Annotated in this window: 76 protein-coding genes and 1 rRNA gene (1 of these 77 cut by a window edge); 28 read left to right on the top strand and 49 right to left on the bottom strand. The window is 74.0% G+C overall.

Annotated elements, in window-relative coordinates:
• Window positions 1-777, bottom strand: the 5' portion of a protein-coding gene (locus CLV37_RS23225) for an NtaA/DmoA family FMN-dependent monooxygenase (RefSeq protein ID WP_106214993.1). The gene continues 555 nt to the left of window position 1, outside the view; only the first 777 of its 1332 coding nucleotides appear in the window; it begins with the start codon at window positions 775-777; the stop codon falls past the left edge of the window.
• Between the two features lie 194 nt (window positions 778-971).
• On the opposite strand from CLV37_RS23225, the gene CLV37_RS23230 reads away from it, so the two are divergent.
• The 6 genes from CLV37_RS23230 to CLV37_RS23255 all read left to right on the top strand — a co-directional run bounded on the left by CLV37_RS23230 (window position 972) and on the right by CLV37_RS23255 (window position 7789).
• Complete coding sequence (locus tag CLV37_RS23230; RefSeq protein WP_106214995.1) at window positions 972-1481, top strand: riboflavin kinase; 510 nt, start codon at window positions 972-974, stop codon at window positions 1479-1481.
• 4 nt (window positions 1482-1485) lie between these two features.
• The gene (locus CLV37_RS23235) at window positions 1486-2613 is read left to right on the top strand and encodes an LLM class flavin-dependent oxidoreductase (protein WP_170127456.1); all 1128 of its coding nucleotides are present in this window, start codon (window positions 1486-1488) and stop codon (window positions 2611-2613) included.
• 84 nt (window positions 2614-2697) lie between these two features.
• Window positions 2698-3699, top strand: coding sequence for an ABC transporter permease (locus CLV37_RS23240; protein WP_106215000.1), 1002 nt, complete (start codon window positions 2698-2700; stop codon window positions 3697-3699).
• The gene (locus CLV37_RS23245) at window positions 3696-5231 is read left to right on the top strand and encodes a sugar ABC transporter ATP-binding protein (RefSeq protein ID WP_211298883.1); all 1536 of its coding nucleotides are present in this window, start codon (window positions 3696-3698) and stop codon (window positions 5229-5231) included. Before CLV37_RS23240 ends, CLV37_RS23245 begins: the two co-directional genes overlap by 4 nt.
• 99 nt (window positions 5232-5330) lie before the next feature.
• Entirely contained in the window at window positions 5331-6482 is a 1152-nt protein-coding gene (locus tag CLV37_RS23250) for a sugar ABC transporter substrate-binding protein (protein WP_106215002.1), read from the top strand.
• Window positions 6479-7789, top strand: coding sequence for an NtaA/DmoA family FMN-dependent monooxygenase (locus tag CLV37_RS23255; protein ID WP_106215004.1), 1311 nt, complete (start codon window positions 6479-6481; stop codon window positions 7787-7789). The genes CLV37_RS23250 and CLV37_RS23255 overlap by 4 nt, the downstream gene beginning before the upstream one ends.
• Before the next feature lie 5 nt (window positions 7790-7794).
• Here CLV37_RS23255 and CLV37_RS23260 read toward each other — a convergent pair whose 3' ends face one another.
• From CLV37_RS23260 to CLV37_RS23270, 3 genes are all read right to left on the bottom strand, one after another.
• Window positions 7795-8514 carry a ZIP family metal transporter gene (locus CLV37_RS23260; RefSeq protein ID WP_106215006.1) on the bottom strand — a complete coding sequence of 240 codons (720 nt, stop codon included), beginning with the start codon at window positions 8512-8514 and terminating at the stop codon, window positions 7795-7797.
• A 73-nt stretch (window positions 8515-8587) separates the two neighbouring features.
• Entirely contained in the window at window positions 8588-9841 is a 1254-nt protein-coding gene (locus CLV37_RS23265) for an LLM class flavin-dependent oxidoreductase (RefSeq protein ID WP_106215152.1), read from the bottom strand.
• A gap of 5 nt (window positions 9842-9846) precedes the next feature.
• A complete protein-coding gene (locus tag CLV37_RS23270; protein WP_170127457.1) occupies window positions 9847-10839 on the bottom strand; it encodes an LLM class flavin-dependent oxidoreductase in 993 nt (330 codons plus the stop codon).
• A 152-nt stretch (window positions 10840-10991) separates the two neighbouring features.
• Between CLV37_RS23270 and CLV37_RS23275 the strand changes: the two genes are divergently transcribed.
• Window positions 10992-11810, top strand: coding sequence for a GntR family transcriptional regulator (locus CLV37_RS23275; RefSeq protein WP_211298885.1), 819 nt, complete (start codon window positions 10992-10994; stop codon window positions 11808-11810).
• On the opposite strand, the gene CLV37_RS23280 is transcribed toward CLV37_RS23275, so the two are convergent.
• The 8 genes from CLV37_RS23280 to CLV37_RS28915 all read right to left on the bottom strand — a co-directional run bounded on the left by CLV37_RS23280 (window position 11726) and on the right by CLV37_RS28915 (window position 20131).
• Entirely contained in the window at window positions 11726-12658 is a 933-nt protein-coding gene (locus CLV37_RS23280; RefSeq protein ID WP_245885758.1) for an iron-siderophore ABC transporter substrate-binding protein, read from the bottom strand. The two genes, CLV37_RS23275 and CLV37_RS23280, sit on opposite strands and share 85 nt — an antisense overlap.
• A 142-nt stretch (window positions 12659-12800) precedes the next feature.
• Window positions 12801-14300, bottom strand: a complete 1500-nt coding sequence (locus CLV37_RS23285; RefSeq protein WP_106215012.1) for a glycosyltransferase family 2 protein — start codon at window positions 14298-14300, stop codon at window positions 12801-12803.
• A gap of 304 nt (window positions 14301-14604) precedes the next feature.
• Window positions 14605-15057, bottom strand: a complete 453-nt coding sequence (gene rplI / locus CLV37_RS23290; RefSeq protein WP_106215014.1) for a 50S ribosomal protein L9 — start codon at window positions 15055-15057, stop codon at window positions 14605-14607.
• Window positions 15058-15071: 14 nt separating this feature from the next.
• Entirely contained in the window at window positions 15072-15308 is a 237-nt protein-coding gene (gene rpsR / locus CLV37_RS23295; protein ID WP_106215016.1) for a 30S ribosomal protein S18, read from the bottom strand.
• A 63-nt stretch (window positions 15309-15371) separates the two neighbouring features.
• On the bottom strand, window positions 15372-15947 hold the full coding sequence (locus CLV37_RS23300) for a single-stranded DNA-binding protein (protein ID WP_106215018.1): 576 nt from the start codon (window positions 15945-15947) through the stop codon (window positions 15372-15374).
• Window positions 15947-16243 carry a 30S ribosomal protein S6 gene (rpsF, locus tag CLV37_RS23305; protein ID WP_106215020.1) on the bottom strand — a complete coding sequence of 99 codons (297 nt, stop codon included), beginning with the start codon at window positions 16241-16243 and terminating at the stop codon, window positions 15947-15949. The genes CLV37_RS23300 and rpsF overlap by 1 nt, the downstream gene beginning before the upstream one ends.
• Window positions 16244-16457: 214 nt before the next feature.
• Window positions 16458-17885 carry a glycosyltransferase 87 family protein gene (locus tag CLV37_RS23310; protein WP_106215022.1) on the bottom strand — a complete coding sequence of 476 codons (1428 nt, stop codon included), beginning with the start codon at window positions 17883-17885 and terminating at the stop codon, window positions 16458-16460.
• Between the two features lie 14 nt (window positions 17886-17899).
• Window positions 17900-20131: a transglycosylase domain-containing protein gene (locus CLV37_RS28915; protein WP_106215024.1), complete on the bottom strand. Its 2232-nt coding sequence runs from the start codon at window positions 20129-20131 to the stop codon at window positions 17900-17902.
• Window positions 20132-20385: 254 nt separating this feature from the next.
• On the opposite strand from CLV37_RS28915, the gene CLV37_RS23320 reads away from it, so the two are divergent.
• Complete coding sequence (locus CLV37_RS23320) at window positions 20386-21675, top strand: MFS transporter (protein ID WP_170127458.1); 1290 nt, start codon at window positions 20386-20388, stop codon at window positions 21673-21675.
• A 17-nt stretch (window positions 21676-21692) separates the two neighbouring features.
• On the opposite strand, the gene CLV37_RS23325 is transcribed toward CLV37_RS23320, so the two are convergent.
• The 3 genes from CLV37_RS23325 to CLV37_RS23335 form a co-directional block, all read right to left on the bottom strand.
• Window positions 21693-23480: a serine/threonine-protein kinase gene (locus CLV37_RS23325; protein ID WP_146149556.1), complete on the bottom strand. Its 1788-nt coding sequence runs from the start codon at window positions 23478-23480 to the stop codon at window positions 21693-21695.
• A 151-nt stretch (window positions 23481-23631) separates the two neighbouring features.
• Window positions 23632-24285, bottom strand: a complete 654-nt coding sequence (locus tag CLV37_RS23330; protein ID WP_211298886.1) for a GNAT family N-acetyltransferase — start codon at window positions 24283-24285, stop codon at window positions 23632-23634.
• A 54-nt stretch (window positions 24286-24339) separates the two neighbouring features.
• Complete coding sequence (locus tag CLV37_RS23335) at window positions 24340-26592, bottom strand: molybdopterin-dependent oxidoreductase (RefSeq protein ID WP_245885760.1); 2253 nt, start codon at window positions 26590-26592, stop codon at window positions 24340-24342.
• A gap of 171 nt (window positions 26593-26763) precedes the next feature.
• Between CLV37_RS23335 and CLV37_RS27165 the strand changes: the two genes are divergently transcribed.
• Window positions 26764-28620, top strand: a complete 1857-nt coding sequence (locus CLV37_RS27165; protein ID WP_170127459.1) for a diguanylate cyclase domain-containing protein — start codon at window positions 26764-26766, stop codon at window positions 28618-28620.
• A 112-nt stretch (window positions 28621-28732) separates the two neighbouring features.
• Here CLV37_RS27165 and CLV37_RS23350 read toward each other — a convergent pair whose 3' ends face one another.
• On the bottom strand, window positions 28733-29638 hold the full coding sequence (locus CLV37_RS23350) for a P1 family peptidase (protein WP_106215032.1): 906 nt from the start codon (window positions 29636-29638) through the stop codon (window positions 28733-28735).
• Complete coding sequence (locus CLV37_RS23355) at window positions 29635-31389, bottom strand: GAF domain-containing SpoIIE family protein phosphatase (RefSeq protein WP_170127460.1); 1755 nt, start codon at window positions 31387-31389, stop codon at window positions 29635-29637. The genes CLV37_RS23350 and CLV37_RS23355 overlap by 4 nt, the downstream gene beginning before the upstream one ends.
• Before the next feature lie 130 nt (window positions 31390-31519).
• Here CLV37_RS23355 and CLV37_RS23360 point away from each other — a divergent pair, with 130 nt between their 5' ends.
• Window positions 31520-31888 carry an ATP-binding protein gene (locus tag CLV37_RS23360; RefSeq protein WP_106215036.1) on the top strand — a complete coding sequence of 123 codons (369 nt, stop codon included), beginning with the start codon at window positions 31520-31522 and terminating at the stop codon, window positions 31886-31888.
• A 34-nt stretch (window positions 31889-31922) separates the two neighbouring features.
• On the opposite strand, the gene CLV37_RS23365 is transcribed toward CLV37_RS23360, so the two are convergent.
• Genes CLV37_RS23365 through CLV37_RS23375 form a run of 3 tightly spaced genes read right to left on the bottom strand, consistent with a single transcriptional unit; the run spans window position 31923 to window position 36189 of the window.
• Window positions 31923-32744, bottom strand: a complete 822-nt coding sequence (locus CLV37_RS23365) for an aldo/keto reductase (RefSeq protein WP_106215038.1) — start codon at window positions 32742-32744, stop codon at window positions 31923-31925.
• A 10-nt stretch (window positions 32745-32754) separates the two neighbouring features.
• Entirely contained in the window at window positions 32755-35100 is a 2346-nt protein-coding gene (locus CLV37_RS23370; protein WP_106215040.1) for a putative bifunctional diguanylate cyclase/phosphodiesterase, read from the bottom strand.
• Window positions 35101-35142: 42 nt separating this feature from the next.
• The gene (locus tag CLV37_RS23375) at window positions 35143-36189 is read right to left on the bottom strand and encodes an alpha/beta hydrolase (RefSeq protein WP_106215042.1); all 1047 of its coding nucleotides are present in this window, start codon (window positions 36187-36189) and stop codon (window positions 35143-35145) included.
• A gap of 138 nt (window positions 36190-36327) precedes the next feature.
• On the opposite strand from CLV37_RS23375, the gene add reads away from it, so the two are divergent.
• Window positions 36328-37350 carry an adenosine deaminase gene (gene add, locus CLV37_RS23380; protein ID WP_106215044.1) on the top strand — a complete coding sequence of 341 codons (1023 nt, stop codon included), beginning with the start codon at window positions 36328-36330 and terminating at the stop codon, window positions 37348-37350.
• Window positions 37351-37404: 54 nt separating this feature from the next.
• Here add and CLV37_RS23385 read toward each other — a convergent pair whose 3' ends face one another.
• From CLV37_RS23385 to CLV37_RS23395, 3 genes are read right to left on the bottom strand one after another with little or no spacing between them, the layout of a single operon-like run.
• A complete protein-coding gene (locus CLV37_RS23385; protein WP_106215046.1) occupies window positions 37405-38595 on the bottom strand; it encodes an MFS transporter in 1191 nt (396 codons plus the stop codon).
• A 48-nt stretch (window positions 38596-38643) separates the two neighbouring features.
• Window positions 38644-39336 carry an SDR family oxidoreductase gene (locus CLV37_RS23390; RefSeq protein WP_106215048.1) on the bottom strand — a complete coding sequence of 231 codons (693 nt, stop codon included), beginning with the start codon at window positions 39334-39336 and terminating at the stop codon, window positions 38644-38646.
• On the bottom strand, window positions 39333-40733 hold the full coding sequence (locus tag CLV37_RS23395) for an MFS transporter (RefSeq protein WP_106215050.1): 1401 nt from the start codon (window positions 40731-40733) through the stop codon (window positions 39333-39335). The genes CLV37_RS23390 and CLV37_RS23395 overlap by 4 nt, the downstream gene beginning before the upstream one ends.
• A gap of 26 nt (window positions 40734-40759) precedes the next feature.
• Here CLV37_RS23395 and CLV37_RS23400 point away from each other — a divergent pair, with 26 nt between their 5' ends.
• The 5 genes from CLV37_RS23400 (at window position 40760) to CLV37_RS23420 (ending at window position 45777) form a co-directional block, all read left to right on the top strand.
• Window positions 40760-41368 carry a TetR/AcrR family transcriptional regulator gene (locus CLV37_RS23400; RefSeq protein WP_106215052.1) on the top strand — a complete coding sequence of 203 codons (609 nt, stop codon included), beginning with the start codon at window positions 40760-40762 and terminating at the stop codon, window positions 41366-41368.
• A gap of 7 nt (window positions 41369-41375) precedes the next feature.
• The gene (locus CLV37_RS23405; RefSeq protein ID WP_106215054.1) at window positions 41376-42626 is read left to right on the top strand and encodes a glycoside hydrolase family 32 protein; all 1251 of its coding nucleotides are present in this window, start codon (window positions 41376-41378) and stop codon (window positions 42624-42626) included.
• Window positions 42627-42800: 174 nt separating this feature from the next.
• On the top strand, window positions 42801-44153 hold the full coding sequence (locus CLV37_RS23410; RefSeq protein ID WP_106215056.1) for an RraA family protein: 1353 nt from the start codon (window positions 42801-42803) through the stop codon (window positions 44151-44153).
• Window positions 44150-45487 (top strand): TRAP transporter large permease subunit, encoded by a 1338-nt coding sequence (locus CLV37_RS23415; RefSeq protein ID WP_106215058.1) that lies wholly within the window; start codon window positions 44150-44152, stop codon window positions 45485-45487. Before CLV37_RS23410 ends, CLV37_RS23415 begins: the two co-directional genes overlap by 4 nt.
• A gap of 32 nt (window positions 45488-45519) precedes the next feature.
• Complete coding sequence (locus CLV37_RS23420) at window positions 45520-45777, top strand: hypothetical protein (RefSeq protein ID WP_106215060.1); 258 nt, start codon at window positions 45520-45522, stop codon at window positions 45775-45777.
• Here the strand turns inward: CLV37_RS23420 and CLV37_RS23425 are convergent.
• The 3 genes from CLV37_RS23425 to CLV37_RS23430 all read right to left on the bottom strand — a co-directional run bounded on the left by CLV37_RS23425 (window position 45763) and on the right by CLV37_RS23430 (window position 48715).
• Window positions 45763-46527 carry an IclR family transcriptional regulator gene (locus CLV37_RS23425; protein WP_170127461.1) on the bottom strand — a complete coding sequence of 255 codons (765 nt, stop codon included), beginning with the start codon at window positions 46525-46527 and terminating at the stop codon, window positions 45763-45765. The genes CLV37_RS23420 and CLV37_RS23425 overlap by 15 nt on opposite strands.
• A 62-nt stretch (window positions 46528-46589) precedes the next feature.
• Window positions 46590-47465 carry a hypothetical protein gene (locus CLV37_RS27850; protein ID WP_170127462.1) on the bottom strand — a complete coding sequence of 292 codons (876 nt, stop codon included), beginning with the start codon at window positions 47463-47465 and terminating at the stop codon, window positions 46590-46592.
• Entirely contained in the window at window positions 47462-48715 is a 1254-nt protein-coding gene (locus tag CLV37_RS23430) for an RNase A-like domain-containing protein (RefSeq protein WP_106215064.1), read from the bottom strand. Before CLV37_RS23430 ends, CLV37_RS27850 begins: the two co-directional genes overlap by 4 nt.
• Window positions 48716-49027: 312 nt before the next feature.
• Between CLV37_RS23430 and thrS the strand changes: the two genes are divergently transcribed.
• Entirely contained in the window at window positions 49028-50206 is a 1179-nt protein-coding gene (gene thrS, locus CLV37_RS23435) for a threonine--tRNA ligase (protein WP_106215066.1), read from the top strand.
• Here thrS and CLV37_RS23440 read toward each other — a convergent pair.
• Both CLV37_RS23440 and CLV37_RS23445 read right to left on the bottom strand, forming a co-directional pair.
• Window positions 50123-52459, bottom strand: coding sequence for a putative bifunctional diguanylate cyclase/phosphodiesterase (locus CLV37_RS23440; protein ID WP_106215068.1), 2337 nt, complete (start codon window positions 52457-52459; stop codon window positions 50123-50125). The two genes, thrS and CLV37_RS23440, sit on opposite strands and share 84 nt — an antisense overlap.
• Before the next feature lie 88 nt (window positions 52460-52547).
• Window positions 52548-53840, bottom strand: a complete 1293-nt coding sequence (locus CLV37_RS23445) for an MFS transporter (RefSeq protein WP_106215070.1) — start codon at window positions 53838-53840, stop codon at window positions 52548-52550.
• A 215-nt stretch (window positions 53841-54055) separates the two neighbouring features.
• Here CLV37_RS23445 and CLV37_RS23450 point away from each other — a divergent pair, with 215 nt between their 5' ends.
• Window positions 54056-54910, top strand: a complete 855-nt coding sequence (locus CLV37_RS23450) for a LysR family transcriptional regulator (RefSeq protein WP_245885762.1) — start codon at window positions 54056-54058, stop codon at window positions 54908-54910.
• Window positions 54911-54986: 76 nt separating this feature from the next.
• On the top strand, window positions 54987-57071 hold the full coding sequence (locus tag CLV37_RS23455; protein WP_106215074.1) for an ATP-binding SpoIIE family protein phosphatase: 2085 nt from the start codon (window positions 54987-54989) through the stop codon (window positions 57069-57071).
• Between the two features lie 36 nt (window positions 57072-57107).
• On the opposite strand, the gene CLV37_RS23460 is transcribed toward CLV37_RS23455, so the two are convergent.
• Window positions 57108-57542 (bottom strand): MarR family winged helix-turn-helix transcriptional regulator, encoded by a 435-nt coding sequence (locus CLV37_RS23460; RefSeq protein WP_170127463.1) that lies wholly within the window; start codon window positions 57540-57542, stop codon window positions 57108-57110.
• A gap of 72 nt (window positions 57543-57614) precedes the next feature.
• Here CLV37_RS23460 and CLV37_RS23465 point away from each other — a divergent pair, with 72 nt between their 5' ends.
• Complete coding sequence (locus CLV37_RS23465) at window positions 57615-58529, top strand: SDR family oxidoreductase (RefSeq protein WP_170127464.1); 915 nt, start codon at window positions 57615-57617, stop codon at window positions 58527-58529.
• Here the strand turns inward: CLV37_RS23465 and CLV37_RS23470 are convergent.
• The 7 genes from CLV37_RS23470 to hisD (CLV37_RS23500) form a co-directional block, all read right to left on the bottom strand.
• Window positions 58502-59203: an alpha/beta fold hydrolase gene (locus tag CLV37_RS23470; RefSeq protein WP_106215078.1), complete on the bottom strand. Its 702-nt coding sequence runs from the start codon at window positions 59201-59203 to the stop codon at window positions 58502-58504. The genes CLV37_RS23465 and CLV37_RS23470 overlap by 28 nt on opposite strands.
• The gene (locus CLV37_RS23475; protein ID WP_106215080.1) at window positions 59200-60087 is read right to left on the bottom strand and encodes a carbohydrate ABC transporter permease; all 888 of its coding nucleotides are present in this window, start codon (window positions 60085-60087) and stop codon (window positions 59200-59202) included. The genes CLV37_RS23470 and CLV37_RS23475 overlap by 4 nt, the downstream gene beginning before the upstream one ends.
• On the bottom strand, window positions 60084-60956 hold the full coding sequence (locus CLV37_RS23480; RefSeq protein WP_106215082.1) for a carbohydrate ABC transporter permease: 873 nt from the start codon (window positions 60954-60956) through the stop codon (window positions 60084-60086). The genes CLV37_RS23475 and CLV37_RS23480 overlap by 4 nt, the downstream gene beginning before the upstream one ends.
• Before the next feature lie 36 nt (window positions 60957-60992).
• On the bottom strand, window positions 60993-62297 hold the full coding sequence (locus CLV37_RS23485; RefSeq protein ID WP_106215084.1) for an ABC transporter substrate-binding protein: 1305 nt from the start codon (window positions 62295-62297) through the stop codon (window positions 60993-60995).
• An 85-nt stretch (window positions 62298-62382) separates the two neighbouring features.
• Window positions 62383-63126, bottom strand: coding sequence for an HpcH/HpaI aldolase family protein (locus CLV37_RS23490; RefSeq protein ID WP_106215162.1), 744 nt, complete (start codon window positions 63124-63126; stop codon window positions 62383-62385).
• A complete protein-coding gene (locus CLV37_RS23495; protein ID WP_106215086.1) occupies window positions 63126-63878 on the bottom strand; it encodes an SDR family NAD(P)-dependent oxidoreductase in 753 nt (250 codons plus the stop codon). Before CLV37_RS23495 ends, CLV37_RS23490 begins: the two co-directional genes overlap by 1 nt.
• Window positions 63875-65191, bottom strand: coding sequence for a histidinol dehydrogenase (hisD, locus tag CLV37_RS23500; protein WP_106215088.1), 1317 nt, complete (start codon window positions 65189-65191; stop codon window positions 63875-63877). The genes CLV37_RS23495 and hisD (CLV37_RS23500) overlap by 4 nt, the downstream gene beginning before the upstream one ends.
• Window positions 65192-65303: 112 nt before the next feature.
• On the opposite strand from hisD (CLV37_RS23500), the gene CLV37_RS23505 reads away from it, so the two are divergent.
• From CLV37_RS23505 to CLV37_RS23515, 3 genes are all read left to right on the top strand, one after another.
• A complete protein-coding gene (locus CLV37_RS23505; protein ID WP_170127465.1) occupies window positions 65304-66305 on the top strand; it encodes a LacI family DNA-binding transcriptional regulator in 1002 nt (333 codons plus the stop codon).
• 110 nt (window positions 66306-66415) lie between these two features.
• Complete coding sequence (locus CLV37_RS23510) at window positions 66416-67396, top strand: ester cyclase (RefSeq protein ID WP_106215092.1); 981 nt, start codon at window positions 66416-66418, stop codon at window positions 67394-67396.
• A 21-nt stretch (window positions 67397-67417) separates the two neighbouring features.
• The gene (locus CLV37_RS23515) at window positions 67418-68584 is read left to right on the top strand and encodes a cupin domain-containing protein (protein ID WP_106215094.1); all 1167 of its coding nucleotides are present in this window, start codon (window positions 67418-67420) and stop codon (window positions 68582-68584) included.
• Window positions 68585-68708: 124 nt separating this feature from the next.
• Here CLV37_RS23515 and CLV37_RS23520 read toward each other — a convergent pair whose 3' ends face one another.
• Window positions 68709-69641, bottom strand: a complete 933-nt coding sequence (locus tag CLV37_RS23520) for a LysR family transcriptional regulator (protein ID WP_106215096.1) — start codon at window positions 69639-69641, stop codon at window positions 68709-68711.
• A 79-nt stretch (window positions 69642-69720) separates the two neighbouring features.
• On the opposite strand from CLV37_RS23520, the gene hisD (CLV37_RS23525) reads away from it, so the two are divergent.
• Both hisD (CLV37_RS23525) and CLV37_RS23530 read left to right on the top strand, forming a co-directional pair.
• Window positions 69721-71037 carry a histidinol dehydrogenase gene (gene hisD / locus CLV37_RS23525; RefSeq protein ID WP_106215098.1) on the top strand — a complete coding sequence of 439 codons (1317 nt, stop codon included), beginning with the start codon at window positions 69721-69723 and terminating at the stop codon, window positions 71035-71037.
• The gene (locus CLV37_RS23530) at window positions 71034-71846 is read left to right on the top strand and encodes a nitrilase-related carbon-nitrogen hydrolase (protein WP_106215100.1); all 813 of its coding nucleotides are present in this window, start codon (window positions 71034-71036) and stop codon (window positions 71844-71846) included. Before hisD (CLV37_RS23525) ends, CLV37_RS23530 begins: the two co-directional genes overlap by 4 nt.
• 17 nt (window positions 71847-71863) lie before the next feature.
• Here the strand turns inward: CLV37_RS23530 and CLV37_RS23535 are convergent, their stop codons facing one another.
• Together CLV37_RS23535 and CLV37_RS23540 are read right to left on the bottom strand one after the other, a co-directional pair.
• Window positions 71864-73222 carry an FAD-binding oxidoreductase gene (locus CLV37_RS23535; RefSeq protein WP_211298887.1) on the bottom strand — a complete coding sequence of 453 codons (1359 nt, stop codon included), beginning with the start codon at window positions 73220-73222 and terminating at the stop codon, window positions 71864-71866.
• A gap of 77 nt (window positions 73223-73299) precedes the next feature.
• Window positions 73300-73707 (bottom strand): RidA family protein, encoded by a 408-nt coding sequence (locus tag CLV37_RS23540; RefSeq protein WP_106215104.1) that lies wholly within the window; start codon window positions 73705-73707, stop codon window positions 73300-73302.
• Window positions 73708-73820: 113 nt separating this feature from the next.
• Between CLV37_RS23540 and CLV37_RS23545 the strand changes: the two genes are divergently transcribed.
• The gene (locus CLV37_RS23545) at window positions 73821-74954 is read left to right on the top strand and encodes a helix-turn-helix transcriptional regulator (protein ID WP_106215106.1); all 1134 of its coding nucleotides are present in this window, start codon (window positions 73821-73823) and stop codon (window positions 74952-74954) included.
• A gap of 140 nt (window positions 74955-75094) precedes the next feature.
• Here CLV37_RS23545 and CLV37_RS23550 read toward each other — a convergent pair whose 3' ends face one another.
• The 9 genes from CLV37_RS23550 to CLV37_RS23590 all read right to left on the bottom strand — a co-directional run bounded on the left by CLV37_RS23550 (window position 75095) and on the right by CLV37_RS23590 (window position 85146).
• Window positions 75095-76315, bottom strand: coding sequence for a hypothetical protein (locus tag CLV37_RS23550; RefSeq protein WP_146149558.1), 1221 nt, complete (start codon window positions 76313-76315; stop codon window positions 75095-75097).
• Between the two features lie 59 nt (window positions 76316-76374).
• Entirely contained in the window at window positions 76375-77304 is a 930-nt protein-coding gene (locus tag CLV37_RS23555; RefSeq protein ID WP_106215110.1) for a hypothetical protein, read from the bottom strand.
• An 89-nt stretch (window positions 77305-77393) separates the two neighbouring features.
• Entirely contained in the window at window positions 77394-78830 is a 1437-nt protein-coding gene (locus CLV37_RS23560) for an ABC transporter substrate-binding protein (protein ID WP_106215112.1), read from the bottom strand.
• Window positions 78831-78870: 40 nt separating this feature from the next.
• Entirely contained in the window at window positions 78871-79722 is an 852-nt protein-coding gene (locus tag CLV37_RS23565; protein ID WP_211298888.1) for a carbohydrate ABC transporter permease, read from the bottom strand.
• Window positions 79719-80693, bottom strand: coding sequence for a carbohydrate ABC transporter permease (locus CLV37_RS23570; protein ID WP_106215114.1), 975 nt, complete (start codon window positions 80691-80693; stop codon window positions 79719-79721). Before CLV37_RS23570 ends, CLV37_RS23565 begins: the two co-directional genes overlap by 4 nt.
• Before the next feature lie 14 nt (window positions 80694-80707).
• Entirely contained in the window at window positions 80708-81541 is an 834-nt protein-coding gene (locus tag CLV37_RS23575) for an aldo/keto reductase (protein ID WP_106215116.1), read from the bottom strand.
• Window positions 81538-83262 (bottom strand): GH39 family glycosyl hydrolase, encoded by a 1725-nt coding sequence (locus tag CLV37_RS23580; protein WP_106215118.1) that lies wholly within the window; start codon window positions 83260-83262, stop codon window positions 81538-81540. Before CLV37_RS23580 ends, CLV37_RS23575 begins: the two co-directional genes overlap by 4 nt.
• A 91-nt stretch (window positions 83263-83353) precedes the next feature.
• Entirely contained in the window at window positions 83354-84013 is a 660-nt protein-coding gene (locus CLV37_RS23585; protein WP_342762306.1) for a GntR family transcriptional regulator, read from the bottom strand.
• Window positions 84014-84255: 242 nt separating this feature from the next.
• Window positions 84256-85146, bottom strand: coding sequence for a hypothetical protein (locus tag CLV37_RS23590; RefSeq protein ID WP_106215122.1), 891 nt, complete (start codon window positions 85144-85146; stop codon window positions 84256-84258).
• Between the two features lie 99 nt (window positions 85147-85245).
• On the opposite strand from CLV37_RS23590, the gene CLV37_RS23595 reads away from it, so the two are divergent.
• Entirely contained in the window at window positions 85246-87072 is a 1827-nt protein-coding gene (locus CLV37_RS23595) for an ABC transporter ATP-binding protein (protein ID WP_106215124.1), read from the top strand.
• Window positions 87069-88814, top strand: a complete 1746-nt coding sequence (locus CLV37_RS23600) for an ABC transporter ATP-binding protein (protein WP_106215126.1) — start codon at window positions 87069-87071, stop codon at window positions 88812-88814. The genes CLV37_RS23595 and CLV37_RS23600 overlap by 4 nt, the downstream gene beginning before the upstream one ends.
• 133 nt (window positions 88815-88947) lie before the next feature.
• On the opposite strand, the gene rrf is transcribed toward CLV37_RS23600, so the two are convergent.
• Window positions 88948-89036 (bottom strand): 5S ribosomal RNA (rrf, locus tag CLV37_RS23605); the annotation flags it as partial.

Here is an 89036-nt window from a genome sequence, read left to right on the forward strand (position 1 = left end):
GTCGGCCCGGTAGGCCTTCATGTCCTCGACGGTCTTGCACATCGCCATCTGCGTGTCGCCGTGCGCGGCGGCGAGCTCGCGCCCCGGGACGGACCCGCCGGCGGAGGCGACGGGGATCCGGCCCTGCGGGCCCGGGACGGTGTTCAGCGGGCCGCGGGAGGAGAACCACCGGCCCCGGAAGTCGGCCGGGTGGACCCGGGTGTGGTCGGCGTAGACCCCGTTCTCCTGGTCGGCCAGGACCGCGCCGTCCTCCCAGGTGCCCTGCAGCGCCTTGACGCACTCGATCCACTCCTGGGCCATGAGGTAGCGCTCGTCGTGGTCGAGGTGGCGCTCCATCCCGTAGTTCTGCGCGACGCGGTCGGTGACGCTGGTCACGACGTTCATGCCGACGCGCCCGCCGGTGAGGTGGTCCAGGGTCGTGTAGAGCCGGGCCGCCAGGTAGGGGTGGTACTGGATCGTGGAGACGGTCGGGACGATCCCGACGTGCTTCGTGCGCTGGGCCATGAGCGGCACCAGGGGCATCGGGTCGTTCTTGGGGGCCATGAACCCCCGGCGCAGCGACACCTCGGCGCTGCCGCGGAAGCTGTCCTCGACCATCGCGGTGTCCTCGATGAGGACGTAGGTGAAGCCGGCCCGTTCGAGGGAGTCGGTGAGGTCGACGTACAGGTCGGGCTTCGTCCAGTCCCGGACGTTGGTGCCCGTCCAGGGTCCGTCGACGGCCGGGTTCCACGGCTGGATGCCGAAACCGCTGCCGAGGAACCATCCGAGGTGGAACACGGGAGACCTCCGGGGTCGCTGGCCCGGGTCGGTCCCGGGGCGTCGGGGACGAGGCAACGCGACACGTGTTACGCGACCGCCACGCCCGCGTGACGTCCGTGTTGCGCGGCCGCGGCCGCGGGGACGCACTGGCGCAACGTGCGCGAAACGGTCCTGAACCACTCCTGAAACGTCGGCGTCGTCCACTGGAGGGCATGACGACCACCACCGCCCGCGACGCCACGACCCGCACCGCGACGGTCCCCCCGCAGCGGGACGTCGTGCTCCACGTCGAGGGCGTCGTCGAGCACGGCGACCAGCGCGGCCGGCTGCTGGGCTTCCCCACGGCCAACATCGGCGTCCCCGAGCACGGCCTGCGCGACGGGGTGTGGGCCGGCACGGTGCAGCTCGACCCCGAGCACGACGGCCCGGTCCACGTCGCCGCCGTCTCGGTGGGCCACCGCCCCACGTACTACGGCAAGGACGGGGACCGGCTGCTCGAGGCGCACCTGCTCGACTTCGCCGGCGACCTGTACGACCGCCGGGTGCTCGTGCGCCTGCACGTCCGGCTGCGCCCCCAGCGCCGGTTCTCCGGATCGGGTGAGCTCGTCGAGCAGATGCAGCGCGACGTCGCCGACACCCGCGCCTGGGCGGCCGCGTCCCTGCCGCGCAACGAGCCCGAAACACGCGCGGCCACGACGGGAAACACCCCGTCCGCACAGTGACGGCGTGCGCACCGGACTCTTCCTCCCCACCACGAACAACGGCTACCTCTACTCGGCGGCGGCCCCGCAGTACGCGCCCAGCTACGCCCTGAACCGGCGGGCCACCCTGGCGGCCGAGGCCGTCGGCATGGATTTCGTCCTGTCGATGGTCAAGCACCGCGGCTACGGCGGCCCGATGGGTTTCTGGGACCAGTCGCTGGAGTCGCTGGCGATGATGGGCCCGCTCGTCGAGGCGACGAGCACGATCGGGCTGTGGGCCTCGGTCGGCGCCCCGTCGCTGCACCCGGCGATGGCGGCGAAGGCGGCCGCGGTCCTCGACGAGGCCAGCGGCGGGCGGTTCGGGCTGAACGTCGTCGGCGGCTGGAACCGCGCCGAGTACGCGCAGATGGGGTTGTGGCCCTCGGCGGACTACCACGCCCGGCGCTACGCCTACGTCGAGGAGTACCTCGACGTGGTGCGCGGGCTGTGGGAGCACGGTCGCCTCACCCACCACGGCGAGTTCTTCGACCTCGACGACTGCCTGCTCGACCCTCGCCCGGTGCACGGGGTCACGGTCGTGGTGCCCGGCCAGAGCCCGCGCTCGCTGGCCTCGGCGGGGCGGCAGGCGGACGTGAACTTCGTCCTCGGCGACCTGCCGACGCTGGCCCGGGCCCGGCGGGGGTTGCTCGACGTGGCCCGGCCGCTGGGGCGGCGGGTCGAGAGCTGCGCCCTGTTCGGCGTGATCACCGCCCCCACGGACGCCGAGGCCGCCGACACGGCGCGGGCCTACCTGGAGGCCGCCGACGCCGCGACACTGGCCGGGTTGCAGGCCGCCGCCGGCACCGACGCGAGCGGCACGGCCGCCAACGGCAACCTCAAGGACCAGGCCCGCGGCGTCCCTGAGATCCGGTTCGACCACCCGGTCCAGGCGCCGGTCGTCGTCGGGCCGGGCCTCTACCAGCCGAACCTCGTGGGGTCCTACGACCGGGTCGCGGCGACGCTGGACGCGCTGGAGACCGAGTGCGACGTCACCGGCTGCGTCCTGTCCGTGCCGGACTACACCACCGACGTGGAGATCCTGGGCGCGGAGGTCCTGCCCCGGGCCCGGACCGTCCGGCGGGCCGGCCGGGGAGCTGTCGCGCAACACGTCTGACACACGCGCGGGTCTCACCGGAAACACCCGGACGTCAGCGTTGGGGCCGTCCCAGCCCCCTGTCGTCCGCGAGGAAGGCCCTCGATGTCCACCACGACCCAGCAGACGGCGGAGCCCACCCGGGCCCCCGCGGTCTCCCGCGCCAGCCGCGGTCTCGCCCAGCGCTACGCGCTCCTCGGGATCGGGGTGCTGCTCCTGCTCGTGTGCCTCGCCGCCATCCCCTCGTTCCGCTCGCTGCGACTGGTCACCACGATGGTCAACGGGCAGTCGATCATCCTGCTGCTCGCCCTGACCGCCACGATCGTGCTGCGGACCGGCGACTTCGACCTGTCGATCTCGCAGACGATGGTCGGTTCGGCCGCCGTCGTCGCCGTGCTGTCCGGCCACGGCGTCTCCCCCGCGCTGGCGATCGCGCTGGCCCTGCTGCTGGGGCTGGCGGTGGGAGCGCTCAACGCCCTGCTGGTGGTCGTCATCGGCGTCGACTCGTTCGTCACCACCCTGGGGTCCTTCACGGCGATGGCGGGGTTCTGCTACCTCGTGACCGGCTCGCGGATCGTCGCCGGCGTACCCGACTTCTTCGTGAACTTCTCCCGCTCGACCGTCGCCGGGATCCCCACGGTGACGATCTACGCGTGGGTGCTCGTCGTGGTCCTGTGGTTCGTGTACCAGCGCACCCCGCTGGGCCGGTACACCCTGTTCATCGGCGGGAACCGCAACGCCGCGCGACTGGCGGGGCTGCGGGTCAGCGCCATCCGCATCGGCGCGTACCTGGTCTCCGGCGTCCTCGCCTCGTTCATCGGCGTCGTGTTCGCGGGGTACTTCGGCGCGGTCGACCCGTCGGTCGGCGGCCAGTACATGCTGCAGCCGTTCGCCGCGGTCTACCTGGGCGCCACCGCCCTGGCCGTGGGCCGGTTCAACGCCGTGGGGACGCTCGTCGCGCTCTACCTGCTGACCATCGGCATCACCGGGTTGCAGCTGCTCGGCGCCCAGACGTGGGTGACGAACGTCTTCTACGGCCTGGCCCTGATGATCGCCGTGACCGCTGCGAAGCTGGCCGGCCGCAAGACCCGGGCGGGACTGTCGTGACCGCCGCCCTGGAGGTCCGCGGGATGGTCAAGTCCTACGGCGGCGCCCGCGCCCTCGACGGTCTCGACCTGCACGTCGCCGCCGGCGAGGTGCACGCCCTGCTCGGGCAGAACGGCTGCGGGAAGTCGACGCTCGTCAAGGCGCTCACCGGGGTGCACAGCCCCGACAGCGGTGTCGCCACGGTGTTCGGCAGGGAACTCACCTACCCGGTCACCGCCCCGCACACCCACGGGATCGCCGTCATCCACCAGGACATCGGCGTCGTGGACCAGATGACCGTCCTGGAGAACCTCGGCGTCAACGCCGGGTACGGGACGCGGCTGCTCGGGGCCGTGAACACCCGCCGGGAGAAGCGCGTCTACGGCGACCTCATGGACCGCCTCGACATCTCCCTGCCCTTCGACACCCTGGTCTCCGACCTCGCCCCCGCCGAGCGCTCGCTGCTGGCGGTGGTGCGCGCGATGCGGCTCCTCGAGGCGCACGAGGGCGCGGGCCAGTTGTTCATCCTCGACGAACCCACCGCGGCGCTGTCCGGCGGGGAGGCAGAGCGGCTGCTGGCCCTCATGCGGCGGATGGCCGACCTGGGTGCGGGGGTCGTCTTCATCTCCCACCGCCTCGCCGAGGTCATGGAGGTCTGCGACTCCATGACGGTGGTGCGCGCGGGACGGGCCGTGGCCACCTCGCCCGTCGCGCGGACGACGCGCGAGGACATCGTGGCCGCCATGCTCGGTCGGCGGATGGAGGACTTCTTCCCCGCCCCGCCGCCCGAACCGGTCCGCAGCGGGGTGAACTCCGCCCGGACCCGGCTCGTCGTCGACGGCCTGTCCGGTGACGTGGTGCAGGACGCGACGTTCACGGTGCACGCCGGGGAGGTCGTCGGGGTCACGGGCCTGGCCGGGATGGGCCAGGAGGAACTGCCCGGCCTCATCGCCGGCGTCACCACCCCGCGGCGCGGGTACGCGAGCGTCGACGGGACCCGGCTGGCGGGCCGGTCCCCGCGCGAGGCCATCGACGCCACCCTCGCCCTCGTCCCGGGAAACCGGCTGCGGGACGGCTGCTGGATCGCGGGGTCGGCCGCGGAGAACCTCACGCTGCCCGTGCTGTCCCGGTTCGCCCGGCCCTGGGGCATCGACTCCGCCGCCGAGACGGACCACGCCGCAGAGCGCATGGCGGAGGTCGGCACGTTCCCGAACGACCCCCGGTTGCCGATGGCCGCGTTCTCCGGGGGGAACCAGCAGAAGGTCGTGTTCGCCAAGTGGCTGCAGACCGGCCCCGGGGTGCTGCTCCTGGACGAACCCACGCAGGGCGTCGACCCCGGCGCCGCCCACGACCTGCTGGAGGACGTCGTGGAGATCGCCGAGCGGGGATCGGCCGTCGTCGTGTTCTCCGGCGACCACGAGCAGCTCGCCGCGATCTGCCACCGCGTGCTCGTCCTGCACCACGGCCGGACCGTCGCCGAGATCACCCGCGCCTCCGGCGAACTCACCGAGGCGAACCTCCTGCACGCCTGCGAGACCCCCGCAGCCGCCTGACCCCCTGCCGCGCAACGCGCCCGACACACGACCGACGCCACCACGACACACGGGCGCGGTGAACTTCCCCCACCAGCCTCCCCCAGACCAGGAGACCCCATGTCCCGCAACGCCTCCCACTTCCGGGGGTTGCTCGCCCTCGCGGCGGTGCCGGTCGTCGCCCTGAGCGCCTGCGCCTCGGCGACCGGCGCCTCGTCGAGCTCGGCGGCCTCCTCGGCCCCCGTCACGGGCGCCGCCGCCGAGTGCGCCGCCCAGGCGAAGAAGGACGTCGACGCCAAGCGCGAACCCCTCGACCTCGTCGTGCCCACGCAGTCCATCGACGTCGGCGCCCTGAAGGGCAAGAGCCTGTGGTTCATCACCGTCACGATGAACCAGTTCTCGACCGACATGGCCGTGGGGATCAAGGAGGCCGCCACGGCGGCCGGCCTGAGCACCGTGCTGTACGACGGGCAGGGGTCGGCGAACCGCTTCACCGAGGGCATGAACCAGGCCATCGCGCAGCGCGCCGGCGGCATCGTCCTCGTCGGCATCGAGCCCTCGCTCATCTCCGCCGAGCTCAGCGCAGCGAAGGCCGCCGGGATCCCCGTCCTGAACACCCTGAACTCCAACCCCGACGAGGCCGTCCCCGACGGGATGTTCGCGAACTTCACCGCCGACTTCACCGCCGACGGCAAGACCGCCGCGGAGTGGGCGCTCAACGACTCCGGCTGCTCCACCGACGTGATCGTCGTGAAGTCCAGCACCATCCCGGTGTGGAACCACCTGGCCGACGGGGCCGTCGACGCCGTGAAGGAGCTGTGCCCGGACGACTGCGAGACCACCGTCCTGGACGTCGACGCCGCGAACATCGCCACCGACCTCGCGAGCAAGCTGCAGACGGCGCTGCAGAAAGACCCCGACGTGAACTACGTCTTCGTCGTCTGGGACTCCGGCGTGCCCTACGCCCAGCCCGTCGTCGCCTCGTCCGGGACGAAGGCGAAGATCATCGCCCGCGACGGCATCGCCCCCAGCCTGCAGATGGTGGCCGCCGGGACGCAGGCGCTCACCGTCGCCACCCCGCCGCCGGGCTGGATCGGCTGGGCAGCCGCCGACGACGTCTTCCGCGCCATGCTGGGCGCCGAGCCGAGCGGACTGGTCATCCCGACCCGGCTCATCGACAAGGACAACGTCGGCTCCGGCAGCGACGCCGACGTCTCCCCGAACTACACCGACTACCAGTCCGCCTTCTCGAAGCTGTGGGGTGTCGCGTGAGCTCCGCCGACCCGTTCCGCCTCGGCTGGTTCGGCAACATCGCCAGCCCCGAGTGGAAGAACGCCTACCCGGGCAACGACGCGCGCCAGTGGACGAACGGCCGGTTCTACGTCGACATGGTCCGCAACATGGAACGGGCCGGGTTCGACTTCATGATGCTCGAGGACTCCCTCATGGTCCCCGACATCTACGCCGGGACCGCCGAGCTGGAGCTCAAGCACGCCCGCTACGCCCCCAAGCTCGACCCCGTGCCCATCGTCTCGATGCTGGCCTACGCGACCCGGCACATCGGGATCGTCGCCACCGCCTCGACGACCTTCTACCACCCCTACCACCTGGCGCGGCAGTTCTCGACGCTGGACCACGTCACCGAGGGGCGGGTCGGCTGGAACGTCGTCACCAGCTCGGAGGACCGGGCCGCGCAGAACTACGGCCTCGACGCGCTGCCCGAGCACGACCTGCGCTACGAGATGGCCGAGGAGTTCCTGGAGGTCACCGACGCGCTGTGGAACTCGTGGGACGCCGACGCGATCGTCGCCGACCGGGAGACGGGGTACTACGCGGACTTCCGCAAGGTGCACACCGTCGACCACGTCGGCAAGCACTACCGGTCGCGCGGGCCGCTCAACACGCCCCGCAGCCCGCAGGGCCGGCCCGTCATCTGCCAGGCCGGCGGGTCCCCCCGCGGGCGGGACTTCGCCGCGCGCAACGCGGACATGCTGCTGAACATCCCCAACGGGATCGAGGGCATGAAGAACTACCGCGACGACATCCGCCGGCGCGCGGCGGGCTTCGGCCGCAACCCCGACGAGATCAAGACGTTCTTCGTCATCTACCCGATGATCGCCCCGACCGACGAGGAGGCCCGGGCCAAGAACGAGGCGTGGTACGCCCGGGAGCAGCACAACCTCGAGGTCCAGCTCGCCCACTTCGCGGCGACCATGGAGATCGACTTCTCCCGGTTCGACCTCGACGCCCCCATCCCCGAGGACGTCACGACGAACGGCCACCAGTCCCAGCTGGAGAACTGGCGCCGTTCGCTGGGCGGGAAGACCATCCGCGAGGGCATGTCCCGCATGCGGGTGCAGTCCATCGAGCTCGTCGGCTCCCCCGACACCGTCGCCGCGCAGCTCGACGAGGCGATGCAGGAGGTGGGCGGCGACGGCTTCCTGATCTACGGCCAGCCCATCAGCCGCGAGTACGTCGCCGAGATGACCGATGGTCTGTGCCCGGCGCTGCAGCGGCGCGGGCTGCTGCGCACGGAGTTCTCCCACCCGACGTTCCGGGAGAACCTCCGCTCCTTCTGAGGAGGTCAGCGCACGAGTTCGGCGAGGACCAGGTAGACGAGGAACCCCACGAAGAACCCCACGCTGCCGATGCTCGTCTCGCCGCTCTCGTGCGCCTGCACCAGCAGCTCCTCCGTCGCGAGGTACATGAACGCCACAGCCCCGAAGGCCAGGACCCCCGCGAGCAGGGCGGCCGAGGCACCCGCGAACAGGAGGACCCCGGCGACCGCCCCCGCGATGGTCAGCACGGCCAGCGCAGCGGGCAGCAGCGCGACGACGAACCGGGACAGCGTCCCCGCGACGGACGCCGAGACCGACAGGCCGACGAAGAGGTACTCGACGGCGAGGGCGATGGTCAGCAGCAGGCCGACCGTCGCCTCCGTCGCGAACCCGGCGCCGAGGATCACCCCGTCGACGAGGAAGTCGACGCCGGTGGCGATGATCAGCCCGACGGGCACGCCGGCCGCTCCCCGGGCCTCCCGCGACCGCTCGACGCGGGACCCGACGTACCGGAACGTGAACATCACGGCGATGCCCGCCGCGAACCCCGCGATCGCCACCCACGGGGACCGCTCGAGGACGGCGGGCACGAGCTCGATGGCGGTCGCGGCGAACACGACCCCGGCGGCGAAGTGCTGCAGGGCGCTGGTCCTGCGGGGACCCGGGGGCTTCACCGCCGCGACGGCGCCCGAGACCAGGGCCGCGCCGAGCGGGACGAGCGTGTACGAGGCGACGGTGAGGAGCACGCCGCTGATCGTCGCGCAGGGCCGCCGCGGCGGCGCGGTGGACCACGGCGGCGGCCGCCGCCGTGGTGGGTCGTCAGGCGGTGGCGAGCTTGTCGCGGAAGGTGCCGGGGGCGTACTCGCGCTGGGCCAGGCCCCGGCGCTGCAGTTCGGGGACGATCCCGTCGAGCACGTCGGTGAGGTAGCGGCGGCTCAGCAGCCCGCCGCCGCCGTGGAAGAACAGGAAGCCGTCGCCGCCGACGACGTCCATCGCCTCCTGCATCCGGTCCGCGACGGTCTCGGGGGTCCCGACGAGCGGCAGGGACTCGGCGAGGCCGTCCTGGGCGAAGGCCGCCCGCAAGGAACTGCCGCGCGTGCGGACCTTGAGCTGCTCGAGCAGGCTCTGGGCCCCGTTCGTCGTGGCGTCCGCGGGGACGGGTTCGTCGAGGTCGAACCGGGCGAAGTCGATCTCGGCGGTGTTGGACGCGAACACGAGCTTGCGCAGCAGGTTCCAGTCGGTCGGCGCCCACATCCGCTCGTGGCGGGCGCGGGCCTCGGCGTCGGTCTCCCCCACCACCGGGGTCACCATGAACAAGACCCGGCAGGCGTCGGGGTCCAGGCCCGCGCGTTCGCGCCGTTCCCGCAGGTCGCGGCGGTAGCGCGCCATGGCCTCGACGCCCTGCGGCACGGCCACGACGACCTCGGCGTGGCGGGCGGCGAAGTCGAGACCCCGGGGCGAACCCCCCGCCTGGCACAGGACGGGGGAACCCTGCGGCGGCCGGGGTGCGTCGAAGCGTCCGGTGGCGGTGAAGAACCGCCCGGCGTGCTCGACGGGCGTCCCGTCCCGGGTGGACCGCCACAACCGCTGGGTGAGGTCCACGAACTCGTCGGCGCGGTCGTAGCGCTGGTCGTGCTCCCACAGGGTGTCGAGCCCGACGTTCTGCGCGGCCTGCTCCTCGAACGAGGTCACGACGTTCCAGCCGGCGCGGCCGCGGGACAGGACGTCGAGGCTCGCCTGGAGCCGGGCCAGGTGCGCGGGCGGGTACAGGCTCGTCGACATCGTCGTGACGATGCCGAGGTGGGTGGTGGCGGCGGCGATCGCCCCCGCCAGCGGCAGCGGGTCGTTCTTCGGCGCCTTGGTCGTGACCATGAACTCGGTGCGGGCCGAGCCCCCGTGGTTCTGCGGGACCACGCTGGAGTCCTCGAGCACCACGAAGTCCAGCCGGGCCCGTTCCAGGGCCCGGGCCACCTCGACGTAGAACCGCCCGTCGGCCCAGTCGGCGACGTCGGTCCCGGCCCAGGGGGTCCGCCAGGCCGGGGGCATGAAGTTCACGAACCAGCCCAGCGCCATGCGCTTCACGAGGGGGCTCCGGCGCTCTCGACGGCGAGCAGCCGGTCGCGCAGGTGCGCGGGGCCGGGGGGCGCGGGCGTCCAGTGCGCGGTGACGGCGGAGGCGGTCCCGGCGACGGTCCGCACGTCCAGCGCACCGCACAGGACGAGCCCGTCGGCACCGGTCATCGCCACCAGCCGGGACAGTTCGGCGGCCACCGTCGCGGCGTCGCCGCAGATCCCGACGGCGTCCCCGGCCGGTGCGGGGTTCGGGGTCCCGCCCACGGCGGGGGCCACCGCGACCAGGACGAGGGCGGGGCCGTCGCGTCGGCACCGGTCGACGAGCACGGCCGCGCTGGTGGGGTCGGCGGCCCGGACCACGACGACGTCGACGGCGGCGCCGGGACCACCGTCCGCCGCGCAGGTGCCGAGGAGCACGGGGCGGCCCTGCGGGGGAGGTGGGGTGTTCAGGGGGCCGCGGGAGCTGAAGAACCGCCCGCGCGCGTCCACGGGGTGCACCTTCGCGTGGTCGACGAAGACCCCGGACTCCCGGTCGATCACGACGGCGTCAGGTTCCCACGAACCCCAGAGCAGGCAGGCGGTGTCGACGTGCTCGGCGACGGCGTCGGCCCACTCGGGTCCGGGGGCGTCCGCCGCCCGCTGCCAGCGCCCGGTGTCGTCGCGGACGTCGAGGGCGGGCCGGGTCTCCTCGACGAGCCAGCCCGAGCGGCCACCCGAGACGAGGTCGAGGGCGCCGAGGGCGCGGGCGAGCAGGAAGGGCGGCAGGTCGGCGACGGGGATCCCGGCGACGAGCCCGATCCGGGAGGTGGCGTGCGCGAACGCGGTGAGCGCGGGCACGGGGTCGAGCCGGGCCGTGCCGGGGACCTGCTCGAGGACGAGGAGGTCCAGCCCGGCCCGTTCCAGTTCCCGCACGGCGTCGAGCGCGCCGGGCAGAGCGGCGGACGGGTCGCTGGGGCTGAGCCAGGCCAGGACGCGCGGCCGGTCCGGGGGTGATGCCACTGCGGTCCGCCTCTCCTCGCCCGCCCCGGGCGGGCGGTGGGACCCCACTACGCCAGGACGGTGTTTCACCGCGGGAACACTCGTGTGTCGTCCGTGTTGCGCGGCAACGGGAACCTGTCGGAACCGGTGGGTGCGGGCGCATGATGTGCCGCATGCGCCAGTACGTCAGCAGCGATCACCCGCGCGCCGCCGGTGGCACCGCCGGGCTGCGGCAGACGTCCACGCGACGGGTCAAGGACCTGTTGCGCTCCGAGGTGCGCTCCGGCCTGGCGGGCCGGGACGCGCAGTTCGTCGAGGACTACCTCGTCCAGGCGCTGGCGGCCTCGCGGACGGCGGTGCGCGAGGCGCTGCAGATGCTCGCCCAGGAGGGCCTGGTCTCGCGCGAGCGCCGGAACGGGACCACCGTGACGCGCGGGGTCGCGCAGTTCCCGCTCGACGACATCCTCGAGTCCGGGGGTGAACGCGTCACCGTGCAGCGCCTCGACCAGCGCTCGGTCCCCTCGACCCCGCTGCTGCGGGCCCGCCTCGCGACGCAGGACGAGACGCTGGGGGTGGTCGAGCACCTGTTCTCGACGGTGGACGGGCCGATCGGCGTGCGGGTCGCCTACTACAAGCTCGCCTACACCCAGCCCGAGGGCTGGGCCGAGTGCCCCGACCTGCGGCTGGCGTTCCACTCGGTCTTCGGCCGTCCGCTGGACCGGATCGACTCGGTCATCGAGGCCGGGGTCAGCGAACCCAAGACCAGCAGGCTGCTGGGGATCCCCGAGGGTTCACCGGTCCTGATCCGCGAGCAGCTGCTCGTCGACGACGAGGGCGTCCCCCAGGAGTTCACGTTCGCGCACTACCGCGCCGACCGGGTCTCGTTCTCCTCCAGCACCTCAGCGGCCTACGGCAGTTCCCCGAGGCCCTCGAGCGCGGTGACGACGCGGTCCAGCGCCCAGCGCGTCGAGAGGATCGAGCTCAGCGAGTAGGCCGAGGCGAGGTCGCGGTCGAAGACGATCGACCGGCCCGCGGCGACGGCGGGGACCGTGGCGAGCACCGGGTCGGTGCGGACCTCCTCGGCGGGGACCCCGATGGGGAACACGACCACGACGTCGGCGTCGAGGACGGTGAGACGCTCGGCGGAGACCTCGACGCTGAAGCCGCTGCTGCCCACCGGCAGCGCGGCGACGGCGGGGTTCTGCACGAAGCCGAGGCGCTCGGCGAACGCGACGCGCTCGCTGCCCGCGACGTAGGCGCCCCAGCCTCGGGCGGTGCGGGAGGCGGCGGTGAACGTCGCCCCCTTCCAGCCCGGGTGCGCGGCGGCGGCGGCGCTGAAGGCGTCGTCGTTGCGCTGCAGCAGGTCCCGTCCGCGCTCGACCCGGTCGAGGGCCTGCGCGATGACCTCGACCTGGTCCCGCTGCGGGGTGAGGTAGTTCTCGAAGCCCCGGGGGACTCCCACCGTCGTGGCGATGGCGGACAGGGTCTCGTACCGAGCCGGGTCGCCGGAGCTCTTGACGTCGAGGATGAGGTCGGGTTCCAGCGCGGCGATCGCCTCGTAGGACGGTTCCAGGGTGCCGAGGATCTCGGGCGGTGCGTCGTACAGCCCGCTCGCCCACGGGCCCACGCCTTCGCCCCCGAACGCCAGCCAGTCCGCGGCCCCGACGGGTTGCACGCCGAGGGCGAGCGCGGTCTCGGCGTCGCCCCACCCCAGGGCGACGACCCGGCGCACGGTCGCGGTGGGTCCGGAGCGTTCGACGGACCGTTCGGCGCTGCACGCCGGGAGGAGCGCACCTGCACCCAGGAGGCCGGCGAACAGGTGGCGACGGGACAGACGCACCGGGAACCCTTTCGAGACGATCGACGGGAAGGGCAGCCTAACCTCTCATCGTCCGACATGGTCCACGCACCCGTCCCCGAACGCCGGAGGCCGGCCGCTCCCCGTGGGGTGCGACCGGCCTCCGGCGTGCTGCGGGTCCGTCTCAGGCGGTCAGACCGCGGGTGGGGCGCAGGATCTTGACGACCAGCAGGATCGTCGCCAGCACCGTCAGGACGGCCAACGAGCGCCAGCCGACGGTCAGGACGACGCGCTGGAAGGTGACGCTGGCCTGGGTCAGCCAGTACCAGGCCCCGACGCTGGAGGCCGCGACGGCGGCGACGAAGGTGCCCAGCAGGGCGCCGGACCCGTTGCCGCTCTTGACGCCGCGCTCGGCGGCGGCCTGAGCGGCCCACAGGTCGCGCTGGCGTCCGCGCAGGTGGGTGACCCACGCCTTGGTGGTGTTCCACCCGGAGAACCACAGCCACGCCTCACCGGGCAGCCACAGGGCGGCGAACAGGTAGTCCGCGGTGGTGCGGCGCGGGGCGAGGTGGGCCATCTTCAGCTGGTAGACGGCGGCCAGCACGGTCGGGGTGAGCCACCACCAGGACCAGACGAACTGGTGCACGGCCAGCGAGGCGGCCAGCAGGCAGACGAAGGCGACACGCATGAGCATGTTCAGGCCCAACCCGATGTGCTGCAGCCAGAACGGCAGCGTGCGCTTGGACAGCGGCGTACCGGTCATCAGGGCGATGAGGCCCGCGTTCCACTTGGAGCGCTGACCGGACAGGGCCCGCAGGGTGGGCATGGCCCCCACCTGGGCGCGGGCGGTGGTGGACATGACGGTGGTCCAGCCGAGTTCCTGCAGCTCCAGGCCGAGCTGGGCGTCCTCGGTGGCCGTCTCGTTGGTCCACGGCGCCGGGCGGCGGTGGGTGCGCACGACCTCGTCGACGGCGCTGAAGCGGAACGCCGAGCACTGCCCGCCGACGATGGTGGTGCGCCGGCCGCGTTCGTTGGCGCGCATCTGGAACTGGGTGAAGTCCATCTTCTGCGCGCGGACGAGCTGGCGGTTGAACCAGCCGCCGGTGCCCTCGGCGAAGTGGTACTTGGCGGAGACGGCCGCGGCGCTGGGGGTCTTGAGCAGTTCCGCCTCGAGGTCGGCCAGGCAGTTCGGTTCGAGCTCGACGTCGGCGTCCATGCTGACCATGACGTCGAAGGCGCCGCCGGCGATGAACTCGCCGTAGCCGGTGGCCAGGGCCCCGACCTTGGCGTCGGTGTTGCCGCTGGTCTCGATGACCTTCACGCCGCGGAAGCGGCGGGCCAGCGCCACGGTGTCGTCGGTGCAGTTGTCGGCGATGACGACGACGAGGTCCGGGACGCGGGTCTGGGCCAGGACCGAGGCGAGGCAGGCCTCGATGTCGTCCTGCTCGTCGTGCGCGGGGATGAGGACGGCCATGCGGGCGGTGCGCCGGCCGGCCGGCCGGTAGCGCAGGCGGTGGATGGTGACCTCGACGACGCGGCGCGCGGCCTCGGTCCGTTCCACGATGCGGTCGATCAGGCCGGAGCCCTGGCGGGGCTGGGGCACCGTGAGGGCCGTCAGGACCGTGCCCTCGACGACGCGCGGGGTCGGCGGCACCAGCAGCGGAGCGAGTTCTTGAACGGCCATCGAGGGTGCCTCCGGGGGCAGAGTCGCGGTGCGGGGCGGAGCGGCTGATGACAACGCTAGGTAGCCGATTGCTCGTTGTCCGACTCCGTTGAGCCGCTAGAGGTAACGCTCTGCGTATGAAGTACCCGCCTAGCTCGCCTCTGACTGCGCTGCGTCACCAGTGCTCACGCACTCGTTCCCTCTCCGAAGATCTCTGGGCGCGGAGCGTGACTGCGGTGGTCCGATCGGTGCTCACCTGCCGTGGAACGCCGAAGGCCGGCCGCACCCGTGGGTGCGACCGGCCTCCGGTCCTGCTGAGCCTGCCTCAGGCGGTGGCCTCGACGACGTCGATGGTCACCGTCGCGGACACGTCCGCGTGGAGACGGACGAGAGCCTTGTGCGTGCCGGTCGTCTTGATCGGCTGCGGGATCTCGACCTTGCGCTTGTCGACCGACGGGCCGCCGGCGGCCACGACGGCCTGGGCGATGTCGGACGGCGTGACGGCACCGAACAGGCGACCGCCCCGGCCGGCGCGGGCGGCGAAGGCCACCGTGCGGGCTTCGAGCGACTGCTTGACGGCCTTGGCGTCGTCGAGCGAGGCGATCTCACGGGCCTTGCGGGCCTTGCGGATGACCTCGACCTGCTTCTCGCTGCCCTTGGACCACGGGGTGGCCAGGTTGCGCGGCAGCAGGAAGTTGCGGCCGTAGCCGTCCTTGACCTCGACGACGTCGCCGGGGGTTCCGAGGCCGGTGACCTCGTGGGTGAGGATGAGCTTCATCTCGAGACCCCTTCTCAGCGCGCGGAGCTGCTGTAGGGCAGCAGCGCCATCTCGCGAGCGTTCTTGATCGCCTTGGCGATCTGACGCTGCTCCTGGACGGACACGCCCGTCACCCGACGCGCGCGGATCTTGCCGCGGTCGGAGATGAACTTGCGCAGGAGCGCCGTGTCCTTGTAGTCGACCGCCTCGATCTTGGCGGCCTTCAGCGGGTTCTGCTTCTTCTTGGGCTTGCGCACGGGCGGCTTGGCCATCGTGGTGCTCCCCTCTCGTGAGAGCCCAGGCTTCGAGACCTGGGATGGAATGGTGTGCTTCGGCTAGAAGGGCGGGTCGTCGTTGGACGCGCCGCCACCCCAGCCACCGCCGGAGTTGCCTCCGCCGGACGGGCCGGTGGCCCAGGGGTCTTCCTGCTGCTGCGGGGCGCCGCCGCCGGAGCTCTGGCCCCAGCCGCCACCACCACCGCCGGAGCCGCCGCCGGAGAAACCTCCGCCGCCGCCCCCGCCGAAGCCGCCTCCGCCGCCACCACCGCGGGAGGTCTTGTTGACCTTCGCGGTCGCGTAGCGCAGCGACGGGCCGACCTCGTCGACCTGCATCTCGATGACGGTGCGCTTCTCGCCTTCCTTCGTGTCGAAGGTGCGGGACTGCAAGCGCCCGGTCACGACGACCCGGGTGCCGCGCGTGAGGGACTCGGCGACGTTCTCGGCCGCCTCGCGCCAGATCGCGCAGCGCATGAACAGGGTCTCCCCGTCCTTCCACTCGTTCGACTGACGGTCGAACGTGCGGGGCGTGGAGGCCACCGTGAAGTTGGCCACCGCCGCACCGGACGGGGTGAAGCGCAGTTCGGGGTCGTTCGTGAGGTTCCCGATCAGCGTGATGACGGTTTCACCCGCCATCAGGCAGCCTCGGCTCGCAGCAGCTTGGTCCGCAGAACGCTCTCGTTGAGGTTCAGCTGACGGTCGAGCTCCTGCGCGACGGCGGGCTCGGTGGTGAGCTCGACGACGGCGTAGATGCCCTCGGACTTCTTCTTGATGTCGTAGGAGAGCCGGCGGCGGCCCCAGATGTCGACCTTGCCGACCTCGCCACCACCCTGGCGAACCACGTTGAGGAAGCGTTCGAGGGACGGGGCGACCGTCCGCTCTTCCAGCTCCGCGTCGAGGATCACCATGAGCTCGTACTGACGCGCGCTCATTCCCCACCTCCTTCGGTCTCAGGCGGCCACGGTCTCTCCGTGGCAGGAGGGTCTCGGTGCGCGTCCCCGGCCACCGCGGATGAGCCGCGGACGGACGGGGAACCCGTGAAGTCTACCGGCCCCCGGGCACCCACTGTGCCGCCCCGGGCCGCCGCCACCCGCCGGGCGGCCCTGCCCGTCCACAGGACGGGGCGGTCCGGGCGCCTGTGCACGCTCAGGCGACCCGCACGACGAGCGCGTCGGGGGCCCGGTCGAAGTCCCCGCCCGAGGGGTCGTCCAGGCCCCGGGTGGCCCGCACGGGGTCGTCGGCGGGGTGCCGGACGTCGCGCACGACGCACACCACGAGCCAGACGACCGCGGCGCTGCGGGCGAGCAGGACCAGCGCGTACAGCTCCGGCGGCAGCGCCCGGTCCGTGTTCGTCTGGCCGGCGATGTAGAGCCACACGGCGGCGAAGTAGGCCACCTCGGCGGCCCACCAGATCAGCTGGTCGCGCCAGCGCGGCACGGCCAGGACGGCCAGCGGCAGCAGCCACAGCGAGGCCTGCGGGGGGAAGGAGGCCCCCAGGACGCAGAAGCCCGCGACCAGCAGGAACGCGACCTGCACCAGCCGCGGCCGGCGCGGCGCCCACAGCACGAAGACCGCCACGAGCAGCGTCCACACGACCCACGCGCCCAAGGTCAGGACGACGACCGCCGGCCCCGGCAGCCCCGAGGTCCCCTCCGCCCGCACGGCCTGCTGGGCGAGCTGGGGCAGCACCCACAGCGACCCGTACCCGGCGCGCTGGTCGAAGAACGAGGTGACGAACCCGGCCCACTCGTGCGGGCGGACCAGCGCGACCGGCAGGTCCACGGCCAGCCACGCGGCAGCCGCTGCGCCCCCCGTCGTCAGGGCCGCCCGCCGCCGTCCCGTCCGCAGCGCCAGCAGCGCGATCGCCACGAGCAGCAGCACCGGGTACGTGCGCGCCGCGACGGCGAGGCCGAGCAGGACCCCCGCCGCGACGGGCCGGTGCCGCGCCCAGAGCGCGAGCCCGAGGGTCGCCAGCGCGACCCCGGCCAGGTCGAGGGACAGCAGCCCCGACAGGACCAGGACGGGACTGACGGCGAGCAGGACGGCGTCCCAGCCGCGACGGCGGCCCGTCAGCGACCAGACGGCGACCGCGAGCGCCAGGGCGGCCAGGAGCAGGAGGACGGCGGCGGCGTCGAAGTAGGTGCGCTGAGCCTGCACGCTCACCTGGTGCGGGGCGAACACCCCCACCAGCCAGGCCAGGAACGCCGTGACGGGCGGCTGGTTCAGCGCCACGCCCTCGGAGTAGGGACCGAGGCCGGCGGCGAGCCCGGAGGACGTGTAGACGACGGGCAGGTCGGAGTAGCAGGCGTGCACGAACTGGTCCGGGGTGTTCCAGCCCAGCGTCCGGCAGTGGTGCCTGCTCACCGCCCCGAGCGCCGTCGCGACCGCGGTGAGCGCGATCGTCACGGGCAGGGCCCGCGCCCACCAGGGGCCGTCACCGCCGAGGCGACGACCGGCGGGACCGCCCAGGACCTCGCTGCCGGCGCGGGCGACCGGGTCGACCGTCGTGGGCGGCACCGGGGGGACCGGGTCCGGGCCGGGGGCCTCGGGGGTGTCCGGGGTCTGCGTGCTCACCCCGTCAGCTTCCCCTACCCGTCCGTTCCCGCGCCCGCTGCCGCACCGGTCGCCGCACCGGTCGCCGCACCGGTCGCCACGGCGGCGGCCGACGGCTGGGCCTGCGCGCCGCCGGCCCCACCCGAGGCCCCGCCCGCGCCACCGCCCGAGCCACCGGCGGAACCCGCCGAGGTCGGCGCCCCCGTCGACGTCGCGGTGGCCGAGGAACGGGTCGCCGAGCTCGTCGGGGTGCTCGTCGGCTCGTCGGTGGGGGTGCCCGTGGGGACGTCCGTCGGGGTGTCCGTGGCGGTGCCCGTGGGGGTGTCCGTGGCGGTCTGCGACGGCGTGCCGGTGGGCGACCCGGTCCGCGTCGAGGAGGACGACGAGGAAGAGGACGAGGACGGGCCGGACCCCTTGGCCGAGCCGACGTTCGCGCGGTCGGGGAAGTCCGTCTTCGGCGTCCCGTCCAGGGCCGCCCTCATGAACGCCGTCCAGATGCGGACCGGGTAGGAACCACCCGTGACCTCACCGCCGCCGAGGTCGAGCTTGACGTTGGTCTTGCCGTCGGCGCTCGTCTGGAACAGCCCGACGCTGGCCGCCAGGTCGGGCGTGAACCCCGCGAACCAGGCGGCCATGCTGTCGTTCGTGGTCCCCGTCTTGCCGGCCGCCGGCCGGTTCAGCCGCTTCGCGTAGGACCCCGTCCCGGAGTTCACGACCTGCTCCATCGCGTACGTCGCGTCGGCCGCCACGTCACCGGCGAACGCCGTCGTGACCGTCGGGGACGCCGTGTAGGTCCGGGTGCCCGTGGAGTCGTCGACGGTGGCGACGGTGTGCCACTGGGTGCGCCGCCCCTGCGCGGCGAACGTCGCGTACGCCTGCGTCACGTCGATGGGGTGCGGGGACGCGGTCCCGAGCACGTTGGCGATGTTGTCCTGCAGACCGGTGGTGTCCTGCGGGTACCCGGCCGCGATCGCGACGTCCCTGGTCCTGGCCGGGGTGACCTCGGCGTTGAGCTGCGCGTAGACGGTGTTGACCGAGTGCTCCGTCGCGGTGACCAGGTCGATGCGCCCGAACTCCTCGCCGCCGTAGTTCCCCACCGTCCAGCCGTCCACGGTGCGGGGGCTGGAGCTGTCGAACGTCGTCTTCAGCGAGATCCCCTGCTCCAGCCCCGCCACCAGGGCGAACGGCTTGAACGTCGACCCCGGCTGCGCCACGGCCTGCGTGACGTCGTTGTACTGGTTCGCCAGGAAGTCCGACCCGCCGTACATGGCCGTGACCCCACCGGTCTTCGGGTCGATCGCCGACAGCGCGACGTGGAAACCGTCGGGCAGCTTCTTCGGCAGCTGGCCCGCGACGGCGTCCGTGGCCGCCTCCTGCGCCTTCGCGTCGAACGTCGTGACGATCTTCAGGCCGCCGCGTTCGACGTCCTCCTCGGTCAGCCCGACGGTCGAGGAGGTGAGTTCGGTCTCGACCGTCTTCAGCAGGTACCCGTTCGGGCCCCGCCACTGGTCGTTGCTGGCGGGTTTGACCTCGATCGTCTCCGGCAACCCGGCCGTCGCGCGGTCGGCCGCCGACAACCAGCCCTGCGACACCATGCCGTCGAGGACGTACTTCACGCGCGCCGTCGCGGCCGCGGTCTGCTCGGGGCCCTTGCGCGGGTCGTAGTTGCTGGGCCCCTTGAGCAGCGCCGCCAGCAGCGCCCCCTGGGAGACGTTCAGCTGCGAGGCGTCGACGCCGAAGTAGGCCTGCGCCGCGGCCTGGACGCCGTACGCGCTGCGGCCGAAGTAGACGGTGTTCAGGTAGTTCTGCAGGGTCTGGTCCTTCGTCTGCTGCTGGTCGATCTTCAGCGAGATGAAGAACTCCTCGAACTTGCGCCGGTAGGAGTGCGCGTCCGTCAGGTAGTAGTTCTTGACGTACTGCTGGGTGAGGGTCGACCCGCCCTGGCTGGTGCCGTCGCTGACGTTGCTCCACAGCGCCCGCGCGATGCCCGTCGGGGAGACGCCCCGGTTCTCGTAGAAGGTGCGGTCCTCGGCGGCCAGCACGGCCTTCTGCACGGGCTCGGGCACCTGGTCCAGCGTCACGTTCTGCCGGTTCAGCGCCGCGAACGTCCCGAGCTTCGTCGTCCCGTCGCTGAAGTAGACGGTGCTCGTCTGGGCGTCGGCGAGCGTGTTCGGGTCCGGGACCTTCACCAGCGCGTAGGCGGCGGCGAACCCGCCGACGGCGAGCACCAGGCCCGTCAGCAGGAGGCCCAGGACCCAGCCCAGCACCTTGCGCCGACGCGGACGCCGGGCGGGTCGACGGGCGGGTCGACGGGTGGGAGCGGGGCGTCGCGAAGCCACTGCGGTCTGGTCCTCCGGCGGTCTGGATCCCGTGCTGGATCTGCTCGTGATCTCGGTCGGTGTGCCGCCGTTCCATCGGCAGCGGCCGTCCCAGTATGCGTGGGCGCGCGGGGGCCACCCGTCGTGCGTGTCCCCCGGAAGGGGTTCGCACCCGATCTCCACACCCTCGCTACGGTGACGCCGTGTCAGCACCGGCAGGGGTCCTCCACGAACTCACCGCTCTGGTGCGCACCCGCCGCTACCAGCACCTGATGGCCGTGCGCCTCACCGGTCAGACCGCGGACGGGGTGTTCCAGGCCGGGCTGGCGTCGCTGTTCTTCTTCTCCCCCGAGCGGCAGGCCACCCCGGCGGCGGTGGCGTTCGCGGCGGCGGTGCTGCTGCTGCCCTTCACGGTCGTGGGGCCGTGGGCGGGGGTGCTGCTGGACCGGCGCTCGCGGCGCTCGGTGCTGGGCTTCGGGAACCTGCTGCGGGCCGCGATCGCGCTGCTGGGGGCGGCGGCCCTGGCCGGCGGCGCCCCCGACGTCGTGGTCGGGGTGCTGGCGCTGGCGGTGCTGTCGGTGAACCGGGCGCTGCTGGCGGGGCTGTCGGCGGCACTGCCGCACGTCGTGACCCCGGACCGCTTCGTGCTGGCGAACTCGGTGACGCCGACGGCCGGGACGGTGGCCGCCGGGTTCGGCGCGGTGGTGGCCGTCGCGGTGACGGCGGCCGTCGGCCCCGGGTCGGGCGCCGACGTGGCCGCGCTCGCGGTCGCGGCCCTCGCCTACGCCGCGGCGGGTCTGGTCGCGCTGCGCTTCCCGGCGGCCCTGCTGGGCCCGCCTCCCGGGCAGGCGGCCGGGACGCGGCGGGGGCTGCGCGCGAGCGCGCGCGACGTGGCCGCGGGGGTGCGGCACCTGCGTGAGCGGCGGCCCGCGGCGGCGGCGCTGGGGCTCGTGGCGTGGCACCGGTGGTCGTTCGGGCTCACGACGGTCGCGATGGTCGTGCTGTGCCGGCGCACGCTGGCCCCCGCGCAGGACCCCTCGGCGGGGCTGGCGGCCCTGGGGACGCTGCTGTTCGCGGTCGCGGTCGGCTCCGGCCTCGCGGCCGTCCTCGCGCCGTGGGCGGCGAGGGCGGGACGGGTGCACCGGTGGATCGCGGTATGCCTGCTGGTCGCCGGTCTCGGGCAGGTGGTGCTGGGGCGGACGACGTCGCCGCTCCTGCTGGCCGTGGCCGCGGGACTGCTGGGCCTCGGCGGGCAGGGCGCGAAGATCGGTGTCGACACCGTGGTGCAGCGCAGCGTCGACGACGCCTACCGCGGGCGGGTGTTCACCGCCTACGACCTGGTGTTCAACGTCAGCTACTGCCTGGCGTGCGGGGCGGCGGTGCTGCTCGTGCCGGCCGACGGGCGGCTGGGCCCGGTCGCCGTCGTCCTCGGCGCCGGGTACGTGCTGTGCGGGCTCGCCCAAGGCCGCGGCCGCTCGCGCTCACCCGTCTGAGGTGGGCGCGAGCGCGGTCACCGGCTGCGGGGCAGGAGCGGGTCGGTCCCGGTGGGGCTGTCGGAGGGGGCCGGCGGCGGGGTCGTCACCACGGGCGGCGTCGTCGACTGCGTCTGCGTCGGCGTCACCGGGTCGGTGGTCGTCGGGGGCGGGACCACGACCGGGGGGACCACGACCGGCGGCGGCGGGGTCGTCGTCGGCGGGGTCGTGACGACGGGCGGGGTCGTGCTGATCCCCGGGCGCGGGTTGCCCGGCACGACGACGTCCGGACCGGTCGGCGGCGGGGCGACCGTCGTCGGCGGGACCGTGGGCGGGGTCGTCACCGGCGGCGGGACGACGACCGGCGGGACCGGGACGGACTGCCCCTGCCCCGGGGCGCTCCCGGGGACCGCGCTCGTCGCGGGTGCACCGCCCGTCGGGGCTCCCGCGCTGGTCCCCGGGGCCGTCGAGGGCGTCCCCGCGGTGGTCGCCGGCCTGGGGGCCCGGGACGTCGAGGCCGGGCCGTCGGTGCTGGACGCGCCGCCCTGGGTGCCGGACCCCGGCGCCGCCGCGGTCGACGGCTGGGGGGCGCTCGTCGTCGGCGCGGCCGACGTCGCGTCCGGCGGCTGCACGATCGCCACGGGGTTGGGGACGTCCCTCAGCCGGCCCTGCTGGACCGCCGCGATCGCCACGGCCGTCCCCGCGGTCGCCAGCAGCAGCGCGCCGACGACGACGACGACCGGCCGCTTCGGCAGCGACCGCACCGACCGCGCCGGCCGCACGGGTCCGATCGCCGGGAAGTCGGTGTCCGCCGCCGCTCCCGCCCCGCCGCGCAGGTCCAGCGACGGCCGGGGCTCGACGAAGGCGCGCATCCCGTTCACCCACGCGGGCAACCGGTCCGGACGCTGCGCGGGGTCGGGCGACAGGGCCTGCAGCAGCAGGTCCGCCAGGCCCGGGTGGGGTGCCGTCAACGCCGCCGCCGCCAGCTGCCGGCGCACCAGCGCCGGGTCGACGTCGCCCTCGGGCGAGGTCGCCGGCGGGGTGCCCGTCAGCAGGAACACGGCCGTGGCGCCGAAGCCGAACACGTCGCCGGCCGCGGTCGGCAGCGCGCCCGCCCGGACCTCGGGGGCGGTGTAGGCCGTCGAGCGCCCCGGGACCGGGCCGCGGCGCGGACCGCCGAGGCTGGCGCCGGAGAGCCGGACCCCGTCGGCGGGCCAGAAGCCGCCCAACCGGACCGAACGCGGCGTGATGTCCCCGTGGACCAGCGGCGGCGCGTCCTCGGAACCGCGGTGCAGGTCGGTCAGCACCCCCGCGGCCGTCGCCAGGACGGCGAAGCGGTCCTGGACCCCGGCGCCCGGGTCGTCGCGCAGCCAGTCCGCCACCGACCGGCCCGCGGCCTGCTCCAGGACGGCGTAGTCCCACTCGCCGCCGGTGCGGTCGACGTGGCCGGGGCGGTGCGGGGCCGGCCCCCTGAACGTCCCGACGACCCCCGCCAGCCGCGGGTGCCGCACCCGCGCCAGGCCCGCGGCCCGCTCGCGCCACAGCACCTCCGGCGGGACGCCCGCTCCCGCGTCGTCCCCGGCGTCGTCGGCGTCGTCGTGCAGGACCTCCAGGCCGTCCGCCGCCGGCCGCAGCGCCGCGAGCGTGAACAGCGCCTCGCCCGTGGCCGCGCGGTGGTCCAGGACGTGCCACGCCTCGTCGGCCGAGTCGGCCTCACCGAGGAGCTCGAACCGGTCCGGGTCGTCCGCCGGGCCCGCGTGGTGGCGGACCAGGGACGGGACGTCGGAAGAGGTGAGCCTGTCGTCCGGCCATCCCTCGGTCGTCACCTGCGGCACCTCCGCACCTTCGGCGGTGCTGCCCACCCACCGCGGGTGGGCGCACCGGAGTCGGAGGCCCATGATGCCCCACCCGGCCCAACCTTCCGACCCGTTCAGGGGTACGTGTGACGCAGAACCTTGAAGTTCTCGCGCGATCACGCTATGTGAGGGCCGCGAGCACAGGCTCCACCCCCTCCAGGTGGACCGCCGGGCGCTCGCGGGCGGTCCAGCCCGCCGCGTCCAGCCGCAACCGCTGCTGGACGGCCGGGACCCCGTCCCGCAGGACGCGGCTGACGCCGTCGTCGACGTAGCCGAGCCGGCGCGAGACGCCCAGCGAGCGCGGGTTGTCGACGAACGCGTCGCTGCGGGCGCTCGTGGCGCCCAGGCCCGCGAAGGCCAGGTGCAGCGCGGCGGCCCGCATGAGCCCCCCGGTACCGCGGCCCTGGTGCTCCAGGCCGAGCCAGGAGCCCGTGACGACCTCGCGCAGCTCCCGGAAGTGCCGCGCCTCCAGCGACTGGGTGCCGACGACGGTCCCGCCGCGGCGGACGACGAGGTCCAGGCGCCAGTCCTGCGGCGTCCACGAGCTCCACCCGCCGAGCTGCCAGCGGAAGGTGCGGCGGGCCCGCTCGGCGGGGTCGCAGTCGGTCCACGGGGTGCTGAACGGGTGCTCGCCGGGCCCGTGGACGCCGCGGGCGGCCACCCGCGCGAGCTCGAGGACGCCGTCGAGGTCCCCGGCGCGCAGCTCGACGTCGCCGTCGGGGTGGGCGACGACGGCGCGCAGGGCGGCGAAGGGGTGCAGCTCGACGGGGATCACCCGTCCCAGGGTGTCGCGGCCCCGCCCCCGGGACCAGCGGTTTCCGGGCCGGGGTCAGGGCTGGTCGAACACCGTCACCCGCGGCGCGACCCCCGCGAACGCGCTCACCTGGACCGTCGCGTGCTGGCCGGTGCAGGCCTGCGCCAGCCGCGACGACCCGACGTCGCGGGTGAGCACGTTGACGTTGCCGTGACCGCACGTCACGCCCGCCTCGGCGCCGGCGACGGGGTCGAACCAGGCGCCCGTCGACATCTGCACCACGCCCCGGCGCACCGCGCCGGAGACCACGAGCCCGCCCAGGCAGCTGCCCCGCCGGCTGCGCAGGACGACGACCTGGCCGTCGCGCAGGTCCCGGTCCGCCGCGTCCGCGGGGTGCATCCGCACCGGTTCGCGGCCGGCGACCTTCCCGGCCTGCGACGTGGCGCCGTGGTCGAGCTGGCTGTGCAGCCGGGTGGCGGGGTTGTTGGCGACGAGGTGCAGGGGGAACTCGGGGTCGGGGACCTCCTCGGGCGCCAGCCACACGGGGTGGCCGGGGCAGTCGTCGTACCCGAAACCCGCGACCGTCTCGGAGTGCAGCTCGATCCGGCCGCTGGGCGTGCGCAGCGGGAACCTCGCCGGGTCGGCGCGGAAGCCGGCGAACATCACCTTCTCGGCGGGTTCGGCGGGCAGCACGAACTCCCCCGCGGCCACGAACTCCGGGTAGAGCGGGGCGTCGATCCCCGCGCGGGCGGCCGGCCCCGAGCGCCACTGCTCGTAGAGGTGCTCCACCCACTGCGGCGCGGTGCGTCCCTCGGTGAACCGCGGGCCGACTCCCAGCCGCTCGGCGAGCCCGGACAGGGTCGCGTAGTCGTCGCGGGCCTGCCCGAGGGGTTCGTGGACGCGGCCCATCGCGATGAGCCGGTCGTCGTAGCGCGCGGCGCCGACGTCGTCGCGCTCCAGCGTCGTCGTCGAGGCGAACACGACGTCGGCGTGCCGGGCCGTCGACGTCCAGAACGGTTCGTGGACGATCACGGTCTCGGCGGCGCGGAACGCGCGCTGCAGCCGCTGCAGGTCCTGGTGGTGGTGGAACGGGTTGCCACCGGCCCAGTGCACGAGCCGCAGGTGCGGGTAGGTCTCGTGGCGGCCGTCGACCTCGTACGCCTCCCCCGGGTGCAGGAGCGCGTCGGCGATCCGGGCGACGGGGATCCGCACGCGCAGCGGGTCCGCGAACTGCGGGAAGGTCGGCAGCGGGTAGGACCCCGCCCGCTTCCCGACGCCGCCCGTCGAGGCGTAGCCGTGCCCGAAGCCCCCGCCGGGCAACCCGATCTGGCCGAGCATGGCCGCGAACGCGACGGCCGCCCACAGGGGTTGCTCACCGAAGCGGGTGCGGGCCACGGACCAGCTGACCGTGACCATCGTGCGGCCGCGGACCGCGCGCCGGGCGAGGTCGCGGATCGTCGCGGCCGGGATCCCGGTGATCGCCTCGGCCCACTCGGGGGTCCGGTCGGCGAGGGTGGCCAGGAACTCGTCCGCCCCGTGCGTGCACGTGGCCAGGAACTCCCGGTCGTACGTGCCGTCGGTCAGCAGCACGTGGCACAGCGCCAGCAGCAGCGCGGCGTCGGTCCCGGGGACGACGTCGAGCCACTGCGCGCCGAGCTCGGCGGCCAGGTCGTCGCGCAGCGGGGAGACGAGGACGAACTCGGCGCCGCGGGCCCGGGCCCCGCGCAGGCGGCCCGCGACCTCGTGCCGGCTGATGCCCCCGGAGGCGACCTCGGAGTTCTTCGCGGGCAGCCCGCCGAGGGCGATGACGAGGTCGGTGCTCTCCTCGACGCTGGCCCACGACGTCGGGGACAGCAGCGGCTCCTGGTTGCCGACGACGTGGGGCAGCAGGACCTCCCCGACGCCGTGGCTGTACGTCCACGACGAGCGGACGGCGCCGCCGAGCACGTGGGAGAACCGGTGCAGCTGGCTCTGGGCGTGGTGGAACCGGCCCGCGCTGGCCCAGCCGTACGAGCCCGCGTACACCGCGCGGGGCCCGTGGTCGCCCAGGACGCGGGTGTACTCCGCGGCCACCCGGTCCAGCAGCTCGTCCCACTCCACCGGGAGGAACTCGTCGCGGCCGCGGCGCTCGTCGGGGCCCGGGCCGTCCTCCCACCACCCGCGCCGCACGTGCGGGCGCAGCACCCGGGCCGTGGGGGTGGCGGCCACGGGCACGTTGGCCAGCAGCGCCGAGGGCTCGGGGTCGTCGGGGTGCGCGGTGACCACCACCCCGTCGTCGGTGGTCTGCGCGGAGAACGCGCCCCAGTGGGAGGAGTGCGGGGTGCTCACCCGACCAGTGTCCCGCGTCCGACGCCGGCCCCGGCGACGCGCGACGCGGCCCCGATGCAGCGCAACGTGACGCATAGTCACTTACGGTTACCGGGTGACGTTTCGGACACGATCCGGATTCACCCGGACGGAGCACTCAAGGAACCGCGCGGACCTGCCGAGGAGCAGGGCATGATCGCCAGACCGCAGCAGGACCGGACGGGTGCCCCCGGCCGCGTCACCCACCCCGCCGCCCGCGTGCGCGGCGGCGGGCTGCGGCTCGCGATCACGACGGCCGCCGTCGTGGCCGTCCTGTCCACGGTGGTGCCCGCGCTCGTCGGGGCCTCCAGCCCCGCCGACGTCGTCTGGTGGCCGGCTGCGGGGGCAGCCCTGGCCCTGGCGGTGCGCCGCCCGGCCCGGCGGTGGTGGTGCGTCGCCGGGACGCTCGTGGGGACGGTGGCCGCCTGCCACCTCCTGCAGCTGGACAGGTCCGACACGGCGGTGTTCGCGAGCGCGCAGGCGCTGCAGTGCGGGGTCGGCGCAGCGCTGGTCTCCGCACTCGGCCGAGGGGAGTCTGCGCGCTTGCGACGGGGCCGCGACGCGTGGCGGCTGACCGCCGGCGCGGTCGCCGGCGTCGCCACCTCCGCCCTGCTCGTGCAGACCGCCGGCCCCGCCGGTCCCTACGCCCTGAGCCAGCTGCTCGGGATCCTGCTGCTCGCGCCCGCGCTGCTCGTGCCGCAGCGGCCCGAGACCGGGGACGCGCGACGCTCCCGCGCGGCCCTGACGGAGTGGCTGCTGGTCCTGGCCGTCTCCGCGGGCGTGTCCGCCGCCGTCTTCTGGAACTCCGCCCCCGGCCCCTGGTCCTTCCTCGTCGTCGTCCCCATCCTGTGGGGCGCGGCCCGCCTCGGCGTCGGCCGCGCCCTGACGTGCCAGCTCGTCGTCGCCGTCGTCGCCACCAGCGGCACCGCCGCCCACCTCGGCCCCTACCGCGAGCTCGGCCCGCAGGGCTCCGTCGTCCTGCAGGCGCTGCTGTTCACCTCCGGCGCCGTCGCCCTCGTCATGTCCCTCGTCGTCCGCTCCCGCGAACGGGCCGCCGACCTCGCCGGCCGGCGCGAGGAGGTCTTCCGCCGCACCTTCGACGACGCCCTGCTCGGCGTCGCCCTGCTGCGCCTGCGCCCCGACGGTTCCGCCGTCGTCGCCCGCGTCAACGAACGCCTGCAGTCGATGCTCGGCGTCGACGTCCCCGTCGGCTCGGACTGGTCCGAGCAGGTCCACCCCGAGCACCGCGAGGTCTTCGTCGAGGCCGTCACCGAGATGGCCCGCGAGGTGGGCCAGGGCCGCCAGGCGCACTGGCACGCCGAGCTCCAGCACGGCGACGGCGAGATCTGGCTCGAACTGGCCGCCGCGGCCTGGCCGACCCCCGGCGACGACGGCCGCCCCGGTGAGGTCGGCGCCGTCGTCCAGGTCGCCGACGTCACCCAGCGCCGGCTCGTCCAGCGCCGCCTGCGCGAGGCGGCCCTGCACGACCCGCTGACCGGGCTGCCCAACCGCACCCTCCTGGAGGACCGGGTGCGGCACGCGCTGTCGGCCGCCGCCCGCAGCGGCGAGCGGGTCGCGCTGCTGTACTGCGACCTCGACGACTTCAAACCCGTCAACGACACCGGCGGTCACGCCGCCGGCGACCACGTCCTCATCGACGTCGCCGACCGCCTCACCGCCGCCGTGCGCCCCGGGGACACCGTCGCCCGCATCGGCGGCGACGAGTTCGCGATCGTCTGCCCCGACCTGCCCGACGAGGACGCCGCCCGCGACATCGCCGACCGCGTCGTGGCCGCCATGGCCGACCCGTTCCCCGTCGCCGGCTGGCGGTTCGACGTCGGCATCAGCGTGGGCCTGGCCATGGCCGACGCCGGGCAGGACGCCACCCGCGTCCTGCAGCAGGCCGACCAGGCCATGTACGAGGCCAAGGGCGCCGGGAAGGGCCGCGTGCGCGCCGCCTCCCCCGCCGGCCGGGTGCACCGCACGATCGACCTGCGCACCGGCAGCTGACCCCCGCGATCGAGGAATCCCTCACCGCGATCAAGGACGACACCGGCCTCCCACCGCGCACTGTTCCTCGATCGCGGCGAGGGATTCCTCGATCGCGGAGGGAGGTGGGGGCTCAGGGAAGGGGGAAGCGCGGCCAGTCGCCGACGTCCTCGGCCGCGGCGACCCCGTCCAGCACCGCCTCGCGCACGACGTCGGCGGCGACCCGCTGGAGCTCCACGAGCTGCCCCACCCGCTCCCGCCGATCGTCCGCGAGCGCCACGCCCCCCGTCGCCAGGGCGAACACCGTGTCGCCGTCGGCGAGGGTGTGGACGGGGTCCAGCGCCCGCGCCAGGCCCGCGTGGGCCGCGGTCGCCGTCCGCGAGGTCTCCGCGGGGTCGAGCGCTGCGTCGGTGCCGACGACGACCAGGGTGGTGTTCAGCGGCCCGGGCACGACCGGTCCCGCCGCGACGGCCCCGACCGGCAGCCCGACGGCGTTGACGACCGCCAGCGCCGCCACGACGCACCCGCCGGCCCGGGCGGACGCGGTCCCGACCCCGCCCTTGAACCGGCCCCCCACGAGCGCGCCCGTCCCGGCGCCCACGACCCCGCGGGCCACGTCGCCGCCGGTGGCCGCGGCCGCCGCCGCGTACCCCATGGCCTCCGTCGGGTGGTGGGCGAACACCCCGCCGCGGCCCAGGTCGAAGACGGCGGCGGCGGGCACGATCGGGACGACCTCCCCGGGCCCGTCGCCCACGGCGAACCCGCGGCCGCGCTCGGCGAGGAAGCGCTGCACGCCGTGGGCCGTGACGAGCCCGTAGGCCGACCCGCCGGTGAGCACGACGGCGTCGACGGTGGGCACGAGGGTCCGCGGGTCCAGCGCGTCGGTCTCGTGGGTGCCCGGGCCGCCGCCGCGCACGTCGACCCCGCCGACCGTGCCCGGCGGGGTGAGGACGACGGTGACCCCCGTGAGCCAGCCGTCCCCGCGGCGCGTGAGGTGCCCGACCTGCAGCCCGGCGACGTCGGTGAGCTGCCCGCTCACGGGAACCGCACCGCCAGCAGGGCGCAGTCGTCCTCGCCCCAGTTGCCCACCAGCTCGGCCAGCAGCACGTCCAGCAGTTCGTCCAGCTCCAGCGACCGGCCGCGCCGCAACGACTCCCGCACCCGGTCCAGGCCACCGGCCAGGCTGCGGCCCCGGTGCTCGATGAGCCCGTCGGTGTAGAGCACCAGCGTCGAGCCCGCCGGGACCGTCACGACGTGCTCGTGCCGCGGGGACTCCGGCACCAGCCCCACCAGGAGGTCCGAGGCGGCGTCGAGCAGCTCGGTGCGCCCGTCGGGCAGCAGCAGCACCGGCGGCGGGTGCCCCGCGTTGGTCCAGCGCACGACGAACCCGTCGGTGGTGTCCTGCACGCAGGCCACGACGAGCGTGGCGAGCGCGTCGATGCCCAGCCCGGCCAGCGCCCGGTCCAGCCGCTCCACCGGCCCGGTGGGTGAGGGGCCGCCCTCCCACACGAAGGCCCGCAGCAGCCCCCGGACCTGGGCCATGGTCGCCGCGGCGGCCATGTCGTGCCCCACGACGTCGCCCAGCACCAGCGTCGCGGACCCCGGGTCGGCCCCGGAGCCGACGACGACGTCGTACCAGTCCCCGCCGATCTGGTCCTCGCGCGAGGCCGGCACGTACCGGCCCCGCACCTGCAGCCGCCCGGTCGCCTCCGGCAGCCGCGGCAGCAGGGACGCCTGCAGCACGTGCGCGCGCGAGCGCCGGTCCGCGTCGAGCGTCGCCCGGTCCAGGGCCTGGGCGGTGAACCGCGCCAGCGCGCTCCACACGTCGGCCTCGGCCTCCAGGGTCTGGCGGGGCGATTCCCAGACCAGGCACAGCACCCCGACGAGCCGGTCCTGCACGAGCAGCGGGAGGTAGGCCGAGGCCGCGAAGTCAGGCATCGCCGCCTTGCCCTCGACGTCGGGGAACGCCGCGCGCAGCTCGGCCACGTCGGCGAACAGGAGCGGGCGGCGCTCGCGGGCGGCGGCCGCGGAGGGGACGGGGGCGTCGAGGTCGATGGTCCGCCAGGCCGCGGACGTGCCGGGCGGCAGGGTGTCGAGGTCGACGAAGCGCAGCCGGCGGGGCCCGTCGGGCAGCAGCAGCCCCGACCACGCCCCGCCGAGCTCGGAGCGGGTCACGGCGGCGACGGTGGCGCTGACCTCCTCGACGGTGCGGGCGCCGACGAGCGCGTCCCCGAGGCTGAGCAGCAGCCGGTTGCGCTCCTCGAGCAGACGCAGGCCGAGCTCGGCCGCGCATGCCGCCGCGAGGTCCTCCAGGACCCCGAGCTGCTCGCTCGTCCACGACCGGGGTGCGCCGTCGATGGCGCACAGGACGCCGACGACGGGGGCGTCGGGGGCGGCGACACCGGTGCGCGGGTCGGGCAGGCGCAGCGGGACACCGGCGTAGGCGACGACGCCGAGGTCGGGGATGGCCAGGGAGTCGCGGGTCAGGGGGTCCAGGCGGGCGTCCTCGACGGTGAACGGCTTGCCGGAGGTGACGACGTGCTGGCACAGGGAGTGGGTCAGCGGCGTCTCGCGCGCGCTCTGCCACGGTTCGGGCAGGCCGACGGACCCGGGGAACACCTGCCCGTGGCGGCTGACCATGGAGACGAGGGCGACGGGGGTGCCGAGGGCGGTGGTGCCCAGGCGCGCGAACCGGTCCAGGTCGGCGTCGGGGCGGGCGGGCAGCAGGGTGGTCTCGGCCAGCTCGCTGACCGCTTCGAGAGGGCCCTGCTCGCCCGGCGCGTCCTGCACCGGTGCATCATCGCTGGTCTGACCGCGCGTCGGCATCAGCGTCCCCCGCCCGGGTTGCCTGTGCGGCGCGCGGTGCCAGAGTTGGAGACGTCGAACGGGGCACGGGGTTGCCGGGACGAACCGAGGTGGCATGACGCGTCTGGAGCTGCGGGCTGACCCGTCGGCTGCTCGGCGCACGCGGTCGTGGCTGCGCGAGCAGGTCTCCTCGTTGTCGCTGACCCGGCAGGCGCAGCAGACGCTGGAGCTGCTGACGACGGAGCTGGTGACGAACGCCGTCCGGCACGGCGGCGAGCCCATCGAGGTCCGGTTCCGCCGGCTCGACGGGTCGGTGCGGGTCTCGGTGAGCGACGGCGGGCCGGGACGGCCGCTGGTGCGGCACGTGCCGCCGACGGCGACCGGCGGACGGGGTGTCGCGCTCGTCGACACCCTCGCCCGCCGGTGGGGTTCGGACACGGCCGCCACGGGCAAGACCGTGTGGTTCGAGCTCGCCCTGAGCTGACCCGACCTGACGCCGCCCGGCGCGGCCCGGTCGGTCAGCCGAAGACGTCGGGGTCCGGGCCGGTGCGCTCGTCGCGGTCCAGGGCCGTGATCGCCGCGACCTGGTCGTCGCTCAGCTCGAACCCGGTGACGTCGAAGTTCGCGACGATGCGTTCGGGCGTGACGGACTTGGGGATGACGATGTTGCCCTGCTGCAGGTGCCAGCGGATGACGACCTGGGCGGGGGTGCGGCCGAGGTCGCCGGCGATGCCGGTGACGACCGGGTCCCCGACGAGGTTCAGGCGCTGCGCCAGCGGGCTCCAGGCCTCGGTCGCGATGCCGTGCTCGTCGTTGAAACCGCGCAGGTCGGACTGCACGAGGTAGGGGTGGACCTCGACCTGGTTGACGGTCGGGACGGTGCCGGTCTCGTCGAGGAGCTTGCGCAGGTGGGTCTTCTGGAAGTTCGAGACCCCGATGGTGCGCACGCGCCCGGAGGCCTTGATCTCCTCGAACGCCTGCCAGGTCTCGACGTAGTCGTCGGCCTGCGTGGGCCAGTGGATGAGGTAGAGGTCGAGGTAGTCGAGGCCGAGCTTGGCCATCGAGTCGTCGAAGGCGGCGAGGGTCTTGTCCCGGCCGTGCTCGCTGTTGGCGAGCTTGGTGGTGATGAACACGTCCTCGCGGGCGATCCCGCTGGCGCGCAGGGCGTCACCGACACCGGCCTCGTTGCCGTACCCGGCGGCGGTGTCGATGTGGCGGTACCCCGCCTGCAGGGCCTGCAGGACGACCTCGGCCGTCTGCTCCGGGGGGACCTGCCAGACCCCGAACCCCAGCTGGGGGATCTCGACGCCGTCGTGCAGCTTCTTCAGGGGAACAGTCACACGCCGGACCCTACGGCGCGGTGCCGACCCCGGCGCGGCGGGCCGCGAGCCACCGCTCGAACTCGTCCGCGACCAGCGGCCGCGAGTGCAGGAAACCCTGCGTCGTGTCGCACCGCAGGCCGCGCAGGACCTCCAGGGTCCGTGCGGTCTCGACCCCCTCGCCGACGATGCGGACCCCGAGCCGGTGCCCGAGCCAGATCGTGGAGGCCACGATGGCGGCCGAGCGGTCGTCGTGGGCGATGTCGGCGACGAAGCTGCGGTCGAGCTTGACCTCCTCGACGGGCAGTTCCTTCAGGTAGGCCAGCGAGGAGTACCCGGTCCCGAAGTCGTCGATGGACAGGCCCACCCCCAGCGCGCGCAGCCCCTCCAGCACCGAGCGGGTGCGGGGGGACCGGCTCATGAGGACGGTCTCGGTGATCTCCAGGACGAGCGTCCCGGGGTCCTGGCCGTGGCGGTGCAGCAGCCCGGCGACGCGGGCGGGCAGGTCGACATCGAGCAGGTTGGTGGCCGACAGGTTCACGGCCAGCCGCAGCCGCTGGTCGCCGGAGCGGGTGGGCCAGCCGGCCGCGGCGGCCAGGGCCCGGTCGAGGACGTGGTGGGTGAGGTGGCCCATGAGGCCGTGCCGTTCGGCCTCGTCGAGGAACTCGGCGGGGGTGAGCACGCCGAGCTCGGGGTGGTCCCAGCGCACGAGGGCCTCGGCGCCGCAGACGGCGTCGCGGGCAAGGTCGAGCTGCGGCTGGAACAGCACGACGAGCTGGCCGCAGTCGGCGTCGGCGGCCTCGACGAGGCCGAGGGCGGAGCGCAGCTGCGTCATGAGGGTCAGGCTGGGGCGCGTACGGCCCGCGCCGGCCTCGCCCGTGCCGAACGCGCACACGGCCCCGCCGAGGGTCTTGGCCTCGTACATGGCGATGTCGGCGCAGCGCAGCAGGTCGGAGGGGCGCTGGGCGTCGACGGGGAAGCTGGCGACGCCCAGGCTGGCGGCGACGTGGACGCGGTGCCCGAGCAGGACGTACGAGCGGACCATCGCCGCGTGCACGGCGACGACGTCGGCGACGGCGGCCTCCCCCGCGGTGCCCGGCAGGACGAGGGCGAGCTCGTCGCCACCGAGGCGGGCCACGACGGCGGGCTCCGGCGCGGCCTGCAGGAGCTGGCCGACGACCTGGCGCAGGAGCTCGTCCCCGGCGGCGTGGCCGAGGCCGTCGTTGACCTCCTTGAACCGGTCGAGGTCGACGATGGCGAGCGCGAAGGGGGCGTCGGCGGCGCAGCGGCGTTCGAGGTCGGCGAGCAGCGCGCGGCGGTTGGCGATGCCCGTGAGGTCGTCGGTGAGGGCTTCGCGGCGCAGGGTGGCGAGCTCGAGGAGCTCGGACTGCGACAGGACGAGCCGGACGAGCGCGGCGGCGCAGGCCCCGGCGGTGAGCCAGACGGCGGACCCGCTGAGCCGGTCGACGTGGTCGACGACGAGCAGCCCGAAGCCGGTGGGCAGGACGACGGCGGGGGTGACGACGATGGAGAGCCGGCTGCGCCCGCTGGCGGCGGAGGGGGTCCGGATCCGCAGCGCGGCGACGCCCAGGAGGGTCAGGCCGGCGACGGCGATCGCGTCGACCCCGCTGCCGGGGGCGTAGCGGCCGGTGAGGGAGACGACGGTGAAGGTCGTGTCCGCGGCGGTGAGCAGGCCGAACCCGGCGGCCGGCAGCCACCAGGCGCGCCCGGAGCGGGCGGCGACGACGACGCTGCCGGCGAGCAGGAGGGCGTCGAGGACGACGAGCGTGACCCACGACGCGACCAGGGCCGAGGGCCGGCCGCCGGCGACGAGGGGGTGGACCACGTACTCCTGGGCCAGGGCGACGGTGATCAGCAGGATCCCGAGGGCCTCGGCGACGTAGCCCACGCGCCAGCGCCGGGCACCGACCCACACGAGCCGTACGGCGGCGGCCAGCAGCGCCCCGTAGCCGACGACGTAGCCGAGCTCGAGGCCGGTGACGTCCCGCACGCCGCGTCCGAGGACGGCCTCGGCGACGTCGAAGGCCACCTCCGAGACGCAGTAGGCGCCGACGCCGACGGCGAGCAGCGTCCAGTACCCGTCGCTCCCGCGGCTGCGCCGGGCCCGCCGGGTGAGCGCGACGAGGACGCCGAGCTCCACGACGTTGCCGAGGGTGGCGTCGGCGAGGCGACCGGTTCCGGCGGGGACCAGGCCGAGGGCGGCGGCGGCGCAGACGAGCCCGTAGAGGGCGGCGCCGGCGAGCAGGAGCCGCGTGGCGGGGGCGGCGCGGGGGTCGGGGCGCGCGGCGGGGTCGACGTCCGCCCCGGCCCGTCCCGGTGCCGGGTGGCGCCGTGGACCCCTCGCAACGACGCTCACGGAGAGGCATCTTGCCGTACCCAGCGTTGCTACGGGCCGGTTCTAGAAAGGCTGTCGGGCGCTCACCGGCTGACGGTCGCGCAGGTCGACGACGCGCGGCGCGTCGAAGGTGGCCCGCAGGTGCTCGGCCGCGGCCCGCACGGCGCGCTCCCCCGCCGCGAGCTCGGGGTCCCCGGCGAACCCGTGGGGCACCCCCTCCACCAGGACCGGCCGGCACCGGGTGCCCGCCTCCCGCAGGGCCCGGGCGTAGGCGAGGCCCTCGTCGCGCGCCGGGTCCGCCCCGGCGACCACGACGGTGGCCGGCACCGACCCGGTGAGGTCGGGGGTGCGCAGCGGCGAGACCCGCGGCAGGCGCCGCGCCGCGCGGTCGGGCACGTACATGCGCCAGAACCAGGCGAGGTCCTCCACGCCGAGGCCGAGGCCGCCGTCGCCGTACCGCTGGTGCGACCCGCGCGTCAGGTCGCCGTCCAGCAGGGGGCAGAACAGCAGCTGGTGCCGCACGGCCGGGGTGTGCGGCCGGCGGCAGTGCAGGGCCAGCAGGGCCGCCAGCTGCCCGCCGGCCCCCGCGCCCGCCACGGCCAGCGGACCCGTCAGCGGACCGGCCGGCGCGGGGAACGAGCCGTCGGCCAGGTCGCCCAGGACGGTCGCGGCGTCGTCGAGGCCGGCGGGGAACGGGTGCTCGGGCGCCAGCCGGTAGGCGAGGCTGACGACGGCGACCCCCGCCTGGACGGCCAGCGCCCGGCACAGGTGGTCGTCGGTGTCCAGGTCGCCCAGGGCCCAGCCGCCGCCGTGCAGGAACAGCACGGTGCCGGCGTGCCCGGCGCGGGGGACGTAGGTGCGGGCGGGGCGGGGGCCGGCCGCGGCGCGCACCGCGACGTCGGCGACGAGCAGGTCCGCGTCGTCGACGGGTCCGGGGCCGCCACGGCGGGCCCGCGCGCGGGCGACCGCCAGCCCGGCCAGGTGCCGGGGCGCGACACCGCGCGCCGCCGCCCGCCGCCGGGCGACGACCAGCGCCGCCTGGGGGTCGGTGAGCCGTTCGTCGAGTTCCGGTCCGTCCACCAGTCCGTCCACCACGTCCGCGTGCAGCACGTCGGTTCCTCCCGCCGAGGGTCAGCCGTGGACCGATGCTCCCCCGCGGACCGACCGTGCAGGTTTCGCGCGTGTGACGTTTGCGCTGCGGCCCGTCCGGCGTGCGCCGGGGCGGGGGCCGGGCGGCAGGATGGGGCCATGGACCTCGCCGCGTTCAGCGCCGCCCTGCCCAAGGTCGAGCTCCACCTGCACCTCGAAGGGACCCTCGAACCCGAGCTGAAGCTGGAACTGGCCCGCCGCAACGGCGTCGACCTCGGCCAGACGACGGTGGAGGAGGTGCGGGCGACGTACGCGTTCGACTCCCTCGCCTCGTTCCTGGCCGTCTACTACCCGGCGATGGACGTCCTGGTGACGCGCGCCGACTTCCGCGACCTGGCGATGGCGTACTTCACGAAGGCCGCGCAGCAGAACGTCCGGCACGCCGAGGTGTTCTTCGACCCGCAGGTGCACGTGGCGCGCGGGGTCGCGTTCGAGGACGTCGTCCTCGGCTACCACGACGCCGTCGTCGACGCCGAGCGGGAGTTCGGGATGAGCGCGGGGCTGATCCTGTGCCTCGTGCGCGACCTGCCGCTGGCCTCGGCCGAGGCGGTCGTGGAGCAGATGCTGGAGTTCGGCGACCGGATCGTGGGGATCGGCCTGGACTCCGACGAGCGCGGCCACCCGCCGGCCGACTTCGCCCACCTGTTCGCCCGGGCGCGGGCGGCGGGTTTCAAGGTGACGGCGCACTGCGACGTCGACCAGGAGGACACCGTCGAGCACTTGCGGCAGGTGATCGAGGACATCGAGGTGGACCGCATCGACCACGGCACGAACGTCGTGGAGGACCCGCGCCTGCTGGAGCTGGTGCGCCGGCGGGGCCTGGGCCTGACGTGCTGCCCGATCTCGAACTCGTTCGTCACGTCCGACTCCAAGGCCCCGGTCATCGCCGACCTGCTGCGCCGCGGGGTCCGGGTCACGGTGAACTCCGACGACCCGGCCTACTTCGGGGGGTACGTGACGGAGAACCTCGTCCACCTGACGCGCGCGGCCGACCTCACCCCGGACGAGCTGATCCAGTTGCAGCGCAACGCGATCGAGGTCTCGTGGGCGAGCGCCGAGGTCAAGGAGGGGTTCCTGGCCGAGCTCGACGCGTTCGAGGCGCTGGTCGCCCCGTCGCTGTGAGGGCCGGGGTTCCGGCACGTTGACTCCCCGGTCCCGTTGAAGGGGACCGCGGAGTCAACGTGCCGATCCCCACCGCGTCCCGGCGAGGGTGAACACGAACGGCAGGGCCGCCAGCGGCGCGACGAGGAGGTAGCCGCCGCGCGCACCGGCCGCGTCGACCACGAGCCCGCCCAGCGCCGTCCCCACGGCCGTCCCGGCGGTGACGGCGGTGCTCACCCAGGCCAGGGACTCGGTGAGGCGCGCCGCGGGGGCGGCCCGTTCCACGAGCCGGTTCACCGCGACGCCGAACGGCGCGTAGGTGGCGCCCGCGACGAAGCTCAGCAGCAGGATCCCGACGACGCCGGGGACGGTGGCCAGGGCGGCGTACCCGCAGCCGAAGAACACCGACGTCAGCACCGCCCCGCGCCGGGGGTCGGCGACTGGTCGCAGCGTCCCGACGACGAGGCCGCCCACGACGGCCCCCAGCGCCCCGGCGCCGAGGACGGACCCGGCGAGCTGGGGGACCCCCCGCTCGGTGGTCAGCGCCACCGCCGACAGGTCGGCCAGCCCGAACACCGCGCCGACGGCGAACCCCGCGGCCAGGACCCCGAGGACGTCCGGGGTCGTGACGGGCAGGGACCACGACCGCGTGCGGACGGTGTCCACGGGGGCGCCGTGGCGCTGGGCGGACAACGCCAGGCACCCCGCAGCGCCTGCGCCGCAGGCCAGCAGGAGCGCCAGCCGCGGGTCGGCCAGGGCGGCGACGAGCGAGGCCAGGGCCGGGCCGGCGACCCAGACGAGTTCGTCGAAGACCCCTTCGAGGGCGAACGCCGTCGCGAGCCGGGGGTCGGCGCGGTCCCCGTCCCGGGGGTAGGTGCGGGCCCAGCGCGTGCGCGTGAACGAGCCGACGGGCGCGGCCCCGGCCCCCACGGCGACGGCGGCGGGCACCACGAGCCACGCCGGCGCGTCGAGCGAGGTCACCGCCACGAACAGCAGCGCGCCGAGGACCGCGACGAGGGCCGTCGTGCGCAGGGCGACGGTCTGCCCGCGCCGGTCGCCCCAGCGCCCGAGGGCGGGCCCGACGAGCGCGCCCGAGGCGACGACCGCCGCCGAGACCGCCCCGGCGAGCCCGAACTCCCCCGTGCTGCGCCGCACCACGAGCAGCGCGGAGAACCCGACGACGGCCAGCGGGACCCGGGCCAGCAGTCCGCTGGCGGCCAGCAGGAGGTGGTCCCGCGGGGTGAGCACCTCGACGTACGCCCGCACGCCACGACCCTCCTGGGGCGGGCCGCGGCGTGTCAACGGGCGGTTCGCTCAGCGGGGCAGGACCAGCCCCGCGGGGTCACCGGCCAGCAGCGTCTTGACCTGCCGGGACACCTCGTCGGCCAGGACCTCGTGCTCGTCGCGCTCCACCCCGTCGAGGGCGGCGCGCACGACGTCGCGCGGGTCGTTCTTGGGCACGTCCAGGCCGGCCGTCATGTCGGTGGCGGTGTACCCGAGGTGGACGCCGGTGACGAGGGTGCCCTGCGGGGCGAGCAGCGCGCGCAGCCCGTTGGTCACGCCCCACGCCGCGGCCTTGGACGCCTGGTAGCCGGTGCCCGACGTGGCCCAGGACAGGACCGAGTGGACGTCGACGAGCGCGCCGCCGCCGTTGGCGGCCAGCACGGGCGCGAAGGCCCGGGCGACCTGCAGGAGGCCGAACACGTTGGTCTCGAACTCGGCGCGGACGTCGTCGAGCGGGCCGGTGAGCAGGTCCGCCCCCGTGCTCACCCCGGCGTTGTTGACGACGACGTCGACGTCGCCGGCCCGCGCCGCGAGCCCGGCGACGGCCGCGGCGTCGTTCACGTCGAGCCGGACGACCTCGACGCGGGGGTCGTCGTGCTCCCCGCCCGCGCGGGCGGTGGCGTAGACCCGGGTGGCGCCGCGGGCCAGGAGTTCGGCGGTGAACGCGGCGCCGAGGCCGCGCAGTCCGCCGGTGACGAGGGCGGTGGTTCCGGTGAGCTTCACGCGAGGATCCCTTCGGGGGTTTCTTGGACGGTGCGCGCGGCCGGGCGCAGGAGCACGGCCGTGGTCAGCAGGACGAGGAGCAGGACGAGGGCGGCGACGAGGAACCCGTCGTGGACCGCGGGGGTGAGGGCGCCGGCGTGCTCGGGCAGGCGGTGGGTGACGACGGTCCCCAGGACGCTGCCCCCGAGGGCGGCGCCGACCTGGCGGACGGTGGTGACCACGGAGCCGGCCATCCCCGCCAGCTCCGCCGGGACGCCGCCCACGACGACGGCGGTCGTGGGGGCGATGAGCAGCCCCAGGCCGGCGCCGACGAGGACGAGACCGGCGTCGGCGGGGCCGCGCACGGCGCCGGTGGAGTGCAGGACGAGGACGCCGACGAGCGTCGCGCCGAGCCCGGCGCCGAGCGTGGCGCGCACCCCGGCGCGTCGCACGACCGCGGCGGCCAGCGAGCTCACGACGACGTAGGCGCCCATGAGCGGGAGCAGGTGCACTCCCGAGGCCAGCGGGGACAGCCCCTGGGCCCGCTGCAGCTGCAGGGTGGTCAGCAGGGCGAGGCCGGTGAAGGAGAAGAGCGCGACGCCCGCCACGAGGAGGGCGGCGACCGTGCGCCGGTCCGCGAAGACCCCGAACCGGACGACCGGGCGCCGCTGCGCCTTCTCGACGGCGACGAAACCCGCTGCGGCGAGGAGGGTCCCGAGCGCGGCGAGGACGGGCACGGGCGCCAGGCCCGAGCGTCCGGCCTCCACGACGGTCACGACGAGCCCGGCGACGGCCACCGTGGCGAGCAGGGTGCCGGGGACGTCGACGCCGCGGCCGGGGACCCGGGGGTTCGGCAGGACGAACGGGGAGGCGGCGAGGACGACGACCGCGACGGCCACGTCGACGAGGAACACGGCGTGCCAGGTGAACGCGTCGAGCAGGGCTCCCGCGACGAGCGGGCCCACGGCCAGGCCGACGCCGGAGCAGGCGGCCCAGACCCCGACCGCGGACGCGCGCCGGCGGGGGTCGGTGAACGCCCCGGTGACGAGGGCGAGGGAGTTCGGGACGACGAGCGCGGCGCCGGCGCCGAGGACGACCTCGCCGGTGATGACGGCGGCCGGGGTCCCGGCGGTGGCGGTCACGACGGCGCCGGCGCCCATGACGGCCGTGCCGAGCTGGAAGACGGTGCGGCGTCCGGCGAGGTCCCCGAAGGCGCCGGAGGACAGCACGAGCGCCGCGAGGGCGAGGGCGTAGGCGCTGGAGGTCCAGACGAGCCCGACGGGTCCGAGGCGGAGGTCGGCGGCCAGGGAGGTGAGGGCCGTCGTGGTGGCCGTGATGGTCAGGAAGCTCATGGTCATGCCGAGGCAGGCGACCGCCACGATCAGCCACGGCGACTTATGACGACTGTCATGGGGCATGGGGACGTTGTAGCATGACGACTGTCATGGACACAACGACGGCAACCCCCTCGGCCCGCGAGCGCATGGTCACCAGCGCCCGCGAACTCATCCAGGAACGCGGCGTCCACGGCGTCGGGATGCGCGACGTCGTCGCGCACGCCGCCGCGCCCCGCGGCTCGCTGCAGCACTACTTCCCCGGCGGCAAGGACCAGCTCGTCGCCGAGGCCCTCACCCAGGCCGACACCGCCAGCCGGCGCGTGCTGCGCGCGGCGCTCGCGGACGGCGGGGACCCCGTCGACGTCGTGCGGCAGGTGCTGGAGGGCTGGCGGACGACGCTGCGCGACGAGGACTTCCGCCGCGGCTGCCCGTTCGCCGCGACGACCGTCGACACCAGCGCCGACAACCCCGCCCTGCGCGCGGCCGTCCACGACCGGTTCTCCTCCTGGCACGCGGACCTCGCCACCCTGCTCGAACGCCCGGGCCTGCCCGCCGGGCGCGCGCGGACCCTGGCCACGCTCGTGCAGACGGCGCTGCAGGGTTCCCTCGTCCTGGCCCGCGCGCACCGCTCGACGGCCCCCCTCGACGACGTCGAGGCCGAGCTCGTCCCGCTGCTGGAGGCCGCCCTTCTCACCGCGCGCCCGGCGACGGCATGATCGAGGGGTGGACTTCCGGCCGCTGGCGCACTTCACCGCCGAGGACACCTGGCTGAACGACCCGAACGGGTTGATCGTCCGGGACGGCCTCTGGCACCTGTTCTTCCAGAACAACCCGCACGGCGCGGACTGGGGGAACATGTCCTGGGGGCACGCGACGTCGCGGGACCTGCTCACCTGGGAGCACCACCCGGTCGCGATCCGCCACGAGGGGCCGGAGGCGATCTTCTCCGGCAGCGCCGTCGTCCACGACGGCCGGCTCGCGGCGGTCTACACCAGCGCGTACGACGACGGCCGGCAGGCGCAGTCGCTGGCGTGGAGCGAGGACGGGACCACCTTCGTCAAGGACCCCGCGAACCCGGTGCTGGACCGCGGCTCGACGGGTTTCCGCGACCCGAAGGTGTTCCGGTACGGCGACTCCTGGCGGATGGTCGTCGTCGAGGCGGACGCCCGGGAACTGCTCGTGTACGCCTCGGACGACCTGCGCACGTGGTCGCCGGTCGGCGCGTTCACCGACGAACCCGGGGTGGGGATCTGGGAGTGCCCCGACCTGTTCCCGCTGCGATTGGGGACGGAGGAGTTCTGGGTTCTGGTCCTCAGCGTCCAGGACGCCGAGGGTTCCCGCGTGGTCCACCGGGTGGGCTCGTTCGACGGCGCGACGTTCACCGGTGGTCCGCCCCGGCTCCTCGACGTGGGCCCGGACTGCTACGCCGTCTCGACGTGGACGGACGCCCCCGACGGCCGCCGGGTCCTCGTCGGCTGGATGGCGCAACCCACGTACGCCGGGGCCACGCCGACGACGCCGTGGCGGGGGGCGATGACGGCGCCGCGGGACCTCTCGCTGGCGTGGGAGGACGGCGCCCCGGTGCTCGTCCAGGAGTTCTCCCCCGAGGTGCGCTCGGCCTTCTCCCGCGAGGTCGCGGACCTGCCGCCCGTCGCCCTGGTCCGGTGCGGGTTCGACGGCGACGCCTCGTGGGAGTTCGCCGCGGGACCGGACGTCCTGCGCCTGGCCGTCGAGGACGGGTCGCTCGTGGTGGACCGCCGGGCCTCGGGGTCCGTCGACTTCCACCCGGACTTCGCCCGGGTCGACCGGGTTCCCCTGCCGTCCGGCGTGGCGGAGTTCTCGGTGTTCCTGGACCGGTGTTCCGTGGAGGTCCTCGCGGGGTCCGTCGCGGTGACGCAGCTCGTGTTCCCCGCGCAGCCCTACCGGGAGGTGCGGACGGGTGGCACGGCGAGGACGACGATCTTCGCCCGCTGACCCGCCCCCTCCGACCCGCACGCCTGAGCGGCGGTCCCCGGCCTCGGCCGGGGGCCGCCGCTTCGTCGTCACGGGTTGACCTGACCCCCTCGTCAGCCGCAGACTACCTTCTAGCGTTAGTGACTTCCACTCTATGAAAGATTGGACGTCCGCCGAGCTACGAGGAGGTAGTCGATGACCGTCGCCGTCCTGGGCCTGGGAGAAGCCGGGTCCCTCTACGCACAGGGGTTCCTGGCCGCCGGCCGGCCCGTGGTGGGTTTCGACCCCGCGGGCGTCCCCACTCCCGACGGCGCCACGCGCGCCGCCGACGTCGCCGCAGCCGTCGCCGACGCGACGCTCGTCCTCGGCCTCACGGGGGCCGCGCACGGCGAGGACGTGTTCCGGACCGCGCTGCCCCACCTGCGCCCCGACGCGGTCTACGTCGAGATGAACTCGGCCGCCCCGGCGTTCAAGCGCCGCCTCGCGGCCCAGGCCGGCGCCACGCCCTTCGCCGACGTCGCCGTCGTGGGGTCGGTGCCCGAAGGCGGCGCCCGCACCGCGCTGGTGGTCTCCGGGACCGGCGCGCGGGCCACCGCGGAGCAGTTCCGCGCCCTCGGCGCCGAGGTCGAGGTGCTCGACGCCGAGGCCGGCGCCGCCGCCCAGCGGAAGCTCTTGCGCAGCGTGTTCATGAAGGGCCTCGGCGCCCTCGTCGTGGAAGCCCTCGCCGCCGGGGAGGCCGCGGGCGACCTCGACTGGGTCCGCGAGCAGGTCGCCGCGCAACTGGCCGGGGGTGCGGCCTGGATGGACCGCCTCGCGACGGGCACCGTGAAGCACGCCGTCCGCCGCAGCCACGAGTCCCAGGCCGCCGCGCAGATGCTCCGCGACCTCGGCGTCAGCCCGACCATGACCCTCGCCAACGCCGACCTGCACCTGGGCGCGGCCCGTGACGAGCACCGCCTCGAGGACGGGCTGCTCACCGCCTACGCCGACGTCCCCGTCGCGAACGTCGGCGACGCCCGCGACCGGCTCGGCCTGCTGGCGGGCCGCATCCGGGCCGTGTGGCCCGGCGCCCGCGTCGTCGGACGCGCCCTGCCCGTGTTCTGCCGCAAGGGCGAGAACATCGGGATCCTGGCCGCCCTCGAGATCGCCGAACCCGGCGACGTCCTCGTGGTCGACGGCCAGGGGGACCCCGACCGTGCGCTCATGGGCGAACTCCTCGCCGAACGCGCCCGCGTCAAGGGCGTACGGGGCATGGTCCTCGACGGCGCCGTGCGCGACGTCGAGGAACTCGCCGCCCTGGGTTTCCCGGTCTGGGCGCTGGGCGCCTCCCCCGCCGGCCCCTACAAGAACGGGCCGGGCTGGGCCGGCCGCCCCGTCGCCGTCGGCGGGATCGTCGTGAACCGCGGTGACCTCGTCGTCGGCGACCCCGACGGCGTCGTCGTCGTGCCGGCCGCCGAGGCCGAGCGGACCCTCGCCGCCGCCCTCGCCGTCCAGGCCGACGAAGCCCGCCGCCGCGCCGCGATCGTGGCGAGCGGGAACCTCCGGTGACCGCGATCTGGGCCCTCGCGGCCTACATCACGTCGATCATCGTCTGGAACGCCGCGCTCAAGCGGAACATCGGCGAGGCCATGCTCGTGGGCCTGCTCGTCGTCACCGCCTTCGCCGGCGGCGACTTCCTCACCGTCCTGGGCACCTCGGTGCTGGACGCCATGCAGGAGGAGGTGACCTACGCGGCCATCGCGTTCGTCGTCGCCAGCCACGTCCTGAGCCGGACCCCGATCCTGTTGCGGCTCATCGACATCCTGAACTCCCTGCTCGGCCGGGTCCGCGGCGGCCCCGTCTACACGAGCATCCTCGGCGGCGCGGCGTTCGCCTCCATCGCCCACATCGGCGCCGCCGTCACCGCGGCCGTCGGGTCCATCACGATCCCGTGGATGAAGCGGTCGGGCGTCACCCCCGCGATGTCCGCCACGGTCGTGGCCGGCTGCGCCGGCATGGGGATCACGTTCCCGTTCAGCGGCACCATGTTCATCCTCGTCGGCTCCGCCGGCGTGAGTCAGCTGATGTCGGCGGACGAGATCGTCGTCCCGCTGTTCGTCGCCGGCACCTGGTGCCTCGTGTACCGCCTCGTCGCCGCGTTCGTCATCGTCCGCCGGCACGGGATCCAGGCCATGGACCCCGCGGACCTGCTGCCCGTGCGCCGCAGCGTGCGGGTCGGCTGGACGTCGCTGCTGCTGCTCGTCGCCATCGCCGTCCCGGTCGCCCTGACGCTCGGGCCGACGGGCCGGGCGTTGAACTCCTGGACCGGGGTCGACGTCGGCGACGCGATCAGCCTCGTCCTGTGGATCCCCGTGCTGCTCACCGTGCTCGTGGCGTTCCTCGGCCGCGACGCGCTGCCGAAGCGCCCGGCGCAGTGGTGGACCCTGCTGGGCGACAGCGCCCCCCGCATCGGCGTGGTCGGCGTGACGATCGTCGCGGCGTTCGCCGCGTCCGGGGCGCTGGCGAGCCTCGGCCTGCCCGCGCAGCTCACCTCGTTGCTCAGCCGGCTCGACGCCCCCCTGTGGATCCTCGCGATCTGCGTCGGGGTCCTCGTCGTGGCCGTCGCCATCCCGTTGACGGGGTCGGCGACGATGGCGGCGATCGGGCCCGTGGCGGTCGCCACCCTGGTGGGGGCCGGCGTCCCGGCGCCGGTGGCGGCGACCGCCGTCCTGGTGTTCGCCTCCACCGAGGGCGCCTCGCCGCCGTCAGCCGCGCCCATCTACGTCGCCAGCGGCATCGCGGGGGCCGACCCGGGCAAGACGTTCAAACCCCTCGTGGGCTACTTCTGCCTGCCGATCCTCGCGATCGGCGTGTTCATCAGCCTGGGCGCCCTGCCCGTCTGACCCGTTCCCGCGACTCGAAGGTGAGTTGACCGATGCTCCGGATCGTCCGTTCCCTGTTCACCCTCGCCACCGTGCTGCTCGTCCTCGGCGGGATCGTCCTCGTCGGTGCCCAGGCCGTGGCCCTCGTCCTGGGCCGCGGCGCGTGGCTCGAAGCGGTCCCCGAGGTCGTCGGGCCGCCCACGTTGATCTCCGCGAGCGTCGCCGGACTGCTGGCGTTCGTCCTCAGCTACGCCCGGACGCCGTCCGGCACCCCCTCCGAGGTGGAGGACGGCGCGTCACAGGCCGCGTGAGAAGCTCTCGCCGATCGCGAAGGCCGTCCGCGCCACCTCGCCGGCCCGTGCCCGCAGTTCCTCCACGGACTGCCCCTCGGCCGGGCCGGCGAGGGACAGCGCCCCCAGCAGTTCCCCGGCCGGCGTCCGCACGGGAACGCTCAGCGCCATGACACCAGCGGCCCGCTCACTCACCGAGACGTGGAAACCGTTGCGGCGCAGCGTTTCCAGATCGCGTTCGAGTTCCCCGCGGTCGAGCGGGACGCCGCTGACGTCCGGGAACCGGTCGAGGTGCTCGGCGAGGGCGTCCAGCTCCTCGGCGTCGAAGTCCACCGAGATCGCCTTCCCCGCCCCCAGGTGCAGCGGCAGCCGGCGTCCGATGGGGAGTTCGTAACGCAGGGGCCGTGCCCCGTCGACGCGCGCCACGAGGACCCGGTCGAAACCCACGCGCTCGTACAACGAGCACGTCAGCCCGGTCGCCGCCGCGAGTTCCTGCAGGTAGGGGCGCGCCCCGCCGACGAGCCGGTCGTTCACGAGGAACGAGTGCGCGGCCGCGAGGACCGACGGGCCGACGCGGAACCTGCGCCCCTCCGCCGCGACGTAGCCGCGGGACTGCAGGGTGGCCAGGATGCGGGAGACCGTCGGGAGCGTCAGGCCCGTGCTGTGGGCGATGTCGCTGAGGCGCAACGGTCCCTGCCCCCGCTGCAGGGCGTCCAGGACGTCGAGGCTGCGGTCCAGGGAACGCATCGTCGAAGAGGTCTGCTCGGCCACCGGGCCATCATCCACGATGCCGTTCCCGCGCCGTCCCCGGACGTCCCCGGCGGACGGCGGTCTCACTTCCAGTCGAAGTACCCGATGCGCCAGGCCATCCACTGCAGCCACAGCCGCAGGTGGACGGGTTCGACGTAGCACCCGGCGGAGGCGACGACCGCGTGGACGTCGGAGTCGTCCAGCGTGAGCAGGTCGGTGATCTCCGCGGCGAGGAGGGCGAGGCGCTCGTCGGTCTCCTGTTCGAGCATCCCCACCTGCTGCCACCATGGCGAGTCCTCCTCGGGGACGAGGTTCTGACTGAACCACCCGCCGAAGGCGGCCCCCAGCACCGGCCAGCGCTCCCTGACCTCCTCGGGAGGCACCACCGCCTCCGCGTCGGCGGCGTGCAGGTTGACGACCCGCACGCTGTCGCGCCGTTCGAGGACGACGCCGATCCGGCGGGTCGGCCTCTCGGAGACCTGCCCCGTCGCACGGTCGAGCTGCCGCGCGACACCGATCGTGTGCGGTGCCTCCAGAACGAGGTAGTCCCGGCGACCGGCGAGCTCGGGAAGAGGGGCCTCGGCGAGGACCCGACGGACGGTCTCCTGCTCCGCAGGGTCCAGCAGCCCTTCACGCACGATCGGCGACGGCGGGTGCCGGGGCAAGGGTGCGAGCGTCGAGGGGTCGGCAGCGACCTCCGTCAGCCGCAGGTCCACCCATTCCGCCCAGCGCGCCCACGAGGTGCCCTCGGGCGGGTCCACGAGGTTGACTCGCCCCTCGCGCTGCATCACCCCTGCGAAGTCCCCCGCGCGGGCGTGGTCGAGGACCTGCCGCCAGTGGTCGCGGAAACCGGTGAAGTCACCGCGGTTGTTCGTCAGCACGTCCTCCAGCGCCTCCCGAGCGCAGAGGTAGTGCTCCAACTCCCCGTAACCGGCCAGGGACATCGGATGGTTCCTCACGACACTCCTTCCAGAAAAGCGGTCTCGACGTACCACGAACCGTCGTCAGCTTCGGCCAACACGATTCTCACCTGTGCGACCGGAACGTTCACGGGCGCACCGTCAGCGCCGAGGGCCCAGACCACGCCGGCGTCGGCTGGTGCAGGGGCCACGACCTCGCTGCGGCGGAGGCCGTCGTCGATGTCGTGGTTGACCTTCTCGGACTGCAGACGCAACGCCGCGGTGATGACGTCCTCGGCTGTCGTCTGATCGGTGAAGCGCGACGCCACGGGAGGAGGTTTCTTGGCCGATCTCCCGTCTTCGAGCTCCCCCGTCAGCAGCCTCCTTTCGAGGAACTCGTCGTCCACCTCGACGTGCCGTCCCAGCGTGTGACCCCTCGCGAACACCTCGCTGCGCCCCAGGTCCACTCCCGCGTACAACTCCTCCACGCTCTGCGGCAGCGGTTTCCCGTCCGCGTCGAGGTACTTCGCCCACCGGTGCCCCTCGGGCAGCACCTTCCCGAGACGCCCGCCCCGCGAGATGCCCCGCCCGACGACGGCCGTCCCGAGCGTCGCGACTCCGGCGCCGTAGCGCCCGCTGGACCAGTCGTCCCAGTCGACGGCGTCGGCGAGGGTCCGGACGGGGTGCACCGCGCTGTCGAGCAGGGCGGCGGGCGTCTGCCGGACGGCGGCCGTCCACCCGGGCGCGTCCCACGCCCAGCCGGCCGCGAGGTAGGCGCTGTCGCGCGCGGAGTCCGCGAGGGTCCGGGCGGCGTCGTCGACGTGCTCGCCGAGGCGGCGGGGCCGGTGCTCGACGTGGTCGACGACGGCGAGCAACCGGGTCGCGAAGGACTCGGTCACCTCGTCGAACGCCGCGAGGACGGCGCGGCGGCTGGCCTGCCAGTGGTCGAGCTCGGCCCAGTCGGCGTGGAAGGTCGCGAGGTCCCCGACCCCGGCGTCGACGCGGGCCTGCACGTCGGCCAGGGCGGTGTCGATCCCGGCGAGCCGGCGTTGCAGCATCCCCAGTTCGGCGGAGTACCCCTCGATGAGGATCGCGCCCGCAGCGGCGGTGAACGTCAGCGTCCCGAGGTGGTCGGTGAGTTCGGCGACGCGGTCGTCGAACCCGTCGCGGGCGAGGCCGTACCACCCGCCGAGCTGCCCGACGGCGACGGCGACGCGGCGGCCGATCTCGTCGGCCTGCACCGCCGCGGCGCGGGCCGCGGACGCGGCGGCGTCGGCCGCCGCGGTCGACAGCGTCGACAACTCGTCCACGTGCACCTCCTCCCGGTCCGCGGAACGTAGCCCGGATCGCCCGGACGCCCGGGAGACCGTCCACAGGGCGGTTCCTCACCGGCACGGTGCGGTCCGGACCGCCGACGCACCGTCACCGGGCGGCGCGGAAACGCTCGACAGGGCGTGCGCCGGCGTGCCACTGTGGGTCCGTGAAGTTCAGCCAGCAGCGCACGACGACGCCGGTCCACTCCCGGTGTCGCGGTCAGCGCTGAGCTGAAGCAGACGAGCCCCGGGGGTTTCCCCGGGGCTCTCCTCGTTCCCGGGCACCCCCTGACCAGCAGGAGGAACTCCGTGAACGACGACCACTCGTCCCGAGGCCGTGAGCTCGACCTCTTCGACACCTCACCGCTCGTCGGTCCCGGTCTGCCGTTGTGGCTGCCGGACGGCGGGACCGTCCGCGGTGAGCTGGAGAGGTTCGCCCTGGAACTGTCCCTGCGCAGCGGGTGCCGGCGGGTGAACACACCCGTCCTGGCCAAGCGAGAACTGTTCGAGCGGTCGGGGCACTGGCAGAAGTTCTCCGCCGACATGTTCGCCCCGGTCCGGGTCGGTGCGGAGGAGTACGTCCTGCGCCCGGCGAACTGCCCGCACCACACCCAGGTGTACGCCGCGCGCCCGCACAGCCACCGGGACCTGCCCGTGCGGTACGCGGAACTGGGGTCGATGTTCCGCAGCGAGCTGTCCGGTGTCCTCATGGGGTTGCGCCGGGTCCGGCAGATCAGCCTCGACGACGCGCACTCGTTCTGCCGTCCGGACCAGGTGGTCGAGGAGGTGCGGATCGCGCTGGCGGCGATCGAGGAGGCGTACGCCGTCCTGGGGATCCGCGTGGCGCGGTTCCGGTTGTCCGTCCGGGGCCCCGGGGGCTCCTACCTCGGCGACGACGCCCTGTGGGAGCGGGCCGAGGGGCAGTTGCGCGAGGCCCTGGGCGACCGTCCCCACGACGTCGCCCCCGGGGAGGCGGCGTTCTACGGCCCCAAGGTCGACGTGCAGGTGGCCGACGCGGCCGGCCGGGAGGAGACCCTGTCGACCGTGCAGGTCGACCACGTCCAGCCCGAGCGCTTCGGCCTGGAGTTCACCGGCGCGGACGGCGCCCGGCACCGGCCCGTGATGGTGCACCGCGGTCTGCTGAGCTCCATGGAGCGGCTGGTCGCGATGCTGCTGGAGCAGGACGGCGGCCGGTTGCCGACCTGGTTGTCCCCGGTGCAGGTGCGGGTCCTGCCGGTCAGCGGGGAGCGCCACGGCGAGCGCGCCCGCGAGATCGCCCGCGGTGCGAGGGGTCTGCGGGTGGAGGTCGACGAGGTGGGTCCGCTGAACCGGCGCGTGCGGGACGCGCGGGCGCGGCGGGTGCCGCACGTCGTCGTCGTGGGCGACGCGGAGGTGGCGGACGGTTCAGTGGCGGTCGACGGCCGGCAGGTTCCGGCGCAGGAGTTCCTCGACGCGGTGCTCGGCGAGGTCGTCCGCCGCGGACGGTGACCTCTGGTCGCACCAGCGCTCGAACGCGGCGGCGGGGACGGGACGGCTGTGGAGGTAGCCCTGGACGAGGTCGCACCCGAGGCGGGTGAGCTCGCGCAGGGTCTCCTCGTCCTCGACGCCCTCGGCGACGACGCGGGCGCCGAGGCGGTGGGCGAGCTCGATGGTCGACACGATCACCGCCTCGGCGCGCGGGTCGGTGCCGATGCCGGTGACGAAGCTGCGGTCGAGCTTGACCTCGTCGAACTCCCGCTGCCGGAAGTACCCCAGGGAGGAGTAGCCGGTGCCGAAGTCGTCGATGCTGAGGGACAGGCCCATCTCGGAGAACTCGCGCAGGACGGCGAGGCTGCCGGCCGAGCCCTCCATGGCGACGGTCTCGGTGATCTCCAGCGCGAGGACGTCGACCGGGGCGTGGTGGCGGTGCAGGAGGGCGGACACGCGGGCCGGCAGGGCGGGGTTGGCGAGGTTCGTGGCGGACAGGTTCACCGCGACCCGCACGCCGCGGCCGTCGCGGTGCCAGGCGGAGGCGACGCGCAACGCCTCGTCGAGGACCCAGCCGGTGAGGGCGTGCATGAGCCCGTGCCGTTCGACGAGCCCGAGGAACGTCAGCGGCGGCATGAGGCCGTGGTCGGGGTGCTGCCAGCGCACGAGCGCCTCGGCGCCCTCGACGGTCCCGTCGTCGGTGCGGACCTGCGGCTGGAAGTGCAGCAGCAGGTTCCCGGCGCGCAGGTGGTCGTCGGCGTCGGCCTCGGTGTCGAGCCCGAGGCAGACCCGCAGCTGCTCGACGAGCAGGAGTTCCCCGCGGACCCCGCCGAGCGCGCCGGCGTCGTGGCCGGCGACCCGGTCGCCGCCCTCCTTGGCGCTCAGCAGGGCGAGGTCGGCGACGTGCAGGAGGTCGGCCGCGGTCTCGGCCTGGCGGGGGTGCACCGCGACGCCGACGCTGGCCCCGACGTGGATGCGCCGTCCGCCGACGGTGTAGCTGCCGCTGATCGCGGGGTGGGCGGCGCGGACGGTGTCGAGGCCCTCCTCCGGCCCGGGCAGCAGGACGGCGAGCTCGTCGCCGCCGAGCCGGGCGACGAGGGCGTCGGCCGGGAACGTGGCGCGCAGCCGGGCCACGACCTGGCGCAGCAGGTCGTCGCCGGCGCCGTGGCCGAGGGAGTCGTTGACGGTCTTGAACCGGTCGAGGTCGACGAGGGCCAGGGCGAAGGGTTCGGCGGCCTCGACGCGGGCGGTGACCGCTTCGACGAGGGCGCGGCGGTTGGCGGCGCCGGTGAGGTCGTCGACGAGCGCGGCCTGCCGGAACGCGGTGAGGGTGAGCAGTTCCCGCTGACCGCCGACGAGGAGCCCGACCCCGCCGACGAGGGCGACGAACGCCAGGCTGGCGCTGAACGGGTCGGGCCGGCCGAGGGCGACGAGGAACAGGACGACCGCCGCGACGGGCACGCAGACGACGGGCAGGACGTACAGCCAGCGCCCGTCGCGGGCCGTGGACCGTCGCGGGTTCGGGGCCAGCCAGGACGTCGCGGCGACGGCGACGAGCCCGCCGACCCACGCGACGTCGAAGCCGAGGCCGAAGGTGACGGCCGTCCCGCCGCTGCAGACGAGGACGACGGAGTAGCCGACGTCGCCGGCGGCGAAGACGGTGAGCCCGGCGGTCAGCGCCCACCAGCGGTGGTCACGGCCGCGGCCGGCGGCGACGACACCCGCGCAGGCGGCCACGATGAGGTCGCCGAAGGGCAGGTACAGCCACCAGCCGACGTTCAGCAGCGGGGTTCCCGTGAGGTGGGCCAGGGGCGGGGCGACGAACCGGGCGATGACGGCGGCGAGCAGGACGAGGACGGTGGCGATCTCGAGGACGTAGCTGCGCCGTTGCACGCGGTGGGGCCACAGCAGTGCGCCGATGCCCCGCAGCCAGAACAGGTACCCGACGACGTAGCCGGCCTCCAGGGCGGTCAGCGGGACGTCGCCCACGACGTTCTGCAGGACGTCGACGGCGATCTCGGTCGCGGTGTAGCAGGTCCAGCCGACGGCGAACTCGCGCCAGGCGCGCGCCTCGCCGTCGTCGACGCGGGCCCGCAGCCACAGGGCGGTGACGGCGAGGAGCTCGACGCCCGAGCCGAGCCAGGTGTCCAGGGCCGGGCCGTGGGAGTGCGCGAGGAGGGTCAGGACCAGGTAGAGGACCCAGCCGGCGCCGGCGAGGGCGAGCAGGGTCCGGGGTGTGCGCCGGCGCCAGGCGGAGCGGGAGCTGGTGGGCACACCGTTCTTTCGGTAGCAGGGCCCGTTCCCTTGAGGCGTGGGAGCCCTGTCCTGTGCACCGCGCCAACCCTTGCGCCCCGCCAGGACCTCAGCCGACGAGGGCGGCGTGCCCCGCCCGGCGGCGGGCCAGCACCGGCTGCGCGGCCAGGACGGCGGCCACGGCGACGGCGGCGACGAGCGGGACGATCCCGCACACGGCCATCCCGGCGCGGACGCCGACGTGCTCGGTGATCCAGCCGACGAGGGGGCCGCCCAGCGGCGTGCCGCCCATGAAGACGAGGGCGTACAGCCCCATGACCCGGCCGCGGTACTCGTGGTCGACCCACAGCTGCACGGAGGAGTTCGCGATGGCCTGGAAGGCCAGGTTCGTGACGCCCATGAGCACGAGCGTGACCGTGAACGTGCCGAGGTTCGGGGCGAGGGCCGCGAGCGTCTGGGCGAGGCCGAAGGCGGCCCCGAGCAGCAGGATGAGCCGCAGCCTGGAGTGGCTGCGGCCCCCGGCGATCAGGGCCCCGGCGATGGACCCGACGGCCAGGACGATGTTGAACGTCCCGTAGAGCCCGGCCCCGGAGTGGAACGTCTCGGAGGCCATGGCGGTGAGCACCACGGGGAAGTTGAGGCCGAAGGTGCCGAAGACGCCGACCAGGGCGATGGTCCAGCCCACGTGCGGGCGTTCGGCGACGTACCTCAGGGCCGAGCGCAGTTGCCCCTTGGCGCGCGGGACGGCGGGGGCGGGCTGCAGCTCGGCGGTCCGCAGCGAGGCGAGGGTGATGGTGGGGCCGACGTAGAGGAGGGCGTTGACGGCGAACGCCCAGCCGGAGCCGACGGTCCCGATGAGGACGCTGGACAGGGCCGGGCCGACGAGGCGGGTCGTCTGGAAGACGGCGGCGTTGAGGGCGACGGCGTTGCGCAGGTGCTGCGGCGGGACGACCTCGCCGACGAACGACTGCCGGGTCGGGTTGTCGAGGGCGATGATGAACCCGGTGACCAGGGCGAGGCCGTAGATGGCGCCGACGGTGATGTGCCCGCTGATCGTGAGCACCGCCAGGGTGGTGGCGACGGTGGCGCTGCAGGCCTGGGTGACGAGCAGGATGTTCCGCTTGGGGTAGCGGTCGGCGATCATCCCGCCGTGCATCCCGAACAGCAGGATGGGCAGGAACGTCAACGCCATCGTGAGGCCGACGGCGGCCGGTGACCCGGTCAGTTCCAGGGTCAGCCAGTCCAGCGCGATGTTCTGCACCCAGACGCCGGTGTTGGCGAAGGCCTGGCCGGTGGCGTAGACCCGGAAGTTGCGGACCCGCAGGGCGGCGAAGGTCGCCCGGCCCGGGGTGGTTCTGGCGGTGGTGGGTTCTGCGCTGGCTTCGGCGGCTGCCGGTGTCACTGACCTGTTGCCCCTCGTGGCTGTCCCTGCGTGCTGACCTGGAGGTGGTGGCCCGAGGCCACTCACCGTGCGTCACCATCATCGGCGGCCCCCGGAGTAGGCTGCATCCGCATTGACGGCTTATCAGTCATCACGTGTCGTGATGACGGGTGGGACCACGGGACGAGGCGGGGGCTGTGACGGCGGGTCAGGGACCGACGGGGACGTTCGAACCGGTGCAGCTGCGCACCTTCCTCGCCGTCGCGCAGACGCACTCGTTCACGCAGGCCGCCGCGCGGCTCGGCGTGCGGCAGTCGACGGTGAGCCAGCACGTGAAGAAGCTCGAGGACTCCGTGGGCCGCCAGCTCGTCCACCGCGACACCCACTCGGTCGTGCTGACCCCCGACGGGGAGGCGATGATCGGGTTCGCGCGCTCGATCCTGGCCTCCCACGAACAGGCCGCGGCGTACTTCACGGGCGCGCGCCCGGTCGGCCGCCTGCGCATCGGCATGTCCGACGACCTCGCCCTGACCCGCCTGCCGCAGATCCTGCGCGACTTCCGCTCCGAGAACCCGCGCGTCGACCTCGAACTCACCGTCGACCAGTCCGGGACGCTGCACCGGCGCCTGGAGAACGACCGACTGGACATCTTCATCGGCAAGCGCCCGCCCCGCTCCGGGGAGGGCAAGCTCGTGCGCCGCGAACGCCTCGTCTGGGTCGGCAACCCCTCCACCCGCCTGGACCTGACCCAGCCGGTGCCGCTGGCGGTGTACCCGTCGCCGTCGCTGAGCGGGGCCGCGATGCACGAGGCGCTGGACCGGGTCGGCATCGGCTACCGCTCGGCGTGCGTGTGCCGCGGCGTGAACGGCCTCATCGCCGCGGTCGCCGCCGGCATCGGCGTCTCCTGCCTGGCCGCCTCCCTGGTGCCCGTCCAGCTCGTCGCGCTCGGGGCCCAGCACAAGCTGCCCGAGCTGGGGCAGATCGACCTGGTGCTCCTGACCAACCCCAAGACGCAGGACCGGCCCGCCTCGCGGGCCCTGGCCGCGGCCGTCCTGTCCAGCGGCCCCTCGAGCCTGGCCCCCTCCGCCTGACCCCCTCCGCCTGACCCCCTCCTGCCGGCACACTCCTCGGCGGGACGCTCACAGCCCGCGTCGATACGGTGCGAGGGTGCTCGAGGGTCTGCACCGCCACCTGCAGGCGATCACCCGCCCGGAGGTGTCGGGGGACCTGCCGGCCCTGCTGCGCGCCGCCAGCCGCGCCGCCCGCGAGGTCGGGGCCGCGGACCACTGCGTCGCCTGGTTCGCCGGGGCCGACGGTCACGGCCCGGCGTACCTGGTCGACGGCGAGGGGTTCCTCGACGTCGCCGTCGCGCCGTTCGGGACGCGCGCGGCGGCCCTGCGGGACGTGCCCCTGCCGGGGCTGGCCGAGGTGGCGGCCCACGTCCTGGTCTGCCCGCTGGACGCCGACGGCTCCCGCGGGGCGCTCGTCCTGACCCGCGGCTCGGAGTTCACCGGGGACCAGGCGCAGGCCGCGGGCGTCCTCGCCCTCGCGCTGGGCATGGCCGTGGAGACGACGCTGCGCTCCGAGGCCGAACGGTCCGCGGCGCGCGCGGCGTCGCGCTCGGCGCTGCTGGAACGGATCTCGAGCCTGCTGCAGAAGAGCGCCACGACGGCGGAGATCACGGCCCGGATCCCGCAGGCGGTCGTGGAGGTCCTGGACTGCCTGTCGTCGTCGTTGTACGTCCTCGACGGCGACGACTTCGCGGGCCGCAGCCACCCACCGCTGCCCGCGGCGTGGCAGGACCGGTTCGACCGCTTCGACCGCCGCGCGGACACCCCCGTGGCCGAGGCCGTCCGCACGGGCCGCCCGCTCGTCGTGACCCGGGCGGAGATCGGCCGCTACCGGGAACTGGACGGCGTCGACCCCGACCGGATCGGCGTGACGCTCGTCGTCCCCCTCGCCGGCCGCGACGACCACGTCCTCGGGGCGCTGAACGTCAACTGGGGCGACCGGTCCCCGCTGGAGCACGGCGACCTCGACCTGTTCGCCGGGGTCGCGCTGCAGGTCGCGGTCGCCCTCGAACGCGCGCAGCTGCTGGACGCGGAACGGTCCTCGAGGGAGGCGCTGTCCCGTTCGCACGAGGCCCTGGACCTGCTCGCGCGCGACCTGCAGCGCGGCCTGCTGCCGAGCCGGATGCCGCAGCGCGAGGGGCTGCAGATCGCGACGCGGTACGCGCCGGCGCTCGCGGGCGCGGAGATCGGCGGGGACTGGTTCGACGCCGTCCAGACCGGGGACGACATCGCGCTGATCATCGGCGACGTGCAGGGCCACAGCACGCGGGCGGCGGGGTTGATGGGCCAGGTGCGGACGGCGGTGCGCGCGTACGTCAGCGAGGGCCACGACCCGTCGGCCGCGCTGGAGCGCACCAACCGGCTGCTCGTCGACCTGGACGCGGGGCGGTTCGCGACGTGCTGCCTGGTCCGGCTGGACGCGGCGACGGGGATGCTGTCGGTGGCCTCGGCCGGTCACCAGCCGCCGCTGGTCGTCGACGACTCGGGGCTGCACGAGGTCGCCGTCGACCCGGGGCCGCCGCTGGGCGTGCTGCACGAGGCGGTCTACCCGACGACGCGCTACCGGCTGCTGGGGCGCAGCGCGGTGCTGCTGTACACCGACGGCGTGGTCGAGGTCTCGGGGCAGGGCTCGGACCACGGCGAGCGGGTGCTGCGCGACACCCTGCTGCGCGCCGCGCGCGAGGACCCGCCCCGGCCGGCCGAGCTGCTGGCCTCGGCGGTCGTGGAGGCGATCCCGCACGCGCTCACGGACGACGCGGCCCTGCTGGTGGCGACGTTCACCGGTGCGGACGCGGGGCGCCTCGAGGCGTCGCTGTGGTTGCCGCCGGACATCCGCGCGGTCGCGGCGGCGCGCGAGTTCCTGCGGGACCGGCTGACGGCGTGGTCGACGGACGAGCTCCTCGACGAGGCCGAGCTCGTCCTGTCCGAACTGGTGACGAACGCCCTCGTGCACACCGGCGGCGGGGCGGGGCTGGCGTTGCGGTTCGACGGCGCGCACCGCAGGCTGACGATCTCGGTCGAGGACTCCTCGACGAGGTCCCCGCACGAGCGGGCCATGTCGCCGGACGCGTTGGGCGGCAGGGGGTTGGGCATCGTGGAGGCGGTGGCGGACGCGTGGGGCGTGCGGGTGGGCGAGCAGGGCAAGACGGTGTGGGCCGACCTCGCCGTCGAGGCCGACTGAGGCGCCCGGCCCGCGGGAGCGGGCCGGGCCGGCTGCTCAGCCGCCGTCGACCATCCGCAGCAGCACCCCGTTCAGCGCGGCGACCTCGGCCTCGTCCAGGCCCAGCCGTGCGGGGGTGTTCGCCTCCTGCACCGCGGGCCACACGAGCGCCAGCAGGTCGCGGCCGGCGGGGGTGAGCGTCAGCGGGTTCCGGCGCCCCTTGGTGCGGTCCTCGGACCCCCGCGCGACGAGTCCGCGCTCGACCATCCCGTCCAGGACGCCGCTGAGGGACTGCGGGCGGACCAGGACCGCGCGGGCCAGTTCGGCCCGGGTGAACGGCAGGCCGGTGGCCAGGTGCGAGAGGACCCCGAACTGCACCGGCGACAGGCCGTGCTCGGCGAACAGCGCGGTCAGGTCCCGCTGGGCCCGGTGCGCGGCGCGGATCAGCGACCACGTCACGAGGGCGTCGATGTCGTCTCCGGTCAGGTCCACGGTCGGGTTGCCACCTCCTCCAGGAACGCCCATCCTTTCACCAACAGGTTCCTGCTTCTCGTGGAGGTCCCCGTGTCCGTCCCCACCCACCCCGCCCCCGGCCGCGTGCTCGTCACCGGGGCCACCGGCAGCATCGGCCGTCCTCTGGTCGACGAGCTCAGCGCCCGCGCCGTCCCGATGCGCGTGCTCTGCCGCCGCCCCGAGCAGGTCCGCTCCTTCACCGACCGCGGCGTCGAGGCCGTGCTCGGCAGCTTCGAGGACGGCGCGAGCCTGCGGGAGGCGATGCGCGACTGCGACCAGGTGTTCCTCAACACCGCGGCCGGACCCGACCAGTTCCGCCACAACCGCGACGCGATCGACGCGGCCGTCGCGGCGGGGGTCCGCCACGTCGTGAAGGTCTCGGCCTCCGACGCCAACCCCCGCTCGGCGATCCCCTGGGCCCGCGACCACGCCCTGGCCGACGATCACCTGACCCGCAGCGGCCTCGCGTGGACCCGCCTGCAGCCGGGCGCGTTCACCAAGAACCTCCTGACGGAGGCCGCCGCCATCCGGCGCGGCTGGCTGCCGCAGACCAGCGGGCACGGGGCGACGGGCTGGGTCGACGTGCTCGACGTCGCCGCCGTCGCCGTCCGGGTGCTCACCGACCCCGGCGTGCAGGGCGGGTCCGGCGAGCGGGGCCGGGTCTACCGGCTGACCGGGGACCGCCCCCTGTCCTACCCCGAGATCGCCGGGATCCTCACCGAGACGCTGGGGCACCGCGTCCGCTACGTGCACGTCCCCGGGCCGGCGTTCTACCTCGCGCTGCGCGCGGGCGGGGTTCCCGGCTGGCAGGCGCGCGGGCTCGTCCACCAGTTCGTGGACGTGGTGCGCCGCGGGCAGGACGACGGGCGCCTGTGCACGCAGGACGTCCCGGACCTGATCGGGCGGCCGGCCACCACCGTGGCCGACTTCGCCGCCCGTCACCGCGCCGAGCTCACCGCCGCCTGAGGGCCCCCTCGGACGAACGAGCGCACGAGGTCCCCGAACCGCCCGGGTTCCTCCAGCGGCACGAGGTGCCCCGCGGGCAGCGACGCGAGCCGCGCCCCGGGCACCGCGCCGGCGATCGCGGTGTGGAACTCCGGCGGGCAGATCGCGTCCCGCTCCCCGGAGACCACCAGCGTCGGGACGGTGAGCCCCGGCAGCCGTCCCAGCAGGTCCGCACGGCTGTCCTGCAACGACAGCTGACGGTCCAGGACCGGTTCCTCGCAGCACATCGCCAGCGTGCGCGCCACGAGGTCGGGCCGCGTCGCGGCGACGTCCGGGGGCAGCAGCGAGGTCAGGATCTCCTCCTGCAGCACCCGCGCCGTGGCACCCTCCCGCAGCCGGGCCCGCCACCGCGCCCACGACCGTCGTTGCGCCGCCGTGGGTGCGCGCCCGTTCACGGCGGTCAGCACCAGGGCCGTGACCCGTTCGGGGGCCCGCAGCGCGAGTTCGGCCGCCACGACCGCCCCCAGTGACAACCCGCCGAGGACGAACCGCGGCGGGAGCACCCCGAGCAGCACCTCGACCTGCTCGGCCACCGACGGGCGGTCCAGCGGCGGGGTCAGGGCCCCCTCCAGCCCGCACCCGGCCCACAGGTCCGCCGAGCAGTTCATCCCGGGCAGCAGGACGAGTGCGCTCACCCCTTCACGGCGCCGTCGCTGAGCCCGGCGACGAGGTACTTCTGCGCCACGAACGCGATGACGACCACCGGCAGGGTCAGCAGCAGCGACGCCGCCCCGGCCTGCTGGAGCATCGGCAGGGTCTGCCCAAGCTGGGTCGCGATGAACACCGGCACCGTCTTGGAGGAGGAGTCGGTGAGCACGAGCGCGGTGAGGTACTCCTGGAAGGCGAAGAGGAACACGAAGATCCCGGCGGTGAGGATCCCCGGTCGCATGAGGGGGATCATCACCCGCCGCAGCATCCCGATCCGGGTGCAGCCGTCGATCATGGCCGCCTCGTCGAGCTCGCGGGGGATCTCGGCGAAGAAGTTGCGCAGCAGCCAGATCGTGAACGGCTGGTTGATGGCCACGAGGGCGACGGCCAGCGCGAACGTCGTGTCGTAGATCCCCAGCGCCCGGCTGATGTCGTACATGGGCAGCACGACCGAGAACCGGGGCAGGGCCCGGAACACCAGCGCCAGGACCAGCAGCAGCGCCGAGACGTAGCTCGGGAACCGCGACAGCGCGTAGGCGGCGGGGATCCCGATGAGCAGCGCGATGACCGTGGAGATGACCGCCACCACGATCGTGTTGGTCAGGTAGTCCGCGAAGTACGTCGTCTGCCACAGGTTCACGAAGGCCTGCAGCGTCGGGGTGTACCCGGTGAGCACCGGGGGATTCGCGAACGCGACGTTCGTGGGTTTGGTGACCGAGAGCGCCATCCACACGAAGGGTGCGAGCGTGACGACGCAGACGATCCCGAGCAGGACGCCCGTCACCACGGGTGGGCGCCGGCGGACGGCGCGGACCACGGGGACCTGCGCGAGGCCCCGCACCTGCGTACCGGGTCCGGTGTGCACGGTCATCGGGCCACCTTCGCTTCCTTGAAGATCCCGCGGATGAACGGGATGAGCATGACGAGGATGAGCCCGATGGTCAGCACGTTGACGGCGCTGCCCAGCCCCAGGTTCTGCGCGCCGTCGGCGAAGGCGACCGAGTAGACGTACATCATGATCGACTCGTTGCCGATGGCCGCGGCCTGCGGCGACAGCGGGATGAGGCTGTCGAACGTGCGCAGCACGTCCATGATCGAGATGAGGGTGACGAAACCCAGCACCCCGCGCATCGTGGGGATGATGACCCGCAGGTGGGTCTGGAGCGACGACGCCCCGTCGATGGTGGCGGCCTCGCGCAGCTCGGTGGGGACCGACTGCAGGCCCGCCAGGACGATGAGCATCGCGAACGGCAGCATGTGCCAGACGGTGTTCGAGACGACGACGGCGGCGTTCGGCACCTGGTCGGTGAACCAGAGCACCGGTGAGCCGCCGAGGAACTCGACGAACCGGTTGACGAGACCGCCGAAGTTGTCGTCGAACAGCCACGAGTACGCCACCGCCCCCACGAGGTTCGGCAGGACGTACGACACGAGCATGATGCCCAGCACGAGCGGCCGCGACGTCGTCAGCCGGTTCACGCCGATGGCGACGAGGTAGCCCAGCACCAGCAGCACCGCGGTGGTGACGACGGTGATGACGACGGTGAACAGGACCGCCCGCCCGAACCGGGCGTCGCCCAGGGCCGCCGTGAAGTTGGCGAGCCCGACGAACGTGCCGGGGGTCCCGTACCGGACGCTCTCGACGCTCCACTGCAGCGTCCGCACGAGCGGCAGGACCAGCAGACCGACCATCACGACCAGGCTGGGGGAGAACAGCAACCAGAACTCTCGGGGTTTCACGACCGGGACCTCCTCACGGACGACGGGACGGGGTGGTCAGCCGGCCAGCTTCTCCCCCGCGGCCTGCATCTGCGCCATCCCGTCGGCGACGGGCAGCTCACCGGTCAGGACCTGCACGAGGATCGGCCGGATCTCGTTGCTGAGGTCGGCCAGGACCGGGGAGACGACGGGCGGCATGGTCGAGGCGATGGACGCGTTGGCGGCCTCGCCGTAGGGCGAGTTCGACGTCGTGACGAGCCCCTCACGGGCCGGGTAGGCGGCGGGGATCGACGCCTTCGAGGCGTCCTCGCCGACGGCCGAGGCCATCATGGTGAACAGCATGTCGTGGTCGAGCTTGGTGTTCTTCGGGATCGACCAGCCGTCGATGGACAGCCGGCTGTAGCTGTACTGCGCGTCGGAGGTGAGCTTCGGCGCCCCCGCGAACGCGAACTTGTCCGAGAGGTTGGAGTTCGAGGCCAGCGTCAGGTCGTTCATCCGGCCCGAGAACATGATCGACATGGCCGCGGTGCCGTTGTACATCTGCTGCTGCACCTTGGGCTGGTCGAACGTCGTGACCTGCGGGTCCATGAAGGGTTTGAGGGCGAGCATCGCCTCCAGCGCCTGCTGCGCCTGGGGGCCGTCGAGGGTGACCTTGCCGTCGGCGTCGACGAAGTCCGCGCCGAGGGAGTTCATGGCGGCCTCGAAGCTCGTCGTCACGTCCGACGTGGCCAGCCACGGCAGGGCGATCGGGTGCTCCATCACCCCGGCCGCCTGGATGGCCTGGGCTGCCGAGACCATCTCGGGGAACGTCGTGGGGGCCTCGAGGCCGAGCTGGTCGAAGACGTCCTTGCGGTAGGCCAGGACGAACATCTGCGCCTGCATCGGCAGGGCGTAGAGCTTGCCGTCGTAGGACATCCCCTGGCGCATCGACTCGCTGATGGCGTTCAGGTCCTGCTTCGAGGCGTACTTGGCGAACAGGTCGTCGAGGGGCACGAGCTTGTCGTCCTGCGCCAGGCTGGGGATGACGAAGCCGTAGGTCTCGACGAGGTCGTAGGTGCCGGTGCTCCCGGCGAGGGTGGCGGTGGTCTTGGTGACCTGCCCGCCGAAGTCGATGGGGTCGTGCTTGACCGTGACGTCGCCCTTGGTGCAGCTGGACACCATGGTGTTGGTGAAGGGGTCGATCGCGGAGGAGTTGTAGGCGAGGACGTTGACCGTCGTCTTGGCCTTGGGGGCCTCGTAGTCGCAGGTGACCGACGTCGCGTTGTCGTTCCCGACGCGACTGCCGGCCCCGCACCCGGTGACGACGAGAGCACCCGCGACGGCCGCGGCGATGAGGGCGAAGGTGCGCTTCTCTGTGGGCATGGTCAGAGGGTATGCGTATGCACAATCCGAAGGGAAGACTCACCGGGAAACTCTCGCGTACCGATCGCGTTGCGCCCGAGTTTCGTCAGGGTTTCGCCCGGCGCAGTTCGGCCAGGTGCGCCATGAGCGCGTGCGCGAGGTTGTAGACGACGAAGTTCGCCCCGTCGGCGAAGGCCGCCGTCGCCGCCGCCGCGTTGCCGACGATGTCCATCCGCAGCTTCCCGCCGGCCGCCACGGCCGCGTTCACCCGGGCGGTCGACTCCGCCGGGGACGGGTCGTCCGGCCCGGACACGGCGGCGAGGTCGGCCGGCCCGACCATCACCCCGTCCATCCCCGGGGTGCGCAGGATCTCGTCGACGGCCGCGACCCCCGCGGGCGACTCGACCATCCCGAGCACGAGCGTGCGGCGCAGCTGGTCCTCCCGGTGCGTCCCGGGGTCGACCGTGCCGAACCGGCCCGCGCGGCTGTAGGTCGCGAAACCCCGCTGCCCCAGCGGCGGGTAGTGCGCCGAGGCGACGGCCTCCGCCGCCTGGGCGGCGTCGTCCACGTGCGGGACGAGGATCCCCTCCGCGCCCTGGTCGAGGACCCGCAGCACCATCCCCGGGTCCCCGCTGCCGACCCGCACGACGACCGGGACCCCGTGCACGGCGGCGAACGCGACGTGCTGCCGCAGCGCCAGGACGTCGCCCGCGCCGTGTTCGCAGTCGACGAGCACGAAGTCGAACCCCGTGACCGCCGCCATCTCCACGAGTTCCTCGGCGGGCATCCGCAGCAGCACGCCCACCAGGCGCTCCCCGGCCCCGGCGCGCTCGCGCAACGAGTCGCCCATCACGCCACCATCCCCGCCGACAGGTCCACGTCGGCGCCGCACAACCCGGGCATCCCCAGCATCGCCACCACCGCCCGCCCCACCTCCTCCTCGGTCACCATCCGCCCGAGCGCGGCCCGGGAGACGAACTCCTCCTGCGCCTGCTCGACGGTCGTCCCGGTGCGCTCGGCGGCCAGCCGGAAGTTCCGCTCCATGCGCGGGCCCTCGACCGGACCCGGTGAGAGCGTGTTGACGTTCACGCCCGCGGGCCCGACCTCGAACGCCAGGGTCGACGTCAGGCCGATGACGGCGGTCTTGGACGCGCAGTACGGCGTGCGGTTCAGCAGCGGGCGCTTGCCCGAGACCGAGGCCACGTTCACGACGTCCCCGGCCCCGCGCGCGACCATCGCGGGCAGGAACGCCCGGCACACCAGGAACGTCCCGCGGACGTTCACGTCGAACACCTCGTCCCACTCCTCGACGGAGACCTCCGTCAGGGGCGCGACGGGCCCGGGGATCCCCGCGTTGTTGACGACGATCGAGACCTCGACGTCGGCCAGTTCCGCGCGCAGGCGCTCGACGGACGCGGGGTCGGCGACGTCGCAGACGGCGGCCCGGGCGCCCAGCCGGTCGGCGACCGCCGCGAGTCTCCCCGTGTCGCGACCGGCCACGACGACGTCCGCCCCGGCGCGGCGCAGGGCCGTCGCGATCGCGGTGCCCAGCCCGCTGCCGCCCCCGGTGACGAGGGCCGTGCGACCGGCCAGGTCGGTCACGGCGTGACCGCCAGGGCCTGCTCGATCCAGTCGGCGCGGCGGCCCGCGTGCTTCCAGGCCCGCACGTCGCCGGAGCGGGCGTGCCCCTCGAACAGCTCCACCCGCGCCGCGCGCCCGCACACCTCGCCGAGCCGCGCGGACGATGCCGGGTCGGTGATCTCCTGGTAGGTGACGGTGCGCAGGTACTTGCCGACCCACAGCCCGCCCGTGTACCGGGCGGCGCCGAGCGTGGGCAGGACGTGGTTGGTCCCGATGACCTTGTCGCCGTAGGAGACGCACGTGCCCTCTCCCAGGAACAGCGCGCCGTAGTCGTGCATCTTCTCCAGCGCCTCGCGCGGGTCCGCGGTGAACACCTGCACGTGCTCGAACGCGAACGCGTCGGCCAGCGCGTACGCCTCGTCGAGGTCGTCGGCGACGAGGACCTGCCCCCAGTCGCGCCACGCCGGGCCGGCGTAGTCGGCCGTCGGCATGCCGGGCAGCAACCGCTCCACGTGCGCGAGGACCTGCTCACCCAGGGCGCGCGAGGTCGTGATGAGCACCGCGGGCGACTCGGGCCCGTGCTCGGCCTGCGAGAGCAGGTCGACGGCCACCAGGAACGGGTCGGCGCTCTCGTCGGCGACGATCAGGATTTCGGTGGGCCCGGCGAACAGGTCGATGCCGACCTCGCCGAACAGCTGCCGCTTCGCCTCGGCGACGTAGGCGTTCCCCGGGCCCGCGATGAGGTTGACCGGGGCGATCGTGTCGGTGCCCAGGGCCATGGCCGCGATGGCCTGCACCCCGCCGAGCACGTGGATCTCGTCGGCCCCGGCGAACTTCATGGCCGCGATGGTCGCCGCGGGGACCTCCCCGCGGATGGGCGGGGTGCAGGCCACGACGCGCGGGACCCCGGCGACCTTGGCGGTGACGATGGTCATGTGCGCCGACGCCGTGAGCGGGTACTTCCCGCCCGGGACGTAGGCTCCGGCGGCCTGCACCGGGACGTGCTTCTGCCCCAGCCGCACCCCGGGCAGGGTCTCGACCTCGAGGTCGACGAGGGAGTCGCGCTGCGCCTGGGCGAAGGTGCGGACCTGGTCCTGGACGAACCGGATGTCCTCGAGGACCTGCGGGTCCAGGGTGGCGACGATCTCCTCGACGCGGTCGTCGTCGAGGCGGGTGGGCCCGGTCCAGCCGTCGAACTGCTCGGCGTACCGGCGCACGGCGGCGTCGCCGTCGCGGCGGACGTCGTCGACGATCGCGCCGACCCGGGCGGCGACGTCGTGCTGGGTGGTGTCGGCGAACGACTTGGTGGGCGCGCTCTTCAGGTGCAGCACCATTGCGGGACCTCTTTCGTGCATACGTATGTCCGAGAGGCTTCCAGGTATACACGCTGCACAGGGGGGTCGGCTAGACTCCGCGCCGATCGGACCGGGGGCGGAGGGTTCCACCATGGCAGTGACGAGCCGCGACGTCGCGCGCGTCGCGGGTGTCTCGCAGCCGACCGTCTCCCGGGCCCTGCGCGACGACCCGCGCCTGTCCGAGCAGACCAAGCAGCGCGTGCGCGAGGCCGCCGTGCTCCTGGGCTACGTGCCGAGCGACGCCGGTCGCGCCCTGTCCTCCGGGCGGACCCGGCGGATCGGGCTGCTGGTGACCGACCTGACCAACGAGTTCTACCACCACATCATCGCGCCGGTGCACCACGAGCTCGCGCACCACGGCTACCAGCTGGTGCTGCACACCGAGTCCGACGACAACGGCGACGTGGTGGACCGCCTGCTGGCCAACGGGATCGACGGCGTCGTCCTGGCCACGACGACGGTCGACTCCCTCGCCCCGCTGCGCCTGCGCGACCGCGGGCTGCCCTTCGTCTACCTCAACCGCACGAACACCCAGGTCGACGCGGACTCCACCGTCGTCTCCCCCGCGCAGGGTTTCGCCGACGCGGCCCGGCGGGTCGTGGACCTGGGCCACGTGCGCGTCGGCGCGGTCCTCGGCCCGAGCAACACGAGCACGGGGCAGTCGCGCGAACTGGCGCTGCGGGCGGCGATGGCCGACCACGGCCTGGCCCTGGAGACCCGGTTCGTGCGTCGCGGCCCCTACGAGACCGGGGTCGGGGACGCCGCGGTCACCGAGCTCCTGACCCTCCCGGAACCACCGACGCTGATCTTCTGCGGCAACGACGTCGTCGCCTACGGCGCGCTGAACGCCGCGGCACGCCTCGGCGTCCGGGTCCCCGAGGACGTGTCGGTCGTCGGCTTCGACGACCTCCCGCCGGCGGCCTGGCCGATCCTGCAGCTGGCGACCATCGCCTACGACCTCGAGGGGATGGCCCGCGAGGCCGCCCGGCTGGCCGTCCTGCGGATCGACGAGCCTGCGAAACCGTTGTCCCACACCACGTTCGACACCACGTTCGTCGAGCGCCGGACGTTGGGCGAAGCCCCCCTCCACTGAGCCGGGAACCACCGGCACCCTCTTGCCAGCGTCTTGTGCATACGCATACCCTCTTGAGTGCCGGTGCGCGTCGAGGCCGCCGGGCCGCCTCAGCGAAGGGATGATCTCCAGTGGCTCTCGATCCGGTCGCGTACAAGCCGTACGCCGACCCCGACGACTTCATCCGCGAGGTGACCGACCTCATCTGGGTCGACCGCGCGATCAGCTTCATCCGCGAGAACTACGAACCGGACTCGATCGTGCACGGCCCCTACGGCACGGCGACGACCCGGGACGAGGTGATCGAGGGGACGCTGATGCGGATCGCGGCCACCCCCGACCGGACGGGCCAGGCCGAGGACGTCGTCTGGGAGGCTCGCGGGGACGACGCGTTCCTCAGCTCCCACCTCGTGCTCTCCGGCGACCTGCTGACCGGCCAGCACAGCCGGACCATCGCCAACTGCCTGTACCGCCGCGGGCGCATGGTCGAGGAGTGGGTCGTGCGCGACACCCTCGCCGGTGCGCTCACCCTGGGCCTGGACCTGGACGCGGAAGCCCGCGCGCAGGCGTTTCGCGGGTACACGGGCTCGTGGACCCGCCCCGCCCCCGTCGACGTCATCGCGGCCGGCGACTCCGGTCCCCGCCCCGACGAGCACCGCTCCGAGGTCGAACGGGTCCTGGAGCTGATCGAGACGGTCTGGAACGGGCGCGACCTGCAGAAGGTGGAGACCTTCTTCGCCCGCGACCTCGTGCTCCTCACCGTGGGCAACCGCGTCGTGATCCGCCCCGAGGGCTACCGCCGCGCCCTGCTGCGGTTCCTGGAGTCCTTCCCCGCCGGGCGGTTCGAGGTCCGCGACGTGCAGACCAACTACGCCGTGCGCTACGGCGGGCTGCGCGTCGCCGTCACCTGGAAGTTCGTCGGCGACTACACGGGCGTGACCAGCTACGGGCCGCGGACGGGCAAGCCCGTCGACCTCCTCGGCATCTCCCAGTTCACCTTCCACCAGGGCTCGCTCGTTAAGGAGGTCCGCCTCTGGGACGACATCGCCTTGCGCGCCCAGATCGCCGGCGTCCGCGGTGACGTCGAACCGGGCCCGACCAACATCTACTGACAGCCCGCCGAGGAGACGACCATGACCACCGACCACGCGCACACCGAACTCACCGTGGACGCGGCGGAGATCGAACGCCGCACCGTCCGCCGCAGCGACTGGGTGGCCTGCAACGCCGCGTTCATCGACTGCCGCACCCCCGGGTCGGACCGCAAGGAGAACTACGCCTTCATCGGCGGCGGGGTGTCGCAGAACGCGAACCAGTTCATCAACCTCACCGAGCCGCACGGCTTCAACACCGGGGCGGCGGGGATGCCGAACGGCATCTCCAACAACCTGCACCTGCACTTCACGGCCGAGGTGTTCGTGAACCTCGGTGGCGAGTTCAGGCTCCGCTGGGGCGTCGACGGGAAGCAGGGCGAGTACGTCAGCACCGACGGCGACATCATCACCGTCCCGACGTGGATCTTCCGCGGTTTCACCAACGAGGGCCCCGACGACGGCATCCTGTGGACCGTGCTGGGCCGCGACGTCACCGGCGGCATCATCTGGGGCCCCTCGGTGCTGAAGGAGGCCGAGTCCTACGGCCTGCACCTGACCGCGGACAACCGGCTCGTCGACACCGTCGCGGGTGACGAGCTGCCCGAGGACGTCGCGCTCATCAAGCCGATGAAGGCGAAGTACATCGACGAGCTCACGACGTACTCCGTCGAGGAGATGCGCCGCCGCGTCGTCCAGTCCGGTGACCGGGTCTACAGCCGCAACGCGCTGCTGTGCGCGACGCTGCCCGGCGGGGCGGCCGAACTCGCCCTGGTCATCGGCTACGGCATGACCGAGGACCGCCGGCAGGTCCCCAACGTCACCGAACCGCACTCCTTCAACATGGCCTGGGTCCGCGCGGCCGCCGAGGAGGGGCTGCTGCGGCACCGGCACGACCGCACCCAGGCGCTGCTCGTGACGTCCGGCCGGTGGGCGATCACCCTGAACGGCGACCCGGCGACCACGGTGGAACTCGGCCCGCGCGACTCGTTCTCCGTCCCGCCGGGGGCCTGGCGCGCGTTCCGCTGCGTCGAGGCGGGTCCCTCCGGCGCCGGCGAGCTGCTCGTCGTGAACTCCGGCGACGACCGCGTGTACCTGGACTGGGCCCCCGAGGTCGTCGACGCCGCCCGCGACACCGACCGGATGATCGACCCGAACGGCTACCTCGCCCCCGTCGGCGTCATGGTCACCGCCACCGAGGACGACTGACCCCCTCGCTCCTCGCCCCTTCCCGCGTCGCCCCTTCCCGCGTCGCCCTTCCCGCGTCGCCCTTCCCGCGTCGCCCTTCCCGCGTCGCCCTTCCCGCGCATCGCACACGTCGGGCCCTCCCGCGTCAGTTCTCAGGGTCCGGAGTGTGCGGTGCGCGGTCGGGAGCGGGGGCCAGCAGGCGCTGGCGGGCCAGCCGCGCGAGCTCGCGCGTCGCCGGGGACACCACGGTCCCCTCCCGCTGCACCAGCGCGACGACGTCGTGCAGGGGTTCGGCGAAACCCACCGTCCCCAGGTGCGCGGGGAACCCGGCGCTGCGCGCGACGGCCCGGCTGACGAAGGTGTCGCCGACGCCCCGCGCGACGAGCCCGAGCGCCGCCTCGACGTGCTCGACCTCGATGAGGGGTTCCAGCCGCACCCCGGCCAGCCGCGCGCGCTCGGCCACCTGCCGCCGCGTCGGGTCGCGCCAGCCGTAGTGCGCGTCGTAGAGGACGAGCGGCGCCGCGGCGAGGTCGGCGATCGTCACGGGCCGCGCCAGGCGTTCCGGGCGGGCGCTGACGTAGAGCACCTCGTCGCGCAGGACGGGCGTCACCGCCAGCCCCGCGTCGTCCACGGGCAGCACGACGAGCCCCGCCTCCAGCTCCCCCGCCGCCACGGCCGCGGCGACCTCCACGGAGTTCAGCCCCACCAGCCGCACGCGGACCCCCGGGTGCCGGGCGTGGAAGTCCTCCACGAGACCGGACAGCAGGTAGTAGTCCGCGTTGCGCAGCACCCCGAACGTCGCGACCCCGCTGCCCAGGCTGCGCAGCGACCGCACGGCGTCCGCGCCCGCGTCGGCCGCCGTCACCGACTGCTCGGCGAAGGGCAGGAGCTGCTCACCCGCGCTCGTCGGTACGAGCCGGCGCGGGCCCCGGGTGAACAGCGCGATGCCGTGCTCCTCCTCGAGCCGGCGCACGAGTTCGGACGCCGACGCCGAGGCGATGCCCAGGTCCGTCGCCGCGGCGGCGAACGACCCGGTGCGCGCCGCGGCCAGGAACGCCCGCAACTGGTTCAGCGTCACGAGCCACAGGGTAGTCCTGCCGGAACCAGAGGAAACCTGGTCCTTGTCCTGGGTCTCGGGGGTTTCCTAGCCTGGGGTCATGCAGTTCACCCCCGCCCTCCTGACCACCCTCGCGGGCCGGTTCGCACCGGTGAAGACGCCGGCCGTCAGCACCCCGCCCGCCCAGCGCGACCCCGCCGTCGCCGCGCGGGTCTCCGGGATGCTCACCGACATCGAGAAGGGTGGCCTCGACGCCGTCCTGCGCTACGCCGCCGAACTCGACGGGCACGACGGCCGGCCCGTCGAACTCGACGCCGAGACCGTCGCCCGCAGCGGGGACCGCCTGCCCGCGGACCTGCGTGCGGCCATCGAACTCGGAGGGGAACGCACCCGCGCCTTCGCCGCCGCCCAGCGCGAGCACCTCGTCGACTTCTCCACCGAACTGACCCCCGGGCTCGTCGTCGGCCAGAAGTACGTGCCCGTCGGCCGGGTCGGGGCCTACCTGCCGGCGGGCCGGTTCCCGCTGACCGCGAGCGCCTTCATGACGGTCGGCGTCGCCAAGGTCGCCGGGGTCCCCTCGGTGGTGGCGTGCACGCCCCCGCAGCCGCACGGCGGCGCGAACGACGCGGTCCTGTACGCCGCCGCCGTGTCCGGGGTGGACCGCGTGTTCGTCCTCGGCGGGGTGCAGGCGCTGGCGGCCATGGCGTTCGGGCTCGTCGGCGACGGCCCGGTCGACATGCTCGTCGGGGCGGGCAACGCGTTCGTCGCCGAGGCCAAGCGGCAGTTGTTCGGGACCGTCGCGATCGACCTGCTCGCCGGTCCCTCGGAGGTCGCGGTGATCGCCGACGAGACGGCCGACCCGGTGCTCGTGGCGGCCGACCTGCTCGGTCAGGCCGAGCACGGCCCCAACTCCCCCGCCGCTCTCGTGACGACGTCGCGCGAACTCGCCGAGGCGGTCGTCGCCGAGGTCGACCGCCAGCTGGAGACGCTCGCGACGCGCGACATCGCGGGCGCCGCCTGGCGCGACCACGGCAGCGTCACCTGGGCCGCCGACTGCGAGACGGCCGCGACGCTGATGGACGACCTCGCCCCCGAGCACCTCGAGGTCCTCACCGCCGACGACGACTGGTACCACGACCGGCTGAAGAACTACGGGTCGCTGTTCATCGGCCCGTGGTCCACGGTGGCGTACTCGGACAAGGGGATGGCGGGGACGAACCACACCCTGCCGACCGCGGGCGGCGCGAAGCACAGCGCCGGGCTGTCGGTCTCGCGCTACCTCAAACCCCTGACGTACCAGCGGATCGCGCGCGAGGCGACGCCCGACCTCGCCACGGCGGTCCAGGTCATCTCCGACTCCGAGGGGATGGCCGCGCACAGCGCCACCGCCACCCTGCGCACGGCCCGCTGGCGGTGAGCTCCCCGGCGAACCCCACGACCCGCGTCGCCTGCCACACGTCGGCCCCCCGGATCGGCGACCTCGCCGGGAACTGCGACCGGTCGGTCGACGCGGTGCGGGCGGCCGTCGCGGCCGGGGCCGACCTGGTGGTGCTGCCCGAACTCGTCACCTCCGGGTACGTGTTCGCCTCCGTCGAGGAGGCGGCGGGGGTCGCGATCGGCCCGGACCACGACGTCTTCACCCGGTGGGCCCGGGCCGCGGGGGACGCCGTCGTCGTCGGGGGTTTCTGCGAGCGGGGCTGCGGCGGGACGCTGTTCAACAGCGCCGCCGTCGTGGACCGCACGGGGGTCCTCGCGGTGTACCGCAAGCTGCACCTGTGGGACGAGGAGAAGCGGTTCTTCGCCGCGGGCGACGAGCTGCCGCCGGTGCTGGACGTCCGGTTCGGCCGGCTCGCTCCCCTGATCTGCTACGACCTGGAGTTCCCCGAGCTCACCCGGCACCTCGCCCTCGCCGGTGCGGAGGTCCTGGCCGTGCCGACGAACTGGCCCCTGGGGCCGCGGCCGGACGGCGAGCGCCCCCCGGAGGTCGTCATCGCCATGGCCGCGGCCCGCGTGAACCGGGTCGTCGTGGTGTGCTGCGACCGCACGGGGACCGAACGCGGTCAGCGCTGGACGGCGGGCACGACGGTCGTCGGCGCCGACGGCTGGCCGGTGGCCGTGCAGGACGAGGGACTCCTCGTGACCGACGTCGACCTGGCCCCGACCCGTGACAAGCGTCTGACCGAACGCGCCCACCTCTTCGAGGACCGGCGCACCGACCTGTACTGAGCCGGGGTCCACGGCCGTCAGGGGGCCAGGGTCCCCCGGGGGTCGTGGCGGTGGCGGACCGTGGCGAGCCGGGCCCGGTCCGCCGCCGACCACAAGGCGCTGTGGTCGCCGCCGCCGGCGAGGTTCAGCGGGCCCGCGGTGGCCCAGGGCTGCACGGTGGTGGTCAGCGCGTGCAGCTGCTGCGGGACCCGTTCCGCGCCGGGCCCGGCGAGCACGCCGAGGCCCAGGAGCGAGAACTGCGCGCCCCGGCCGGTGACGGCGTTCGGGACCCTCGGCTGCCGGGCGAGGGCGCCGCCGAGCAGGCGCAGCTCGACCATGGCCAGGGTGCTGCCGCTCGCCGCGTCGGCGCGGGCCAGGACCGCGTCGAGGGTGCCCGCGCACAGTTCCCGCAGCCCCGTCCCGCTCTGCGCCACCGGCATGGGCCGGGTGGGGTCGGCGTGCACGCTGTCGATGGCGGTGAACGGCATCTCCCCGATCGTGTCGATCAGGACGGGCGCGGCGGCCCGCACCGGCTGCAGGAGCCGGTCGGCCTCGGCCGCGGTCCCCGTCGAGGTGAACCGGACGTGGACGACGAACTGCCCGCGCAGGGGTTCGGGCAGGGCCGGGTCCGGCGGCAGCCGCAGCAGTGCCACCGACGTGCTGACGTGCTCGGGCAGGGTCGGCGCCCAGGTGCGCCAGGCGTGCAGGACCTCCTTCGCGCTGGTGCCGGGGTGGAAGATCCCGCCGCCGTGCAGGCGGGTGACGGGCACGAGGTCGACGGTCATCGAGGTGACGACGGCGAGCCCGTCGCGGCCGCCGCGCAACGCCCAGAACAGGTCGTGGTGGTGCAGGACGTCGACGTGGCGGCGGTGGCCGTCGGCGGTGACGACGTCGAGGGAGCGGACGTGGTCGGCGGCGTACCCGTACCGGCGGCCGAGGGAACCGTGGCCGCCGCCGAGGGTGTACCCGACGGCCCCGACCTGCGACGACGACCCGCACAGCGGGGCGAGGCCGTGCTCGGCGGCGGCGTCGACCACGGCCTTCCAGCGCACGCCCGCCCCGACGGTGGCCGTGCGGTGCCGCGGGTCGATCCGCAGGCCGGTGAGCCGCTTCGTCGTCACGAGGACGGTGCCGGCGAGGTCGGAGGACAGGCCGTGGCCGGTGGCCTGGACCCGCGCCTTCGCACCGGTGGCCCGGGCGTACCGGACGGCGGCGGCCACGTCGTCGGCGGTCGTGGCGCCCACGACGAGCGACGGGCGCGGCTGGAAGGCCGCGTTGAACCCGGCGACCTCCTCGGCGAACCCGGCGTCGCCGGGGCGGAACACCGGGCCGCGGACTCCGCGCAGGGTCTCGGCGTGCCGGTCTGCGCTGGCGCTGAGGGTGCTGGTGGTGGTCACGGGGGTGCTCCTGAGGGAGGTGAGGAGGGGGAGGGCGGCGAGGGAGCGCAGCACCTGGCCGCGCGTGGGGCGGGACATCAGCGGCCCGCCGTGGCGGTGATCTCGACGAGCATCCCGGGCACGGCGAGGCGGGCGACGCCGACGAGCGTGGCGGGCGGGGTGGCCGGGGCGAACCGCTCGGCGATGAGGCCGTACCCGGCCAGGACGGCGTCGACGTCGGTGGCGTGGACGGTCAGCTGCAGGACGTCGCCGAGGTCCATCCCGGCGCGGTGCAGCAGGTCCTCGACGTTCTCGACGGCCAGGGCGATCTGGGCGGTGACGTCGCCCTCGTGGACGAGGCGGCCGTCGCGGTCGACGGACCCCTGGCCGGCGCAGGTCAGCAGCCGGGTCGGGGCGGGGCGCAGCTGGGCCTGGTCGAACCCCAGGGCGAGGTTCCAGCTGCTCGGGTTGATGCGGGTGGTCCCGCTGGTCTCGGTGGTGGGCATGCCGAGAACGGTGCCGCCAGCCCCGGGGGGCGGAACATCCCAGCGTCCTGGTGAACCGCGACCCCAGAACTCTGGGGTTCCCCCGGGTCGGCCACCGGGCGCAGACTCGGGTCGTGGCCTCGCCGACGGAACGCACGCGCGCGCAGCTCGACGCCCTGAGCACGACGGGGCTGGACACGCCCACGTTCGTGGCCGCCACCCTGGAGGTCCTGCACCGGGCCGTCCCGTTCGCGGCGGCCTGCTTCGCGACCACCGACCCCGCGACCCGACTGGTGACCAGCGCCCTGAAGTCGGGGACGATGACGACGGTCACGCCCGAGCAGGACGAGCTGTGGGCGTTCCACGAGTACGTCGTCGAGGACGTCTACGACTACCGCGACCTGCTGGACCGTCCCGGCGGGGTCACGACGACCCACCGGGAGACCGCCGGTGACCCGCTGCGCTGCAGCCGGTACGAGAACTTCCTCCACCCGCTGTGGGGCGTCACGGACGAACTGCGGACGGCCGTGACGGCCGACGGGTCGATGTGGGCGTTCCTGGCGCTGTTCCGCGACACCGGCGACCGCGCCGCGACCTTCAACGCCGCCGAGATGGAGTTCGTCAGCACGGTGTCGACCCCGCTGGCGCGCGGGGTGCGGGCCGGCCTCGTGACGTCGCTGGCGGGGGCGGCCCCGGTGGAGGAGGCCGGCCCGGGGGTGATCGTCGTCGACGACCGCGGGGACGTGCTGTCCGCGAACCCGGCCGCGGCCCGGCGCGTCGCCGAGCTCGGCGGCCCGGAGCTCGGTCGCGGTGCCCTGCCGATGCCGGTGCAGTCGGTCGTCAAGGCCGCGCGGCGGTTCGCGCAGGGGCGGCAGGACTGGGCGCCCCGCGTCCGCATGCGCACGACCGACGGCCGGTGGGTCGTGGTGAGCGCCTCCCCCATGACCTCGTTCGGCCCGTCCGCCGTCCCCACGTTCGCGGTGACGATCGAGGACGCGGGCCGGTCCGACGTGCTGCCCCTGCTCGTGGAGGCGTTCGGGCTGACCGCGCGCGAGCAGGACGTGGTGCGGCTGGTGCTGCGCGGGGTGTCGACGGCCGAGATCGCCACGACCCTGCACCTGTCCGCCTACACCGTCCAGGACCACCTGAAGGTGGTGTTCGACAAGGTCGGCGTCCGCAGCCGCCGCGAGCTGACCGCGCGGGTCTTCGTCGAGGAGTACGCCCCGAAGCTGGGCCGGGCGGTCGGCCCCTCGGGCTCCTTCGCCTGACGCCCCTCCGCCCCGCCCCGCCCCGCCCCGGCTCACCCGGGACCCCCACCTCCCGCGCGAGGCACACCTCGTGCCCTCCCACGGGCCGGGTTCCCGCGCGAGGCACACCTCGCGCCGCACCCGACGGGTGAGGTCCCGCCTCAGCGCCCGCCGAGGATGTTCCGGATCTGCTGCATCTGGGCGTCCCCGACGCCGAGCTGGCCCATGACGTTCTCCAGCCAGTGCGGTTCCCCGTCGCCGAAGAGGTCACCGAGCACGTCGTCCTCCTCCTCGGCGTCGACGGCCGCGGCGAGGGCGGGCCAGAACCCGCGGGCGACGGTCCACGGCGCGGACTCGCTGAGCAGCCCCAGGGCGCCGAGGTCGGACAGCCGTTCGCGCAGTTCCTCGACGGCCACCCCGGCGGCGGGCCCGAGCACGGCGGCGTTGTCGACGAGCCCGTTCAGGGCGGCGTCGTCGAAGGGGTTCCCGGTGATCGCCGAGGCCAAGATCGTCGGCAGCACGGCGTCGGAGATCGAGAACCCCTCCTCCAGCGTCGTGGGGTCGTCGAGGATGAACCGGCCGACGAGGTGGCGGCGCAGCTCACGGGGTTCCGGGGTCGGCTGCAGCCAGCCCTCGGCCTCCGGGCCGGGGGCCAGCAGCGTCTCGTCCTCGCCGTCGAGCAGGTCGAGGTCGAGCATGAGGAGCACGACCTGCCGCAGCCACGGCACGTCCTCGAGGTCGGTCGGTTCGCCGTCGGCGTCCACGGTGCTGGGGATGCGGTGCTCGAAGGAGGCGAGGATCGCGGTGACGTCGTCGCCGGCGAGCTCGGCGTCGTCGGGGACCTCGATCCCCTCGCCGACGTGGGCGAGGACGGCCTGCGCGGCCCGCACGGGGAAGGACGCGAGGACGGCGGCGTCCTCCTCCCCCTCGTCGACGTCCTCGGCCGCGGCGGCCAGGACCTCGGCGAGCTCGGGCGGCTCGCCCGCGAGCAGGACGAGGTTCGTCTCCAGGTCGCTCGCCGACCCCTGCCAGCGGCCGGTCTCGCCGAGGAAGGTCAGCAGCTGCCACCAGATCGCGGCGAGGTCGTCGACCATCTCGTCCGGTTCGGGGGTGGCCGTGTCCTCGACCATCGCGGGGATGACCTGCCCGACGAGCGCCTCGACGTCCTCGGGGGTGAGCCGGGTGAGCTGCGCTCCGGGCCGGACGGTGAGCAGGCCGCCCGCGCCGACGGTGACGGCCTCGACGACGGCCTCGGGGCCCACCTCCTCGTCGACCTCGACGTTCTCGTCCAGCCACGCGGCGAAGGGGCCGCGCAGCTCCTGCATCGCGCGCTCGCCGAGCGCGTAGGACTCGTGCACCAGGGGACGTTCGTCAGCTGCCACCGGCCCAGCCTGTCACCCGGGCCGTGATCGTCTCCACCGCGTCCGGTGAACGTCCTGCGTCAGCCCGCCCGCGCCAGCTCGGGGCCGTCGAGGTCCAGGACCCCGTCGTCGGCGAGCCGCGTCAGCCCCACGTGCACGGCCGGCTGCAGCCCTCGCGCGATCCGCCGGCCCGGCGCGGCGGGCAGGACGCCGCCGGCCACGAGCGGGGCCAGCCGCCCGGCGCCGACGAGCTCGGCGAGCAGGCGCCCGCCGCGCGTCACCTCGGCCGGGACGTCGGAGGTGGCCAGGGCCAGCGCGTACCCGGTGCCGGGGTCGCGGCGCACGACGTGGGCCACCTCGGCGATCACGAGCCGGCGCCGGGCGAAGGCGGCGTCGACGTCGTGCGGGGAGTCCCACGAGGCCCAGCGCGGCCCCCGTCCCCCGCCGGGGCGCAGGAAGCCCAGCTGCACGAGGACCTCGCGCATCCGGGCGGTGCCGGCGGCCCGGCCGCGCAGGACGTCCTCGGCGTCGCGCACGAGCCCGGTCCGCCGCAGCGGCGCGAGCTCGACGGGCAGGCCGGTCCGGACGGTGTGGGCACCCCGCCCGAGCAGGCCCCCGCGAGCGGGGCGGCACAGCGCCGTGGCCAGGTCCGGCAGCTGCGCCCGGTCCCCCGTCCACCACCCCGCGGCGAGGAGGAAGTTCACGTACCGAGCCCACAGCGCGCAGGTGGCCCGGACCTCGCCGGCGCGGTCGAACCCGTCCAGCTCGGCCTGCCGGACCGCCTGCGCGACGAGGAGCTCGACGTCGGCGGCGTCCAGTTCCGTGACGACCCGGTCGGGCCGGGTTTCCCCGCGCCGGGCCAGCAGGTCGCGCCGCGAGTCGCGCAGGCAGCGCAGGTGGGCGCTGAGGTCGGCCGCGTCGACCCCTCCGAGGTCCTCGCTGAGCCAGCGCGCGAACGCCAGTTCCGTGCCGCGCACGCTCGAGCGGTCGGCCTCGGTCGACGGTTCCACGGGAGTCCTCCCTCGTTCGGCGGGTCTCCACCGTACGAGGGAGCGCCCGGATTCCCCGGGAGTTGTCCACAGGCCTCGTGCACCGGGGATCAGGCCCCGGGTCGCACCCAGTCCTGCCCGGGCACCCAGTCGGAGAACGCGTAGTCGGCGACCGACACCGTCGCCCCCGCGGCGGTGGCCGAGGCGATGGCCTGGTCGCGGTCGGCGTTGGACCGGTCGTTGAGGTCGCGCAGCGCCGCCTTGAGGTCCTTCACGTCACCGCCGAGGTAGCCCTGCACGATGTCGCCCAGGTGCGGGCTGACGGGTTTCTGCGCGGCCTGGACCTTGGCGATCTCGGGGTTGCGCACGATGGGTTCGGGCGCCCGCTTGACGGTGTCGGCGAACCAGCGCGTGAGCTGCTTGTACGGCTCGATGACGTCCGCGGACTCGACGACGGACAGGTCGAAGGGGGGCTGGTCCATCCCGCCGGCCAGTCCCTTCTGGTACTCCTTCGTCGTCATGGACTCGATGACGGCGTTGGCCTGCTCGGGGTTCTTGGTGTTCCCGGCGATGAAGAACTGCGCGGCGGACGTCCCCCGGTAGGTCGTCACCGTGCCGCCGTCGGGGGTCAGGATCGGGCCGACGCCCATGGTGTCGACGAAGGTGGGCACGACGTTCTTCGCCCCGCCCGCGCACCACGGCCCGTCCGGGAAGTACGCGGCGATGCCGGAGGCCCAGCGCGTGCGGGCGTCGGCGACGGTCAGGTTCCCGCTGCCCGCCAGGATCAGCCCGGAGTCGTTGAGCTCCTTCCAGAACTCGATGGCGTTGACGTAGGTGTCGTCGTCGTAGGCGAACTCCCCCGTCGTGTACTTCGTGCCCTGGAACCCGGGGAACCCGGCGGCCTGGGCGAGGTCGTCCATCTGCTCACGCATGCGGGCGACGCCGCCGAGGGCGAGGACCATGGGCGCGGCGTCGCCGCCCTTGAGCTTCTGCAGGTTCGCGCGGTACTCGTCGTACGTGGTGGGCGGGTCGTCGGGGTCCAGACCGGCCTTGGAGACGAGGTCGACGTTGAACCACTGCGCGGCCGCGTACTGCTGGAAGGAGAACAGCGGCAGGCCGTAGAGCTTGCCGTCGATCGTCGTGATGCCCTCGGCGTAGGCGCCCTCGGGCAGCGCCGCCTTGGCCTCCTCCGACAGCGTGATCTCGTGCAGCCAGCCCTCGGCGACGAGCGCCGGCAGCGGCAGCCCGACGACGTTGCTGTAGATGTCCGGCAGCTGCTTGCCCTGGTTCGCCAGCTGCAGCGCCTCGGTGGACTTGCTGACGTCGTTGTACGTGTACTGGATCTGGACGCCGAGCGCCTTGGCCTCGGTGGCCGCCCACTCCTTGTGGAACTTCTGCAGAGCGCTGAAGTGGTCCCACCAGCGCAGGCTGGCGGTGGAACCGGGGCCGGCGCCGCTGCCGCTGCTGCCTCCGCAGGCGGCGAGCAGGGCCAGGGCGGACAGTCCACCGCCACCGGCGAGCAGGGAGCGGCGCGAGATCTGGGTCATGACGTTCTCCTCGTCGAGAATCGTGGGGGTTCGTGCAGGTCTAGGACTTGACGGCTCCGGCGATGCCTTCGACGAAGTACCGCTGGAGGAAGAGGAACAGCGCGACGATGGGCAGGATCGAGATGACGCCGGCGGCGGCCATCCCGGACCAGTCGGTGGCGTTCTCCCCGACGAAGGCCTGCATCCCGACCGACAGCGTCCGCAGGTCCGGGTCGCTGAACGAGAACACCAGGGGCAGGAAGAACGCGTTCCAGGTCGCGAGGAAGGTCAGCAGCGCGACGGTCGCCGTGACGGGCATCGACAGCGGCAGCATGATCCGGAAGAACACGCGCCCGAACCCGGCCCCGTCGACGGTGGCGGCCTCCTCAAGCTCCTTCGGGAGCTGGCGGAAGTACCCGGCGTAGATGAGGATCGCCGACACGTTGGCCGCACCCGACAGCGCGAGGATCATCCCCGTGAGGGAGTTCAGCAGGTTCAGCTCCATGGAGAGCTTGACGATCGGGATGATGGTGTACCCGGTCGGGACGAACAGCGTGGCGACGAGCACCGCGAGGATCACCTTCTTGCCCCGGAACCCGTAGCGGCCGAGGACGTACCCCGCGAGGGCGCACCGCACGACGACGATGGCGACGGTCGAGACCGTCAGGATCACCGTGTTCACCATGTAGCGACCGAAGTTCGCGTCGGTCCACGCCCGGGAGTAGTTCTCCCACGCGAAGTCGTCGGGGACGATCTTCAGCCCGGCCGTGAAGACCTCCAGGGAGCTCTTGAGCGACGCCGAGACCATCCACACGAAGGGGTAGACCCAGACGACCGCCAGGACGGCCAGCAGCAGGACCACGCCCCACCACGGCGCGCGTCGCAGGAGCCGGGCTCCGAGGGTCGCGTTCACGACAGCTCCTTCCGGCTGCGGCGGGCGACGACGAGCGCCCACGCCTGCAGCGCCCCGACGACCATGACGAACACCCCGAACAGGACGGCGGCCGCCGAGGCGAACCCGAGCTGCGGGATGGAGGCGCTGAACGCCCACCGGTAGATGTAGATCTCGATGATCTCGGTGGAGAAGAACGGTCCCCCGCCGGTCATGGTCTGCATGAGGTCGAAGGCGTGGAACGTGTCCTCGACCGTGAGGACCGTGATGATGAGCAGGAACGGGGCGAGCAGCGGCAGCGTGACGTACCGGAAGCTCTGGAACGCGCCGGCCCCGTCGATGCGGGCCGCCTCGTTGAGCTCGTTCGGGATCGTCTGCAGCGCGGCCAGCCAGTAGACCATCGTGATGCCGAAGAACTTCCACACGTACACCGCGGCGGCCGTCACGAGGGCGGTCCCGGAGTCGCCGAGGAAGTCGACGCCCCCCTTCGCGCCCAGCATCTTCAGGAACGCCGTGAACGGCCCGCTGGCGGGGTCGAAGACGAACTGCATGACGACCCCGACGATGGCCGTCGTGGTCACGACGGGCAGGAAGTAGACCGTGCGGAACAGGTTGCGCAGCGGCAGCCGCGGCGAGTTCAGCACCATGGCCAGCAGCAGGCTGAGCAGGATGCGCGCCGGGGCGACGAGCAGCATGAACACCAGGGTGATCTTCACCGAGGACCAGAACGCCGGGTCGGCCAGGACGGCTCGGTAGTTCGCGATCCCCACGAACCGCTGGCCGGAGGAGAACCCGTTCCACTCCACGAGGGAGTACCAGTAGCTCGCCACGATCGGGTACAGCGTGTAGAGGCCGTACAGCACGAGCGTGGGGGTGAGGAACGCCCAGATCCAGATCGTCTGGCGCCTGGTGTCGATGCCGCGCTTCGCCGTCGGCGGCGCGGTGAGGGTCGTGGGGGCCGGCGTGGGCGCGGGGGTGATCGTTCTCGCCATCGGGGGTGACCTCCCTACCGGATCTGGCTGAGCGAGAAGGTGGCCGGGTCGCTGCCGGTGCGGTGGCCGCGGTCGAGGTCCGTGATGGCCTGCAACTCGTCCGCGCCGAGCCTCAGCGCGGACGCCGCGAGGTTCTCCGCCAGGCGTTCGCGGCGGCTGGACTTCGGGATGACGACGTGGCCGTTCTGCAGGTGCCAGGCGAGGACCACCTGCGCCGGGGTCACGTCGTGCGCGTGGGCGGTGGACGTCACCACCGGGTCGTCGAGGTCGGCCCCCTGCCCGAGCGGGGAGTAGGCCTCGACGACGATCCCCCGCTCCCGGCAGACGGCGACGAGGTCGCGCTGCTGGAACGTGGGGTGCAGCTCGATCTGGTTGACGGCCGGGACGCCGTCGAGGGCGTCGAGGTGCTCGGGCAGGAAGTTCGAGACCCCCACCGCCCGCACCCGTCCCTCGGCGTGCAGTCGGCGCAGCGCGCGCCAGCTGTCGGCGTACCGGCCCGCCGAGGGGTTGGGCCAGTGGACGAGGTACAGGTCGAGCCGGTCGACGCCGAGCCGGTCGCAGGTGTCGTCGTAGGCGCGCAGCGCCTCGTCGTACCCCTGGTCGCCGTTGCGGAGCTTGGAGGTCACGAAGACCTCCTCGCGCCGCAGCCCGGACGCCTGCAGCGCCGCGCCGACGCCGGCCTCGTTGACGTACGCGGCGGCGGTGTCGACGTGCCGGTACCCGAGCTCCAGGGCGTCCTCGACGACGCGCTGGGCGTCGTCGGCGGGGACCTGGAAGACCCCGACCCCGAGCTGCGGGATCGCGACCCCGTCGGCGAGCCGGACGGCGTCGAGCTCCGGGGCGCTCACCTCGGCTCCAGCACGAGCAGCGAGACCGACGGCAGCGGCAGCTCGACGGTCGACGTGAACGTCCCCCCGGAGACGGTGACGTCCTGCACGGGGGCGAACTCCTCCAGACCCTGCCGGTCCTTGATCGCGGCGATCTGGTCCTCGGTGGGGTTCTGCGGGGACCCCAGCGCCGTCCACACGGTGTGGGCGTTGCTGTGGGCGGCGTCGATGCGGTGGTGGTGCACGGCGTACGTCCCGTCGGGCAGGTTCTCCACGCGCACCGTGACGGGGGCGGCCGCCTCGTCCTGCTGGTACTGGTCGTCGGTGTGCCGCCAGACGAGCAGGCTGACGCGCCCGGCGGGGTCGGCGGAGGCGAGGACGTCGACCTCCTCGCGCATGGACCGTCCGTCCCCCGCGTCGAGGTCCTCGGCCGGGCTCATGGCGTCCGACGTCGCACTCAGGCGCCGGCCGCCGAGCCGGGACAGCATGCGGTAGGCGTTGAGCAGGGGTTTCTCGATGCCGCCGGCGGTGAGGAACGCGCGGGTGCCCTCGAAGAACCGCTCGCCCTCGAAGTAGAAGCTCCACGAGGTGGCCTGCTCGACCGTCACCGGTTCGGTCTCGTTGAGGTCCAGGATCTTCTTGAACAGCTTGACCTGGAACACCGGGTAGTACTCGGTGTTCTGGAAGGCGAAGTTGGCGTTGTCGTAGACGCTGTAGTGCGCGGGGACCCCGGCGTCGCACTCGTCGACGATGGCGGGCAACGAGTGGTACTGCGGGAACTCGGCGATGACGCGCTGCATGCGGCGGATCTCGAACAGCATCTTGTGCGCCGACGGGTTCTGCTTCTCCGGCGCCGGTGCCCCGGTCGGGCCGTAGGTGCGCCACGGCGTGAACGCGGACCCCTTGGTGTGGAACGAGACGAAGTCAAGCGCGACGTCGTGGTCGGCGGTGTGCTGCAGGAACGTGCGCAGGAACTCGACCCCGCCGCCCGTCACGGCCGGCCCGCCGACCCGGGCGTCGGGCAGGACGCTGCGCACGGCCTCGGCGGTGACCCGGTAGAGGTCGCAGAACTGCTCCGGGGTGCCCTTCCAGTAGAAGATGTCCGGCTCGTTCCACAGCTCGAAGAGCCACTCCCGGACCTCGGCGAGACCGTAGCGCTCGACGCAGTGCTGCACGTGCGCGGCGACGAGCCCGCGCCACTTCTCGTAGTCCTTCGGCGGGTAGGCCCAGGCCCCAGCCTCGTAGTTGCTGTAGACCGTGGGGCTGGACACGACCTTGAGGTCGTCGGCCTCGGGGGGCAGCAGGTCGCGGGGCGTGAACGCGATCTCCATGAGGACGTGGTGGCCCGCCTCGACGATCGCGTCGTAGGTCTGGTCGGCGATCGTGAAGTCGTAGAACGGGTTCCCGTCGGCGTCCTCGTGGTAGACGTTCCCGTTGCCCCAGTGCGGGATCCCGAACCCCGTGCCCGAGCAGAACACGTAGTGCGGGCGGATCAGGAAGGGCCGCGGCGAGAACTCCCCGAAGGTGTTCAGGAGCTTGCGCCCCGTCGGGGTGTACGTCCAGTTGATCTCGTCGTACCCGATGCTCTCCCAGATCCGGGTCAGGGCGCCCCGGTCGCTGGCGGCGTCGACGACGACGGTGGCCCGCTCGACGTGCGGGGCCGCGGGGTCGCTGGGGGCGGAGCGCGGGAAGTGGTTGGTGTCGGTGGACAGGCCGGGGTTGTGAGCAGTGCTGGTGCTCATGGGGGTGCCCTCCAGGGCAGGCGGGAGCCGCGTCGGTGCGGCTGCGGCGGGTGGTTCTCGGTGAAGGGTCGGGCGAAGGGTCTGAGGTGTGTCAGGCGTTGGCGGGGTCGGGGGCGTCGTACGCCCCGAGCGCGCGGTCACGGGCTTCGGTGATGTGCGCGGCCATGGCCGCGCGGGCGGTGGCCGGGTCGCCGGTGCGCAGTCCGTCGAGGACCCGCGTGTGCTCGGCGACGCAGTGGTCGGAGTCGGTGACGCCTCCGCCGCCGAAGAGGCGGAAGCGCTGGATCTGCCCGCCGAGGGCGCGGTACGCGGACAGCAGGAACTCGTTGCCGGTGGCCTCGGCGATGATGCGGTGGAAGCGCTCGTCGGCTTCCCAGTACTGCCGGAACTCGTGGAACGAGGGCCCCAGGGGGGCGGTCGCGAGGTCGTGGACGGCCCGTTCGAGGTCGGCCACGAGCTGCGGAGTGAGCCGGTCGGCGGCCAGCTCGGCCAGGGAGGGTTCGAGGACGAGCCGGGCCTGCATGAGCCGGACGAGTTCCTCGGGGGTCGCGACGGGGGCGACCCGGTAGCCCTTGAGGGCGGTGCGGCGGACCAGGCCCGTGGACTCCAGCCGGGCGAGGGCCTCGCGGACGGGCGTCTGGGAGACGCCGAACTCCCGGGCCAGCGCGTCGATGCCCAGGGCGGTACCGGCTCTCAGCTCGCCGTCGATGAGCAGGTCGAGGACGGCGTCGTAGACGTGGTCCGCGAGCATCTGCCGGCTCGGGGCCGGCGCGCGACGGGTCCTCGTCTGATCCACGAGCGTCATCGTAGACAGCCCTCCGGGTCGGGACGGGTTCTATCGAACGGTGGGGCGGGCGGTGCGGCATCGCTGTCACCTCCTCGGCGCCGGCTCTGCGGTGAGCGTGCGTCGTGCTGTTGTCATCGACCGTAGATCGTGCACGATCGATGGTCAAGAGGTTGTGGCGCCCACTTCCTCCAGCGCCGGCGGTTCGGTCAGCGCCGATGGCGCCACCACCGGCGTCGCGGGGACGGCGGAGCGGGATCGGGCCGGTACGCCGCGACCACCTCCGGGACCGTCCGGCCCAGGACGGCGCGGAACCAGGCGACGTCCTCGGGCCGGTGCTGCTGCGCCAGCTCCTGCCGGTCCCCGACGGTCCGGGTGATCGTCCACAGGCCCGGGGAGGCCCGGACGGCGGAGTCGACCACCGGCGTGGTGAACGCCTCGTACCCCTCGGCGTCGCGGGCGAGCGCGGCGACGAGCCAGAGTCGTGCCACCGCCACGGGCCGCAGGCTCCCCCGTCGGCCGAGCGGGTCGTCGACCAGGGTCATGCTGTCGATGCGCCGGACGACCCAGCGTCCCTGTCCGACGTGGAACCGGCAGAAGGTGTCGGTGTGCAGGTCCACGACGGCGCCGAACCGCCCGAGGGCCTCGACCGTCGCGCCGTCGAGCAGCCGCGTGGCGACCGTCCGCTCCCGGTCCCGCAGTTCCCGCTCGCGGCGTTCGGCCGCGACCGGTGCCCACCGCCGTTCCAGCGCGCGCCGGTCCAGCGGCTCGCCCCCGCGCAGCTGCTCCAGCAGCCAGTCGGAGTCCACCTGCGTCCAGTACGCGAAGAACAGTTCCGGGGTCACCTCCCGTCGCGGCAGGTCGGCCACGGTCCGGTACCGCCCGTCCCAGACCCGCCCTCCCCGCCCGGAGGAGTGGACGGCGAAGGGCACGCCGTTCCAGTGGCACACCCACGTCCACGTGTCGGGGACCGCGATGTCCGGCGTGACGACCCGCAGGAGTTCGGCGACGCTCAGGTCGTCGGCGACCTGCACGCTCCGGCGGTGCGGGACGACGTCGTCGCCCATGGCGACGCTGTCGCGGTCGACCTCCAGCAGCACGGGACCATCGTGGCCCGTCCCACCCCCGGCCGTCCTGCGGACCCCGGGGCAGGACGGTCGACCCGCGCGAAAGGGCTTTCCCTGTGAAAGGCTCGGTCGGTGACAGGAACGTTCCTCGACGGCGTGCGAACCCTGGCCCGAGGCATCCGGGAAGAACCCCGCCCCTTCCGCACCGCCCTCGTCGGTTCGGTCGTCTACGGCGTCGGGAACGCCGTGTCCGGGTTCCTCGTGGGGCGGGTGACGACCGACGTCGTGGTCCCGGCCCTCGACGGTTCGGGGACGGTCGGTCCCCGCGACGTCTGGCTCGCCGGCGCGACGCTCACCGCCGTGACCGTGGTCCTCGTCGGCGGCGTCCTGCTGCGCCGGATCTTCGGCGGTGCGTTCACGTTCGCCCTGCAGGCGCGGTACCGCCGCGCCCTCGCGCGCCGCTACCTCGACCTGCCGCTGGCCTGGCACCACGCGCACCCCGCCGGCCGGCTGCTGGCCACGGCGGGTTCGGACGTGGAGGCGATGTGGCAGGCGACGATGGTCCTGCCCTTCGCCCTCGGCACCGCGATCCTCATCGTCTTCGCCGGGATCGCCATGGCCGCGGCCGACCCGGTCCTGGCGGCCGTGGGCCTCCTCGTCGTGCCCGCGCTGGTGATCGCGAACGTCGTCTACCAGCGGCGCATGTCGCCCCTCGTCGTGGCCGTCCAGCAATTGCGCGGGGAGGTGTCCTCGACCGCCCACGAGAGCTTCGAGGGCGCCCTCGTCGTCAAGACCCTTGGCCTGGCCGACGAGGAGGTCAGCCGGTTCCGCGTCGACGCCGAACGACTGCGCGACGCCAACGTGGCGGCGGGCCGGACCCGGGGCGCGTTCGACCCGCTCATCGAGGCGCTGCCCTCCCTGGGCACCCTGCTGGTCCTCGTGGTCGGCACGGTCCGCGTGGCGTCCGGGCACACGGGCGTCGGCGACCTCGTCCAGGTGGCCTACCTGCTGGGCCTGCTGGCGTTCCCCGTGCGCTCCTTCGGCTGGCTGCTCGCCGACCTGCCGCGCACCGTCGCCGGCGACGCCCGCGTCCAGGCGGTGCTGCGCGAGGACGCGACGACGCCCTGGGGCACGCAGCCCGTCGCCGCCGGCGGCCCGCTGGGCGTCGCGACGAACGGCCTGTCCTACCGCCACCCCGCCCCCGCGCTCGACCCCCTCACCGACGACGGACGCGAGCACCCCGCCCCGCAGCCGGTGCTGTCCGACGTGACCCTGGACGTCACCGCCGGCACGACCGTCGCCGTCGTCGGCGGGACGGGAGCGGGCAAGTCGACGCTCGCCGGTCTGCTGGTGCGCCTGGTCGACCCCTCCACGGGCGACGTGCTCCTCGACGGCGTCGACGTCCGCCGGCTCGCCGAGGGGCAGATCGCGGGCGCGGCCTCGCTCGTCCCGCAGTCGACGTTCGTGTTCGACGACACGATCCGCGGCAACATCGCCCTCGGCCTCGAGGTGTCCGACGACGAGGTGTGGCGGGCGCTGGAACTCGCCCAGGCCGACGGGTTCGTCCGGTCCCTGCCCTCGGGCCTGGACGAACTGGTCGGGGAGCGCGGCTCGACGCTGTCCGGTGGGCAGCGCCAGCGGCTCGCCCTGGCCCGCGCCCTGGTGCGGCACCCCCGCCTGCTCGTCCTCGACGACGCCACCAGCGCCCTCGACCCCGCGGTGGAACGCGCCGTGCTCGACGGCCTGGAACGTTCCGGCACGGGGACGACGGTCGTCGTCGTCGCCTACCGCCCCGCGACGATCGCCCTCGCCGACGAAGTGGTCCACCTCGACCACGGACGGGTCGTGGACCGGGGTCCCGCCGACGAGGTCGCCGCCCGCGACGAGGGGTACCGCGACCTCGTCACCGCCTACGCCCGCGCCGCCGCGGACCGAGCCGCCGAGGAGGGCGCCGCGTGAGTTCCGGAGTTCTGGCCAGGAGTCGCGAACTGACCCCCGAGTTCGCCGAGGGGATCGGCCTGACGCTGGTGATCGCCGCGGCGACGACCCTCGGCAAGGTCGCCGTCCCGGTCGCCGTGCAGCAGACCATCGACGCGGGCGTGCAGGCCGACGGCGGCCCCGACGTCACCCGCGTCGCCGTGCTCTGCTCGGTCGCCGCGCTGCTCGTGCTCGTCACCGCGGGCACGGCGTGGATCGTCAACGTCCGCTTGTTCCGCGCCACCGAGGCGGGGTTGGCGAGCCTGCGGGTCCGCGCGTTCCGCCACGTCCACGACCTCGCCGTCCTGACGCAGAGCGGCGAACGACGCGGTTCCCTCGTCAGCCGCGTGACGAGCGACGTGGACACCATCTCGACGTTCCTGCAGACCGGCATGCTCGTCCTCGTCCTGTCCGCGGCGCAGGTCCTCCTCGCGACCGGGTTGATGTTCTTCTACTCGTGGCAGCTGGCGCTCGTCGTCCTCGGCTGCTTCGTCCCCCTGGTCCTGGCCCGGCAGAAGCTGCAGGCCCCCGTGACCCGCGCCTACCGCGCCGTCCGGGTCCGCATGGGTGACCTGCTCGCCGCGATCTCCGAGACCGTCGTGGGGGCCGACGTGATCCGCGCCCACGCCGCGTCCGAACGGTCCTGGACGCGGATCGACGCCACCATCGAGGCTCACCGCAAGCAGGCTGTGAAGGCCCAGACGGCGACGGCCGTGACCTTCTCCTCCGGGGTGTTCGTCTCCGGTGTGGTGGTCGCGCTGGTCATCGTCGTCGGCACTCTGCTCGGCCTGGCCGGTGACATCACTCTCGGCCGGCTGCTGGCCTTCCTCTTCCTCGCCCAGTTGTGGGTCGGACCCGTCCAGGCGGCCACGGAGGTGCTCAACGAGCTGCAGAACGCCCTGGCCGGCTGGCGACGGGTCGTCGACCTCATCGACACCCCCGTGTCCGTCCCCGAACCCGCCACGCCCAGGACCCTCCCCCACGGCCCCGTCGACGTCCGGGTCCAGGACGTCGCCTACGCCTACCCGGGCACGACGAAGACCGTGCTGTCCGGGGTGACCCTGCACTTCCCCGCCGGTTCCCGCACCGCCATCGTCGGCGAGACGGGATCGGGCAAGACGACGCTGTCGCGCCTCATGACGCGCCTGGTCGACCCGGTCTCCGGCCGCGTCCTCCTGTCGGGTGTGGACGCCCGGGACCTCCCCTCGGCCGAGCTCCACCGCCGCGTCGTCGCCGTCCCGCAGGAGGGTTTCCTCTTCGACACGACGGTCGGCGAGAACGTGCGCCGCGGCCTGCCCGGCGCCACGGACGCCCAGGTCCGCACCGCCTTCGACGACCTCGGCCTCACGGCCTGGCTCGACGGCCTCCCCGAGGGGCTGGAGACGCCCGTCGGCCAGCGGGGGGAACGCCTCTCGGCCGGAGAGCGCCAGCTCGTGGCCCTGGTCCGCGCCCACCTCGCCGACCCCGACCTCCTGGTGCTCGACGAGGCGACGTCCTCGGTGGACCCGGCGACGGAGGTGCGGCTGCAGCGGGCGCTCGAAGGGGTGCTGTCGGGACGCACGTCGGTCGCGATCGCCCACCGACTCTCGACGGCGGAGGCCGCCGACACCGTCGTCGTCGTCGACTCGGGTCGGGTCGTGGAGGTGGGCCCTGCAGCGCGGCTCGCTCACGCGGGCGGCCCGTACTCCCGGCTCCACGCAGCCTGGACGGCGCAGCACGCCTGAAAGGTCCCGGATCGCGAAGAAGGCTGGCCCCCTGCGGAGGGGTCCAGCCTTCCCGTAGTTGCGACGCCGTAAACACGTGTGGGGCGCACCCCCGAACAGGGTGCGCCCCACACGCTCTCACCAAAGTGTGAGTGGCCGGCGGTGACCTACTCTCCCACCCAGTCTCCCGAGCAGTACCATCGGCGCTGGTGGGCTTAGCTTCCGGGTTCGGAATGAGACCGG

The sequence above is a fragment of the Kineococcus rhizosphaerae genome (assembly GCF_003002055.1).
Lineage (GTDB): Bacteria > Actinomycetota > Actinomycetes > Actinomycetales > Kineococcaceae > Kineococcus > Kineococcus rhizosphaerae.

Bases quoted from the DNA above. Each gene is read 5' to 3' on its own strand.
- CLV37_RS23410 (WP_106215056.1), top strand. From the start codon at position 42,801: ATGACCGTCGCCGTCCTGGGCCTGGGAGAAGCCGGGTCCCTCTACGCA.
- CLV37_RS23400 (WP_106215052.1), top strand. From the start codon at position 40,760: ATGGACACAACGACGGCAACCCCCTCGGCCCGCGAGCGCATGGTCACC.
- CLV37_RS23570 (WP_106215114.1), bottom strand. From the start codon at position 80,693: ATGGCGAGAACGATCACCCCCGCGCCCACGCCGGCCCCCACGACCCTC.
- hisD (WP_106215088.1), bottom strand. From the start codon at position 65,191: ATGGTGCTGCACCTGAAGAGCGCGCCCACCAAGTCGTTCGCCGACACC.
- CLV37_RS23540 (WP_106215104.1), bottom strand. From the start codon at position 73,707: ATGCCCACCACCGAGACCAGCGGGACCACCCGCATCAACCCGAGCAGC.
- CLV37_RS23395 (WP_106215050.1), bottom strand. From the start codon at position 40,733: ATGCCCCATGACAGTCGTCATAAGTCGCCGTGGCTGATCGTGGCGGTC.
- CLV37_RS23285 (WP_106215012.1), bottom strand. From the start codon at position 14,300: ATGGCCGTTCAAGAACTCGCTCCGCTGCTGGTGCCGCCGACCCCGCGC.
- CLV37_RS23580 (WP_106215118.1), bottom strand. From the start codon at position 83,262: ATGAGCACCAGCACTGCTCACAACCCCGGCCTGTCCACCGACACCAAC.
- rpsF (WP_106215020.1), bottom strand. From the start codon at position 16,243: ATGAGCGCGCGTCAGTACGAGCTCATGGTGATCCTCGACGCGGAGCTG.
- CLV37_RS23505 (WP_170127465.1), top strand. From the start codon at position 65,304: ATGGCAGTGACGAGCCGCGACGTCGCGCGCGTCGCGGGTGTCTCGCAG.
- CLV37_RS23300 (WP_106215018.1), bottom strand. From the start codon at position 15,947: ATGGCGGGTGAAACCGTCATCACGCTGATCGGGAACCTCACGAACGAC.
- CLV37_RS23420 (WP_106215060.1), top strand. From the start codon at position 45,520: ATGCTCCGGATCGTCCGTTCCCTGTTCACCCTCGCCACCGTGCTGCTC.
- rplI (WP_106215014.1), bottom strand. From the start codon at position 15,057: ATGAAGCTCATCCTCACCCACGAGGTCACCGGCCTCGGAACCCCCGGC.
- CLV37_RS23250 (WP_106215002.1), top strand. From the start codon at position 5,331: ATGTCCCGCAACGCCTCCCACTTCCGGGGGTTGCTCGCCCTCGCGGCG.
- CLV37_RS23475 (WP_106215080.1), bottom strand. From the start codon at position 60,087: ATGACCGTGCACACCGGACCCGGTACGCAGGTGCGGGGCCTCGCGCAG.
- rpsR (WP_106215016.1), bottom strand. From the start codon at position 15,308: ATGGCCAAGCCGCCCGTGCGCAAGCCCAAGAAGAAGCAGAACCCGCTG.
- CLV37_RS23485 (WP_106215084.1), bottom strand. From the start codon at position 62,297: ATGCCCACAGAGAAGCGCACCTTCGCCCTCATCGCCGCGGCCGTCGCG.
- CLV37_RS23585 (WP_342762306.1), bottom strand. From the start codon at position 84,013: ATGCTCGCGGACCACGTCTACGACGCCGTCCTCGACCTGCTCATCGAC.
- CLV37_RS23230 (WP_106214995.1), top strand. From the start codon at position 972: ATGACGACCACCACCGCCCGCGACGCCACGACCCGCACCGCGACGGTC.
- add (WP_106215044.1), top strand. From the start codon at position 36,328: ATGGACCTCGCCGCGTTCAGCGCCGCCCTGCCCAAGGTCGAGCTCCAC.
- CLV37_RS23515 (WP_106215094.1), top strand. From the start codon at position 67,418: ATGACCACCGACCACGCGCACACCGAACTCACCGTGGACGCGGCGGAG.
- hisD (WP_106215098.1), top strand. From the start codon at position 69,721: ATGCAGTTCACCCCCGCCCTCCTGACCACCCTCGCGGGCCGGTTCGCA.
- CLV37_RS23360 (WP_106215036.1), top strand. From the start codon at position 31,520: ATGACGCGTCTGGAGCTGCGGGCTGACCCGTCGGCTGCTCGGCGCACG.
- CLV37_RS23560 (WP_106215112.1), bottom strand. From the start codon at position 78,830: ATGACCCAGATCTCGCGCCGCTCCCTGCTCGCCGGTGGCGGTGGACTG.
- CLV37_RS27165 (WP_170127459.1), top strand. From the start codon at position 26,764: ATGATCGCCAGACCGCAGCAGGACCGGACGGGTGCCCCCGGCCGCGTC.
- CLV37_RS23240 (WP_106215000.1), top strand. From the start codon at position 2,698: ATGTCCACCACGACCCAGCAGACGGCGGAGCCCACCCGGGCCCCCGCG.
- CLV37_RS23275 (WP_211298885.1), top strand. From the start codon at position 10,992: ATGCGCCAGTACGTCAGCAGCGATCACCCGCGCGCCGCCGGTGGCACC.
- CLV37_RS23265 (WP_106215152.1), bottom strand. From the start codon at position 9,841: ATGGCGCTGGGCTGGTTCGTGAACTTCATGCCCCCGGCCTGGCGGACC.
- CLV37_RS23490 (WP_106215162.1), bottom strand. From the start codon at position 63,126: ATGGGCGACTCGTTGCGCGAGCGCGCCGGGGCCGGGGAGCGCCTGGTG.